This window comes from bacterium (genome assembly GCA_019637795.1).
Taxonomy (GTDB): domain Bacteria; phylum Desulfobacterota; class Binatia; order HRBIN30; family CADEER01; genus JAHBUY01.
This window is the reverse complement of record JAHBUY010000005.1, coordinates 453,547-568,889: the sequence shown is the minus strand read 5'-3', so window position 1 is coordinate 568,889 and position 115,343 is coordinate 453,547. Positions and strand designations below refer to the sequence as shown.

Annotated in this window: 99 protein-coding genes, 1 tRNA gene and 6 pseudogenes (2 of these 106 only partly in view); 46 read left to right on the top strand and 60 right to left on the bottom strand. The window is 69.1% G+C overall.

Going from position 1 to position 115,343, the window contains the following annotated elements:
• The 3 genes from KF840_19545 to KF840_19535 form a co-directional block, all read left to right on the top strand.
• On the top strand, positions 1–278 hold the 3' portion of the coding sequence (locus KF840_19545; GenBank protein ID MBX3027102.1) for a hypothetical protein. The gene continues 826 nt to the left of window position 1, outside the view; the window shows 278 of its 1,104 coding nt (coding positions 827–1,104); its start codon lies off the left edge, out of view; its stop codon occupies positions 276–278.
• 236 nt (positions 279–514) lie between these two features.
• Positions 515–916, top strand: a complete 402-nt coding sequence (locus KF840_19540) for a hypothetical protein (protein ID MBX3027101.1) — start codon at positions 515–517, stop codon at positions 914–916.
• Positions 913–3,084: a right-handed parallel beta-helix repeat-containing protein gene (locus KF840_19535; GenBank protein ID MBX3027100.1), complete on the top strand. Its 2,172-nt coding sequence runs from the start codon at positions 913–915 to the stop codon at positions 3,082–3,084. The genes KF840_19540 and KF840_19535 overlap by 4 nt, the downstream gene beginning before the upstream one ends.
• Positions 3,085–3,098: 14 nt before the next feature.
• Here KF840_19535 and KF840_19530 read toward each other — a convergent pair whose 3' ends face one another.
• Entirely contained in the window at positions 3,099–5,516 is a 2,418-nt protein-coding gene (locus KF840_19530; GenBank protein ID MBX3027099.1) for a GAF domain-containing protein, read from the bottom strand.
• Positions 5,517–5,596: 80 nt separating this feature from the next.
• Here KF840_19530 and lnt point away from each other — a divergent pair, with 80 nt between their 5' ends.
• Entirely contained in the window at positions 5,597–7,114 is a 1,518-nt protein-coding gene (gene lnt, locus KF840_19525; protein MBX3027098.1) for an apolipoprotein N-acyltransferase, read from the top strand.
• Here lnt and KF840_19520 read toward each other — a convergent pair.
• Positions 7,081–8,469, bottom strand: coding sequence for a sigma-54-dependent Fis family transcriptional regulator (locus KF840_19520; protein ID MBX3027097.1), 1,389 nt, complete (start codon positions 8,467–8,469; stop codon positions 7,081–7,083). The two genes, lnt and KF840_19520, sit on opposite strands and share 34 nt — an antisense overlap.
• Before the next feature lie 224 nt (positions 8,470–8,693).
• Complete coding sequence (locus KF840_19515; GenBank protein ID MBX3027096.1) at positions 8,694–10,241, bottom strand: hypothetical protein; 1,548 nt, start codon at positions 10,239–10,241, stop codon at positions 8,694–8,696.
• 244 nt (positions 10,242–10,485) lie between these two features.
• Here KF840_19515 and KF840_19510 point away from each other — a divergent pair, with 244 nt between their 5' ends.
• Positions 10,486–10,848: a hypothetical protein gene (locus KF840_19510; protein MBX3027095.1), complete on the top strand. Its 363-nt coding sequence runs from the start codon at positions 10,486–10,488 to the stop codon at positions 10,846–10,848.
• Here the strand turns inward: KF840_19510 and KF840_19505 are convergent.
• Positions 10,745–11,695: an SDR family oxidoreductase gene (locus KF840_19505; GenBank protein ID MBX3027094.1), complete on the bottom strand. Its 951-nt coding sequence runs from the start codon at positions 11,693–11,695 to the stop codon at positions 10,745–10,747. The two genes, KF840_19510 and KF840_19505, sit on opposite strands and share 104 nt — an antisense overlap.
• A 131-nt stretch (positions 11,696–11,826) precedes the next feature.
• Between KF840_19505 and KF840_19500 the strand changes: the two genes are divergently transcribed.
• The gene (locus KF840_19500; GenBank protein MBX3027093.1) at positions 11,827–13,032 is read left to right on the top strand and encodes a cytochrome P450; all 1,206 of its coding nucleotides are present in this window, start codon (positions 11,827–11,829) and stop codon (positions 13,030–13,032) included.
• Positions 13,033–13,063: 31 nt separating this feature from the next.
• Here the strand turns inward: KF840_19500 and KF840_19495 are convergent, their stop codons facing one another.
• Complete coding sequence (locus tag KF840_19495) at positions 13,064–15,103, bottom strand: hypothetical protein (protein ID MBX3027092.1); 2,040 nt, start codon at positions 15,101–15,103, stop codon at positions 13,064–13,066.
• A gap of 279 nt (positions 15,104–15,382) precedes the next feature.
• On the opposite strand from KF840_19495, the gene KF840_19490 reads away from it, so the two are divergent.
• From KF840_19490 to KF840_19475, 4 genes are all read left to right on the top strand, one after another.
• Complete coding sequence (locus tag KF840_19490) at positions 15,383–17,566, top strand: hypothetical protein (GenBank protein ID MBX3027091.1); 2,184 nt, start codon at positions 15,383–15,385, stop codon at positions 17,564–17,566.
• Positions 17,567–17,668: 102 nt separating this feature from the next.
• Positions 17,669–18,196: a hypothetical protein gene (locus KF840_19485; GenBank protein MBX3027090.1), complete on the top strand. Its 528-nt coding sequence runs from the start codon at positions 17,669–17,671 to the stop codon at positions 18,194–18,196.
• A complete protein-coding gene (locus KF840_19480; protein ID MBX3027089.1) occupies positions 18,193–18,618 on the top strand; it encodes a type II toxin-antitoxin system VapC family toxin in 426 nt (141 codons plus the stop codon). The genes KF840_19485 and KF840_19480 overlap by 4 nt, the downstream gene beginning before the upstream one ends.
• Before the next feature lie 46 nt (positions 18,619–18,664).
• Positions 18,665–18,738: transfer RNA gene (locus tag KF840_19475), tRNA-Lys, on the top strand.
• Between the two features lie 149 nt (positions 18,739–18,887).
• Here KF840_19475 and KF840_19470 read toward each other — a convergent pair.
• Positions 18,888–19,910, bottom strand: a pseudogene (locus tag KF840_19470) (site-specific integrase).
• Positions 19,910–20,116 carry a helix-turn-helix domain-containing protein gene (locus tag KF840_19465; protein ID MBX3027088.1) on the bottom strand — a complete coding sequence of 69 codons (207 nt, stop codon included), beginning with the start codon at positions 20,114–20,116 and terminating at the stop codon, positions 19,910–19,912. Before KF840_19465 ends, KF840_19470 begins: the two are co-directional and overlap by 1 nt.
• A 247-nt stretch (positions 20,117–20,363) precedes the next feature.
• On the opposite strand from KF840_19465, the gene KF840_19460 reads away from it, so the two are divergent.
• The 4 genes from KF840_19460 (at position 20,364) to KF840_19445 (ending at position 25,207) form a co-directional block, all read left to right on the top strand.
• Entirely contained in the window at positions 20,364–21,221 is an 858-nt protein-coding gene (locus KF840_19460) for an NYN domain-containing protein (GenBank protein MBX3027087.1), read from the top strand.
• Positions 21,222–21,832: 611 nt separating this feature from the next.
• A complete protein-coding gene (locus KF840_19455) occupies positions 21,833–23,707 on the top strand; it encodes a DNRLRE domain-containing protein (GenBank protein ID MBX3027086.1) in 1,875 nt (624 codons plus the stop codon).
• A gap of 304 nt (positions 23,708–24,011) precedes the next feature.
• Complete coding sequence (locus KF840_19450; GenBank protein ID MBX3027085.1) at positions 24,012–24,389, top strand: hypothetical protein; 378 nt, start codon at positions 24,012–24,014, stop codon at positions 24,387–24,389.
• Positions 24,390–24,946: 557 nt separating this feature from the next.
• The gene (locus tag KF840_19445) at positions 24,947–25,207 is read left to right on the top strand and encodes a hypothetical protein (protein ID MBX3027084.1); all 261 of its coding nucleotides are present in this window, start codon (positions 24,947–24,949) and stop codon (positions 25,205–25,207) included.
• Positions 25,208–25,443: 236 nt separating this feature from the next.
• Here the strand turns inward: KF840_19445 and KF840_19440 are convergent, their stop codons facing one another.
• Positions 25,444–26,424, bottom strand: a complete 981-nt coding sequence (locus tag KF840_19440) for a tyrosine-type recombinase/integrase (protein MBX3027083.1) — start codon at positions 26,422–26,424, stop codon at positions 25,444–25,446.
• A gap of 93 nt (positions 26,425–26,517) precedes the next feature.
• On the opposite strand from KF840_19440, the gene KF840_19435 reads away from it, so the two are divergent.
• Complete coding sequence (locus tag KF840_19435; protein ID MBX3027082.1) at positions 26,518–26,709, top strand: hypothetical protein; 192 nt, start codon at positions 26,518–26,520, stop codon at positions 26,707–26,709.
• Between the two features lie 79 nt (positions 26,710–26,788).
• Here KF840_19435 and KF840_19430 read toward each other — a convergent pair whose 3' ends face one another.
• The 7 genes from KF840_19430 to KF840_19400 all read right to left on the bottom strand — a co-directional run bounded on the left by KF840_19430 (position 26,789) and on the right by KF840_19400 (position 30,456).
• On the bottom strand, positions 26,789–27,670 hold the full coding sequence (locus KF840_19430; protein ID MBX3027081.1) for a hypothetical protein: 882 nt from the start codon (positions 27,668–27,670) through the stop codon (positions 26,789–26,791).
• Between the two features lie 112 nt (positions 27,671–27,782).
• Entirely contained in the window at positions 27,783–28,391 is a 609-nt protein-coding gene (locus tag KF840_19425; protein MBX3027080.1) for a pentapeptide repeat-containing protein, read from the bottom strand.
• Positions 28,392–28,647: 256 nt separating this feature from the next.
• Positions 28,648–28,815, bottom strand: a complete 168-nt coding sequence (locus tag KF840_19420; protein MBX3027079.1) for a hypothetical protein — start codon at positions 28,813–28,815, stop codon at positions 28,648–28,650.
• 9 nt (positions 28,816–28,824) lie between these two features.
• The gene (gene radC / locus KF840_19415; protein MBX3027078.1) at positions 28,825–29,412 is read right to left on the bottom strand and encodes a DNA repair protein RadC; all 588 of its coding nucleotides are present in this window, start codon (positions 29,410–29,412) and stop codon (positions 28,825–28,827) included.
• A 116-nt stretch (positions 29,413–29,528) separates the two neighbouring features.
• Complete coding sequence (locus KF840_19410) at positions 29,529–29,813, bottom strand: DUF2958 domain-containing protein (GenBank protein ID MBX3027077.1); 285 nt, start codon at positions 29,811–29,813, stop codon at positions 29,529–29,531.
• Between the two features lie 179 nt (positions 29,814–29,992).
• On the bottom strand, positions 29,993–30,226 hold the full coding sequence (locus KF840_19405; GenBank protein ID MBX3027076.1) for a hypothetical protein: 234 nt from the start codon (positions 30,224–30,226) through the stop codon (positions 29,993–29,995).
• Between the two features lie 23 nt (positions 30,227–30,249).
• Complete coding sequence (locus KF840_19400; GenBank protein ID MBX3027075.1) at positions 30,250–30,456, bottom strand: hypothetical protein; 207 nt, start codon at positions 30,454–30,456, stop codon at positions 30,250–30,252.
• A gap of 375 nt (positions 30,457–30,831) precedes the next feature.
• On the opposite strand from KF840_19400, the gene KF840_19395 reads away from it, so the two are divergent.
• Positions 30,832–31,365 carry a hypothetical protein gene (locus KF840_19395; GenBank protein MBX3027074.1) on the top strand — a complete coding sequence of 178 codons (534 nt, stop codon included), beginning with the start codon at positions 30,832–30,834 and terminating at the stop codon, positions 31,363–31,365.
• Positions 31,366–31,507: 142 nt separating this feature from the next.
• Here KF840_19395 and KF840_19390 read toward each other — a convergent pair whose 3' ends face one another.
• From KF840_19390 to KF840_19360, 7 genes are all read right to left on the bottom strand, one after another.
• Positions 31,508–32,074, bottom strand: coding sequence for a hypothetical protein (locus KF840_19390; protein MBX3027073.1), 567 nt, complete (start codon positions 32,072–32,074; stop codon positions 31,508–31,510).
• Between the two features lie 105 nt (positions 32,075–32,179).
• Positions 32,180–33,247 carry a replication-relaxation family protein gene (locus KF840_19385; GenBank protein MBX3027072.1) on the bottom strand — a complete coding sequence of 356 codons (1,068 nt, stop codon included), beginning with the start codon at positions 33,245–33,247 and terminating at the stop codon, positions 32,180–32,182.
• 52 nt (positions 33,248–33,299) lie between these two features.
• The gene (locus KF840_19380; GenBank protein ID MBX3027071.1) at positions 33,300–34,913 is read right to left on the bottom strand and encodes a type IV secretory system conjugative DNA transfer family protein; all 1,614 of its coding nucleotides are present in this window, start codon (positions 34,911–34,913) and stop codon (positions 33,300–33,302) included.
• A gap of 7 nt (positions 34,914–34,920) precedes the next feature.
• A complete protein-coding gene (locus tag KF840_19375; protein ID MBX3027070.1) occupies positions 34,921–35,622 on the bottom strand; it encodes a hypothetical protein in 702 nt (233 codons plus the stop codon).
• A gap of 66 nt (positions 35,623–35,688) precedes the next feature.
• Positions 35,689–35,886, bottom strand: coding sequence for a hypothetical protein (locus KF840_19370; protein ID MBX3027069.1), 198 nt, complete (start codon positions 35,884–35,886; stop codon positions 35,689–35,691).
• A gap of 2 nt (positions 35,887–35,888) precedes the next feature.
• Positions 35,889–36,122 (bottom strand): hypothetical protein, encoded by a 234-nt coding sequence (locus KF840_19365; GenBank protein ID MBX3027068.1) that lies wholly within the window; start codon positions 36,120–36,122, stop codon positions 35,889–35,891.
• Entirely contained in the window at positions 36,119–36,778 is a 660-nt protein-coding gene (locus tag KF840_19360) for a hypothetical protein (protein MBX3027067.1), read from the bottom strand. Before KF840_19360 ends, KF840_19365 begins: the two co-directional genes overlap by 4 nt.
• Positions 36,779–37,878: 1,100 nt before the next feature.
• On the opposite strand from KF840_19360, the gene KF840_19355 reads away from it, so the two are divergent.
• Positions 37,879–38,577 carry a hypothetical protein gene (locus tag KF840_19355; protein ID MBX3027066.1) on the top strand — a complete coding sequence of 233 codons (699 nt, stop codon included), beginning with the start codon at positions 37,879–37,881 and terminating at the stop codon, positions 38,575–38,577.
• A gap of 1,036 nt (positions 38,578–39,613) precedes the next feature.
• On the opposite strand, the gene KF840_19350 is transcribed toward KF840_19355, so the two are convergent.
• Positions 39,614–39,841, bottom strand: coding sequence for a helix-turn-helix transcriptional regulator (locus KF840_19350; GenBank protein ID MBX3027065.1), 228 nt, complete (start codon positions 39,839–39,841; stop codon positions 39,614–39,616).
• Positions 39,842–40,418: 577 nt separating this feature from the next.
• Here KF840_19350 and KF840_19345 point away from each other — a divergent pair.
• Together KF840_19345 and KF840_19340 are read left to right on the top strand one after the other, a co-directional pair.
• Positions 40,419–41,753 (top strand): hypothetical protein, encoded by a 1,335-nt coding sequence (locus tag KF840_19345; protein ID MBX3027064.1) that lies wholly within the window; start codon positions 40,419–40,421, stop codon positions 41,751–41,753.
• A 781-nt stretch (positions 41,754–42,534) separates the two neighbouring features.
• Entirely contained in the window at positions 42,535–44,559 is a 2,025-nt protein-coding gene (locus KF840_19340) for a PQQ-like beta-propeller repeat protein (protein MBX3027063.1), read from the top strand.
• Positions 44,560–44,783: 224 nt separating this feature from the next.
• Here the strand turns inward: KF840_19340 and KF840_19335 are convergent, their stop codons facing one another.
• From KF840_19335 to KF840_19295, 9 genes and pseudogenes are all read right to left on the bottom strand, one after another.
• On the bottom strand, positions 44,784–45,107 hold the full coding sequence (locus tag KF840_19335) for a hypothetical protein (GenBank protein MBX3027062.1): 324 nt from the start codon (positions 45,105–45,107) through the stop codon (positions 44,784–44,786).
• Positions 45,108–45,122: 15 nt separating this feature from the next.
• A complete protein-coding gene (locus tag KF840_19330) occupies positions 45,123–46,286 on the bottom strand; it encodes a hypothetical protein (GenBank protein ID MBX3027061.1) in 1,164 nt (387 codons plus the stop codon).
• Positions 46,287–46,407: 121 nt separating this feature from the next.
• Positions 46,408–48,189 carry a right-handed parallel beta-helix repeat-containing protein gene (locus KF840_19325; protein MBX3027060.1) on the bottom strand — a complete coding sequence of 594 codons (1,782 nt, stop codon included), beginning with the start codon at positions 48,187–48,189 and terminating at the stop codon, positions 46,408–46,410.
• 82 nt (positions 48,190–48,271) lie between these two features.
• Positions 48,272–49,281, bottom strand: a pseudogene (locus KF840_19320) (IS630 family transposase).
• Positions 49,282–49,294: 13 nt separating this feature from the next.
• Positions 49,295–49,687 carry a hypothetical protein gene (locus tag KF840_19315; GenBank protein ID MBX3027059.1) on the bottom strand — a complete coding sequence of 131 codons (393 nt, stop codon included), beginning with the start codon at positions 49,685–49,687 and terminating at the stop codon, positions 49,295–49,297.
• Between the two features lie 435 nt (positions 49,688–50,122).
• Positions 50,123–50,374 carry a hypothetical protein gene (locus tag KF840_19310; GenBank protein ID MBX3027058.1) on the bottom strand — a complete coding sequence of 84 codons (252 nt, stop codon included), beginning with the start codon at positions 50,372–50,374 and terminating at the stop codon, positions 50,123–50,125.
• 227 nt (positions 50,375–50,601) lie between these two features.
• On the bottom strand, positions 50,602–50,862 hold the full coding sequence (locus KF840_19305; protein MBX3027057.1) for a hypothetical protein: 261 nt from the start codon (positions 50,860–50,862) through the stop codon (positions 50,602–50,604).
• Positions 50,863–50,873: 11 nt separating this feature from the next.
• The gene (locus KF840_19300; GenBank protein MBX3027056.1) at positions 50,874–51,017 is read right to left on the bottom strand and encodes a hypothetical protein; all 144 of its coding nucleotides are present in this window, start codon (positions 51,015–51,017) and stop codon (positions 50,874–50,876) included.
• A gap of 686 nt (positions 51,018–51,703) precedes the next feature.
• Positions 51,704–52,075: a hypothetical protein gene (locus tag KF840_19295; protein ID MBX3027055.1), complete on the bottom strand. Its 372-nt coding sequence runs from the start codon at positions 52,073–52,075 to the stop codon at positions 51,704–51,706.
• Between the two features lie 95 nt (positions 52,076–52,170).
• On the opposite strand from KF840_19295, the gene KF840_19290 reads away from it, so the two are divergent.
• From KF840_19290 to KF840_19280, 3 genes are all read left to right on the top strand, one after another.
• Complete coding sequence (locus KF840_19290) at positions 52,171–52,449, top strand: hypothetical protein (protein MBX3027054.1); 279 nt, start codon at positions 52,171–52,173, stop codon at positions 52,447–52,449.
• A gap of 459 nt (positions 52,450–52,908) precedes the next feature.
• Entirely contained in the window at positions 52,909–53,256 is a 348-nt protein-coding gene (locus KF840_19285) for a hypothetical protein (GenBank protein MBX3027053.1), read from the top strand.
• A gap of 23 nt (positions 53,257–53,279) precedes the next feature.
• Positions 53,280–53,630, top strand: a complete 351-nt coding sequence (locus KF840_19280; protein ID MBX3027052.1) for a hypothetical protein — start codon at positions 53,280–53,282, stop codon at positions 53,628–53,630.
• Positions 53,631–54,398: 768 nt separating this feature from the next.
• Here KF840_19280 and KF840_19275 read toward each other — a convergent pair.
• Genes KF840_19275 through KF840_19265 form a run of 3 tightly spaced genes read right to left on the bottom strand, consistent with a single transcriptional unit; the run spans position 54,399 to position 57,027 of the window.
• The gene (locus KF840_19275) at positions 54,399–55,409 is read right to left on the bottom strand and encodes a helix-turn-helix domain-containing protein (GenBank protein MBX3027051.1); all 1,011 of its coding nucleotides are present in this window, start codon (positions 55,407–55,409) and stop codon (positions 54,399–54,401) included.
• Positions 55,410–55,415: 6 nt separating this feature from the next.
• Positions 55,416–56,264, bottom strand: coding sequence for a ParB/RepB/Spo0J family partition protein (locus KF840_19270; protein MBX3027050.1), 849 nt, complete (start codon positions 56,262–56,264; stop codon positions 55,416–55,418).
• Complete coding sequence (locus tag KF840_19265) at positions 56,248–57,027, bottom strand: ParA family protein (GenBank protein MBX3027049.1); 780 nt, start codon at positions 57,025–57,027, stop codon at positions 56,248–56,250. The genes KF840_19270 and KF840_19265 overlap by 17 nt, the downstream gene beginning before the upstream one ends.
• An 841-nt stretch (positions 57,028–57,868) precedes the next feature.
• Here KF840_19265 and KF840_19260 point away from each other — a divergent pair.
• Positions 57,869–58,120 carry an antitoxin family protein gene (locus tag KF840_19260; protein MBX3027048.1) on the top strand — a complete coding sequence of 84 codons (252 nt, stop codon included), beginning with the start codon at positions 57,869–57,871 and terminating at the stop codon, positions 58,118–58,120.
• Positions 58,098–58,532 carry a putative toxin-antitoxin system toxin component, PIN family gene (locus tag KF840_19255; protein MBX3027047.1) on the top strand — a complete coding sequence of 145 codons (435 nt, stop codon included), beginning with the start codon at positions 58,098–58,100 and terminating at the stop codon, positions 58,530–58,532. Before KF840_19260 ends, KF840_19255 begins: the two co-directional genes overlap by 23 nt.
• Before the next feature lie 408 nt (positions 58,533–58,940).
• On the opposite strand, the gene KF840_19250 is transcribed toward KF840_19255, so the two are convergent.
• From KF840_19250 to KF840_19225, 6 genes and pseudogenes are all read right to left on the bottom strand, one after another.
• Entirely contained in the window at positions 58,941–59,201 is a 261-nt protein-coding gene (locus KF840_19250) for a hypothetical protein (GenBank protein MBX3027046.1), read from the bottom strand.
• Positions 59,202–59,313: 112 nt separating this feature from the next.
• Positions 59,314–60,648 carry a hypothetical protein gene (locus tag KF840_19245; protein MBX3027045.1) on the bottom strand — a complete coding sequence of 445 codons (1,335 nt, stop codon included), beginning with the start codon at positions 60,646–60,648 and terminating at the stop codon, positions 59,314–59,316.
• A gap of 178 nt (positions 60,649–60,826) precedes the next feature.
• Positions 60,827–62,257 carry a hypothetical protein gene (locus KF840_19240; GenBank protein ID MBX3027044.1) on the bottom strand — a complete coding sequence of 477 codons (1,431 nt, stop codon included), beginning with the start codon at positions 62,255–62,257 and terminating at the stop codon, positions 60,827–60,829.
• Positions 62,258–62,306: 49 nt separating this feature from the next.
• A complete protein-coding gene (locus tag KF840_19235) occupies positions 62,307–62,693 on the bottom strand; it encodes a hypothetical protein (GenBank protein MBX3027043.1) in 387 nt (128 codons plus the stop codon).
• Between the two features lie 531 nt (positions 62,694–63,224).
• Positions 63,225–64,194, bottom strand: a pseudogene (locus KF840_19230) (IS5 family transposase).
• Positions 64,195–64,562: 368 nt separating this feature from the next.
• A pseudogene (locus KF840_19225) lies at positions 64,563–65,769 on the bottom strand (IS3 family transposase).
• 145 nt (positions 65,770–65,914) lie between these two features.
• Between KF840_19225 and KF840_19220 the strand changes: the two are divergent.
• Positions 65,915–66,329, top strand: a pseudogene (locus tag KF840_19220) (PIN domain-containing protein).
• 9 nt (positions 66,330–66,338) lie between these two features.
• Here the strand turns inward: KF840_19220 and KF840_19215 are convergent.
• Complete coding sequence (locus KF840_19215; protein MBX3027042.1) at positions 66,339–67,115, bottom strand: hypothetical protein; 777 nt, start codon at positions 67,113–67,115, stop codon at positions 66,339–66,341.
• A 94-nt stretch (positions 67,116–67,209) separates the two neighbouring features.
• On the bottom strand, positions 67,210–69,144 hold the full coding sequence (locus KF840_19210; GenBank protein MBX3027041.1) for an alpha/beta fold hydrolase: 1,935 nt from the start codon (positions 69,142–69,144) through the stop codon (positions 67,210–67,212).
• Positions 69,145–69,276: 132 nt separating this feature from the next.
• On the opposite strand from KF840_19210, the gene KF840_19205 reads away from it, so the two are divergent.
• From KF840_19205 to KF840_19185, 5 genes are all read left to right on the top strand, one after another.
• Positions 69,277–70,326 (top strand): 23S rRNA (adenine(2503)-C(2))-methyltransferase RlmN, encoded by a 1,050-nt coding sequence (locus tag KF840_19205; GenBank protein ID MBX3027040.1) that lies wholly within the window; start codon positions 69,277–69,279, stop codon positions 70,324–70,326.
• An 84-nt stretch (positions 70,327–70,410) separates the two neighbouring features.
• Entirely contained in the window at positions 70,411–71,421 is a 1,011-nt protein-coding gene (locus KF840_19200; GenBank protein ID MBX3027039.1) for a hypothetical protein, read from the top strand.
• A gap of 24 nt (positions 71,422–71,445) precedes the next feature.
• Complete coding sequence (locus tag KF840_19195; protein ID MBX3027038.1) at positions 71,446–72,525, top strand: glycosyltransferase family 9 protein; 1,080 nt, start codon at positions 71,446–71,448, stop codon at positions 72,523–72,525.
• The gene (locus KF840_19190; protein ID MBX3027037.1) at positions 72,522–73,277 is read left to right on the top strand and encodes a hypothetical protein; all 756 of its coding nucleotides are present in this window, start codon (positions 72,522–72,524) and stop codon (positions 73,275–73,277) included. The genes KF840_19195 and KF840_19190 overlap by 4 nt, the downstream gene beginning before the upstream one ends.
• A gap of 69 nt (positions 73,278–73,346) precedes the next feature.
• Positions 73,347–73,745, top strand: a complete 399-nt coding sequence (locus KF840_19185) for an MAPEG family protein (GenBank protein ID MBX3027036.1) — start codon at positions 73,347–73,349, stop codon at positions 73,743–73,745.
• Between the two features lie 25 nt (positions 73,746–73,770).
• On the opposite strand, the gene KF840_19180 is transcribed toward KF840_19185, so the two are convergent.
• Both KF840_19180 and KF840_19175 read right to left on the bottom strand, forming a co-directional pair.
• On the bottom strand, positions 73,771–74,712 hold the full coding sequence (locus tag KF840_19180) for a fatty acid desaturase family protein (protein MBX3027035.1): 942 nt from the start codon (positions 74,710–74,712) through the stop codon (positions 73,771–73,773).
• 27 nt (positions 74,713–74,739) lie between these two features.
• Positions 74,740–75,582, bottom strand: a complete 843-nt coding sequence (locus KF840_19175) for a PaaX family transcriptional regulator (GenBank protein MBX3027034.1) — start codon at positions 75,580–75,582, stop codon at positions 74,740–74,742.
• Between the two features lie 113 nt (positions 75,583–75,695).
• On the opposite strand from KF840_19175, the gene KF840_19170 reads away from it, so the two are divergent.
• Complete coding sequence (locus tag KF840_19170; protein MBX3027033.1) at positions 75,696–76,493, top strand: thioesterase family protein; 798 nt, start codon at positions 75,696–75,698, stop codon at positions 76,491–76,493.
• Positions 76,494–76,525: 32 nt separating this feature from the next.
• Here KF840_19170 and KF840_19165 read toward each other — a convergent pair whose 3' ends face one another.
• Complete coding sequence (locus KF840_19165; protein MBX3027032.1) at positions 76,526–78,154, bottom strand: glycosyltransferase family 39 protein; 1,629 nt, start codon at positions 78,152–78,154, stop codon at positions 76,526–76,528.
• Between the two features lie 234 nt (positions 78,155–78,388).
• Here KF840_19165 and KF840_19160 point away from each other — a divergent pair, with 234 nt between their 5' ends.
• From KF840_19160 to KF840_19140, 5 genes are all read left to right on the top strand, one after another.
• The gene (locus tag KF840_19160; GenBank protein ID MBX3027031.1) at positions 78,389–79,846 is read left to right on the top strand and encodes a multicopper oxidase family protein; all 1,458 of its coding nucleotides are present in this window, start codon (positions 78,389–78,391) and stop codon (positions 79,844–79,846) included.
• Between the two features lie 58 nt (positions 79,847–79,904).
• Complete coding sequence (locus KF840_19155; protein MBX3027030.1) at positions 79,905–81,374, top strand: hypothetical protein; 1,470 nt, start codon at positions 79,905–79,907, stop codon at positions 81,372–81,374.
• 109 nt (positions 81,375–81,483) lie between these two features.
• Positions 81,484–81,888, top strand: coding sequence for a DUF2384 domain-containing protein (locus tag KF840_19150; GenBank protein MBX3027029.1), 405 nt, complete (start codon positions 81,484–81,486; stop codon positions 81,886–81,888).
• Positions 81,863–82,582 carry an RES family NAD+ phosphorylase gene (locus KF840_19145; protein MBX3027028.1) on the top strand — a complete coding sequence of 240 codons (720 nt, stop codon included), beginning with the start codon at positions 81,863–81,865 and terminating at the stop codon, positions 82,580–82,582. Before KF840_19150 ends, KF840_19145 begins: the two co-directional genes overlap by 26 nt.
• A gap of 83 nt (positions 82,583–82,665) precedes the next feature.
• Complete coding sequence (locus KF840_19140) at positions 82,666–82,905, top strand: hypothetical protein (protein ID MBX3027027.1); 240 nt, start codon at positions 82,666–82,668, stop codon at positions 82,903–82,905.
• A gap of 8 nt (positions 82,906–82,913) precedes the next feature.
• On the opposite strand, the gene KF840_19135 is transcribed toward KF840_19140, so the two are convergent.
• From KF840_19135 to KF840_19110, 6 genes and pseudogenes are all read right to left on the bottom strand, one after another.
• Positions 82,914–84,149, bottom strand: coding sequence for a cytochrome P450 (locus KF840_19135; GenBank protein MBX3027026.1), 1,236 nt, complete (start codon positions 84,147–84,149; stop codon positions 82,914–82,916).
• A gap of 1,405 nt (positions 84,150–85,554) precedes the next feature.
• Positions 85,555–85,824 (bottom strand): annotated as a pseudogene (locus KF840_19130) (response regulator).
• Positions 85,825–85,850: 26 nt separating this feature from the next.
• Positions 85,851–86,837, bottom strand: a complete 987-nt coding sequence (locus KF840_19125; GenBank protein ID MBX3027025.1) for a chemotaxis protein CheW — start codon at positions 86,835–86,837, stop codon at positions 85,851–85,853.
• 255 nt (positions 86,838–87,092) lie between these two features.
• On the bottom strand, positions 87,093–87,563 hold the full coding sequence (locus KF840_19120) for a hypothetical protein (protein MBX3027024.1): 471 nt from the start codon (positions 87,561–87,563) through the stop codon (positions 87,093–87,095).
• Positions 87,564–87,632: 69 nt separating this feature from the next.
• Positions 87,633–88,964, bottom strand: coding sequence for a sigma-54-dependent Fis family transcriptional regulator (locus tag KF840_19115; protein ID MBX3027023.1), 1,332 nt, complete (start codon positions 88,962–88,964; stop codon positions 87,633–87,635).
• Positions 88,961–90,472: an MCP four helix bundle domain-containing protein gene (locus tag KF840_19110; protein ID MBX3027022.1), complete on the bottom strand. Its 1,512-nt coding sequence runs from the start codon at positions 90,470–90,472 to the stop codon at positions 88,961–88,963. Before KF840_19110 ends, KF840_19115 begins: the two co-directional genes overlap by 4 nt.
• A gap of 254 nt (positions 90,473–90,726) precedes the next feature.
• On the opposite strand from KF840_19110, the gene KF840_19105 reads away from it, so the two are divergent.
• The 5 genes from KF840_19105 (at position 90,727) to KF840_19085 (ending at position 98,324) form a co-directional block, all read left to right on the top strand.
• Complete coding sequence (locus KF840_19105; protein ID MBX3027021.1) at positions 90,727–91,032, top strand: hypothetical protein; 306 nt, start codon at positions 90,727–90,729, stop codon at positions 91,030–91,032.
• Complete coding sequence (locus KF840_19100) at positions 91,032–94,160, top strand: efflux RND transporter permease subunit (protein MBX3027020.1); 3,129 nt, start codon at positions 91,032–91,034, stop codon at positions 94,158–94,160. The genes KF840_19105 and KF840_19100 overlap by 1 nt, the downstream gene beginning before the upstream one ends.
• Positions 94,157–95,293 carry an efflux RND transporter periplasmic adaptor subunit gene (locus KF840_19095; GenBank protein ID MBX3027019.1) on the top strand — a complete coding sequence of 379 codons (1,137 nt, stop codon included), beginning with the start codon at positions 94,157–94,159 and terminating at the stop codon, positions 95,291–95,293. The genes KF840_19100 and KF840_19095 overlap by 4 nt, the downstream gene beginning before the upstream one ends.
• Before the next feature lie 5 nt (positions 95,294–95,298).
• Positions 95,299–96,690 carry a TolC family protein gene (locus KF840_19090; protein ID MBX3027018.1) on the top strand — a complete coding sequence of 464 codons (1,392 nt, stop codon included), beginning with the start codon at positions 95,299–95,301 and terminating at the stop codon, positions 96,688–96,690.
• Positions 96,691–96,788: 98 nt separating this feature from the next.
• Entirely contained in the window at positions 96,789–98,324 is a 1,536-nt protein-coding gene (locus tag KF840_19085; protein ID MBX3027017.1) for a hypothetical protein, read from the top strand.
• Between the two features lie 268 nt (positions 98,325–98,592).
• Here the strand turns inward: KF840_19085 and KF840_19080 are convergent, their stop codons facing one another.
• The 3 genes from KF840_19080 to KF840_19070 all read right to left on the bottom strand — a co-directional run bounded on the left by KF840_19080 (position 98,593) and on the right by KF840_19070 (position 103,020).
• Positions 98,593–100,179: a fumarate hydratase gene (locus KF840_19080; protein MBX3027016.1), complete on the bottom strand. Its 1,587-nt coding sequence runs from the start codon at positions 100,177–100,179 to the stop codon at positions 98,593–98,595.
• 69 nt (positions 100,180–100,248) lie between these two features.
• Positions 100,249–100,845 (bottom strand): tetratricopeptide repeat protein, encoded by a 597-nt coding sequence (locus KF840_19075; protein MBX3027015.1) that lies wholly within the window; start codon positions 100,843–100,845, stop codon positions 100,249–100,251.
• Positions 100,846–100,908: 63 nt separating this feature from the next.
• The gene (locus tag KF840_19070) at positions 100,909–103,020 is read right to left on the bottom strand and encodes a hypothetical protein (GenBank protein ID MBX3027014.1); all 2,112 of its coding nucleotides are present in this window, start codon (positions 103,018–103,020) and stop codon (positions 100,909–100,911) included.
• A gap of 212 nt (positions 103,021–103,232) precedes the next feature.
• Here KF840_19070 and KF840_19065 point away from each other — a divergent pair, with 212 nt between their 5' ends.
• Positions 103,233–103,409: a hypothetical protein gene (locus tag KF840_19065; protein MBX3027013.1), complete on the top strand. Its 177-nt coding sequence runs from the start codon at positions 103,233–103,235 to the stop codon at positions 103,407–103,409.
• 17 nt (positions 103,410–103,426) lie between these two features.
• Here KF840_19065 and arfB read toward each other — a convergent pair whose 3' ends face one another.
• Positions 103,427–103,846, bottom strand: coding sequence for an aminoacyl-tRNA hydrolase (gene arfB, locus KF840_19060; GenBank protein MBX3027012.1), 420 nt, complete (start codon positions 103,844–103,846; stop codon positions 103,427–103,429).
• Positions 103,847–104,004: 158 nt separating this feature from the next.
• On the opposite strand from arfB, the gene KF840_19055 reads away from it, so the two are divergent.
• The 4 genes from KF840_19055 to KF840_19040 all read left to right on the top strand — a co-directional run bounded on the left by KF840_19055 (position 104,005) and on the right by KF840_19040 (position 111,158).
• Positions 104,005–105,204, top strand: a complete 1,200-nt coding sequence (locus KF840_19055; GenBank protein ID MBX3027011.1) for an MFS transporter — start codon at positions 104,005–104,007, stop codon at positions 105,202–105,204.
• 131 nt (positions 105,205–105,335) lie between these two features.
• Positions 105,336–106,226 carry an Hpt domain-containing protein gene (locus tag KF840_19050; GenBank protein ID MBX3027010.1) on the top strand — a complete coding sequence of 297 codons (891 nt, stop codon included), beginning with the start codon at positions 105,336–105,338 and terminating at the stop codon, positions 106,224–106,226.
• A 218-nt stretch (positions 106,227–106,444) separates the two neighbouring features.
• A complete protein-coding gene (locus KF840_19045) occupies positions 106,445–108,748 on the top strand; it encodes a hypothetical protein (GenBank protein MBX3027009.1) in 2,304 nt (767 codons plus the stop codon).
• 214 nt (positions 108,749–108,962) lie between these two features.
• Positions 108,963–111,158 carry a matrixin family metalloprotease gene (locus KF840_19040; GenBank protein ID MBX3027008.1) on the top strand — a complete coding sequence of 732 codons (2,196 nt, stop codon included), beginning with the start codon at positions 108,963–108,965 and terminating at the stop codon, positions 111,156–111,158.
• Between the two features lie 232 nt (positions 111,159–111,390).
• Here KF840_19040 and KF840_19035 read toward each other — a convergent pair whose 3' ends face one another.
• The 4 genes from KF840_19035 to KF840_19020 all read right to left on the bottom strand — a co-directional run.
• Positions 111,391–112,233 carry an alpha/beta hydrolase gene (locus KF840_19035; GenBank protein MBX3027007.1) on the bottom strand — a complete coding sequence of 281 codons (843 nt, stop codon included), beginning with the start codon at positions 112,231–112,233 and terminating at the stop codon, positions 111,391–111,393.
• On the bottom strand, positions 112,230–113,276 hold the full coding sequence (locus KF840_19030) for an ABC transporter permease (protein MBX3027006.1): 1,047 nt from the start codon (positions 113,274–113,276) through the stop codon (positions 112,230–112,232). The genes KF840_19035 and KF840_19030 overlap by 4 nt, the downstream gene beginning before the upstream one ends.
• 1 nt (position 113,277) lies before the next feature.
• Positions 113,278–114,243 carry an ABC transporter permease gene (locus KF840_19025; GenBank protein ID MBX3027005.1) on the bottom strand — a complete coding sequence of 322 codons (966 nt, stop codon included), beginning with the start codon at positions 114,241–114,243 and terminating at the stop codon, positions 113,278–113,280.
• A gap of 70 nt (positions 114,244–114,313) precedes the next feature.
• Positions 114,314–115,343: the 3' portion of a peptide ABC transporter substrate-binding protein gene (locus KF840_19020; GenBank protein ID MBX3027004.1), read on the bottom strand. It continues 995 nt past the right edge of the window; only the last 1,030 of its 2,025 coding nucleotides appear in the window; the start codon falls outside the window, past its right edge; its stop codon occupies positions 114,314–114,316.

Below are 115,343 nucleotides of genomic sequence, written 5' to 3'. Positions count from 1 at the left end.
CCTGCACTGGCGCGACGCCGGCCGGTACGCCGCGCGCCGACGATCATGGCGGGCGCGGCCGCGGCGGTCACGGCGGCGGTGAGGCCGGCGACGACAATGGCAACGGCTCGAAGACCTACTACGGCGCCGTGGCGGCAGCGCTGCGCGCGACCACGCGGTCGACGCCGACGCCGACCGCGCGGGTCGACGATCGCGGTCGCGGCGGCGCCGGCGATCCGTCCGGCGACGATCGCGGCGGTCGCGGGCGCGGTACCGATGATCGCGGCGGCCACCGCTGAATCGGTGACGCAAGGGCTGGACGATCGGCGGCCCGGGGGTGACCTCGGGCCGCCGCCGTTGGCGTCGCTCGCCGACGTCGGTTTGCGCCAGGGCACGGAGCAGATGCAATATGGCCTGTCGTGTCGAACCTTCCCGCTCGGCTATCCCACCACTGATGCGGCGTCGCGTCCGTCCTCCCGGTGAACGAAACGCCGGCCGCTCCCGTCGTCTCGCGGGCCCACTGCTGACGGCGATCGTGGCCGCGCTCGCCGTCGCGGCGCCGGTGATCGCCGCCAACACCGACCCGACCTTCGCGCTGACCCGCGCCAGCGCCACCCGCGGCAGCGGCGAGCGCTGGACGGTGGTGCTCGAGGGCAGCTTCGGCGTCGCCGACGCGGTGCAGCTCGATCTGCCGCTGCGGCTGGTGGTCTCCCAGGGGGACCGCAGCGCGCGCTTCGATCTCGCCGGCCGCGTGACGGTCAGCGTCGCCGGCGCGCCGGCGCAGGACGCGCCGCCGCCGGGGGTGCTCGCGGTCACCAGCCGCACCATCACCCTGGTGTTGCCAGTCGGCTTCGGTGCCGGCGACGCGGTGGCGCAGATCGTCGGCACCTACGATGGCGAGCCGATCGCCAGCAACCAACTGCGGTTCGCTCTATGAGCGGCGGGCGCAGACGGGCGATGGTCGGCCGCGTCGGCCTGGCGCTGGCCATCGTCGGGCTCGTGATGGGGCCGGGCACCGGCTGGGCGGCCAGCGCGGTGTTCACCGGCGATCCGGTGGATCCCGGCAGCGGCCAGCCCTACGAGATCCTGCCCGGCAAGCCGCTGGTGCGCCCCGGCGCCGACGGCATCCTCGGCACCGCCGACGACGTCGTCGACCGCGGCGTCATCGGCGACATCGATCTCGTCGTGCGCGCCGGCGACCGCCCGGCCTCGGCGGACATCCCACCACCGGCGTTGGCGACCGGCGACCTGCCGAGCGGCGTCGCCGGCCCGCGCGGCGCGGGTGGCGTCGACATCCCGTTCACCGTCTTCGTTTCCGACGGCGCGGTGGCCGCGCCGCGGCCCGCCGGCCGCCTGCTCGCGGCCGCCGATCTCGACGGCCTGCCGGTCGTCGTCGCGGCCTTCGCCGATTTCGACGGCGACGGCGTGATCGGCCTCACCAGCGCGGACGCCGCCGGCGACGCCGATGCGCACCTCGAGTTGCGCGAGCTCGAGCCGGTCGGGCGCGCCGCGGCGATCCTCGGCGGCGGCGTCGCCCGCGGCCGGATCGCCATCCGCGCCGGGCTGCCCGCCAGCGCCGGCGGTCTGCGCGTCGCGCTCGCCGCCGTGGCGCTCACCGGCTCGCTCGACCCCTCGTTCTTCGACGGCGCCATTCCCAACGGCCCCGGCATCTCGACCGCGCTGCCCTTCCTTCCCCTGCGCGATCTCGGTCGGATCATCCGCGACCGCGCCGTTCCCGCCGGGCCGACGACGACGCTGCAACAGCTCGTGCAGTTCGCGGCCGTGCCGCCGTCCGACGCCTACGCGCTGCCGCTCGACGGCAGCGAGCCGACGATCGACGGCGCGCGCGTCGTCTCGCAGCCGGCGGTGCGGGTCAGCGTCCGCCGCGGCCGCGATCCCGCCGCGCCGCCGCTCGACCGCCTGACCTTCGGCACCACGGCCGCGTCCGCGACGCTCGACGTCCGCCTGCTGCCGGTCGACCGCTTCGAGAACCCCGCCGATCCGCCCGACGGCTACCGCGTCGTCGTCGACGGTGGCCCCGCCCTGGCCGTGCTCGGTCAACGCGGCCAGCGCGCCGGCCGCCCCCTGCTCATCGCCGGCGCCAACGGCCGCGCGCTGCTCGGCCGCGTCGCCCGCGGCACCCGCGACGGCGCCACCGGCGTGCTCCGCATCGAGCGCGACGGGGTGGTGGTCGCCAGCCTGCCCTACGCGGTGGACGCGCGCGTCCAGCGGTGGCGGCCGGACGTGACGGTGCCGAGCCGTTCGGCGCCAACGCTGCAGGCCGCGCTCGACGCGGCCACGGACCGCAACCACGACGGCACGATCGCAATCAGCGTCCGGCCCGGCCTCTATCGCGGGTCGGTGCGCGTCGCGCGCGCGCTCGAGCTCACCGGCGCCGGCAGCGGGCTCACCGTCCTGCTGGGTGGCGGCAGCGCCCCGACCGTCGACGTCAGCGCGGCCGGCGCCGTCGTCCAAGGCGTCACGGCGGTGGGCGGCGGCAGCGGCTTCCGGCTCGGCGGCCGCGGGGCGCAACTGCGGGCGAGCAGCGCCTGGCGGAACCTCGGGGCCGGCATCGACGCGGCCGGCGCCGGCGTCGCGGCGCGCGAGATCGCCGCCCTGGAGAACGGCGGCAGCGGCATCCTGATCGGCGGCGGCGCCGACGGCGCGCGCTGCGAGGCCTCGCTGCTGCGGGGCAATTTCGGTGCCGGCGCCGACGTCGAAGCGGCGGTCGACGCGCAGCTCGACGGCAACGCGGCGATCGACAACAACGCCGGCGGCCTGGTGCTGAACGGCGCCGCGGCGCCGACGGCGCGCGACAACCAGTGCGTCAACAACGTCGGCTCCGGGCTGATGCTGGCGCGCAGCGGCGCGGCGACGGTGGCCGGCAACCTGAGCGCCGGCAACGACGAGGACGGGCTGCACATGGATCGCTGTGACGACGCGACCATCACCGGCAACACCATCGTCGACAACAAGGGCACCGGCATCTTCTTCCGCCGCGGCAGCAACGGCGACTTCGCCGCCGCGCCCGGCGTGCAGGCGGCGCCCGGCGACAACGCGGTGAGCGGCAACCGCAGGGGCGACGTCGAGATCCGCGCCAACTGACCGCCGGCGGATGCTCAGAGCGGCAGGCGCACGGTGAAGCAGGTGCCCTCGCCGGGCGCGCTGGTGGCGCCGATGCGGCCGCCGTGCCGTTCGACGATCTTCTTCGCCACCGCCAGGCCGAGGCCGGTGCCGGTCGGCTTGGTGGTGGCGAAGAGATGAAAGAGTCGCGCCTGCTGCGCCGGCGAGATCCCGATGCCGCTGTCGCGCACGTCGAGCTGCAGGTGCCGGCCGTCGTCGCTGCGCCGCGCCCGCACCGACAGCCGGCCGCCACCCGCCATCGCCTCGATGGCGTTGGACAGCAGCACCAGCAGCACCTCGACGATCTGGCCGCGGTCGACGGCGGCCGCCGGCAGCTCCGGGTCGATGTCCACCTCGACGGCGATCGCCTGCGCCTGGATCTGGGCGCGCAGGGCGCGCAGCGCCTCGGCGACCATCTCGTCGACGGCGCACGGCGCGGGATGCGGCTCGAAGGGCTTGGCGAAGTCGAGCAGCGCCTTGATGCGCGCCTCCAGCCGGTTCGACTCGTCGACGATGTCCCCGATCGTGGCGCGCGCCGGGTGTTCGGCGCCGAGCTCGAGACCGGCGACCCGCGCCGCCGCCTTGATGCCGGCGAGCGGGTTGCGGATCCCGTGCGCCACCGCCGCGGACACCTCGCCGATGGCGGCGAAGCGCTCGGCCTGGATGAGCTGCGCCTGGGCGCGGCGCAGCTCCGCGTTCGCGTCGGCCACCGCCTGGTAGGAGCGCGCGTTCTCCAGCGCCATGGCGCCCTGGCTGGCGAGGGTCTGCAGGAGTCCGCGGTCCTCGCCGGAATAGAAGCGACCCGACGCCTTGCCGCCCAGGGCGATGAAGCCGAGCGGTCGTTCCTCGAACGCCATCGGCACCACCAGGGTGGCGCGCAGCGCCGCGATGCCGGCGGCGAGCGCCGGATCGCCGATCGGTTCGTCGGTGAGGATGTCGTCCGCTGCCGCCTCGAGGCGGCGGATCAGCGGGTCATCCGGCGCCAGGCTCGCCGGCGCGTCGGCGGGGACGGCGGCGCCGACCGCGGCGTGGCGGCGGTAGCCGCCGTCGGCGCCGCGCAGCCAGACCGCGCCGTGCTCGACGCGCATGGTGGCGACGATGGTGTGCAGGATCTCGCGCACCACGACGTCGACGTCGAGCAGGCGCGCCAGGGACTGGCTGGCGCGCGTCACGGTGGCGCGATAGTCGTAGCGCTCGCGCGCGAACAGGCGGTCGACGCCCGCCTGGACGCGGTCGCGCAGCGGATTGACGACGGCGACGATGGCGAGCAGGAAGGCGAGCTGCAGCAGGCGGCCGCCGCGGCCGGTGAACAGGACCTCGAGCGCGCCGACGCCGCCCAGGTACCCCACCGCGATCAGCGCCGTCAGGATCGCCCAGGCGAGGGTGCGGCGGATGATCGCGTCGACCTCGAACAGATCGTGCTGGACGATCGCGTAGGCGATGGCCAGCGGGAAGAGGACGATCGAGAAGGTGACGAAGTTGAGCGGAAAGCTGACGCCGAGCAGGTAGTAGACGAAGAAGCCGGCGACCGGAATGACGAACGACGCGACGCCGCCGAGCGCCGCCAGTTTGGTGCGTTGGCGCGCCGCGGCGGAGGGGGGGCGGAGCAGGGCGTCGGCGAGCAGGCCGATCAGCAGGGTGCCGGCGACGACCAGGCCGACGGAGTTGATGCGGTCGATCGCCAGCCCCGCCGCGAACGAGCGATGGAAGACGAGGTTGTGGATCAGGCCCACCAGCGCCGCGGCGCCGTAGAGCGCCGGCAGCAGCCAGCGCTGGCGGCGCAGGGGGGCGCGCTCGACCGGGAAGGACAGGGCGAGGTGCACCAGCGTCGCCGGTCCCAGCGCCTGCAGCAGCAGGCAGAGCGGGCGGAACCACGCCGGGCCGAAGATGTCGGCCGCGGTGACGAGGTAGAGGCCCCAGGTGGCGCAGGCGATCCACAGGGCGCGCGCCGCCGGCGCGTCGGGGCGCAGCGCGAACACCGCGAAGCCGAGCAGCGTCAACAGGACGCCGACGAGCAGGTAGTTGCCGAGCGTCCACAGGTAGTCGCCGACGTCGAAGCGCATCGTCGGGATGCGCAGCGTCCGCGGCGGTCCCTCGGGCGGCTGGAGCTCGTAGGTCGGGGCGCTGCCGAGGGGCAGGGCGGCGGCGCGGGCGTAGAGCGCGCCGGCGCTGGCGAGCGTCTGGCCGTCCATCGTCAGCAGGCGGCTGCGGTAGGGGATGCCCGCCTCGTAGCCGGTCCAGTCGGTGTCGCCGACGGCGGGCACGAAGAGGTTGTCCCAGACGAAGAAGCCGGGAAAGGGGCGGTTGATCCAGCGCAGCGAGTTGGCGGCGCAGACGAGCGTGATCGCGGTCGCCGCGGCGGCCGCGATCCAGAAGGTCCACCCGCCGCGTGGCCAGCCCGTCTCGGATCGCATGCCTCGTGTGCTCCCGCCCGCCGCGCGCCCCTGACATTGCAGAGCGATCCGGGCGAGGCAAAGGGCGGCGGGGGGTGGGCGTGACGTCGCGGCGACGGCGAGCGGCGGTGCGCGTCGGGCTGGCGGTGGCGACGGGCGTCCTGCTGACGCTCGCCTATCCGCCGTTCGCGTGGTCGACGCTCGGCTGGGTGGCGCTGGCGCCGCTGCTGGTCGCGCTGGACGGCGCCGGCGCGCGCGCCGCGGCGGCGCTCGGCTGGGCGAGCGGCACGGTGCTCGGCCTCGGCGTCGCCGGCTATTGGCTGTGGCGCGCCTCGGTCGACTACTTCGGGCTCTCGGCGCCGCTGGCGGCGCTGTTCACGCTCGGCCTCGTCGAGGGGTTCGTGGCGCCGTTCGTCGCCGCCTGTGCCGTCGCGGTGGCGCTCGGCAACCGCGCCGCGCGCTGGTGGCTGGCGCCCGCCGCCTGGGTGGCGAGCGAATGGCTGCGCGTCGCCCTGGTGGGCAACGCCTGGGAGCTGCTCGGCCATTCGCAACGGGCGCTGCCGCTGCTGCAGATGGTGGACGTCACCGGCGTGTACGGCCTCTCGTTCCTGCTGGCGCTCGCCGCGACCGCGCTGGCGGCGTGCGCGCTGGGCGGCGCCAGGGCGCGCCGCGGCCTCGTCGCCACCGCGCTCGCGACCGCGGTGGCGCTGGCCTACGGCTGGTGGCGTCTGGCGGACCCGCCGGCCGCCGGCGGCGCCCTGCGCGCGCTGGTGGTGCAGGGCGACGTCGCCAATGCGGAGCGGCGGCCGGAGCGCAGCGGCGCGGTGCTACGCCGCTATCTGGCGCTCTCGCGCGCGGTCGCTCCGGCGCCGCCGCTGGTGCTCTGGCCGGAGAACGCGATCGGCGTCTTTCCCGACGCCAATCCGGCCCTGCTGGCGCCGGTGCAAGCGTTCACGCGCGAGGCGCCGACGGCGCTGCTCGCCGGCGCGCCGCGCGCCGGCCAGCGGGCGGGGGTCGCCGCGCTCTACAACGCGGTGTACCTCGTGACCGGTGACGCGCTGCGGCCGGTGTACGACAAGCGGCGCCTGCTGCCGTTCGTCGAGCGCTTCGCGCTGCGCGCCGCGGACGGGCCCTATCTGGCCGGCGCGGACGCGGCGCCGTTGGCGATCGCCGGCGCGCGCGCCGGGCTGCTGATCTGCTTCGAGATCGTCTACCCGGAGCTGGCGCGCCGGCTGGTGGCCGACGGTGCCGACGTGCTCCTGAACTTCTCCAACGACTCCTGGTTCGACGCCGGCGCCGGGCCGGCGCAGCACTACGAGATGGCGCGCTTCCGCAGCATCGAGAACCGGGTCAGCCTGGTCCGGGTCACCAACAGCGGCATCAGCGGCGCCTTCGCCCCGGACGGCCGCGAGGTGGCGCGCCTGCCGGCCGGCGTTCCGGCGGCCGAGGTCGTCGAGGTGCCGCTGCGCGCCGGCGGCTCCTTCTACACCCGCCACGGCGACTGGTTCGCCTGGCTCTGCCTGCTCGCCAGCGCGCTGGGCGTGTGGCGGGGCGCGCGCAGCCGGGCGGCGCCGCGTGAGCGCGCTCAGCTCGACGGGCCGAGCTTCTCGAGTCGGTAGCGCAGGGTGTCGCGCGAGATGCCGAGCAGGCGCGCGGCCGCGCTCTGCACGCCGTTGGCCTCCTGCATGGCGCGCAGGATGAGCGCCTTCTCGACCGCCTCCAGCGAGAGGCCCTGCCGCGGGAAGTCGATGTCCACCGCGCCGCTCGGGGCGACGGCGACGCGGCCGCCCGGCGCCGCCGCCGGCGACAGGCCGAGGTCCTCGGGGGCCACGCGCTCGGTGTCGCAGAACAGGACGACCCGCTCCATGGTGTTCGCCAGCTCGCGGACGTTGCCCGGCCAGGGATGGCGGGCGATCGCGTCCTCCGCCGCCGCCGACAGGGTGCGCGGCGGCGAGCCGTAGCGGCGGCAGCCCTCGGCGAGAAAGGTGCGGGCGAGGCGGACGGCGTCGTCGCCGCGTTCGCGCAGCGGCGGGATGCGGATCACCGCGACGCACAGCCGCTGATAGAGATCGTCGCGGAACTCGCCCAGGCGCACCGCCGCGTCGAGGTCGCGGTTGGTGGCGGCGACGATCTGCACGTCGACCGTGCGGGTCGCGGTGGCGCCGATCCGCCGCACCGTCTTCTCCTCGATGACCTTGAGGAACTTGCTCTGCAGGGTGGGCGCGATGTGGCCGATCTCGTCGAGGAAGAGCGTGCCGCCCTCGGCGGTCTCGAACAGGCCGGCGCGCGCCGTCTTGGCGTCGGTGAAGGCGCCGCGCTCGTAGCCGAACAGCTCCGCCTCGACGAGCGTCTCCGGCAGCGCGGTGCAGTTCACCTCGATGAACGGGCCGTCGCGCCGGCCGCCGGCGGCGTGCAGGGCGCGGGCGACGTGTCCCTTGCCGCTGCCGGTCTCGCCCAGCAGGAGCACCGTCGGCGCCGGCGATCCGGGGCCGGTCGTCGAGCGAGCGACGCGCTCCACCCGCTGCCGCAACTGCTGCGCCGCCGGCGACTCGCCGAGGATCGTGCCGGTCGCCGCCCCGCGCTCGCGGTAGTAGGAGATCTCGCGCCGCTGCCGCGCCGCGCGCAGGGCGTGCGCGAGCTTGACGCAGATCTCGTCCGGTTCGAAAGGCTTCTGCACGTAGTCCGCGGCGCCGCGTTTGATCGCCTGCACGGCGTCGGCCACCGATCCGTAGGCGGTCATCATGATCACCGGCAGCCCCGCGTCGGCGGCGATCAGCGCGTCCAGCAGGTCGAGACCGCTGCCGTCGGGCAGTCGCAGGTCGAGCAGCGCCACGTCGATCGGCGTGGCCGACGCGAGGCGCTGCGCGTCGGCGACCGTGGCGGCGTGGTGGACATCGTACCCCTCGTGCGAGAGCAGCGTCACCAGGTGACGCGCGAGGACGGCCTCATCCTCGAGCAGCAACAGCGTCGACATCGGCCACCACCGCGCTTCTAGAGGCGATCGCGCGGCGGCGCAAGGCGCTCGCGGCGCGGCGTGGACGCGACGGCCGCCGCACCGCCGAGCCGCCGTCGGGGTTCGGCCACGGGCCGAGACGGATCGGATCGTCGAAACGGACGCGGAGGCACGCTGGGTGTGTCCCAGCGTGCCTCGCGTCTTCGGCGTCCTGGCAGGGGGCGGTTGGCCCCGTTCGGCCAGCCTTACTTGGTGAAGTTGGCTTGCGCGGTGGCGCTGCCGTTGACGGCGACCGTGCAGGAGGTCGCGGTTCCGCTGCAGGCGCCGGACCAGCTCACGAACACGAAGCCGGGCTCCGGCGCGGCGTTCAGCGTCACCGCGGTTCCCACCGGCAGGCTGGCCGAGCAGACCTTGCCGCAGTTGATCCCGCCGGCGTTGCCGGTGATGAGCCCCTTGCCGCCGGCGGCCTTGACCGACAGCGTCGCACTGGTCGCGCCGCCGCCGCCACCGCCGCCACCGCCGCCACCACCGCCGCCGCCGCCACCGGTGGACGGGACGAGGGTGAAGGTGGCGCCGACGTCGACGTGACCGACGGCGTTGACCGTGCAGGTCGACGCGGTGCCGCCGCAGGCGCCGGTCCACCCGGCGAAGACGCTGCCGCTGCCGGCCTTGGCGGTGAGCGTGACGGCGGTGCCGGCGTCGTACGGGGCGACGCACTTGTTGCCGCAGGCGATGCGCTTGTCGGCCGACTCGACCGTGCCGTTGCCGGTGCGGGTCACGGTGACGGAATCGGACTGCACCAGCACGGCGGTCATCTGGGTGCTGATCAGCTCCCCGATCTCGTCCGCTGCCGGGACGTTGCAAGCGAGGTCGGCGCACAGCGCCTCGTGCGTGACCGGATCGTAGCTGCCAGTGAACTCCCAGGTCTCGATGCGGCGCACGACGGTGCGCGTCGTCGGCAGCAGGTTGCCCCGGTTCTGGTGCCGCTTGCGGCGGCCGTTGCCGCCGGCCACCGGCTCATCCTGGATGATGGCATAGTCGCTCTCGAGCTGGGCGTTATCCATGGGCACGATCGCCGGATTGTCGGCCATCAGCTCGTCGAGCGTCGCTTCGAAGGGGAGCTGCTGGACGAAGACGCGGATCCACTGCGCGTCGCCGTACAGCGACGGCGCTTCGGCCGGCTCCGGTGCCTGCACTTCCATCACCACCTGCGGTGGATCCCCGGCGCGCACCGGCGGGGCGACGTAGTAGGTTGGCATCGGCACCGCGGTCGGCGGATCGTCGGGCACCAGGACACCCGGCTGGCTCGCGTCCTCGCACAGCCAGTGCGAGAGGGCGCTGGTCGGATTGCGGGTGGCGCCGGTGCCGAAGTGCTCGCAGCCGGAATCCTGATAGGTCGCCGGATTCCACTGGTAGCACTGGCCCGGGAACCACGGCACGGTGTGCGGCAGCGTGCGCTCGCTCCAGGTGCCGGTCGCCGCGTCGTACGGGCTCTCCCACCGCACCCGCACGCCGGTGGCGGTCGGGATGACGCGCGGAGCCCCGTAGCGCTCGGCGGAGAACGAGCCCGCGATGTCCCCGGGAGCGAGGCCCGCGAGCTCGATCTCGAAGCCATGGCAGATCTTCCCGGTGTCGTTCGCGATGTCGAAGTTGCCCAGCGATCCGTAGATGATCGCCGATTGGGCGCGCGCGCTGCCGGTGGCCGCCAGCAGCACCGTCGTCAGCGCCGCGAGGGCGACGCCCGCTCGTTGCCGCTGCCGGCATGGGCGTGGGGTTGGGGTTTCGGTCGTCATTCTTTCGCTCCTCCGTTGTCGTCGTCAGCGGTCCCAGCGACCGCGACCCGCCGTTGAGCAACGCCTGTGCCTGCTCGCCGGGGAGGGGCGGCGGGGCGCGCGCCGGCGCGTCGGGGGGCGCGCGCCTGGGTGCGGCGCCCCAGTGGGGGAAATGCCCCACCGGACGAGGCCCGCATGCGGCGTGCGGCGGCGGCGAAAATCGGCGTTGCAACGGCCGCTGTTCCGGCCATCATCGGGCCGTTCGATGAACGAGGTGTTCGCGGCGCTGTCCAACGCCCATCGGCTGCTGCTCGTGCTCGCGGCGGTGGGGTACTTCGCCTACTGGACGCGCAGCCATTTCTGGATGCCGCGCTACGTGCACGTGCTGGCGGGCGGCGCGCTGGTGCTCGGCGTCGGCATGCTGCTCCTCGTGCCGGCCGACGCGCCGATCCATGACGAGCCGCTCGGCTGGGTGAAGAAGGGCGCGATGGTCGCCCTGTTCCCGGCGCTGGTCTACTGCGTCTTCATCGTCTACGGCGGCCAGCGGGCGGCGTACGAGCTGCGGGCGCGGCCGTGCCGGCGCTGCGGTGGCGAGCATCGGGCCGACGCCGGCTGCGAGACGGGCTGACCGTCGCCGCCGGGTGGCTGAGGCTCGCGAGCAGGCGGCCAGCCGCCTGCACCCAGCCGATCAGCGCGTCGGTCGCTCCCGGGGCGAGTGTTGCCAGCTCCTCGAGCAGGGCCGCGCCCGGCGGCACCGCGACTTCGCGCAGGCGGAAGCGCACCGCCAACGCCACCGCGGCGGCGACCCATTCCGGCGGCATGTTGAGCGCCGCCGGCCATTCCGGCAGCGCCGCCGCCTGGTCGATGGCGGTCACCATCGGGGTCTCCACCACCCCGGGCAGCACGAGGCCGACGTGCACCCGCGCTGCATCCACCTCGGTGCGCAGCGCCTCGGTGAGCCCGACCAGCGCGAACTTGCTGGCGCAGTAGCCGCCGAGCGGCGTCACGCCGCGGCGGCCGGCGAGCGAGGCGACGTTGATGATGGCGCCGCCGTGCCGCTGCATCGCCGGCAGCACCGCCTGGGTCATGAACAGGGCGCCGAAGAGGTTGACGCGCAGCATCGCCTCGAGATCGGCGCCGCGCAGGGTCGCGACCGGCGCCGGCGTCATCACGCCGGCGTTGTTCACCAGCACGTCGATGCGGCCCCAGACGCGGCGCACGCGCGCCGCCGCGGCGCGCGCCGCGGCGCGGTCGGCGACGTCGGTCGGCACCACCAGCGCGACGCCGCCGGCGTCGCGGATCGCCATCGCCAGCTCCTCCAGTCGCTCGCGCCGCCGCGCCGCCAGCGCGACCCGCGCCCCGCGTTGCGCCAACAACCGCGCCGTCTCCCTGCCGATGCCGCTCGATGCCCCGGTCACCAGCGCCACCTGGTCGCGAAACGAGCCCACCAACGGCAGGATGCCCTCGATGATCATGCGAGGTTAGAAGCACCCGGCTTGCCGCCTCGCCAGTCCTGTCCGCCTTGCCACCCGTTCCCGCCGTCCCGTGCGCGTGCCCCTTGCTCCTGCGCTTGCCTCCGACCCCGACCTCTGCTGGGAACAGGCGCGTGTCCTTCGACCCCTTCACGGCGGCGGCGCTCGACGATCCCTACCCGGTCTACGCCGCGCTGCGCGCCGCCGATCCCATCCACTGGAGCGACAAGCTGCGGAGCTGGGTCGTCTTCCGCTACGACGACGTCGAGCAGTTCTTCCGCGACGACGAGCGCCTGAGCAGCGACCGCAGCCGGGCCCGCCAGGGCCGCGTCGCCCGCCTGGCGGAGGGCCTGCCAGCGCTGCGCACCGTCGCCAGCGATCCGCCGGCGCACACCGCCGTGCGCGCCCTGCTCAACGTCGCCCTCAACCCGCGCCTGCGCGGCGTCGGGCCGACCGTCGACGCGGTGGTGACCGGGCTGCTCGATGCCATCCCGGTCGCCGCCGCGCGGCTGGCCGATCGCCTGCCGGAGGAAGGGGCCGTCGATCTCATCGCCGCCTTCGCCTACCCGCTGCCGATCGAGATCATCGCCGAGCTGCTGGCGGTGCCGCTCGCCGACCGGCCGCGCTTCCAGGCCGCCTCGCAGGCGATCGCCCGCGGCATGGACCGCTTCCTCTCCGGTCCCGAGGCGGCGGCCGGCCTGCAGGAGCTCGGCGCCTACTTCCTGCAGCTCGTGCAGGAGCGCCGGGACACGCCGGGCGACGACCTCGTCCGCCGCCTGCTCGGCGCCACCTACGACGGCGACCGCCTGAGCGAGCTCGAGGTCGTCGCCATGTGCACGGCGCTGGTCTTCGGCGGCCACGAGACCACCGTCAACCTGCTCGGCAACGGCCTGCTCGCCCTGCTGCGCCACCCCGATCAGCTCGCCGCGCTGCGCGCCGCGCCCGAGGAACGCATCGGCGCGGCGGTCGAGGAGCTGCTGCGCTACGACAGTCCGGGGCAGTACATCTCGCGCACCGCGCGCGTCGACTTCACCTGGCGCGGCGCGGCGATCCGCGCCGGCGACAACGTCCTCGCCTGCCTCGGCGCCGCCAACCGCGATCCCGCCGCCTTCCGCGATCCCGACCGCCTGGACCTGGCGCGACGACCGAATCCGCATCTCGCCTTCGGCCTCGGCGCCCATTTCTGCCCCGGCGCGCAGCTCAGCCGCATCGAGGCGCGCGCGGCGATTCCCGCCCTCCTGCGCCGCTTCCCGCGCCTGCGGCTCGCCGCCCCGCCGGTGCGCCGTCCCACCGCCGTGCTGCGCGGCCTCGAGCGCCTGCCGGTGGCCGGCGTCGCCTGAGTCGCCGGCGGCCCCGGGCGGTCCGTCGCGCTCACGACACGACGCGCTGCAGCCGCACCCAGATGTCCTGCTCGTCCGGTTTGCGGACGTTTACGGCGCCGTCCTCGCGGCGTTCGCGGCCCGGCGCGACCACCGGCTCGGCGCGGTAGATCGTATCGGTCGCCGCCAGCACGGCGGCGATTTCGTCCGTGACCCAGATCTCGCCCGGGCGCACCAGCGGCTCGATGCGCGACGCCACCAGCACCGCCGAGCCGCCCTCGATCGCCGGCGGCTCATCGCCGCGCTCGCGCACCGCCACCGGCCCGGCGGCGATCGCCACCCGCAGGCGCGGGCTGCCCGGCACCTCGGAGATCTCCTCCATGATCCGGCGCGCCGCCTTGATCAGCGTCAGGATGCGATCGTCGACCAGCAGCAGCGAGTCGCCCTCGACCACCGAGGCGTGCAGGCAGTCGCCGGCATAGCGCTCCAACGCCTGGCGCAGGGCGTCGCGCACCGCGTGGTCGAGGCCGCGCTGCATCAGCGACCCGAAGCCGTCGAGGTCGGCGCGCAGCACCATCAGCGACTTGAGCTGGCGGTCGGTAGGATCCTTCCAGGGCCGGCCGTTGCCGACCAGGTTCACCTTGTCGTGCATCTGCACGTAGCTCGGATTGAGCCGCGCGATCAGCCCCGACAGCACCGGGTGGACGAGGTAGTGCGACGAGTCGGGCAGGATGCCGTCGGGCTGGAAGATCTGTTCGCCCGGCCGCAGGAAGCGCTGCACCCGCTTGCCGGAGACGTGGTCGAGGTCGAGGTGCCCGAGCAGGCCGGCGCGGAAGAGCATGCAGAAGATGTGCTCGAGATCGTCGGCGACGCTCGCCGAGGCGTTGTGGGCGTAGAAGATGTCCTCGACCTCCTGGCGGCGCAGCACGTTCGAGGACAGGTGGCCGAGCACGCGCGGCAGGTCGACGTTGCCGAGGTAGGGGGCGATCTCGTTCAGGTACTCGGACGCGATCTCGGTCGCGGCCTGGTTCACCACCTCCTTGAAGCGCTCGGGCACCCGCCGCTCGGCCGGGCTCAGGTCGGAGAGCTTCTGGCCGACGGTCATGAAATCGCGCGGCCGGTGCAGGGTGTGGCGACAGATGTACTCGAAGACGTCCTCCGCCTCGTGCGTGAAGGCATTGACCACGGTCGCCTGCCCGACGAAGGCCTCGATCGGCCGCGCGCGCGCCAGCTCCGGCAGCGCCAGGTTGCGTTCCTTCTCACGCCGGATGTTGTTGACGAAGATCTCGCGCAGGCTTTCGACGGTGTAGTGCATGTCGACCGCGCTGCCGCGGTACTGCTGCACCATCGAGGTCATCTCGTCGAAGCGCAGGAAGGCTTCCTTGCGCACCGCCGCGAAGACCTTGAGGTGATGGTTGACGCGGCGGAGCTGGTAGGCGACCTCGACCAGCCCCATCTGGGCGAAGTACCAGATGCTCGGCGACACCTCGCCGGTGTGGCTGGCGCGGCCGACGGCGCGCACGTGCTTGTTGAAATACTCGTCGACGTTGTCGATGAAGATCGCCACCGGCGAATTGAGGGCGCGCAGGCGCGGCACCAGGGCGTTGTCGACGTCGGTGGCGCAGCGGTGCAACTCGCTGCGCGGCAGGTCGAGCAGGTTGACGAAGTGGTCGATCACGCCGCGCAGGCTGCGATCCTCGAGCAGCAGCGCCAGGCGCGCGTCGACGCGCAGGCCGTCGAGCAGGTCGAGCCGCTTCAGCACCGCGGCGGCGATCGAGATCAGCCACACCTTCGTCCACCATTCGGTGGACTGGGCGTAGAGCGCGAGCTGGTCCTTGCCGAAGATCTTGTCGCCGATCGGCTTGTCGAGCAGCGTGTTCTCGGGGATGCAGAGGACGCTGTCGGTGCGCTGCAGGCGGATGCGCTTGGCCTTGAGCAGCAGGGTCTTGCCGAATCCCTTGGTGCCGACCACCACGAACTTGTCGTCGCCGGCGGTCAGAAACCCCTCGACCCAGGGCGGCTTGTGCAGCAGGCCGTCGTCGAAGTCCTCCGCGATCTTGATGTCGTCGGCGTCGACCGTCCACGGCCTCATCGCCCGTAGCTACCAGCCGCGATCCGGGTTTCCAACACGCGCGCGGATCGCGTCGGCGGATGTCGCCGCGCGCAGGGATGCGCGGCCCCCGCGGATTCGCGGCCCGTCCGCCCGGCGCGGCCGGCATGGCGGATGGCATGGCGCCGCGCACGCCGCCGCGCCGGGAACGGACGGCGCAGGTCCTGTGCGAGGTGAGAAATCGCGGTGGAGGGCGTGGGTGCGACGTGGCATGATACGCGCCCGGCCGCGCGTAATCGTGGCGCGGCACAGGGAACGCGGATGGACGGCGGCGGCGCGAGCGAGCAGGCGACGAGTTATCTCGCCACGGTGCTGTCCGAGGTCGAGCGCCTGCTCGACGCCGGCGACCGCGAGGGCGCGCTCGCGCTCCTGGAGGACAACCTGCGCCAGGCGCAGCAAGCCATGGCGTACGCGCCGCAGGGCGTGCTGCACGCCGCCCTCGGCGACGTGCACCAGCAGGCGGGCGCCACCGAGGCGGCGCTGGCCGAGTACGAGAAGGCGGCGGCGGCGTTGCACGAAGCCGGCGACGCGGCCTCCGAGGCCGGGGCCCTGCTGCGCTGCGGCGATGCCCAGCGGGCGCTGAAGCGGGTCGGCGCCGCCACCCAGAGCTACGGATCCGCGGCGGCGCTGTACGTCATGCTCGGCGATCCGCTCGGCGCCGCGCACGGCGAGTTCCTGCTCGCCGAGCTCGCGGTGGGCGTCAACCGCGACATCGCCGAGAAGCACTACGCGCAGGCGCTCGAGCTCTACCGCGAGGCCGCCGAGCGCGAGGGGGGAGAGGCGGGCGGGGAGATCCCGCTGTCGGTGGCGGACCCGCGCCAGATCGACTCCGCGCGCATGGCCGTCGTGGTCGAACGCGCCCTCGAGCGCCTGTCGCTGGGCCCAGCCCGGCCGGCCGCGGCGGAGCCGGGCGAGTGGACGCCGCCGGCGGCACCGGTGGGCACGGGCGACGCCGCGGCGACGGCATCGCCGGCGGTCGCGGCCGAGCCGGCCGCTGTCCGCAGCGGCGGGCTGGCGCCGCTGCCGCTGGCGATCCTCGGCGTCGGCGTCTGTGGCCTGATCCTGCTGGCGCTGCAGTGGAGCGACGAGGTGCCGCTGCTCAGCCTGCTCGGCGTGGCGGTGGCCGGCGCCGTCGCGTTGCTGGTGGCGCGGCGCGCGCACGCCCTGTCGCCGTACCTCGGGTACGGCGCCGCCGGCATGGCCTGGCTGCTGTTGCTGGTCAGCGGCGCGCGCCCGATCCTGCGCCAGCCGCAGGTGGTGCCGCCGCCGGCGGCCCCCGCGCCGAGCGCCGACGTGCGCGCGCCGTGGACGCCCGAATGGCAGCGCCAGCGTTTCGAGCAGGACCTCGTCGACACCGAGGGCGACGCGCGCCAGCAGGCCGAGGTGTTGCGCCGCTACGGGGAATTCGAGTGCAGCCAGGGCGACAACGCGCGCTGCCTCGAGCTCTGGGCGCGGAGTCGCGAGCGCTACCGCGACGCCGCGGCGCCGGGGAAGGCCGGCGAGGTGGCGATCGCCATGGGCCGCCTCCACATGCGCGGCCAGCGCCCCGAGCCGGCGCGACAGCACTTCGACCTCGCGGTCGCGTGGTACGCGGAGGCGCGCGACGCGGAGGGGGAGGCGCGGGCGCTGCGCCATCGCGGCGAGGCCGAGGTGGCCCTGGGCCGGCTCGCCGATGCCACCGTGTCGTACAACGACGGGCTCCGCCTCGCTCGCCAGGCGCGCGACGTCGGCGGCCAGACGCTGCTGATCCTGCGCTGCGCGGCGATCGAGCAGTCGCAGGGCCGCAGCGATCGCGCGCGGGCGCTGCTCTACCAGGCGCTGCGCCTGTCCGACGCCTTCGGTCCGCTGCACGCCCGGGTGTGGCTCGCGCTCGCCGACTTCGAGGCGTCGGTCGACCAGGACGCCGCCGCGCTGCGCGCCTACGAGCGCGCTGCGACCCTCGCCGGCGCCGAACGCGATGCCGATCTCGAAGCGCGCGGCCTGCGCCACCGCGCCCGCTACGAGAGCCGGCGCGGCCAGCTCGCCTCGGCGCGCGGCCGCTACGAGGTGGGCATCCGCCTCGCGCGCGCCCGCGAGGCGACGCTGGCCGAGGCGCTCAACCATCTCGGCGCCGCCGAGCTCGAGGCGACCGCCGGCGACATTCTCGCGGCGCGCGCCTCCTACGCCAGGGCCGAGGCCCTGTTCGCGCAACTGCCGCGCGCCGCCGGCGCGGTGCGCGTCGCCCTCGGCCTCGGCGACCTGGCCGCGGGGCTCGGCGACGTCGAGAGCGCGCGCGCCGAATACGCCCGCGCCCTGCAACTCGCCATCGACGCCGACCGCACCGGCCTGCAGATCACCGCCCTCGACCGCCTGAGCACCCTGCTCGCCGAGCGCGACCCGGAAGCCAGCACCACCTACGCCGAGCAGGCCTCGGCGCTGCGCGTCGACGCCTTCGGCGCCGCCTGAGTTCGCGCCCCGCGGCACCCGCCTGGGTAGCCTCGGGGGGTGTGTCCGCGCCGGCGCGTCCGCCTACTTCACAATGTGTACAATGTGCACTATGTAGCGGTCATGACAACGCGCCAGCCGATCGCCGCCGAAGCCGACCCGGTCGCGGTCGTGTCGATCGCCGACGAGGTATGGATCGCCACCGCGCTCCTTCACCGCGAGCATCCCGAGCGCGACGGCTTCACCGCCCGCGAGATCACCGACCGCGCGCGGCGCGAAGGGATCACGCCGCGGCTGCGTGCCGGCCTGGTCACGCACGCCAGCCAGCACTGCGTTGCCAACCGCCCGCCGAGTCCGGCGCGGCTGCGGCTGCTGTTCGCCTCGAGCCGTTCGCAGCGCCGGTTGTTCCGCCCTGGCGACGCGTTTCATCCCGGTCGCGGCACCGGGCGCACGGTGCCGGAGGCGGCGAGCATTCCCGCCCGCTATCGCCCGCTGCTGGCCTGGTACGACGCCGAATACGCGCCGGCGCGGCGCCGTCCGGGCGACGTCGAGGTCGATCCGATCCTCAGCCTGCGCGGCCTCGGGGCCGAGGTGTGGCAGGACGAGCCGGCCGACCGCTACGTGGCGCGGCTGCGCGGCGGCTGGAAATGAGCCGGCGCATCTTCTGGGACACCAACCTCTTCATCTACCTGTTGGAGGGCCACGGCCCGGTGGCCGAGCGGGTCGTCGAGCTGCGGACGCACATGCTCCGCCGCGGCGACCAACTGGTCACCTCCGCGCTCACCCTCGGCGAGCTTCTGGTGAAACCCGCCGAAGCGCAGCGCGCGGACCTGTGCCAGCGCTACGCGGAGATCCTCCACGCCGCGGCGCACATCGTGCCCTTCGACGCCGCGGCCGCGGCGCCCTATGCGCGCGTCCGCTGCGACCGCGCCATCCGCCCGCCCGACGCCATCCAACTCGCCTGTGCTGCGGCGGCCGGCGTCGACCTCTTCATCACCAACGACGACCGCCTGACGCGCAAGATCGTCCCCGGCGTCGCCTTCATTACCTCCCTGGCCCACGCCCCCCTCTGAGGTACCTGGCCCACCGCCACCGACCATGGTACCACCGCCCCCGGAAGAGCCGTTAGCTCAGGTGGTTAGAGCATCTGCCTTTTAAGCAGAGGGTCCTGGGTTCGAGTCCCAGACGGCTCACTCTTTTGTCTCGGAAGATCAGTCACTTGGCCGGTCGGGCCAGCGGCGCTCGTTGCCGCGGCTGCCTCGGTGTCAGTACTGGTGCCAGTTGGTGGAACCGAGACCGAGGGCGGATTGAGCTTCTGGACCGCCGCCAGGCGATGGGCAGGGGAGAGATGCGCATAGCGCGAGGTCATCGCTGGCGTCTTGTGACCCATGAGCTCCTGCACGGTGGTGAGGTCGACACCGCGCATCACTAAGCGGCTCGCAAACGTGTGCCGCAAATCGTGCCAGTGGAAGTCTTCGATCTCGGCCGCCTCGAGCGCGGGGGCGAACACGCGATTGACGAAGTTCTTCGCATCGAGCGCGGTCTCCTCGGTGCTGCTCGGGAACACCCACGGTCCGCGCATCCGGCTCGGCAGCTCGCGCAGGATGCGGCGCAGCTCGTCGTTCATCGGCACGTGGTAGTCCTCGCCAGACTTAGACTGGCGTGCGGTGAGGGTGCCCGTGTCGAAGTTCACGTCGTCCCAGCGGAGCTGAAACTGGTTCGCCTGTCGCAGGCCCGTATAGAGCGCCACGGCCACCTTCGGCCACTCGGAGGCGGGCATCTTCTCTCGCAAGGCCGCTTCCTCCTCGTCGGTGAGGTAGCGGACGCGGCGATTGTTCTCCTTATAGAGCTTCACCTTGCCAGCGCCCTTGCCGAACGGGACGGTGTCGATCTCGCCATCTCCCTGCACCATGTAGAAGACCGCTCGGAGGAAGGTCAGCTCGCGGTTGACGCTCGCCGCGGCCATCTCCTCGTCGAGCCGGCGGGCCGCGTAGCGCTGGATATCGCCCGGCGTGATCTGCCGCATGGTCTTCTGGCCCAGCGCCTCCTTCCAGTAGCGCGCGTTCCGCTCGACGTTGACGTAGCTGCGCGAGCGGCCCTTCACCCGCTTGAGGTAGTCGTCGATCGCGTCGCGGAGCAGAATGTCGCGCTTTCGGATGCGCTCCGGAAAGAAGCGCCGCTCAGCGACTTCGGTCTTCCGCTTTCGGTATACCTTCTGCGCGAGCGCCTTGGTGCCGACCTTCTCGCGGTGCAGGATCCCGTTCTCGTCGGTGTAGCGGACCCACCACACACCCGATCCCTTCGGCCGCTCGAAGACGCCGCGCTCACGCTGGCGCTTCTGCTTATCTCGATCCCTTTCGGCCATCAGTTCTCGGAAGGCTCTGTGGCGGCCCTGAGCGCCGGCACCTCGGATTTGGCGATCAGCTTTTCGATCGCGCTCAAGCGGAACCGCAGGGCGCCGCCGATCTTCACGTGCGCGATCCGGCGCTCGTAGGCCCACTGGTAGAGCGTTGAGCGCTTGAGGCCGAGCATGGCGGCGGCCTCGTTGACGTTCAAGAGGCGGTCGGCCATCGGTCTCTCTCGCTGTCGCTGTGTTCGTGCCGGTTCATGTCGTCTGTGTCCAGTTCCTCCTGTCTCGGCAGAAAAGCACAGCCGACGGCGAGAGCGGAGAGGGCGATCGGGTTGGACCGACAAAACCAGTAAACAGCGAATCACTGCCGCTCGGTCCGCCAACCGGCTGTGGTAGAAGGATTCGCGATTCGGAGCCTGTGGAGCTGTCCACCAACGTCTGCCAGCGACCGCTGGGAAGGGAGTTGTAATGCTGAAGGCCGGCATTTTCCTTGACATGGACAACCTCATGCGAAACGGGGGCTGGGGGCTCAGATATGACGTCATCAAAGCCTTAGTGGCGGCTCAGGAAACCACTGTGCTCCGCGCGAACGCCTACATGGCCTATGACGCCGACCGCGAATCACGTGAGGGCGGGTTGCAGCAAGCCAAGGAACTCTACCGAAATGCAATCAGACGGAACGGGTTTCATCTCGTTCTAAAGGAGGTAAAGCGTTACCGCGACAGCGATGGGCAGGAAGTGCTGAAGGCTAACGCGGATCTTGACCTCGCGGTAGACACGCTATTGCAGTCGGACAACCTCGACTACATCCTGCTGGGTACCGGCGACGGGGACTTCCTGCGTCTAGTCCGTGCGTTACAAAGTCGCGGCAAACGCGTTGACCTGCTGTCTTTCGCAAATACGAGTACGGACTTGCGGCGCGAGGTCGACAACCATTGGAACGGATTTCTGATCCCGGGCCTCCTGCCGGTCGACGATAATGGCGGAGAAGATCGCTTGCGCGGACATATGCATTTCGTAAACGAGGAACGCGGTTTCGGCTTTTTGACAATACGTACGGGTCTTGGCACCTCCGACGTGCGGGACGACATTTTTTGCCACATAACCGATGTCTCACGAGACGGAGATCCAGTAGATCGCGCAAGCTTCGTCGCCTTGCGCATGCGGAGCGCGATACTCGAGTTTGAGCTGGGTGAGGGATCCGATGGTCGTTTGAAAGCGGTCAACGTCCGCGAATTTCGCTGGGAGCGCGACAACAACCGGATCGTCGCGCCGCCGACCATGTTGAGGGCGGATGTTCGTTCTGCGCGGAAAGAGGGGGCTTGAACCCGAACAAGCGCGTGAGAATGAGAACTTCGCAGGCAGTGGAGACAGGTGCGGTGGCACGGGCCCCGACCGACCACAGAAGCGGTGTATTGGGGGCGGAGAGGCCCTAGAGTTCGCCTCTGATAGCGCGGCAGAATGGACGGCAACAGGGCGTCGAGTTCGGTGGCGGTCTCGGCCTGGAGGGCTTCGAGGCGGTCGACCAATGCGACGAGCGTCGCGCTCTTTCCAGTGCCGGGCCCAGCCAGGACGCATGCAGGCCGGCTGCAATCGTGATTCAGGTGCAGCGATTGTTTCGTGGTCGGGATGCAGACATAGGGGAGCTGAAGATAAATGGATCACGATTTCAAATCAGGATCCGTTCGATCGCGTCGACGGTGACCTAGCTGCGGGTGCGATGGTGGGCATCATCGAGATCGCCGCCGGATGGAATGGCGCGGGACTGGATGAACCAGTTTGCCGTAGCCGGTCTGGGCCGCCAGCGTCTCACCGGCCCCGTCAAGATCCCCATCCGCTGCGCGGTTCGCCGAGTGAGCGGCGCACCCTTGACTGCTTGAGCCTAACGGGTGAATAGATCGCCCAAATGTGCGTTTCGCGAGCCGAGAGGGGGAATTATGCGCGATCGGCGTCCGTCGACCTTTTTTGCCGCCGCTGCGGCGCTATCGCTGTCGATCGTTGCGGTCGACGCCCATGCGTCGATCGTTCGACTGAGTAGTGGCCTTACACCCCGGCGGTACGGAGAGCAGTTGGTCGTGGATGTCGACGTGCGAACATTGGATGCACTGCGCATGGAGCCCGAACTCCGCATCGACGATTTCGTACTCGACGATGGCGAGCGCATCCAACTTGAGCTTCACCGATTTCAGCCGATCGCGCCTAATGCGACCGTAAAGCTTGATAACGGAGCCCCATATTCGTTGCGTGTGGAGCATCTTCGCTTCCTACGCGGACACGTCGTAGGGGAGCCCACATCCATCGCCTACCTTGCAGTGGGCGGGGAGTCGATTCGGGGGTTCGTTCAGCTTGCGGACGCGGCGTACATTATCGCGCCTTACAGTCTCCATGACGGCGCAGCATATGTCGTGGAGCGCGCCCGTTCGATACTTGAATCGCTCATACCTAGCGCGGCGGTCGCGCAGACGATCGGAGATGATGAGTGCGGCGGCACGCCGCCGCCGCTCATCCTGCCTGGCGAGGTGTATGCCCCCGCAACGACCCCGCGCCCGGGGCACCTGTGGGCTCCCATAGCAGTCGAGATGCGGCACGATCTCTTCAATCGATTTACATCCTTGATAGAGGCAACTGACTATGCGGTCAACGTAGTGGCGGCGACGTCCGCGATATACGAAGCTCAGCTAGATGTTGAGCTAGATCTTGGGTATTTGCGAATCTACGATACGGGCGATCCCTTGTATTATAATAGCGCCACTAGTGGCGCAGAGCTTCTAGACCGGATGAGTGTATATTGGCAGACGTGCTATCCGAAGAGGTTGCCGCCGCCGTCGAACGCGAATGAGGTGTGCGGTAGTCATCAGCCGGACCGTACGCTTACGCTCTATCGTGCCCTAGCGATCGCTCTAATCGGGGCGGCCCCCTTGGGTTCTGGCGCGGGTCGGGCATATGTTGATACGCTGTGTCGCACATACGCAGTTGGGTACGCGGTCGCAGACCTTAATCGTCCATTTGCGGATTTGCTGGGTAGTGGTACGGTGCCTCACGAAATTGGTCACATGTTCGGCAGCAAGCACGCATCGTGCTATGTACCGCCAATAGATCAATGCAGAGATAACACGTGCTATACGGGTCCGATAGCTACTCCATCGACGGTGTCTATTATGTCGACCTGTACCAATAGAACTAGACCATTGCGATTTGATGATCGTGAGAAAGCTTTGATCCGAAGTAAGGCAGAGGCTGGAGACTGTATGCGTTCGTATGACACCGCGATTGTTCCGGTCGCCGCCGACACAACATTGAACAACTCTGGCCCGGATTCTGCTGCCGGCGGCGTATCGACCGCCTTGACTGCGGGCCGTAATCCATCCGCAGGAAAGGGGGGCTCACCCCTATTGCTGCATACCCAGTTGCATTTCACTTTGAACCTTCCTCCTAGCGTTACCAGTTCGCGGATCGCCGAGGCGTCGCTGTGGCTCTTCGGCCAAGGTGGACAGGGTGCGCCGACGATCAATGTCACGCGGCTGTCCAACGGCTTCTCGGAGAATACTGCGACCTGGAACAGCGAGCTCACGAATCTACCTGCTTCGAGCCCCTCGCCGCTTTCTCAGCAGCAATGGCGCGCCGCGGGCTGGAAGGTATTCGATGTCACGGACTTGGTGAAGGACTGTCGCAGCAATCGAGGTAGCCAATGCTATTGGCGGCTTTCAGAGATCAATGAGACTGATAATTCGACGGCATCGCTATTGAACATGAGTTCTAAGGAGTATGGGGGTGACTTCATTCCACACCTCAGGGTGACGTATCTCCCCTGAACTGCGAGTCAGCCGCGCGCAAAGGAGGTGGCATATGCGTCGCAGAGAGCTGCTGAGGCGGGCATTGGTCGTAATGGTGTCGGTTGTTGCGGCGCCGTGGCGTGGGTTGGCGCGACCGCGATGGGACATAAGGTCCGTGCGGGATGGTGACCAACAGCAGCTCGTCGCACTCATGCGGTCGTGCGTCGCCGATCCCGCCGCGTTCCATGGCCAGTGCCGTGCCTTGGAGTGGACACGGTCGTGGGCGGATCAAGTTGTATCGGATCGTCCCCGCTCGATGGTCGTGACTCTTGACGATCAGGTCGTGGCCTATCTCGACCTGCCGAACCGCAAGTCACCAGATCCAAACCCTCTCGCCGAACGCAATCAGAGGGCATTTTGGTGCGGTGCGGGTGGGGTACGCGCTGACATATTGGGTGTGACCAAGGCGCATCGCGTGTTCCGGCAGCTGCTATACCGTGCCTTTGTCGAAGCACGGGGGATGGGTTTTGAATACGTGCGATGCGCTGCTCCTTGGACGGCACATCCTAGTTTGTCGAGAGCCTTCGCCGACTATCCGGGGCTAACGATGAGTTCATTCACCAGCGACCAGGGTGCGCTGCGCTACCTGATCGAGTGGCGCCTCGAGAATGCGACCCACGCGCTAGCATTGGAAGGCGCGGACTCGGAATTGGGCGCCTAGCAAATGAGATGAGAAGGCCAGCCTCCTGGCCACGAGGTCGGTACGCCCGGTCTCAATACAAATAACGGGCTGGAAGCCCAACCAGGAGCCTGACCATGCAACGGATAATCACGATTGAGAACGAGATGGGAATAGACGTCAGGATCGCTATTCGGAGCTCTGCGTCCTGATAGCTTTTAGCCCAAATAGGGCTCGGTTCTACCGAAGAGAGCAGCGCGTCACGTGCGCTGCGCGCGCCGGCGACGCCAATGGCGACCGACCCACAGAGAAAGAGGCACCAGCAAGGCGACTATTAGGTGAGGTCCAACGAGGGGTTGACTAGCGCGATCGATAAAACAGCCCCCACCACTCGAGTTTGTGTCCGTCCGATTCAAGGTGTTCGAAGTCCTGGTCGGGGTCGGCGAGGGGTGAGGGGTCGCGGTCACAACGACACAGTGTCCTTGGGTATTGCAGTACTCATCGTGCCCGTTGCACAAGTGATCGCAGCAGATGCGTTCGGCAAGGTCGCAGACAGCGCTTGAACATTGTCCGGCCGAATCACATGGCTCGCCGAGTTCGTGAAGAACGAGGCAGTTCCTGAATTCGTCACAGTAGTAATAGAGCGGATCGCAGTCGCAGGGTATGTCGTCTGGGATGCAGAAACCAACCGATCCAGGCTTATCGCAGCGCCCGTCTTCACAAGGTGCAGTGCAGCAGACATGATCGACGCAGAAGGGCTGGCCCGCGTCACATTCTTCGTTGACATTACAATCCGTGTGAGCATCGCCGCTGCGGTCAGCGAGTACCTCAGCGTCGGAAGGGTTGCTAGCTTGGGATGACAACGCGCTAAAGACGAACAGCCCGGTCAACCACGTGATCTTCAGAGTTCTCCTATAGTCCATCGCAACCCGTCCTTTTTCTGTCTTAGTCGCTTCCAGTCGTCAAGCGCAATCTTGGCGTTGAGCCGGAAGACAGAGAATCAGTAGGCCATCGGCACGGGCGAGGGCCTCTAGGGCTGGTACGCGAGGCGTTCTACCTCCTCGAAGACGCTATCACGAAACCGGCGGTTTGGGTATCAGATCAGGATCCGCTCGATCTCGTCGAGGCTGATCTGATCGTTGGTGCGGTCGTAGAGCTTCGTGGTGCGCGGCGACTCGTGCGCCGCTATCTGCTGGGCGTGCTCGAGCGTACCGCCGTTGTCCAGGTAAGCCGTGATGCCGGTCGCCCGAAAGGTGTGGCAGCCGATCGGCGTCAGAATTCCCGCAGCGCGTGCTCGTCGCCGAATCATTTTCCATGCCTCCGGCTGCGATAGGGGAGTGAGCGACAGCGGCCGGCCCGGCGAGCGCATCAGCGTTCGGAAGATAGGTCCCTTACGTTGCTCACGGATCCCGGCGACATCGAGATAGACATCGAGGTATCCCTCGAGCGTGTGGTGAACCGGAACCTCATGCTGCTTCCCACCCTTCTCGTGGAGCCGGAGCCACCAGCGCTTTCCCTGCGGGTAGTAGTCCTCGACCTTGAGGGCGAGGGCAGCGCCGATGCGCGCGAACGAATAGGTGAGTAATCCGATGAGCGCGCGGTCTCTGAGACCGGCGATTGTGTTCGTCTCGATTGAATCGAGGAGCTGGCGCGTCTCCTCGCGCGAGAGCACCGGAGTCTTGCCTCGCTTGACGACGTGCTTGGGGCCACGAACGGCCTGCGCTGGGTTCGTCGCCATGACCTGGCCGACGATCAGCCAGTCGAAGAGCATCCTGACGGCGGCGAGGTGCTGTTTGACGCTCGGCTTGGCGTGCGTGGTGGCCAGTTGTTCGACGTAGGCCGCGACAACCGTTGGGTTGAGCTGCTCAAGGCGACGGATGCCGCGCTTCGAGCACCAGCGAAAGAAATCTCCGACGGCGCGACCGTACGCGCGACGCGTGTTGCGGTTTCGAATGTTCGCAGTGAAGAACTCGATGAAGCGCCAGGAGGCTTGCTCACCGGCCGCCGCGATCGGCGCCGGCAACTGATTGAAGCCGACCTGGATCAGCGCGCGGCTTACCGGTGCCTTTCGAGTCATAGACAATGCATATACTATGTATGATAAAGGACGTTATCATATACGTCAAAGGCCCGTTCGACGGTGCGCCGATTGAGCTGCTAAGGGGGGTTGATGGCGACCATTCGGAGTCCGTTGTCGGGTTGGAATGTGCCGGACCTGACGTCGTCGGTCGACGAGCTCCTTGAAACTTTGGAGTACGTGGCGACGCTGTTGCCGGCCAACGCTGATCCAAAGCACGAGCGCCGGTTGCTTGAAGCAGCACGGCGCGTCGACCACACGAGGCACATGCTCATCTGTGGGTAGAGGAACGAAAAGAGCCGACCCGTGAAGATGTGGGTCGGCTCTGGTGTGAGTCATCGAGCTGGTTTCAGCTCGATGTTGATTATTCTTGTGGGACGAAGCCCGACGCGGAACCGTACATGCTGTCGGCGTCCGTGCCCCAGCGAGCGCCGAACCTGACTCGGCCGCCGCCGAAGTTGAAGCACGGCGTGCGCGAGAAGCGGTCGTGGTCGGGGGGATAGTCGTACTCGTCGCCCGCGCAGTCGATCCAGAGGTCGTCGAGGTGCTTGAGTCGTTCCGGATGGGTCAAGAGCATGATGCCAACCGCGAAGGCTCCGAGACCGAACTCGCTCGAGCTCATCACCTCGCGTGCCCGGCGAGCGCTCTGTCCCCGGTGACGGAGACCGAACTGCGCCGGAACGATCAGAATATCGTTCCCTTCCTGCTCGTCGCCCAGCTTCTTAAGACACGCCTGCGTGTGCGAGTGCTGACGGAGGCGGTTCTGACCGGTCTCGCCCTCACGCCAGTTGTAGAACTGACCGTTGCGGGTCTGGCTCAGAGCCAAGAACACCATCTCGAGCGCGGCGTTGTACGTCGGCGCGATCTTCTCCCAGCGCGGGATGGCGAAGTACCCCTCGGCGTGCGGCGGAAGATCACGGTTGGCGAATACCACGTCGACGATGCCGAGTTCCGGGAACAGCTGACGCAGACGGACGATCTGGTCGACGACCCCCTTGGGCTGGTAGCCCGACAGGTAGCCGTAGTCCGACGCGATCTCCTCGTCGGTGAACTGGGTGCTCAAGGAGAGCTCCTGGACGGCGGTGATGATGCGCGACTGGAATGCGTCGCCGTTCTCGATGAGCTTCAGGATGCCCTCCTGATCCAGGCCGACTTCAGTGAGCGCCTTCTCCGCCGCGTCTTCGACGAAACGGAGGTACTGTTTCTTCTGAGCGTCAGTGATGGACGTGATCGACGGTGTCGTCATCGTCTGGTCCTCATTCAGCCGGCGCGAGCGTCCCGTAGATCGGGAATGGGCTCGTGCTGACTGAAGAGGAGCCGACCCAAGGTTGATGGGTCGGCTCGGGGTGACATCGGTGTCACTCGACGAGGAGATCAGGAAACGGGTCCGGCACGTCCATGATGGCGCCGCGCGACCTGGCGCGCGCGGCCTGTTCGTCGGTGAGGCCGACGACGTGTTGCAGAAACGCGTTCGCAAACTTAGTACTCCCGAAGGCCGCACCAGTCACGTCAGCACCCCAGAGGTCCGCTCCGTCGAGATCGGCGTTTCCGAGATCAGCATCCGTGAGGTTCGCGCCGTAGAGGTTGGCCGAGTGGAAGACCGCACCGATGCAACGCGCACCCGAGAGGTTCGCGCGGGTAAGGTTTGCGCCGGTGAAATTGGCACGACGCAGGTTCACGCCGCTGAGATCAGCGTCTCGAAGAATGACGTCCGAGAGGTCAACGCCGGCGAGATCCATGCCCACAAGGTTGGCGCCGCTGAAGTCGCGGCGGAGCGCACGCTGAAGGTTCCAGCACTCAGCGTGAGCTTCGGTCTTGGCCAGCCGACGAGGCCAGGCGGCCAGGAGACTGAGGAACGCGCCGACCCCAAAAAACAGCAGGGTCGACATCGGATAGCCGGCGGCGTTCAGTGCGCCCAGGCTGCTCAACACAATCAGTGCGAGCATGAGCTTGTCGACGGTTTTCATGATTGTCCTCCTTTGTCTGGCGCGAGGCGGATTGCAGAGAGTTGTCCGTCGCTTATGCGGCGGGACTCGTGCCAGTGGTCAGGAGGGCAAGGTGCTTTCAAGGAGCGATCATGCAGACTAGCAGAAAAGGTCTACGTGGTCAATAGATAGGAGAAGCCGCCAGGTAGTACCTGACGGCTCGGGGGAGTGGGCGGTCGCACCGGCCATGATGCCGTCAGCGCGACACGGACACGCGGGCGGCGCGGCGGCCGGCTCCTCAGTCCTCTGCAAGACACACCTCGACCATCGCTACGGTCTCCAGAGGTTTGATCTCGTAGCTGCAGATGATGAGAACTCGATCGCCATTGATCTCGCGAAGGACAAACCGGATGTCCTCCTCGCCAGGCTGCGGCTTGCGGCACCGTACGATGTCGCTGACCTTCATGGAGTTCTCCTACCAGTAGCCGTCATCCACGAACGAGACGTAGCGGCCTCGGCCAATGATGATGTGATCGAGCACCCTGATCCCAATGAGTTCTCCAACGTCGCGGAGGCGGCGGGTGATGTCGACGTCCTCGCGCGACGGCGTTGGGTCGCCGCTCGGGTGGTTGTGTACGAAGACCACGGCCGCAGCGGCGTCCCTGATCACGCGGGCGAACACGTCGCGGGGATGCACGATTGAGGCGGTGAGCGATCCCTGCCCGACGACGACATCTCGGATCTTGCGGTGCTTGTTGTCGAGCGACACCGCGATGAAGTACTCGACGAGCTCGCAGGCGAGCCGCTCGCGGTAGTGGTCGTAGACGGCGGCTGACCCGGTGAACGGCGTACCTGAAACCCATCCCGTCTCACCGAACCGTCGAGCGATCTCGACGACAGCTTCTAGACGATGCAGCGCGGCCGCCGAGATACCGGCATCTCGATGGTCAGCCGCGTGCGTGCTGGCGAGCTCTCGAAGACTTGAAACCCCGCTGTGGGTCGCGGCGAGGATCGCGGCTGTTCGAGTGCCGAGGAGCAGTGCGAGCAGCTCCGCGTTACTCATGGTCGCCGGTGATGGGCGCGACGTCGCCGAACGAGAGGGGATGGAGAGAGGATAGGTGACCTGCGCATCCCGTACGGTGGGGAACGACAACTCAAGCTGAACGGTTCGCGCCGCCATTAGTGGCACTCCTTGAGCCGCCTCGGCTTCCAGTAGAGGTCCCGCTCAATGCGGAGGCCGGCCGGGCCTCGGATGCCCTCGAGCTCGTCGAGGGAGAAGTAGCCGAACTCGCGCTCAAGCCCGACGACGACGCCGAAGCAGAGGCGCTCGGCCGGGTCGTACTCGGACGCGTACCACGTCCAGTTGGTCCAGGGCGTGAAGAGCTTGAGGTGCGCGATGGCGTCCTCGCCCTGGCCCTCATTCGTGTAGAGTGGCGGAAGCTTGGTTGCGATGTCAGCCGGCATGAGCACGTGCGCATCGCGCGCTTGCGCTCTCGCGAGCGCCTCGTCCCGCTGCTGCTCGCGCAAGGTGTCGGCGGCGTCGTCGCCGCCTTTCGAAGGAACCATGTCGCCCTCCTGGCGCGGCCGGGCGTTCGATCTCGGCGGAATACCGAGGTCGCGTCGAGCCGCGGGGGCGGGCGACGCTAAGCGCCGATGGGTCTTGTGAACGGCGTCGCGAGGTCCGGGCGACCGACCGTCTTCGCGAGCTCAGTAATTCGGCGCTCGGCCTCCTCAAGACGCTGACCGCGCCAAAGGATTTGCTCAATGCGCTCAAGGCGTTCGGTGTGATCGCCGAGAGTAGTCGCAATCGAGCGCATGGTCTCGTCGAAGTGCCGTTCAAATTTCTCGAAGGCCTCGACGGTGAGGGGTTCGGGCATAGGTGAGAGGTGATTAGAGGAAGCTAGTAGGGGACGGCGGTGCTCCCGGCGACGGCGGCGCCTTGAAGAATGGCAACGGCGGCGAGGATCGCGGACAACCGCTCACATCGCTCGGCGCATTTCTCGACGCTGAGATACGGCGCATCGGCCCGATAGAATGCGAGTTCACGCTCGAAGAGCGCAATGGCGGCCGTTCGCTCAGATTGCCGCGCTTGGTGGATTCGAAGCATAGACGAATGAATATCGGCCGCCGCTTGGGCAGGACCGCGTCTGATGACGCGGCGTCGCGGCGGCCTTTGGTTTGAAAGGAAGACCAGCCAAATCGATCGCCGAAACCCCCACCCCTCCGTGGGGCTGCCGATCAGTTTGCTTCGGAAAACTGACGGCTGGAAGTCCGACCACACCGAAGCCTGTGGGCGCCTTCGCAGCCGCCTGCCTGGCGGGAACGTCAATCCACGAAGATCGGCAATCGTCGGTGAGCTGGTTCCATGAAGTGTAGCGTAAGAGAAACAATCAGGCGAGGGCTACGGTGCCCACCACTCGGCGCGTGGCTGTAGGAGCCATGCCGGGGTTCGGCCCGCGGCGGCCACAAGGGACAGAACGACATGGGGCTGGAAGCGATAGAGGTCCCCGTGGAGAGCCACTGCAAACTCCACAGCCGCGAGGTCGAACACCACCACCCCCGTCGTAGCCTCGATCGAGACCCGGCACGGGGACTGGGCCAGTTGCAGCAACTCACTCTGTCCACGAGCTTTGCTTACGAAACGCTGAAGGTAAGGCCACGTCTCGCCTTGGCGTGGCCGGCGGATGTAATCGCGAACGGGATGGAAGCGAGCGTGCAGGGCGACATCGCAGCCTTCCATGGCCGCGAGACATCCAAGTCCAGCCTTGTGAAGTGCGCGAGAAATAAGGGAGTGATCACCTCGCTTCCCGGGAACGTTGAAATGAAGACGATTCCCATCCCGTTCGAGGTACTTCGCGTTAGCGAAGATGTCGTGGTGATTCTGACGGATATCGTAGGCTACACGAAAGCCCTTTTCGTCAACCACGGTGGAGCGAAATCGACCCCGCTTGCCAGGCACGCCTCCGTAGACATGCAAGGCTCTCAGGTGAGGATGCTCGCAGAGCGCTTGATCTAGCTTCCCGGCAAAATAGTTGTTGCAGCGATTGCAGCAGCCTCCGGGTGGGAGAGTGATTGGGGAACCGATGCATTCGGGCAGAGGATGCTCAATAGATTCCGACCCGCCGGTGATCTCGCAGCAGTACACACAGTAGGGCATGTCAGAGTTGGAGACTGGCTGGACCGCCGACAAGCATTTCGGGGCGCGGATCTTGCGTCAGCATGCCACTCCAATAGGCATTGACCACGCGGGTGAGGGCTTCATTGTAGTTCAGCGGCCGAAATCCTGGTTCCTTCAAGTGGTCGGCCAAATCCATGCTCCGCCAATTCTCGTCGCGCAAGTTTGCGGCGATATTTCTCCACACCAAATCAAGAACGATCGTTGGTGTGTCCCCGCGTGCCGAGAGGTGCCCGATTCTGCCATTGCCTCCTCGGCACGCTCCGTGGAACCACTCCGCACAAGCGCGGCAAGGAAAGGCGAACCAGGCCGTGCGTCGGCTTGGATAGGATTTCGGCCGACGAGCGTCGAGGGCGAGCTCGATTCGGCGGTAGTTCATGAAACTGGGATCACCAGCGAGGTCGCGCGGCGGCACCGGAAGAAAGAACACTTGATGGGGGCGGATGGTCGCTCTGACTTTCGGTGCGACATGGAAGGGCTTGATGCCCCGGTCTGTGAATGCCGAAAAAGGGAGGAGTTCCCCGATAGGAAAGTCGTGTTCCGCGACCATCGGTCTTGCATTGATAGCACGGCAATAGAGGAGTGGTTAGTGCCGGGAGGCGTCCTAAACGGGTTGGCCTAGTGGACCAGGGTGGGGGTGCAGACCAAGCGCGTCTCAACGGGCCCGTCCATTCGCTCGGAGTGCGGGGCAGTCGGTGTGCGCGTAACGGAGTTCCTCGGTCGGCAAGATATCCGGCAAGGGCGTGGACGCCGGCGCCAACACGAGTCGCGGATCCGAGTCGAATGATTCGTAGGGTTCGTTGCTGGGATCGAGAAGCTGCGAACACCTCGCGCACGGAGACAGGAACAAGGTACGCGGATTGTCGTATCCGGCGCGTGCCGTCCACCACACGTGATCGGTTAGTAGGCTGTCGGCTGCCTCCATCGAAGTGCGAGCATGGGTGGAAAACATGAAGAAATGCGAACCCTTCTTCTTCTCGTCGGCTTGCTGCGCCGCGGCGCGCAAGCCGTGAAGTCGCTCTTCTGTGGTGGTCAGGAAGAAGACTTTGAAACTGTCCGTGCGTCGATCGTATCGGCGCAAGACACTCTGATTGAGCTGCCAGTAGGCAAGGAGCTTCTGGCGGACGCTGGAGCGCCTCAAGTCGTTGCGCTCGGCGGGCTCCGTGCCCATATCCGTTTCCACGAACCAGCGATACCGATGCTCGCCTGTGTCGATCGTGACAAACGCGTCTGGGTTCAGTGGAAGCGTGAGGGCGCTGCCGTACGCTGGTTCTATCTCAACGATGCGCGCAAACCCGGTCTCCGCCCGGAACGCATCGCCCAGTGACCAGCGAAACGTCCAGTCTTGCGCTTCGGCCGCGAGGCGCAGCGCCAGCAAGAACTCGGTGAGCTGAACCTCATGAGCGATGGCCTGTGGGCGAATGCGCCGATCCCGTTGCCGCCAATCACGCGGATGTCCGTTCGGACTGTTCCACTGTGCGGGGTAGAGGTGGCGGTGGCCATTCACCCCGAGGGCATAGGCGAATGGTTTTGCCGGCTCACCAGGAAGCATCTGATGTCGCGGACGTGAGACAAATTCCGCGTCGAACAACCGGCGCAATCGGTAGCTAAACGCTCGGGCGTTCCTGTCGCCGGCAACGGCGAGGAACAACTGGCGCGACGTGACCAGGCGATGCTGGGCCAGCAGTTCTAGGATCAAGAGATCGTCGGGCTGTAACTTCACGTCGCTGACTCGCCGCGGGGTGAGGCGTCCGGCTTTGTCGCGGCGCCCGTGCCTACCCTTCGGGAGCATTCTTTTTGGTCCGCCGTGGCTTGAGTCGTGATGGTCTGGGTAATTCATCCTCCTCGGGCTCGAAATGTTTAGACGTGAGTAACTCTACGTGCTGTTGAAGAAGCGCGTCAAAGCGGTGCCGCGCCTCAATGAGCGGAAGGGTCGCCGCTTGGTTCTGCTTGATCGTTCTCAGCCATGTCTGCATTTCGTCGCGTGAGTATGATGGTGGCGGCATGGCCGGAATTTCGATGTCCGTCGGGGGGCTTTCATTGACGCGAACGATGCCGAAACGCTGCGCTTGCCCCTCGTCGCGGACGCTGAACCGGCTCGCGTCCATGCGTTCCAGCTCGTCGGCTGTGTAGAAGTACACGGTACGATTCTCGCGGTAGTCGTAGTCGATCCCGTATCCGGATGACTCCGAATCGGAGACAGTCCAACGATCGTTCTCATCGACCGACTCCGAGTGAGAGGACGTCGTTCGGCCAACCACCCGTGGAATGGCAGAGGTACTGAACTCCTCGTGTTTGATCCTGGTGAAGTCTAGACGGTCGCCAAAGAAGCGCCGAGCGAAGTACAGCTTTTCCTCATGGTCGATAATGCGCATTACGATCTCGCCGTTCACGTTGGCGCGGAGGGCCACGTAGCTTTCCTCGCTTTCTAGGCGCGCCTGCTCGAGCGACTGCATCCCCACAAGGAGGTAAAGGCCGTACCCGGCTGTCTCGGCGAGGATCCTGGCGGTGTCCGCGGTGAGGTAGCGGCTCGCCTCGTCAATCGCGAGAAAGAACGGTCGTGTTTCGTCCGACTTCGGCCGCTGCTTGGCCGCCATGAACATCGTCTTGACGAGCAGTCGGATGAAGAGGGTGACGGCCTCGTCGTACTGATCCTTGGGTTCCGCATTGATGAGGATGATCCAGCCCTCGTCCATGAGGTCACGGAAGTTCAGGCCGGCAGTGGTGAAGGTGAGCTTCAGTCGCTCGTCGCGGAACAGGTTGTCGAAGCGGCGAAAGGGAGCGGCGAGTTCATGGTAGCGGTCGAGAAGCCGCGGCAGTTCGGCGATCGCCCCGAGCATAGTGGAGCTCTGCAAGCGCTCGGTAATTGCCTTCTTGATTCGCGTGTCCTGGGGATCAAAGAGGTGGCGCGCCAGCGCGAAGGGCAATCCGAGCGTCAACAGCGAGAGCAGCCCGGCTTCAGTCGTCGTCTTGAGATGCGGCTGATCCGCAGCCCCCGCTTGCCGCCCGAGGGTCGCGAGCAGTGCGGCCGTCAGATTCCCAGCAATGTAGGCGGGGGATTGCCCCTCAATGGAAAAAGGGTCGTACGTGGTTACAAATTCCGGGTCGTTGAGGTCCCAGTAGAGAACGCGATCCGTCACACCCATTTGGCGAAGGTACGACGCCATCCGCCAGTAGCTCGACCCGTGAGGATCAACGTATGCAAACCCAGCGTTGCGATTCTCGCAGAGTTGGCGAAGTACCCATTCTATACCGAAGGTCTTCCCGCTGCGCGTCGTTCCGTAGTACGCGAGGTGCGGGCGCTCCTTCGGCTCACGCGGATAGATGATTGGGCAAAGCGGTCTTCCAGGAAGGTGTCCCAAGAAGAACAGCGCCCGCAGCGCGGCCAACTCGAACTCATTCCACGCGGATTCCCGCTCGACGGAGCGCCTCTTTGATCGTCTCGTCATTGAATTGGGTCCCAAGAATGTCGCGAAGCTTCGCGACGGTGTCGGCGGTCTCGATTTCCGCCGCCGCCCGAATGAAGCGGGCAGCGTCGGGACCGCCATCGTGCTTGCGCGCCTGTGCGCGCAGCATGGCCGCCGCCGTTTCAAACTGCGTCAGCGGCGCCGCCGGCGCTTCGTCGGCGTCCCTTGGTTCGAGTGGTGCCGGCGCAGGTAAATCATGTGGCGTCTTGCGTTGCCGTAGCGATGACCCAACCGCCAGCGCCAAGAGCCACGGCGCCGAGCAGCAGGCACCGAAGAAAAGCGTGAGAACGAGAAACGCAGGATCGTCGTTGGCGACCGCGGCCGCATGGAGCACGGAGAATACGTGCTGCGCGGTGCCGTCCCAGACGATGATTGCCGGCCCCGCCACGGCAAGCCAAACCGCGCCGGTAGTGTGCGTCGTCGCGATTTGCCAGGCGATCGACAACAGGAGCGACGCGGCGCAGAGGGGCGCGACGAATTGCCGGAGCACGATTGGTCGCTGGAGATCGTCGAGATCAATCAATACTTTGACGATCAACAGTGGTCCGGAGACGAGGATGATAGCGTGGAGCGTGACGATCGCTTCATCGAGCCATTCGGCGAGGATAGATCGAGGAGGAGTGGATACCATTATCGCTTGCGGGAAGGCGGGTTGGCGTGAGCTTCCGCCCACGCCAACCCGACGTGCAGTGCCGCGTCAGCCGATCCTGCGCACGCGGTGGCGCAGCTCACGGACCTCGCCCGTGAGCGCATGCGCCGCGACGCTGGCCGCGGTGGCGGTGACCACAGCGGCGCCCAGCGCGTCGCCGCCGCGCCGTGAGTTCTTGGCCGCCTGATAGGCCGCCGCAGCGGTTCCTGCGGCCAACAGGCCGATTGCTCCTCGGAGGATGGACATTGTCACTTCTCCTTTCGGGTTATGCCGTCCGAGAAATTTCGGAACGGGAGGGCATTTGCGATCAGGGTAGTTGCGGTGACGATTATGAATTGCCGCAGACGATCGCCGTCGCTGAGGTAGTTCAGGAGGTAGTCGACGGCTGCACTGCGAATCGCCGCAAACAGCGCGACGACCAGCGCGAGCGCCGCGCTCCTGCAGAGAGCGACCGCGAGACGCGGCCAGAAGCGCACCGTCATCGTGCCGTATCGTCGCCCGATGCGGTCGCGGGGCGTCGCACGGGCGTACGTCGGGGTGCGCGCGATACCTCTCCGCCGATCGGCTGAATGCGCACGTTCACCGTGCGCATTAGCGCCGTGCAGGACTGACAGCCGCCGTGAATCTCGGTGACCTGGTGAGCCGGTCGCCCGTCGGTCTTCGATTTCATCGGAGTGCCAGCGGCAAGCCTGATCAGGACATCTACCGCGGTATGATCCTCACGGCACTGCGCAAACGGAAAGTGGGTCAGTCGGAGCGGTGCACGGGTGATAACCAGCAGTGTCGCGGTCGTTGGAAAAGCATCGAGCGCCGCTGCAAACCCGGGAAACACCCGGTCAATGATGTAGGGCGTGACGCCGATCACGTCGTGGCGCCGCGACGTGATTGTCCACCACGTGCGAGTCGCCACGTGAAGAGCGATCAAGGGGAGGAGGTCGCCGGCGCGCCAGCGCCGCCATAGATCGGCAGCCCGATCCACGCGCGCCGCGTGGTGAGGATCGGACTCTCGGTGTCTACGTTGGCTGTCGCGGATCTGCCGCCGGCGGTAGCCCTTCCAACAGGTTTCGCAGCCAGCGCAGTTCGCAAAGTGGAAAGTGCCGCAAGCCGGGCACGATTCAGGCTCGATGGAGGCGGACATCCTCACGCCTCCTCGCCATGCTGCCGATATTCGCTAGCGAGGACCGCTCGCCTGCGGCGGCGCTGGCGCGATGCCCGCGAGTACTGAACGATCGATGCCTTATCGCGATCGCGCCAATCGCGGTAGTATGAGCCGCCTGGTTGTCGCTCCCGTCGCTTCCATAGCCGACTGGCAAGCTGGGAATGCTGGAAGCAGTACTTTCGAAAGCCGGGCGCTACGAAGTTCGAACAGTATACACCGAAAGCCTCATAGGCGCGGCACTTGCGATCGTTAATTTGCTCTTGCGGCATCCTTCCTCCTTCGACCGTGATTGGAAGGACCTCTTGCCGGCAAGAGACAGCTATCTGGAATTGCTAGCTCTACATCGCACCCGATATCTACGGGGGAACCCGTCTCGGCGCAACTGATTTTCCGCTGACGCATTCCGACGCCGAGTCAGCGCGATTAGGGGTCATCAGCTCCAATACTTGACATATAAGCTGTGCTTATGCTAGGCAGTACGAGGACGCGGCTCGTTCCGCGCTCCACCCCTTGAACGGGAAGGGAGGTGCCCACTATGGGTGTCTGGAGGTCGTTCAAGCAGCGGGTCACTCCCGAGGTGAGCCGGCAGTTGGAGGAGGAGGCTGAGCGCCTCGCCTGGCTACGGTTGCAGCTTGGTCTCGCGTTCCGTGAGGCGCAGGAGGAGGCTGTAGACACATACCACGAACAACGGAAAGAGGATTAATGGCAGGGGGAAAGGGGGCCGTCGGGAAATTCCGACGGTCCTTAATTTTATGATACCGGACTATCCACGACGGAACGATGTGTGGGACGTTCGATTGTTTGACCGAAAGAGCCAACGTCCCCAGACTGGCTTAGAGGCTGAGAAACGATGGCGGCCGGCCGTTGTAATCTCGGCGGATCAGTTCAACAAGCACGGAAGGGCCACGGTAGCGATCTGGACAAGGTATCGCGAGGATAGGATCCACCGTTTGGAACGTTGGGCCGCGACCGTTTATCCACCGGACCCAGCTGAACCGGGTGGTGCGCCTAACGCCAGCGGACACGGGTATGAGATATTCCGAAACGACCCGCAGCGGCCATGGGCGGAGATGGGGTCCGTGATTGACTGCGCCGCAATCTTCACGATTTTCGCTGTTCAGCCGCACATGCGCATGGATTACGTTGAGGTCCCGAAAGCAAACGCCCCGCACCATCCGTATAGAGCAACCCTCGGTGATCTCGATGATGTAGACTGGAAGGGTCGATGTGGACGGCTCCTGCCGCTCGCAGTGGAGAATCTCAACAGCGGCTTACAGGTGCTTGTCGGTGGCGCAATCGGCTTGAGTCATTGGGATGGGGAGCTGCCCACACCATTTCTTCCATACAAGGAGGGTGATGTCCTTCAGATGAACCTTCCTCACCGCCCTAAGCAGCTGTGTCTCGTCGTATCATCGACCTGTATTGATGTATTGCGAGAGCACCTGACGCGGAAGAGACGATGGAACGAGCCGGACACCTTCGTTCCTGCAGGCAGGGAAGGGATGGAGTCCCCGTGGCCGATTGGTCACATCACCGTAGTACCTCTTATCCTCCAGGATCAACAGTATCCGGCCGGGGAGGCGGCAAAGACATATAAGCTCATTGAACTAGAGCAATGCAACGGCGCCCGGAGCCTTGGCTTCGCGATTTGCCAGGAGATATATACGGTCGATTGGCGAGCGCGCATGGGGCAGCGCGTCGGACTTGTGAATGACGAATCCATGTCAGAAGTGCGGCACGGACTCCGCTACTATCTTGAACTCCCTGACCAAGAGTAGCAGCGCACTACTCATGTAACTAGTCATAGATGACGTGGAGGTCGTTCAAGCAGCGGGTCACTCCCGAGGTGAGCCGGCAGTTGGAGGAGGAGGCTGAGCGCCTCGCCTGGCTACGGTTGCAGCTTGGTCTCGCGTTCCGTGAGGCGCAGGAGGAAGCATTTGCAGAATATGTGGATCGGGAGAAGGCGATTGATGATGTTGGCGGGACCGTTCGGACTGTCAGGGCAGGAGAACGACCGGGCGGCCGACGCCGTGGGTGGCGAATGCGCAGGCTGGTACAGGTCGCCACATGGACATTCGTCATTATTACGGGTGTTGAAGTGGCTCGCGCCGCCGTTCCCTTTCTGTGGGAACAATTGATGAAACTGTGGACTGGACAAGTCGTATCTACAGTTACTTTTCGCTATCCACTCCGTCCGGATGCCGTTGGTTGTCAGACGGTGGACAGCCAGGCAAATGTCGTCGCGCTGCAGCTTGAGGGACCGGATCTGATGGGCGTCGATCAAAGCCAAATATTGGTCACACTTACTGAGATGTGGAGTGAGAAGCCGACCCAAATCGTCTGGGATGCAACGCCGGAAGGAGTGTTGACCGTTCGGGTAAACAGGGCGCTCCTCTCTCTGCCTTGCGACCGACCTTGGCCAGCGGATGAGATGCTTGCGGTCGTAATGCCGCGCATGAGAGGTCTTCCTCGGTGTGGGTATCACTTAACACTCTCGCGGAAAGACAATCGGTTGAGTCAGAGTTATCCGTTTGTGTTCGCCGACGACGGCGGGAAGCTAGAAGTATGTTATGTCGGCTACGGCAGCGGTGGTGGTGCTGGAGATTGGCCGAGGGTTTACCAGACGCCGGCTCCCACGAGACTCTTGCCGACTCAGTAGCGGGCGGCAGCTCTGCCGGGTATAAGCGCCACCCAGGGCCGCTCCTGTCCAGGCTCTCCGCCACGCTCGGGCTGAGCGTTGAAGACCGAGGCCGTGGCACGTTCGGATCGCCATCCTCAACGTTCTTGGAATCTCGCCCGATCGTTAGCAGCGCTTCAAATCTCCTGCAGGATCGCCACTGGGTCCGCCCCGACGGCCTTCGCCACCTCCAGAAACTCGATTACGTCCAGCCGCCGCTCACCACGCTCGTACTTTGAAACGTAGGACTGCGGCCGCCTGAGCTTTGCGGCCAGCTCGGCCTGGGTCATTCCGGCGGCCTTCCGCGCACCCACGAGGAGCTTGCGCAGCCGCTCGTACCGCCCCGTGAAAACCGATCTCGTCACAGGGCATTGCCAAATAATCCCGGATCAGGATAAACCCAAAACAGGTTCTTACTCGCCTGACGCGGACTTCACCGTTGCCGCTCACCGAGGTTGGTCGAATTTCAGGGACGACGATCGGGCGAATCCGTGTCGGCCGGACGGCAAGAGGGGCACAATGATCAAGCCGCGACAGTTCATACCCATCCTGGCGATACTCGGTGTGTCCATCCGCCTCGAGGCGTCGGAATGCTGCGGGTGTGCACCCGGTAGTGGCGAATTGTGTCTTGGGCAGGTCTGCTACTCCCAACCGAATGGCGTCTTCCCGGAGCTAGCCCCAGCCTGTGAGGCGGTCTGCGCCGGCTGGGGCTGTCTTGCCCAGTCGCTACCGCGGTCGTGTGAAAGCATTGCTAGCGATGTCCCCTTCCTATGCCAGTTGATAGATCAGCCTACTCCAAGTGTGACCGCTACGCCGACCGAGACGGCTACGCGGACCTCAACAACGACGTTCAGTAGCACACCGACCGTGACGCCGACGCCGACATGGACACCATCGATAACCAGAACGCCAGACGGCCTACTCGCACCGTATTGCGGGTATGTGGGCGTAAGCTCGTATCGAGAGGGTGCGCGTCTGGTCGCGTTCGATAACGATTCCGCGACGCCGATCTTGCTCCCAGGTTTCCCACGATTGATTGCGAAGTCACGAGATGAAACGAGACTTCTAGTATCCGTCGAGATTCCCCGAGAAACTGGGGAGTTCGATCACGGCGTCGTCGCCGTCGATACCAGGCTCAACGCCGTGATAGCGTCGGTACTGGTCGCTCACGAAGTTATGGCGATTGTCTTCTCGCCGGACGGGAAATCTGCCTATGCAGCGGCCCGTGTAGGCGATAGCGGCGGCGAGATGATCATGCTCGATGTCGCCACGCTCACCATTATTGGCCCATCGGTGTCCCTAGGTACGACCGCGCGCCCCGAGTCCATCGCGGTTTCTCCTGACGGGACCCAGGCGTACGTCGGCGTGAAGGGTGCGGGTGGAGCAGTTGCTATAATCGATTTGGGAACGCATCAGCTAATCGATTCCATCCGGACACCCATGCTGACCAGCGACTCTACATATGTTGAGAACGCAATGATTGGCAGCGACGGAACGCTCTATATCGCATTCCGAGATGATACCCACGCCGCTATCGGTGTGCTTGAACCGGGCGTGAATAGGATCGACGCCATTATCCCCGTCTGCTCCGCCGAAGATAGCCCAACTCGCAGTGTGTTCGGGCTATTAGAGAGTACTTCGCAGAACCGCCTATACGCGATGTGCAGCAGGGTGGTAGACGTCATAAACCTCAGTACCGATCGTGTGCTTATCAGTGTGCCCGGGATCGTGGATCCGGCGAATGGCTCATTTGATCAGAGTCCGGACGGGCGGTTTGTATTTGGTCTGAAGAACTGTGATGGTGGAGCACGTTGTGAGGGTGGATCACGGGTCGTTGCTATCGATACGAAGACGAACACCGTGCGTGGAGAGATCGGCGCCGGCGACTTCACTGCACGCCTCTGGGGATTGACGGTTGCTGGGTTTCCTTGTTCCGGCGGACAGAAGCTCAGCACGGCCACTGCAACGGCGTCACCGACTCCAAGGGTAGTTCAGACGTCCGCGGCTACCAATACCGCGACACCAGACGTCCACCCAAGCGAGACACAATCACCCAATGCCTCGCCCACACGCAGACCCGAACCATCTCGTTGCGTCGGTGACTGCGATGGTGACGGCAGCGTCGTGGTGAGCGAACTCGTGCGAGCGGTAGGCATCGCGCTCGGGCAGGCGGGCCTGGCCATCTGCAGCGCGGCCGACCAGAACGAGGACGGCGCCGTGACCGTGAATGAGCTTGTGGCCGCGGTAGGGGCGGCGTTGAATGGATGCGGCCCGTAGTCGCGAATCCCCGACGATCGGCGAATCCGGCGTCGGATTGTCTGGAGGAGCTCGGCAACAGAATGAGAGGTGTGCGCGTAGGTTTACAATCGCGGTTAATCACAATCGTAGTCACAAACAATGCTATAATGTTTTCTATAGTTCTATTACTTTATGAAAGACGGACAGAAGAACAGTTGGCGGGAGTTGACTAAAGAAAGGCGGCTGAGATGGGTCTCGAGTTTACCCGACCGTCTGTGGTACGCATTCACATTGCCAGATCTCGCCGGCATTGAGGCATCGCCGCGGGGGTTGTTCATCGCGTGTGGGGTGCTCCTGATCATTTCGCTGATTCTTCCCCGCCGCCTCAGTGAGTTCGCAGCAGTAGTCGCCGTTACGGGCATCGTATGGGCTGCGGTGACCATGCTCGCTATCTTTATGGGTGGATGCTTTTCGACGTGGCGGATCAAATCGAAGGAGCGCGGTCGGGGAAGGGATCGCGGTAGTGCCTGAAGGTCATCTTTCTTGTCAACCCGCCTACGGCCATGATAGACGGTCGCCAATGGCAGCACTGCCTTAGGGGGTATCACGAAAGCTCGCGCACTCTGCACGGCACTCGCTTTTTTGGCCGCGACCGCGACCATGGCCGGTGCCGTCCACAACCGGTGCGAGCTGCGCGCCATGCACCGCGCAGCGAGAACCTTCGCGTGGCCGGCTGCTCCAGGCCACGACGCGCGCCCAATACGATGCGGCGAACAACATAGCTGACACCAACACGGCCCTTCGGCTTCTAAGGGACGTCGTGAAGACGGCGCAGGTCGTGAGAAAGGGTGTGGGTGGCGATTACGACGTAGTCTTGTTGGGCTCCGGAGGTCCGCTAACGAAGGCGCTTAACCCGCTGTTCGGCGAGCCGTTAGGAACAGGCGTGACGACGCTTGTAAGTGAGGTCGCCGGCTGTGCCGAAGTCCACCGAAAACCCCAGAAGTGCGCCGCTACCTTAACGATCGAGAGCGCTCAGGTCTTGCTGAACTTCATCACCGCCGCGGCGATCTTCAGCAAGGCCCAAGGTATTAATCAAGTGGCGGTAATATCCGAACTTGAAACCGCGCTAATCAAGACCGATTTTAACCTTAACGCAGTAGCGAGCCAGCTCGGTGTGCCCACGGATTTGACGGCAATCGTCAACGCAATTGCCATCAAAGACGGACTTCGGTTCGCATTGTTCTCACTCGATTTCACCGCCGACCTGCCACCACGGAATACTGTCGTCGACGCGGCCAAGGAGTTTTTGATCCAGGCAACTGCGGTGGCTGACGCTATGGCAACGGCGGCGAAGTGCCGAGTCGCCTGTAATGCCGACGGCACCCGGGATGACACGGAGCAATGCGATGGATCGGACCTCGGCGGTACCAGCTGCGCGACGCTCGGGTTTCAATGCGGGGCGCTGCGGTGCAACTCGGACTGCACACTCAACACCAGCGCGTGCGCGTATCACGACTGTACCGCTGGAGGGATGCGTTGCCTCGACGACGGATTGACACGGCAGACGTGTGCTGATCACGGATCCGGATGCCTGACCTGGGGCGACAATTATCAGTGTGCGGCTGGCTGCGCGGGCGACGAATGTGCTGCGGTACCGACGGCCACGCCGACGTGCACGCCAACCGCAACCCGGACGGAGCTCCTCGTAGTGCCCCCCGCATGGCCTATGTACGGGAGGAATTCGCGTCACACCGGAGCCGCTGACGTGGTCGGCCCGCACACAAGCGCCGTCCGTTGGGTCGCGGCTATGGGCGGTTCGCTTACGAGTTCCCCAGTCGTCGGCCTAAACTCGCAAGTCTACGCCAGTTCGTCTGACGGGTTTCTCTATGCGCTAGCGGCAGACGGGAGCTTCGCGTGGAGCGTCGCCGGTGTAGCGAATCCCGCAGTTGGGCAGGACGGCACCTTGTACGCGACTGGAGAGACGGTGATCTGTTCGCCACCCTGCTACATACAGGGTGTCCTCAGGGCGTTTTCGTCGGATGGCCAACCAAGGTGGGACTACACGCCTGACCCACCTTTTTGGTTCGGCACACTGGTGCACGGCGCAGATGGCGGCATCTACAGCAGAGGAATTACGGGTGGCTGTCCGTTTTGCACCGGAACAATCTTGGTCATTGATCCTGCCGCGACCGGCGCAACAGAGCGGTGGCGTGACTCCGACAGCGGCTACGTTGGGATTCCGGGTGTGGCGACATCGGGAGAAGTCTTTGTCTTTTCAGGCGGCGTCATCGGCTTTACTGCTCCGTCGCTCTGGAAATTCGCCCCCGCAACCGGGGCTCGCGTACACCTCGGCGACTACTTGGCAACGAAGATCGGTCCCGTCATCGGCCCAGATTCGACTCTGTACTTTGGCGACGGCGGATTCAGTGGGGTGACCTTCGTCGGAGATTTCCGCGCGGTTCGCGCTGACGGCACGGAGCAGTGGGCACACCGGAACTTCCCCGTGGTAGGGGGGATCGCGGCGTTCCAGAATGGCACTGTCTACCACGGTCACTACAACGATCTCGTTGCGGAACGTGCTTCTGATGGGGCCGGATTGTGGTCCTTGAATCTCAATCCGGACGGGAGCAACTGGTTTGAGCGCAACCCGCAGCCGGTCGTTGATGTGGCTGGGAACGTCTACGTGGGAACGTCGTACGGCCGAGTCTACGCAATCAACCCAGATGGGACCGAGAAGTGGCGTTTTGACACAGGGAGTGTGATTGACACGCAACCTGCGATCGGATCCGACGGGACGCTCTACGTGGGGGCGAGGAACGGTACACTGTACGCGTTCGGACAGTGACCGCCGGCGGCGGGGTACAGGAGATAGATCAAAGACAATAGGCTTCGCCACCGAAAGGCAAAACCCTGACGGCTGCCATCCGGACCGTCGCAGGAGCGAAAGATTGCCTATGCATGAGGCGATAGTGCGTCGCACGACTGAAGGCGCATTTGCGGGCGAAGTTGGCTCGAGAGGAGCGCACAGAGCCTCAAGCGAGCGATGCGGTGCAGCAACGCGAGCGCGCTTCACCTAATCCGCTTCAGTGGTTGCAACGGGTCGACGAGCGCCTCCACCTGGTCAGTCGAAGCGGAACGGAGCACCACTTCATCGGGACCGTCTGGGGCGACTTGTACGCAGTGTGTCTTGGCGTTGTCGAGCCAGGGATTCCCGCCAATCTGCCCGTAATGATCTGTGCCGGAGGGGCCCTTTTCCACGCCAGAGTGGGCATTCGCGATTGTGCGCGCCTGATGCTCTGTCTGGGCGCGAATGACGAAGCCGAATGCTTTTTCGATCTCACCACGAAAATCCCCCAGATGGGGATTGATAGGCGTGAGCTTCCAGAAAGGCATGGATCGTCCTCGGGTTCACCCTCGAAGAACCCGGGTCGCAGCGAGGAGGGCGCGTTGGCCGTTTTTCGAGAGAGGGATTGCGACAAGAACCATTACCAGCAGCTGACCCCACCCATTTCCCGCGTCCGACGAAACGTCGCAGCCGCTGCCGGACGATGTCCGCACGGTCATCGTGGCTGGTGGTGACGCAGCCGCTTCAGGGGAGGGCGTCGGAATGCGGGTTGACGTTGGAGTTCCTGGCAATCCAGGAAGCACATTGACGGCACCCGATACGCAGTTCGTAGAAATGAATCCGTCGGTGGTGTCGTAAGCGTCGCGTCTGAGGCAGGTGAGTGGGTATCGTCCAGGTGGTGTATCCTCTGCAATTTCAACGCGGCACGTGAAGAGGCGGGAACCCGTCGGGATGAGATGGTAGCTCCCTAAAATCTCGGCGCTAAAACCGCCGAACCGGGATCCGTAAAACTCACTGTCGTTCTTGTCGATCGCTGGATTCACCTCGCACACTGCATGCCGATCATCCTCGGCGAATGGGATCACAGTGTGAGGGTCACCAACGATTGTCATTCCGACGCGTTCGATGCGTGCCGCGACCGTGGTATCCATGACTACGTCGAGATACCGCACCTCGCCCGGGCGCCCCTCGATGGTATCGATCACGATCGTCGCTTGCCGTGGCAGTTCTGGCACCGAAACACCCTCGCTAACCGCTCGTGCTTCGATCACGTTTCGGTCCGCATCGCCCATCCGCACGTCGTGCAGGGGCAGCTCGTAAAACCCGGGCGGCGTCTTCGGCGCGAGCTCGACATTGCAGCGTGCGAACCCGATATCGCGGTCCGTAGGGGGCGAAAAGGTTAAGCTGAACCGAACGCCCGTGCATTCCTCACCAGTGCATCCCGGGGGCGTGAACGCGAAGGTTCCCGCGATCACGCTGTCCGCTTTGGAGGGCAAACACTGCGGCGCTCCGTTGTCTCCAGCACGGATGCGAAGTGGCGAAACGAAATCGAGGCTACCTTCCACGGTTGCTGATACGACACCCTCGTGAAGGAGGATCAGGTCCACGGTCGCGAGCGAATCCTGCGCTTCTGCCAGCGGAATAGTGACCTCGGCAGCGAGCGCCTCCTTCCCACCGACGAGGGCTATTAGCAGTGCTGCGATAAACCAAGAGCGACGGGAGGGCATAGGCATGCGGTACACAACTCTCGCTCTTCATACCACCGCATTCGCGGCCGGGTCGGCGACGGGCGCCGGGCCAGCGAGCATGCTGAACCGACGCCCGTTCCTTGTTGTGCGGTCGTGAGACCTAGTTGACCGTGACGGACCCATCGACGCCATAGGCAGTCAGCGCCAATCCGAAGGCGTTGCTCAGCTGCACGCGTGTGACGGAAATCGTGTGCGTGGCAAACGGCGCGGCGGGCAGGATCTTGGCCGTGCAGGTCGCGATCAAGCCGTCAGCCATTCGCGGGAGTGGAAATTCACCGATGTCCACTGCGATCAGCCGTTCGACCCCGGGCGAGGGATAGCTGACGCTGAGTTGGAACCCGCCAGGGAGCTGCGGATTAATCCGACATTCCGGTACGGACAATACGTTGGTCGGGTAGCCGATGTCCGCGCTCAGGGCGGCGGTCAGCTCGTCGCCGTACTGTGCAAACAACCTGAACTCGATGGTGTCGTTGCGGTGACCGGTGGCGGTGGATAGGGAGACTTCCGTTCCGCCAGCACCCGGGCTCAAGAGCATCATCCCGCCGCCGGTCCCGCATGGCTCGGGAAGCTCCGTCGGACATCCCTCCGTGGCATTGCCAACGGCTTGGATGAGTTCGCTGATATCGAGGGATCCATTACTGCTGCAGTCGAAGCAATCGCCATTCAATCCCTGATTCCCGAGAGCCATGTTTACGCCGCTAATCAATTCATTCACGGCGACGGCTCCATCGCAATTGCAGTCGCCGAGACAATTGGGCACGCAGTGGGGCGTGAACGTAGGAGTCGGCGCCGGGGGCGTGTTGGTCGGCGTACGGGTTGAAGTCCGCGTATTTGTCGGCGTTGCCTGTGGATCATTGAGCTCGAACGCACCAACGTCGAATTTGACGACACCGTCTCGGTTGCTGTCCAAGGGACGAGTGACGCCATCCTTTGCTTCCTTGTAAGCCACGCGGGAGGCGAGGGTTGGCAATGTGGTTGGCGCGACGTTGGTGCCGGCATCCAGGCCGGCACTGTTCCGGACGAGCCGGTAGTCACGGTCGAAAGTGGGAACTGCCTGCACAAGTCCCTTGGTCGCATTTGCTGCGCAGTTGGCGTGTCCACCGGAGTCGGTGAACACGCTGTACGCGCAGTTCGGGGTGGGCCCCGTGTTTGCCGAGGAGACGAAGATCGCACCCTCGGCGACGGTGTTGTAGACTCGAGTTGTTCCGGCGGTTCGCCGGATCTGCGCGCCACTGCGCGGCGTCCCCGTCGGAGTCGGCGTTAAAGCCGGATTGGGCACTCGGCCTCCGTCGTTCTTCGCTAGCGTCACGTTGATCACATTCGCCTGGCCAGCGGTCTGAAGGATGCCCTCGCGCCAGTTCTCGGCCAATACGGTATCCTCGACCTGGAGCTGGGCAGCCCGCGAGTTGATGCCGTGGCCGTCGCCACTGTTGGCCTTATTGACGGGGCTCAAGGGTACCGTTCCAATGGCCGATGAGCACAGCACCTCGGCATATGCCCCCGTCAGTTCGAACCCCTCGCGATAATTGGCCTCTGCTGTCATCGTGAGGAACTGCGCCGCTGTCACGCCGGTTCCCGGCTCCATCAGCACGCCCCAGCGATTGTTCCTAACCTTTGAATTGCGAATCGCATATCGCCCGCCAGCGTTTACGTTGATGTAGAAGCCATTGTCCTCGTTCTGGTTGGCTTCGGAGTCGATCACGCAGACATTACTCCCGGCCGAGCGCAGCCCATATTGGTTATCGTTCAGGTACACGTTTTTGAGAGTGATGTTGGACTTGTTGTCGAGAATCCAAATTCCTGCGCCCATCGCCGATGGCGGGGCGGGTGGTTGTGTGCAAGAGACGCGAACATTCTGAATCACGATGTTGTTGCCATTCACGCGAATGCCGCCCTGATCGTCTTTGCAGCTGCCGACAGTGGAGAGAAAGTTTATTGAGTCTCGCAGAATATAGTGACGGGATCTAGAACAGCTCCGCTTGCTGCCAGAAGGCGGTCACCAGCGTGGGGCGGCGCTGCATTCGGCGCAAGGCGCGGCGCGCCACGGTGGTGAGCTGCGAGAAGTCCTTCGGACAGAAGTTGGGCAGCTCATGCTTCTTCCAGTACCCCCAGATGTATTCCACGGGGTTCAGCTCCGGCGCGTAGGCGGGCAGGTACTCCAGGTGAATCGCGCCGCGCTGGCGAGCGATGAAGTCCTTCACCAGTCGACTGCGGTGCTGCCGCAGCCCATCCCAGATGATGAGCAGCTTGCCGGGGAGGGCCCGTTGGAGACGGCCCAAGAAGTCGACGATCTCCGGACTCTTGATCGTGCCGGGGTACAGCCGGAAGTAGAACTGCCACCACGTTACGCCCGCGATCGCCGAGAGCGTCTTCCAGTGGAAGTGATACTGGAGGACCGGGGTCTGCCCCCGCGGCGCCCATGTCCGACAGCGGTGCGGGCGCTCACTGAGTCCGCTTTCATCGATGAAGACGATGGTGCGCCGCTCGCGGCGGGCTTTTTTTTAAGGGCGGGCCAGTGCTCGCGTTTCCACCAGCGGATACGGGCTTCGTCGCGCTCCAGGGCGCGCCCGGTCGGCCGCTGGCAGCTCCACCCGAGCTGCCGGAGCAAGCGCCAGACGTGGCCGGGATGGAAGCGCTCCGCGAACTCCTGCTCGATCAGCTCCGCGACGCGCCCGGTGGTCCACAACCCGGTGGGGTATCCGAGCGCTTCCGGGCCGCGCTGCAGGGCGCGTTCGAGCTGGCGGCGTTGCGAGGCGGTCAGGCGCGGTGGGCGCCCCGCGCGCCCCGCCTTCTTCAGCCCGGCCCGCCCGTGGGTCGCCAACTGCTGCACCCAGCGACTCACCGACTGGCGATGGACGCCCACCCGCCGCGCCACCTCGGCCGGTTTCACCCCGGCCTTCAGTAACCGCGCGGCCTCCAGTCGCCGCCGTTCCAACTCATCAAAATCCCGCTTCACCCCCGCCGGATTTCCCATGGATCGTCGTGTATCACATCCGCCGCTCAATGTCACTATATTTTACGATACTCAATAGCTGAATGCTGCCGCTCACTGGCCGCAAACGGACGCCATTGGCACCGATGATAATTCCGCGGTGCAGGTCGCACTTCCACAGTGCCGTGCCACCGGAGTTCGCGTCACCCTGGATTTGAACATCGGAGTTGGCAACAAATGTGTAGCCGGCATCCAGCTGACTGCAAGTCACGGTTGGGCTTGATGTGTAGCTGCTTGGGACCGGTTCATTGCAAGGAGGAAGATAGTCTGCTCGGCAGTTCGGCGTCGGAACCGTAGTTGGCGTCGGGGTCTGCGCAAGTACCGGGTGTAGAAGTGCAACCTGCGCCAGGACGAGAAGAAGAATGTGCGGCCGCCCGAAGATGCTCATCGCGGACTCCTTTGCGAAAGTCAGTCTCGCTGACGCTACCGAATGGTATGGATGGACCGCTTGCTATCGTGTTGTCTCGGTCTCCGTCAAGGCGAAAGTGGGTGTCGGCATAAAGTTCATCGTAGACGAGGACGGATCAGTAACCTCTAGGGGACAAAAGATGGGGAATGTAGCGCCGAGTTGACACCGTGGTGTAAACAGATCGTTACTGCCGATGCGGGAGCCGGTTCCTACTGCGCGGGGCGCCGTCGGCGGACGAGGATTCGGCGCGACAGAAACGCCGGCTTCCACGAATCAACGTGCCGATCGGCGTCGGCGATTCGGCCAACTGCGCGGGGAACGCAAAGCCAAACGCGAGGCCCCTCGGCGATTCGATTCACACGCGACAACGGCCGCCCTCTCGTGAGGACGGCCGTTCTTGTTCGTGGCGCCGGCCTACAGTCCAGCCCGGGCCAATACCTCGGCGCCGAACTGCTCGGCGAGCAGGACCTGCATCTTGTCGACGCGGTCCCTGACTTCGAGGAGCTGCTCGAGACGGGCGAAGCGCCGGTCGATATGATCGTTGACGTGCGTGACGACGTCCGCCACAGCGAGCATGAGCTCTTGGTGATTGGCGTCCATCTTGTCTAGGCGCCGGTCGAGTTTCTTTTCGAACGCCTCAAAGCGCTCAAGGGTGAGTTCAGACATAAGAGGGGAGTGAGGTGAGTAAGGCAGGAAGGCCGCCCGCTCCCGAGCGGCCCCTGCAGTGTAGCACGGACTAGCGAGGCGCGTCCCGGTGCGCGAGCTCGCGGTTGAGGCGCGCGATGGCATCCTCCACCTCCTGCTGCGGCGTTCGGCGCCGGGCCCGGCGGAGGTAGTACCGCTTGAGCGCCCAGTGGAGATCCCGGAAGTCCGAGACGATGCGGCGAAGCAGGCTAACGCGACGCCTCGTCATAGCCGGTGAGATACGCGTGCTTGAGCGCCCGCCAGGTCTGCGTGCTGTCCTCGAGTCCGGCGTGCTTCAGTATCCCGCGCGCGACCGCGCCCGCGTGCTGCTCGAGCGTCTGCTCGCCGTCGTCGCCCTGGTAGTCCTCGGCGCGCTGTTCCTTCATCCGGGCTTGCGGCATGCGGCCGTGTGGCCGGCTGCCGTAGCCGCGCGGAGTTGCTGGCTGGAATCGTTGTGGTTGGTTGTTCATGGGTGTGGTGGTTAGTTAGCGCAGCCGTGGTGGTAGTAGGCCGCGTCATCGTCGTCTTCGAGGAGGACGCCTTCGCCCTCGTCGATCTTCCCGCCGCATGTTCGGCACTGCTGCGGGTATGCGTGATCGTCACGCTCGTCGGTCGTGGTGTTCATAGTTCTCACCTCCTTCCTGGTTGGGATGACGAGCGGCTAAGCCTGCCGCTCTAGTTGCCAGGGGAGCGGGCGGAGTCCTCGCCGGGTCAAGGTGGAGCCGCCCGGAGGCCAAGGGCCGAGGACGAACGACCTTGAGGCGGTGAGGTGCCCGCTAGAATTCCCAGACCTGCGGCAGGCTAACGCTCGCCGAAGAGATAACGATTAACGACCACGTCACGATGCGATCGGCTCGCTCGGCCCGATCGATTCAACGATCGATCCGAGGGGCCTCGCGATTCGATATTCCCGAGGTGTCCTCGGGGGTGGTGGGCGATGCGCGCAGTTGGCTCACCACCGCTGATTGCGATCACGCTGTCGACGATCGGGCGGAAGGGGGTGGGACGAGGGGGGAACGGCGTTCCCTCCTGATACCTAGACCGTCAGTGAGGCGCAGGCGATGTCGGACGCCCGACATCGAGGGAAAACCCCGATAGGACGGGCTTGAGATCGGATTCGAGGATTGGAATTCGCCGGACGCCGTGGTGGGGAATCAGGGAAAACCCTAACCTCGCCTCTGGCGATCTCCTCGGAAGCGAAAAAACGCCCCGCAAGGGCGCTGGAAGCTGCGAACGGCCTTCGTGCTTATTGTTCCCGAAAACGCCGCAGAAAGGCGCTCAGAGGCTCAGGCGAGGCGTTGACGCGCGGTCTTACGATTTGAGCAGCCGGCGGAGCTCGTCGAAGCGGCGGTTCTCCTTGCGGAGGGTGGCGAGCTCGCGCTCTTGGGCGTCGAGGACGGTCCCGAGCTTTTGCAGGGCGGCGAGCACACCAGCGAGGGCTCGTTTCGTCGAGCCTGCCGCGTCGCCGGCGCTCCGGCGCGGTCGCAGGGTTGCGCCTCGCTTGCGCGCCACGCGGTAGTAGTTGGCCGCCACGGTGCCGGCCTGCGCGCCGGTTCTCTCGGCGATCGCCTTGAACGCGGCCAAGCGCTTCATGTTGCCGTCGGCCGTCATCTGTTCGACGTCGGCGAAGATCCGCTCGCCGATCCCGCCGCCTGCCACCTTCTTTCCAACCCGTCCACCCATCGAGTAATCCTCCGTTCGGTGAGCGCGCCTACCATGCGCGCGGCCGGAATCGCTACTGGAGTGCTGATTGGGCAGCCGTTACGGGGTGCGCAACAATGTTCAGGTCAGGTAACGCGCCTCTGGTAGAGGGGCACAGGAGCAAGCAACCGGACGTCGAAGCAGTCGCGGCCTGGTTCATGGAGCGGCAGCGGCTGCTCTTCGAGGTGATCGAGGTGACGCGATACGATCTTGGAGAGCACGTCGAGGCGTTGGCGACCGTCGTCCAGTTCATCCGTGCCGGCGAGCGGGCGCTCGCGCTCGAGCTTCTGGAGCGAGAGGTGGCGTCGGTGAACGCGCTCATCATGGCGTTGTCGACGACCGACGGCGAGGGGTGAAATCCTCACCCCAGAGACAGAGAGGCCGATATGGCAACCAAGAACGGGTGGAAAGAGGACGCATTCCGCTTGTGGGCTCAGGGTGCGACGCTGAGCGAGATTCGGCAGAAGTCGCCCGCCAAAGAAAACTCACTCACTCAATGGGTGATGGAATGGGAACGCGGCAGCCAGCGAGCTTGGGAACCGCAGATTCGACGCTCCTAGCGCCGATGTGGAAGGCTCGGCTTGACCGATCGGGCGAGCCTGCCTCACCATCGAAAGTGCCGGGCCGAGGTTGACCACTCCTCGCGTTCGGTGAGGCGACGGGAAACCGTTGCAGCCCCGTGGGTGAAAGCTCACGGGGTCTTTTTTGTTCCCGAGTTTTCCCGAGCCTCGGGTCAAAGTGGGATTAGATGGATCCCCTTCGACCGCCGTAGATGGCGTTCGACGTCGGCTACTAGGTCTTGCGTTTCCAAAAACATGATCTATGATGCGACGGAGGAGAGCGAGATGGCGAAGCGCGATGGGGTATTGCCGGGTCAGGTTCTGTCGCCGATGCGACGCTGGAGCCTCGTGGATGTTCTCCTCGATGAAGGAGATGGCGAACCGGCCGTGGCTGCCGGCAGATGGGAAGGCGAGCCCGTACTCGCGATGCGATGGAATGGCGACGCCGACAATCGCATTGGCAATCCGCAGTCGCGCGGTCTTCCGGTTTGGTTTGTCGTGCCCGCGACTTTCGAGGAAGCCATCCTCAAGCGTATCGAGGAATTGGTACCGGACAAACGGCCCTTGATCAGGAGTTTCTTTCAGAATCCCGGCCAAAAGTGACGGAAGGTCAGCTGGAGGAAGGCATGGCGAAACAGATTGGAGACAGCATCGCGGTTTTGCGCCAGTACGTCACCGGCGTGATGGACCGCGTGAACCACCATGCACTGCCGATGGCGGCAGTGGCGACGCATGTTCTGAGTGGTGTCGTATTGCGAGCAGACCAGGGTAGCCTCGAGTGCCGCGAATACGCTGGTCGACCGGCGAACGTCCTTCGGTTCTCCGTCACCGGTCAGCCCTACGCCCTGCGGTTCCGTCACGGTCCGGACCGGGTCGAACTGTTGAAGGGGCGGGAGACGAGTAAGCACGTCGTTGCGACCTTCGTCGCGACGGATTCCGTCGATCGTGTTCTGGGTACGTTCGAGCAGCTGCCTTGATCGGGGGGAGAGCGGACAGCCCGGCCGGGGCAGCCGTCCAAGAGGGGGCACTTTGTGAGCGAAGCGGAGCGCAGCGAAGCCGCGTAGTCCCCGACGGGGACGGTGCTGCAGGCAACGCGGAAAGGGGGCACCTCTCGCCGTAGGCGGTGCGCGCCCCTCCGTCGGCGAGCAGCCGTTCCTCTGCGAGGCCAGCCCGGGACGGGCGCCGTCCGAGCAGGAGCCGGAGGGCGATAGGAACGGCGTCGCTTCGCGACCGCCTTCGTCGAAGTCCGGCGAGCCAGCATCCGCGGGCGCGGTGCCAGCTCGCCGGACCAAGCAAGCCGACGCGGGACGCGTCGAGCGCAGCGCCGCCCCACTGCGGAACGCTCCACCGACAGGCCGGACTGGAAGGACGGATGGACGTGGAGCAGTGGGGTGAGCCGAAGGCGGTCGCGAAGGCGACAGACGGCGGAATCCCGCGGAACATCGAGGGAACATCGAAGGCGAGCTTGTGCAAACTAAGAGTGCACAAGATCGAGAACGCGAAAACGGCCGAGTGATCGCGTTCTCGGACGTCGAAGACGTGGATGTTCCCGCCCACCATCAGCGGGATTCCGTTGGCTGCCGCCGAAGCGACGGAGGGCGCGCACATGAGGATGGCCGCGAACGGAGCCGCGCATCTAAACGCCGGAGGCGGCGCGAGTGCAGTGAGCCACCCGAAACGAGCCGTATCAAAAACCGCCCTGGGCGGGCGGCGAGTGTAGGACGGCGGTGGGCCGACGGGATGGCTCAGGTCGTGGCGGCGTCGATGACGCCGGCCCACCATTGGCGGACGGCTGAAGTGTCCGCCTGGCGGATGAAGTCGGGAATCGTGATGCCACGGGACTCCGCGTCGGCGATCATGCGTTCCCGGCCGTCGTCGGGGCCGGGGGTTTTCTTTGGACGGGTGTTGTCGTCGAGGGCGACGCTGCGCGTCTGACTGAGGGTGTCAGTATACATGGCGTGGAAGTAGCCAGGCGGGTTGCCCACGGCGAGCTCTTTCGACGCTTGCTTGAACTCGCCGAGTAGACGATCGAGCACGTTGTCGTGGCCGTCACGGACGGCCTCGGCGGCGCGCTTCACGTAGTTGGCATGGTTGCGGTCACCGGCCCCGAGCGTCTCGGCCTGTTTCTCGACGAGCCAGTGGACGCGGCCGATCTGCTCGTCGGAGAGATGGTACTTCGCCTTGAGAACCCGGGTGGAGATCGTCTGAGAGCGCCGCGGGGCGGAAGGCCGATCTCCTACGGGATGTCGATGGTCGTTACCGGAACGATTAACGATCTTATGAGTGTTCTTCTTTGTGTATTGTTTGGGCGACGAATGCGTCGCTTCAAGACGCGACTGATCTGTCGCATCTGGTCGCGTCGAATCCGTCGCATCCGGAGACGACAAATCTGTCGTGTCCGGATTGGACTTGGAAGAGCGCGTGTTCCATCGGCTAATCGGCAACAGGTAGTAGATGTTCGGTCGGTTGAGCCCCTGCTGCTTCCATGCGATGAGGCCGTGCTCCTTCAGCTCATTGAGGAGTCGCTGCACTTGGCGGATCGAGCAGTTGAGGTCCTTCGCGAGTCGTTCCTGGGCAGGGAAGCAGAAATCGTCGGTCCAGGCGTAGGAGAGGAGAACGCCGTACGCGACCTTGGCGCCGAACGAGATCTTCCAGTGCTTCAGGACGACGTTGGGGATCTGGGTAAAACCCTGAAGACTGCGCAACGACTCGTCCTCGAGGACGACGGTGCGGTAGTTCGGGGTTCCTCCAGGCATAGGAAACTAGGTCAGGCTCTTGATCGCTTCGCGCAGCGCCTCGCGGATCTCGTCGTGGGTGGCTCGCGACTTTCTAAACTTCACGCGAACTGTGAAGGTCCGGTCTTCCGGCTGAAAGGTGTGCTCGTAGGGCTTCGGTCCCGGCTTGTTCGTCTGTTTGGCCGCCGCGGTCTTGGCGCGCGCCTCGCGTACGGTGATGTTGCCGGCCTTCATGGCCTGCCAGAGGGCGAGCTGCGCCTCTGAATTCGGTTGGCGAAGTACCTGCAGCAACTGGCTTTTCTTGAACTTGTCGGACGACCGACACTCGGCCTTGATGGGTTCGGGCAGGCCGTTCAGACTCAATGTCTCCGTTACGCTCACGCGGGATTTGCCGACGATCTTGGCGAGCGCGCCGTCGGTAAGGTGGCGACGTTCCTTCAGGCGCTCGAGACTCTCGGCTTCTTCGATCGGATTGAGATCCTCGCGTTGCAGGTTCTCGATGATGGCCAGTTCCGCGGGATCGTCCTTCGGGCCGCGGATCATGGCCGGAATCTTGGTCAGGCCCGCTGCCTTCGACGCGCGCCAGCGCCGCTCGCCGGCGATCAGGATGAAGTACCCTTCGCGCCGCTCGTCGCGGCGGACCATGATGGGTTGCAGCACGCCGCGGGTGCGGACGGATTCGGTCAGTTCGGCGAGCGCGTTCTTATCAAAATAGTGGCGGGGCTGGTCGGGGTTCGGGCTGATGCGAGATGGGGGAATCTGCACGACGCGACCGGCGTCGTCCTCGGTAAAGGCGACGACGGGGTGCGATCCTTTGCTCGACTCAATGCCAAGGATGCGCGCCGCGAAGCCCTCGATCTTAGGTTTCTCTGGCATAGGCGATGATTTCGTCCGCTAAAGCGCGGTACGCGCGGGCGATCTTGGATTTCCCGTCGTAGTCGAGAATCGACTTGCCTGAGACGACGGACTCTTTCGCGCGAACAGAGTAGGGGATGATCGACTGGAAGGTCTGGTCGCCGAAGGCGGCCTTGACCTCTTTGAGGACGTCTCGCGAGTGGCTGGTGCGCCCGTCGTGCATCGTCGCGAGAACGCCGAGGAGTTCAAGCTTCGGGTTGAGCTTGCGGCGAACCTTCTCGATTGTGGCGAGGAGCAGCTCGGCGCCACGCATGGCGAGGTAGTCGGACTGCAGCGGGATGAGGACGTTGTCCGCGGCGGCCAGCGCGTTCGTAGTGAGGAGGCCGAGCGATGGGGGGCAGTCAATCAGGATGTAGTCGTAGGCGCTCTGTACGGGCTTTAGGCCGTCCTTGAGCGCCCGTTCACGGTTCATCTCGGAGAACAGGTCCATCTCGGCCTTACTGAGGTCGATCGACGCCGGAGCGAGGCTGACGTTCTTGATCGACGTCGCCTGGATGATGTCCTTGACGGAGAGATTGGCGTTCGTGGACAGAAGGACGTCGTAGATGGTCGACTCGAGCTTGCGGACGTCCACGCCGAGACTGATCGTGAGGCTCGCTTGCGGATCAAGGTCGACGAGCAGCACGCGTCGGCCACGTTCGGAAAGCGCGTGGCCAAGGTTGAGGCAGGTGGTGGTTTTCGCCACGCCGCCCTTTTGGTTGGCGATGGCGATGATGGTGCTCATAGGAGGGCGGTAACAAGGAGGGAAAAACATCGTCATTGTACGGGATGATGACGCAGCGCGTCAAAGATGTGTGGCACGCGACGCGAAGGAATCGGACGCGTCGCCAGAGTCGCACCTCGGTGAAGCGTCCACCTGACTCTTCGGTATGGAAGGGAGGGAGAGGGGAGCGACGCGCGAAGGCACCGCGCGTGAATCCCGGTGTCAGTACTGGTGCCAGTTGGCGATCGAAAACGATCGAAAATCGCTGAAAGGCACCGCACGCATGAGCCGGGGTAAGTGTGCGGACAATCGTGCGAAACCGTTGTCATTCAACGGGTTCGTCAATATCCTCCGAGACACTTTTAAGCAGAGGGTCCTGGGTTCGAGTCCCAGACGGCTCACTTCTGCCTTCGAATCAGCAGCTTGAGTGAGGGCCTGCACCCGGTCACACGCCGGTGCGGGTGCGAGACAGAGGGTCATCGCCTTCTGGGCAGAGTATCCGGTTGTTGAACGGATTCACCGACTTGGTGATCTTCGGAAGCAGCGTCTGCTGCGACTGCGTCTATGGCAGAGGGTCATCTTCTGCGCGCATCATGGGTTCGATCCCCAATCCCTGTCTTCTCAGGTGTGTCTCAGCCGCTGAGCCAGCCAGGCTTGGTCGTTGAGGAGGGTCTGTAGCCAATCGGGCTTGTAGAGCATTCCTCGGGGACCGGCTCGGCGGCGCTGGGGTGCTCCGGCGACTTGCCGCCAGCGGACGCGCTCGGGACGAGTAGCGGGTGGCCGGACGGGAATCTGGTCTGTGAGAGGAGCTCGACGCGGAAGCCCTTTGGTGGTGTCCGGGAAAGGTGGTACGTGAGTGGGCATGAAGCGCGTGGTTCGAGCCGTCTACGAGGATGGCGTCCTGAAGCCGCTCGGTCGGGTGCGTATCGCACAACGGAAGGTGTGCCTGGTGTCGATCTACCCCGAGGACGACTGGCGTAAGGATTTCGAGTTGCTCCTCAAGCGCGTTCACCGGCGCGCCGGCCGCCGCGCTCCCGCGATGATCGAGGAAGACGTCACGGCGGCGCGTGCGGAAGTGAGAAGCAAGCGCCGTGAAACCCGTCGTTCTGCTTGACACGAACGTCTGGGTTTCCGCTTTTCTCAACGAACATGGTCTTCCTGCCCGCGTCGTCCGGGCATGGCTGGCGGGCGATTACGACGTGGTCATTGGCCTTCCCGTCTTGGAGGAGATTGGCGAGGTCCTGCGTCGTCCGCGGATCAAGAGGAAGTACAAGATCCGTGAGGAAGACCTCGCTCAGTACCTCCAACTGATCGCCGCAGGGGCCGCAATCGTGGCGGTCAAGCACACGATGAAGCTGTGTCGCGATCCGGACGACGACGTTCTGCTCGAGATCGCTGTCGCCGGTGGAGCGAGATACCTCGTGACGCGCGATGATGATCTGAAGCGCGACCTTGACCTGGTCCGCCAGATGGCTCAGAGCGGCGTACAAGTCGTCAGCGTCTTGCAGTTCCTCGCGCGGCTCTGACGAAGATGCCGGGCCGGAATCGCGAAGAACTGAGCCGCACGAATTCTGTCGCAGCGGCCATCGCGGAGGAGGAGGCGCGGCTGGATGCGCTCGAACGCGAGCGCAAAGATGCGCGGCTCCGCCTCGAGCGGCTCCGTCAGGAGCTTGCTGTGCTTCAGTCATCCCCCGCGACGTCGAGGGAAATCGCGCCTGCCGGAACGCTGTCGGCTGAAATGAGCGCGTCGGCGAAAGTGGCACTGTTCCGTAGTCTCTTTCGCGGCCGCGACGATGTGTACCCGAAACTCTGGATCAATTCGCGCAGCGCCAAGAAGGGCTACGCGCCTGCCTGCCGGAACGAATGGGTGCGCGGCGTCTGCGAAAAGCCGCGAGTTCGCTGCGGGGAGTGCCCGAACCAGGCGTTTGAGCCCGTCATCTGGCGTCGCGTCGCAGGGTGCGCTCCAGCATCCGCCGCTCGTTGTCCATCTGCTGATTTAGGACGTCCTCGTCGGTGACGATCACCGTCGGGGGCGTCGGCGCTGGCCGGTCGTCCTCGGCGATCGCCGACCCGTCGACGAGCCCCACGCACACGAGGGCCAGGATCGCGGTGATCCGCATGCGCTCCATCCCGCCCTGCGGCCAGATGGCGCCGAGCACCGTCAATCCCGCCGCGACCGCGAGCCGCGCGAGCACCCGGCCGCGGGTGGTCTGGTTCGAATTCCAGACGGCTCCCCCCGGGAATCGCCGGGCGCCACGTCGAACCTCCTCCGACGTGGCGCCCCTTTGGCGGCCCGCCCGCGCCCGTCTACTGGTTGGAGAACACGGTGCAGGTGACGTTGTCGCGGATCTGCGCCGCGTCGAGAGTCGGGAAGCAGACGGCGAGCGAGCCGCCCGACAGGCCGCCGCTGCTGCCCGGGGTCAGTTGACTGCAGTCGAACAGCGACCCGTGCGCCTGGATCTGGCACGGCGCGGCGAAGCAGATCTGGTTCTTGTCGATGATCGCGCCGCCGGGCGGATTGGCGTCGAAGATCGCCGCTTCGGCGGAGCCGGTGGTGGTCGGGTTGATCTCGGTGGTGCCCTTGACCAGGTCGTCGTCGGTGCACGGCAGGCAGTCCGGTCCGTAGTCCTCGTAGACGCACTTGCCGTTGCGCATCGGCTTGGTGGTGGTGCAGACGCCGGCATCGGAGAGCAACCCGATGGCGGTGCTGTTGACGATCAGCGCCGAGCCCTTCGGCGCCGCGCCGCCGGAGAAGGTGGTGACGCGCGGACCCTGGCAGACGCCGATGTGCGTGTTGTCCGGGGTCGAGCAGTTGGCGCCGGTGCCTTCGAGGCAGGCGGTGGAGACGCCGCCGCCGGGCGCCGGGCTGGTGTCGTCGCACTGCGGATCGTCCGGTGTCCCCATGGTCTTGTTGCCCGGATCGCCCGGCGTCGTGTCATGGTCCTGGATCATGCGGTAGCTGACGTCGGTCAGGCCCTGGTCGCTGCAGCCGATCGAGCCGTTGGCGGCGATGCCGGGGCCGAATGCCGGTACCGGGATGCCGCGCACGCAGGCGCAGACCAGGCCGGGGATCTGCACCGGGTTGAACCGCAACTCGTCGGCCCTGATGACGGTGGGAATCTGCCCGGCCGGGAAGGTGCCGCCGCTGGCCAGTGTGGTGGCCGTGGCGCGCGCATGGCCGGTGCGGAAGGTCTGCTGGCCGGTCAGGTTGAGGGTGATGGGCAGTGCCTCGGTCTGCACCAGGGCGGTCGTTTCGGCCGGGTTGAAGATGCCGACGCGCACGTCCTCGGTGGTGCAGTTCACCGCGCAACCGTCGCCGCCGAAGTTGTTGCCGTCGTCGCATTCCTCGCCGGGCTCCAGTTGGCCGTTGCCGCACACCGCGGTGGGACAGGCGGGAAGCAGGGCGGCGTTGACCGCCAGGATCAGCTCGTTGATGCCGACGGTGCCGTCGCCGTTCACGTCGCAGGCGGGACAGGTGGCGAGCGGCGAGCTGCCGAGCGCGATGCTGACGCAGGTGACCAGCTCGTTGATCGCCACCATGCTGTCGCCGTTGCAATCACCCGGGCAGGCGACCTCGGCGCGGCCGGTGGAGCACCACAGCAGCGCGGCGCAACCGACGGTGATCGAGATGAATGTCTTCATGGTTGCCTCGATGGGTTGTGGGAGAGGGGGGAGACGGTCCGCCAGTGGCAGGGGGATCTCTCTCCAAGGCGCACGCTTTCGCTCCGGGCCTACCCACCCGGATAGCGCTTCGGCGCCAAACGGCAAGGGGACCGCCGGCCATGGTCACAGCCCGGACGGGTGGCCGGCGCGGACTTCTTTACGGGCGGGTCGGGCTTCGTCGGCGCCGCGGCGCCGGCAGCCGCGGACGGGCGGCGGGCGAGCGCCGCGCCGGCTCCGGCGCGTCGTGTTCGCGGGGACTGGCGAGGTAGAGGAGGGCCGCGAACAGGCCGCAGGGCCAGAGCTGCAACAGCAGGCGGTCCATCGAGTAGCTCAGGAGCCAGGTCAGATCCACGCGCGACGTCAGGTAGGTGAAGCCGTACGCGAGGGCGGCGAAGCCGACGATGGCGAGCGCGTCCGTGGCGTGGCGGCGCGCCCGCTGATCGCGCGTTCGCCCGAGCAGGATGCCGTAGAGCGCGAGCGCCAACAGGATCGCTCCGACGCCGCGGATCAGCTCGGAGACGGCGGCGCGCCCGATCGCTTCGTAGCGCGAGAGATCGGCGACCTGCTCCAACATCGTGGCTCGCTGGCGGTGGAACTGCGAGCTCAGCGGCGACAGGGTCAGCTTGAACCACAGCACGACCGCGGCCGGCGGCAGCAGACCGGCGAGGAACCACGCGGCGCCGCGCGGCGACGGCGCACGGCGCGCCAGCATCAGCGCCCCCTGCACGAGGACGATGCCGAGCACGAGCACCATGCCCTCGTTCTTGCTCCACGCGAGGAGTCCGGCGGCGACGCCGGCCCACAGACGCAGCAGCCTTCCTCCGGCTGGGTCGTGGTCGGCGAGGGCGAGCAGGGCGACGACGGCCAGCAGGTTGAAGGCCAGCGGGACGTCGGCGTACTGCCAGGCGACGATGCGGAGCAGGAAGGGCGTGCCGAGCAGGCAGAGCGCGCCGATCAGCCCCTGCGTCCGATCGCGCAGGGACGACAGCGCCGCGTACAGCAGCAGGATCAGCGCCGCGCCGTAGGCGGCGGCGACGGCCGCCGGCGCCACCAGGTCGCGTCCGCCGCCGTACACCCAGAGGCGGGCGACGGCGCCCGGGAGGAGCAGCGGATAGTCGCCGTGGATGGTGGGCTTCGCGAACCCGTCGCGCCAGGCAGGCCCGGCCTCGGCGAGCCAGCGGGCGCGCAGGTTCCATGTCGCCCACGCGTCCCAGCGCCCGTGCGGATCCTGGACCGTGTTGGCCAGGAAGCTGATGGCGGCGGCGAGCGCGGCGGCGAGCACCGCCGCGACGAGGAGGCCCTCGCGCGCCGAGAGGGGCGTCGAGGGCGCCGCCGGCGCCGCGCCGGCGCGCCGCCACGCGACCAACGCCGCCGCCAGCAGGAGGGCGTCGATGCCCGCGACGCCGGCGCGCCCGCCGTCGCACAGCTCCAGCGCGACGAAGAAGGTGCACGACGAGAGACCGAGCCCGAGGCCGATGGCGAGCGCCGTCGTCAGCCCCCGCGACGCGCCCTCCCGCCGCGCTGGCTGGAGCAGCAGGTACGTCGCCGCCACCGGCACCGCGGCGCCGAGCAGCACCAACCCCGTCATGTCGTCACGATGTTCCGCGCTGGCAGGCGCCGCGGCGAGCCCGGCATCGTCACGGCGCGCGTTCGAGCAGCAGCAGGCCGTCGCCGAGGTCGCGCCGTACCCGGAGCTGGGGCGGAATCGGTTGCCCCGCGAAGACGCCGTCGGCGACCACCAGGGGCTGATCGACGTCGTCCACGACCTGCACCGGAACCAGCGCGTAGCGCAGCGTATAGAGGTGCGCCGTGCGGTCCTCGATGCGCGGCGATTCCAGGTAGCCGACGGCCCGCTGGCCGCGCAGCTCGAGGCGCAGCGGCGCGACGTGGCGCTCGAACAGCGAGATCGGATCGTGTCGCCACGCGAAGACCTCGGGCGAGGTCGCCGCCTGCGTGAGTATGCCCGCCGCCGGCAGCAGCGCGGCAACGAGCATCGCGGTCAATGCCAGGCGGACGCGCGTCATCTGCCCACGCGAGCGCAGGGGCGCCCGGACGGCGGACGCCGCTCGGCGAGGCCCGGTGCGGAGGGCGCGGTCATCGCCGCGCCATCGCTGCGCGGGTGCTCGCCGGGTCGCATGGGCCGCATCTACGTCGAAGCCCCGCGACGGCGCAACATGGACGATACGGGTCCGGACGGATGGAATCCCGAGCGCGGCGGATGGTGGTCGCCTGACTGCCCGGCGAGCCGCCGCGCGGGATGGTGCCACTCGCCACCGAAGCCTCTCAGCAAGCGGCACCTGTCGGGTTTGCCGGCGCCTGTTGCGCGTCTGGCCTACAGTCCTCAATCAGCGATTGGCGCGAATTTCGTGTGACACTAGGGAACCTCTGCACAGGTCCCGTCAGTGAATGAAATCGTGAAAACTTGGACGGCTCCCGGCATCAGCAGGGCTCGACGAGCGAGAATTCGCCGCCAGCCGGGTGGAATTGCCGGGGGCCCGCGTATCGCCGGAGTGTCGAGGTTCGTGGCATTGCGTTCACAGTCCGCGTTCGCCCATTCACAGCGCGCACCGCGCCCCCGCGGGCAGGAGGTGATGACGGACACTGTACAGATTCGCCAATGCGAACATCGTCTGCGCTCGCGCCAGGTTCTTGGCCAAGCCGCGGTAGCGCACCCTTGGCGAATCCCCACAGCCGCTTCAGATGGAAACGGATGTTCGCCGCGCGCGCGAACGCGCGAGCGCGCCCGGTTGATCTGGCGCCACCGCTCGCTCAGCGGCTGACGACCCGCCTGAACGCCGATTCATGCGGTACCGCACCCGGCCGCCTCGAACGCCTGGCGATCGGCTTCCTTCCAGTACGCCCGGTCCCCGTACACCGCGCTCTCCTCGCCATGGAGCAGCTCCTCCAATTGCGTGATGTCCGCGGTCGCCGCATTGGTGGCCACCACGCTGGTGCACGCGGCCCCGCGTATCGGTCCCAATGTGCAGCTTCATCCCGAAGTGCCACTGGTTCCCCTTTGCGCGTCTGCTTCATCTCGGGATCGCGCGCTTTGTCCGCGTTTTTGGTCGAACTCGGCGCGGCGATGATCGTCGCATCCACAATGGTGCCGGCCTTCAGCAGCAACAGCCGCTTCGCCTGCAGCAGCTCCTTCACCAGCTCGAAGAGCTTCGCCGTCAGGCCCTGCTTCTCCAGCAGGTGGCGGAAACGCAAAATCGTCGTTTCGTCGGGACGACATCCTCGCTCAACTCGATGCGCACAAAGCGCGGATCGACTCGCTGCCGTACAGCGAGTCCTCTGCTGCGGGTCAGACAGGTTGAACCACTGCTGGACGAAGTAAATCCGCAGCATTTTCTCCAACCCCAGGGGCTGCCGGCCGTTGCCCGCCTTCGGGTAGTGCGGCGCAATCACCCGCAGCAACTCGGCCCACGGCACCACGGCATCCATTTCCGCCAGGAACCGTTCGCGACGCGTCACCTTGCCCTTCTGGCTCCACGCCACCGACGCAAACGTTTGCTGCTTCTCCATCACCACACCACCTCCGCACTCAGCTGCGGCGCACTATACATGACGCCCCGGCCTTATGCAGAGGTTCCCTAGGTCTGTGGAGTGGGCAACATCACCATCACCGTGGACGAGGAGACGGCGCGGTGGGCTCGCATCGAGGCGGCTCGCCGCGACACGAGCGTCTCGCGCCTCGTTGGCGAGATGGGCGGAGTACAGACGTGCCGAGGGCGGCAACGAGGACGCGATGCGCAGCTATCTCGCTCGCCGTCCCAAACGCCTCAAGCGCGGCGGGACGTACCCCTCCCGGGAGACCCTGCACGACCGTGCCGGTGTTCGTTGACACTGTAATGCCCCAGGGCCGCTGGACACGTGAGATTGTGTAATCAAGCTCATGCTGCGGTAGCAAGTGGCTGCTCGGTGAGGTCAGCGAGGACCTGGTCGGGGGTTCGGTAGCGGTGACGCTGGAGCAGCCACTGAGAGTTGTACGTGGCTTGGAAGTCAACGAGCGCCGCGCGGAGTTCCTCGATCGTCTCGAAGTGACGGACCCAGAGGAGATTCTCCTTGAGGGTGCGAAAGAAGCGCTCGGCGCAGCCGTTGCCCTCGGGCTCGCGCGCACGAAGGCCGGCGTCTCCGATCCCCAGGAACGTGATCTCGTTCTGAAGTCGTCCGCCATGTAGTTCGAGCCGTGGTCGTGACGCAGCGTGAGGCCGCTGGCGCAGCCCTCGGCGAACTCGCCGAAGTGCCTCGCGACGCCCCTGTCCGGATCGGCTCGAGCGCCTCGAACCGATCCCTGGCGCTTTGGCGGCATGAATGCCGACGATCTGGCTGGTGCAGTGGTCGATGGCGATGAAGACCGCGGCCTGCCCATCGCGGATCGTCGGCGTGGTGCGTCATGTCGGTGCCCCACATCACATTCGGCGCCGCGGTGGTGATGACGCCGTCAGCGGGAGCCTGGCTCGGTCGGCACCAGCGGGCGACACGGCGCCTGGAGGCCGTACTCGCGCATCAGCCGCCGCGTGCGCTCCTTCGAGGTTCCGAATGCCGCCGTAGCGCAGGCGTGCCCAGATCTTGCGGTAGCCTTCGCCGGTGAAGGAGACCCCTCGATGGCCTGGCGGATGTGCGCCACCAGCTCCAGGTCCGGGCACGACCCTGGGTCCGCGACGGCCCGGCGGGGGGCATCCGGACGGTATCGCCGACGGGCGTAGATCGCCGAGCGCGACCGTCGCCATACCCTGCACACCGCGCGAGCCCCGTAGTGGCGATTCGCGAGGGCGACACCGTCGGTTCATCGCCTCGACTCCGCATCGCAGTGGCGGCCCTCGGTAGTCGACCTTCTGGTTCACAGTCTTCCATCGTCAGCTCGCCGATCTTCGCCTGAAGCCGCTGGCGCTCGCCGTCCTCGGCCGCATCCATCGCACGGCTCTTCAACCCCTGCGTCCCGCGGTCCATGAAGGCCTCCCGCCACGTCGACAGCCGCGCGGCCGTCACGCCCAGCTCGCGCGACATCTTCTCCAAGCTCTCCCCGCGCAGCAGGCGCAGCACCGCCTCCCGTTTGCGCTGCGCCGAGAACCGCCCCCGGTCCCCGCCGGCCGCCACGCCCGCCGCTCCGGTCGCCCTACGGGCTCCCTCCGCGCCGGGCGTGCCTCCTCCCTTGCTCTGCCCCATCTTCCACACACTCCTTCCTGCGAGACTCGTCCTATCCTCGCTGTCGAGCGTCCAGAGAAACTCTGGGGCGGGGGAGGTGTTCGTTGACACGAACGTCTTCGTCTACGCGCGCGATGCGTCGGAAGCCGGCAGATGCGCGCGATGGCGTGGATGCGGTCGCTCTGGGAGACGCGCGAGGGCCGAACCAGCCAGCAGGTGCTGCACGAATACTACGTGACGGTGACGCGGAAACTGTCGCCGGGCCTGACGGCGGGCGAGGCCGCGCGGAGGTCCGCGAATTGCTGACCTGGCGACCCGTGGCGCTCGACGCCGCCTTGCTCGAGTTGGGGTGGGCCGTGCAGGACCAGTACGGCATCGCGTTCTGGGACGCGCTCATCGTCGCGGCGGCGCGCGTCGTCGATTGTGATCGCCTCCTCACCGAAGACCTTCAGGACGGGCGGGACTTCGGCGGCGTGGTGATCGTGAACCCCTTTGCGCGCGCCCCAGCGTGACGCCCCGGTTCAGCGCGTGTCGGCGGTGACCGCGCGGGTGGCGGCCGGCGGCGCCGGCAGCCGGAGCATCCGGGTGCGCAACTGGCCGTAGAGCTGGCCGACCCAGGGCGCGGGGGCCCGGTAGCCGAGCGGCAGCGTGGCGCGGCGGAAGTCGACCGGACTGATCATGACGACGGCGGAGTCGAAGCCGGCGTCGGCGGCGAGGACGAAGAGGTCTTCGGCGGCGGGGTCGCCGACCGCCAGGCAGCCGACCGACTTCCAGCCGCCGTGGATCATGATGGCGCTGCCGAGCGTCGTCGGATCGCGACCGTCCTCGACGGCGCGGGCGCGATCGAAGTCGTTCGGGTAGCTGAGCGCCAGCGACAGGTGGGCGATGCTGCGCGGGTTCAGGTAGACGATCCCGTAGATCCCTTCCGGCACCTGGAAGTCGCCCTCCTTCAGCTTCGGGCCGAGCCGGCCGCTGGCGCCGAGAATCGGAAACGAGCGGATGAAGCGCAACGGCTGCGCCTGCCCGGCGGCGTAGAGCTGGAGCTCGCGTTCCTGCTTCAGTCCCAGCAGGACGAAGCGCGCCGGCGGGTAGGGGACGCCGGCGGCGGCGAAGTACGGGTGCAAGCGGTCACGCGCCAGCGGACCATAGACCGCGAGCCGCTCGGCGATCGCGGCCTCGACCGGCGGCGTGGGCGGCGGTGGCGGCGCCGCCAGCCGGGTCGGCGGCCGACGCTCGGCGTGGCACCCCAGCACCGAGGCGACGAGCAGCGCCAGCGCGATCTGCGCTCCACCGCGCATTCCCCTGAACCGCCACCGCCGCATACCCCCCATAAAGCGGGGGCGGCGACGGACTGCAACCGCGTTTCCGGGGCTGCCGGACGTCGGCGTGGGGTCAGGGGGGCGCGGAGGACCCGCCGGCGCGGCTCGCGGCGCCGGGCTTCGTCGACGCCGGTTGCAGCGGCACGGTGACGCGCGGCGGCGTCTGGCCGCAGTTGGCGCTCTCCGTGTGCAGCAGCAGGATGCGGCGCACCTCGTCGATGGTGCGCGCATCGCTCTGAGTCGAATGGCCGGAGTGGTGGATCACCACCTCGGAATCGACGCCCTCGATGTGGGCGCTCTTGTAGGCGACGACGCCGTCCACCTCGTCGTCGAGCGGGCCGTCGCCGAGCACGGGGATGATCGAGTGGGCGTTGACGCCAGGCGTGATCGGCAGCCCGGCGAGCGTCTTGATGAACGGCTGGGTGGGCGACATGTTGTCGAGCGACGTGGGGATGCGCTGCATCTTCATCGCCCGCGTGCTCGGGTCGGCGATCAGCTCGGTGCTGACCGAGAGCACGTCGCGCGGCATGCTGATGAGGCGCGCCGCGAGGCGCCCGACCAGCTCGTAGCTCGCCAGGTAGCTGCCGCGGTGCGGCGTGGAGATGAAGATCACGCGGCGCACGAAGGGCAGCGGCTGCACGAACAGCGCCTCTCGGATCAGGGCGCGGGTGCTCGGCGTCAGCTTCGCCTGGTCGAACGGATTGTCGCTGACGTTCCGCCAGAACGCGTCGCCGGCATCGACCACCGTCATCTTGGTCAGCAGGCCGCCCTGGCTGTGCCCCATGACGACCATCTGGCGCAGGCAGGGGTCGCGGTCGTCGGGATCGAGATGCGCGACCGCCTCGGTGAGCGCCCGCCGCAGCAACATCGCCGAGTAGACGATCGGATTGCCGCTGTCGTAGCTGAAGAACCAGAACTGGTAGCGGCGGCGGATGCGCGGGTCGTTCTCGAGGTCGTTGACCATGTCGGCCCAGCGCCCTGGGCTGGAGTTGGTGCCGTGCACCAGCACGATCGGGATGCGGCCGGGGTGGTAGGGCTCGCGGGCGAAGAGGCGGGCGGTGCGGCGGGTGCCGATCGCGTCGCCGAGGAAGGCGGAGAGCTCCTGGCGCCAGAAGCCGACCTCGGCGAGGCTGACCGCCAGGGTGGCGCTGCGGTCGATCTCCAGCGGCACCGGCACGCCGTTGATGTCGACGGTGTCGCGCTCGTCGACCGCGTAGACGTCGAGGTTGCCGTGGATCGTGTCGCTGGCGATCTGCCGCCGCGGATCATCGATCCGCAGCACGGCGGTCGCCGGCACGCGGACCTCCTCGGAGACCAGGTCGCCGCCGTCGGTCTGGTCGGTGGCCAGCGGCCGGGCGGCGAGCGGGACGCCGATGCCAGCCTGCCGGTAGCGATTGTTCAGCCCGTGCACCTGGTACTGCGCGGTGGTGACGAAGTCGGACAGCATGCGACCGCTCCATTCGGTCTCGCTGGCGTCGAAGCTGATGTCGGCCGTGCCCCAGGGCAGGGGATACGTGCCGCCGCGGAGCTGCATCGTCTTGCCCTTCGGGCCGGTCAGCGCCTTGGTGAGCCCGGCGGCGTAGATGTCGGCCGCCCAGCGATAGCGGGCGTCCACCGGCTGCGGCCGGACCGCGGGGTCGACCGGGAAGAGGAAGGCGTAGGCGTAGAGCGCCGCCGCGAGGGCGTACGGGCGCGAGTCGGTCCGCTCGGCGTAGCGGTAGGACAGCTCGGCGAGGGCGAACAGCTCGTCGCTGCCGCCGCCGTAGCCGAAGGTCGCGGCGCGCAGGGTGGTCAGGGCCAACTCCGGCTGGTCCTCGTAGGTCGCCGCCAGGTTGTAGCGGCGGAGGACGATCTGCGCCGCGTCGCTCGGCGCGTCGGCGGTGAGCGCGTTGCTCGCCAGTTGCCGGTGCTGGTCCTGCGGCGACAGCCGCTTCACCCCCACCGGCGCGCTGCAGCCCGATGCCAGCAGCGTCCCGATCAGCAGGAACGCCAGCGTTCGTCGCCTCATCGCGCGCCACCTTACGGATGAAAACCGGCCCGACTGCAAGCGCACCGGTCGGGCGCGGAGCCCGGAGCGCGATGCCGTGCCCCAGGCCGCCCGTCCTGGCGCGGCGCCAGCCCGTGGCCTACAGGAGCACGGATGTCTCTCCAACCGGGCGACCTCGCGGGACTGACGCTGGCGGAGTACGCGGCGCGCCGCCGCACCAGCCCGCGCGCCGCGCGGGCCGATTACGGCCACGCGCTGCGCACGCCGGGCGCGCTCGACCTGCCGCCGATCACGCGCCGCGAGGCCCACGACGGGGTGGTGAAGTTCTGCCTCGCCGTGCCGGGGCAGGACGGCGGCCCGGCGTTCGAGACCGAGTCGGTGATCCTGCCGATGCGCGGCCGCGGCGGCGAGCGCTGGCACACGCTCTGCCTGTCGTCGCAGGTCGGCTGTCGCATGGGCTGCGCCTTCTGCGAGACGGCGCGCATGGGGCTGCGGCGCCAGCTCAGCGCCGCCGAGATCGTCGCCCAGTACCTGGTGGCGCGCGACCTGATGGCCGCCGGCGGCCCGCCGCCGCGGCCGTACCGCTACTTCCACAGCGGCATCCACGACATCGTGTTCATGGGCATGGGCGAGCCGCTCGACAATCTCGACGCGGTGGCGCAGGCGATCCGTGTCCTCGGCGACCCCAACGGCCTCAACTTCCCGCAGGCGCAGATCACCGTGTCGACGGTCGGCCGCGTCGACGGCCTGCGCCGCCTGGCGCAGCTCGGTTGGCCGAACCTGCGCATCGCGGTGTCGCTGAACGCGCCCGACGACGCCCTGCGCCGCGCGCTCATGCCGGTGAACGGCGCCATGCCGCTCGCCGCCCTGCGCCGGGCGCTCGACGAGTACCCGCTGGCGCGCAAGGGCCGCTTCGTCATCGAGTACGTGCTGCTGCGCGATGTCAACGACACGCCGGCGCACGCCCGCGCCGTCGCCGACTGGTGCCGCGGATTGCGCTGCGTCGTCAACCTGATTCCCTACAACCCGCAGCGCGCGGCGCGCTTCGCCGCTCCCGACGAGCCGACGATCGAGCGCTTCGCCGCCGAGCTGCGCCGCGCCGGCGCCTTCGTCACCCGGCGCCGCGCCAAGGGGCGCGACCTGCTCGGCGCCTGCGGCCAGTTGGGCAACGGGGCGGCGATCGCCCCGCACCCCGCGCCGTAGGCGCGGCCACGGGGCCCCCCAGCCCCTCATTCGCCGGCGGCCGGCGCGTTGCTTCCGCGCGCGGCCCGCGTCATGGTGCCTGCCATGTCGCAACCGATCGCCATCGCGGCCGGGCTCAAGGCCGCCTGGGAAACGGCGGTGAACGAATCCCGCCTGACGCCGGCGGACGTCGCCGCGCTGGTCGCCGCCTACCGCGCCGCGCCGCCGACGCCGGGCGCGGAGGCGGTCGACGACGAGCGCCTCGCCGACGGGCTGTGGGCCTCGCTGGTTCTGGCGCGGGTGGCGTTCGTGCAGCCGGAGCTGGGACTGGCAACCTACGACCGCCTCGCCGAGCTGTTCCTCGACGACGTCCCGCTGGCGTTCACCGCCCGCGACCTCGGTGCGCCGCTGACGCGCGCCCTGGCGACGCCGGCGCGCCTGGAGCCCGCGCTGCTGCCGGCGCTGTGGGCGCTGATCGAGGGCGGCGTCGACGAGCAGATCACCCCGCGCACCGCCGCCCTCGGCGCGCTGCACCCGCCGGCGTTGCGCGATGCCTGCGCCCGCGCCATGCGCCAGCACCCCGGCTACGACGAGTTTCGGCGCCGGCCGCCGATGCCGCGCCTGACCATGGAGCACCTGCAGGGGCGCGCCGCCGACAGCCTCGGCGACACCCTGCGGCGGCTGATCGTCGACAATGGCTACGACCTCGACGTGCTCGATCCCGCCTCCGTCGCCGGCTACCACCCCGAGCTCGACGATCCGAACCGCTACATCCTGCAGACGCACGAAATCTGGCACCTGGTCGGCGGCTACAGCACCAGCCCCGGCCACGAGGTGGCGATCTCCGGATTCCAATTGGCGCAGTTCGGGCACCCGTACTCGCGCGACTTCCTGGCCGCGATCGTCGCCCTCACCACCTTCACCGCGCCGGTCACCACCGGCTTCGTCCTGCAGTTGGCGCTCGAGGGCTGGCGCCACGGCCGGCAGTCGCCGCCGCTCACCCTGGTGGACTGGCACGCCAGCCTGGGGGACTCGCTGGCGGCGATCCGCGCCCGCGAGGGCATCGCGCCGTACCGCAGCCTGCTCCCCGATTCGCCGCCGCCGCCGGCGGCGTGACGCGGCGCGATCGGCGGACGATCCGTGGCATCCGCGGCGCACGCGGCGCCCGCCGCTCGCCGGCGGGGCTCGGTGGGCGAGGGGGCGGCGACCGAGGCGGGGTGCCAGCGCATCGCGGTGTTCCTGCAGAATCGCGCCCGGCTCGGCACGCTGGTCTGTCACATTCCGCTGGTCAGCTCGTTGCGCCGCCGCTATCCGGCGGCGCGGATCAGCATCGTCGCGCCGTTTGCGGAGGCGGCGCTGCTGGTCGGCGAGGGGCTCGCGGACGCCCTGGTGCCATGGCCGCGCCGGCCGTGGGGGCAGATCCGCACCGTGCGCGCGCTCGCCGCCGACGCGCTGATCACGCTGCGGCCGGCGTCGACCTTCATCACCCTGCTGGTCGGGCTGAGCGGCGCCCGCGTCCGCATCGGCTTCGAGACGCCGCTGGCGCGGCGCCTGTTCACGGCGGTCCGTCCGCGCGATCTCACCATCTATCGCGCGCTCAACTACCTCCGCCTGCTGGAGCCGCTCGGCGTGCCGCCGTCGCTCGCCGAGCACCTGCGCGATGCGGCGGCGGCGGCGCCGGCGGCGATCGACCCGCGCCAGGAGAACGTCTGCCTGATGCCGGGCGGCGCGTCGCCGTTCAAGCTGTGGGGGATCGAGCGCTTCCTCGCCGTCGCCGCGCTGATCCGCGCCGCCCGGCCGGCGGTCCGCTTCGTCGTCGTCCTCGGTCCGGGCGAGCGCGCGCTGCGCCAGCCGATCGCGCGCTCGCCGCTCGCCGAGGTCACCACGATCCTCGACACGCCCCCGCTGGCCGGCATCGCGCAGGCGGTGCTGGCCAGCCAGGTGACGGTGGCCAACGACTGCGGCCCGTCGCACGTCGCGCAACTGCTCGGCGGTCCCTACGTCGCGGTGTTCGCCAACCACCGGGGACAGGTGGAGCGCATCACACGCCAGTGGTTCCATCCGCGGCCGGGGGCGCGCTGGGTGAGCGGGCCCGCGGGCACGCCGATCACCGATGTGACGCCGGCCGAGGTGTACCGCGCCGTGGCGGCGGTGTGGCCGGCGCTGGCGCGCGGACCCGAGGCGCGTGTCGGCGCCAGCGCCGGCGCAACGGGCGGGTGAGCACGCTGTTCGATGCCCTCGCGTTCTCGGGGGCGTGGGTGGCCATCGCGGCGGCGGCCCTGGCCAGCGCGTCGGCGGTGGCGCTCGGCGCGTCCTGGTCGCCGGCCCTGCCGCTCTTCGCCTTCGCCGGCACGTACTGCGTCTACGCGGTGGACCGTCTGCGCGACCTGGGGCGCGACCGCCACACGTTGCCGCGGCGCAGCGCGTTCATCGCCCGCCATCGCCGCGTCCTCGCCGCGGGCTGCGTCGCGGCGGCGCTGACCGCCGCCGGCTGCGCGCTGGCCTTGGGGCCGGGCGCCTTCGCCGCCGCCGGCGTGGCGGGCGGCTTCGGGCTGCTGCACCGCCGCTTGAAGCACGTGCCGTTTCTCAAGGGGCTCTACGTCACCGCGTCGTGGGTCGTCGTGACGATCGCGCTTCCCGCCAGCCTGGCGCGGCCGCGTCCGCTGCCGGCGATCGTCGCCTGGGCGATCGCGATCATCGGCCCGGCGCTGCTCGCCAATGCGCTCGCCACCAGCGCGCGCGACGAGGAGGCGGCGGCGCGCGTGCTCGGGGCGCGCACGGCCGTGCGCGTGGCGCGCGGCATCGGCGCCGCCGGCGTGCTCGCCGCGCTGCTCGCCCCGCCGCCCGCGCGCGCGCTGGGGGCGGTCGCCGTCGCCACCGTCGTCGCCCTCGTCGCCTTCCGGCCCGGCGAGCGCGCCGAGCTCATCCTCGACGGTGCCCTGACGATCGGCGCGCTGTGGGTCCTCCTCTGAACGGCGGGCGACGGTTGCGCGCCACCCACCGCCTGGCATAGGCAGCCGCCACCACCACGGGGAGGGACGATGGGAGCGACCGCTACCGCCTTGATCTGCTTCGCCGGCTGGTTCGCGCTGCTGAGCGTCGCCGTCGGTCTGTACCGGGGGCGTTTCGTCCTCGCCGGCAAGGCGCCCAACACCTTCGCCAACGATGGCTCCGATCTCGACGCCTTCGGCCGCCGCCTGACGCGGGCGCGCGACAACTGCTACGAGACGCTGCCGCTGTTCGCCGCCATCGCCCTCGGCGCCAGCCTCGCCGGCCGCCTCGAGGTGACCAACGGCCTGGCCATGTGGGTCTTCTACCTCCGCGTCGGTCAGTCGGTGACCCATCTCGCCTCGACGTCGGTCCCCGCCGTCAACCTGCGCGCCACCTTCTTCTTCCTGCAGATGCTGATCTACCTGTGGTGGGTGATCCGCCTGCTGTGAGCGCGCGCGCGCCGATCCGGGACGCCTACGCGGCGCGGCTGCCGGCGCGGGCGAGGATGCCGAGATAGCCGCGTTCGACGCACGCCTGGTCGAGCACGCCGCGGTCGCGCAGCAGCCGGTGCAGGCGCCCCAGGTTGTAGTGCGGGACCGTCATCAGCAGGTGGTGCTCGAGGTGGAAGTTGAGCCGGTTGGGCACGATCAGCAGGCGCTCCCACCAGCGCGGCAGCACGGTGCGGGTGTTGCGCAGCGGGTCGTCCTGGTCGGGCACCATGCCGTGCTCGGCGATGAAGCGGATGCGCGTCACCAGCGTGTGGGTGGTGAGCCAGGCCGCGACCCACAGGAGGTAGAGCGCCGGGTGCCCGGCGAGCGTCAGAATCGCGAACAGGACGAGGTTGGAAATCAACACGCCGCGCGCGGCGCGGCGGGCCGCGGCATCGTCGCGGTAGCGGCCGAAGGTGCGGGCGAAGGCGGCGCGGGCGAACTTGCGGCCGGTCTGGCCGGAGAGGTCGCGCCACAACTTGCGCCGCAGGCTGGCGCCGGTGACCGGGAAGGGACGGACCAGGGCGAGGTCCGGATCCTGCGCCGTGCCGGTGTGCGCATGGTGCTGCAGGTGGTAGGGCCGGTACCGATCGGTGTCGCTCCAGATCGGATAGGCGCAGAGCCAGTTGCCGACCCAGTCGTTGAGGCCGCGGTGGCGGAACAGCGCCCGGTGCGCGGCGTCGTGCATCAGCGCCGCGCCGCCGAGCTGGCGGGTGCCGATGAGCATGATGGCGGCGACGATGGTGACGGGGGTGGGCCAGGCGGCGACCAGCGCGAAGGCGGCGAAGGTCACGCCCCAGTTGACGGCGAGCGACAGCCAGGCGCGCCAGGCGCGGACGCGCAGCAGATCGCGCATCTCCTCCGGCGCCAGCGCGGCGCGCCACGCCGGGATGGCGGCGGTCGAGGGGGTCTGGACGGGGACGTTCATGGCGACTCCATGGTGGACGGCAGCGGGTCAGCTCGCGTGCTGGCCGCGCGCCGCGTCGAGCCGGCTGTCGACCGGCGTGCGCAACGACGGCACGTCGAAGCGCTGCAGCAGCGTCGCCCAGGCCTGGCGGCCGAGGCGGTCGTAGCGGCGCATCTGCTCGAGCAGCGCGTCGCGTTCGTCGGGCGGGCAGATGACGTCGGGGAGCAGCGGGTCGAGCACGAGCTGGCGCAGGGCCCGCCCGCCGAGCACGAACGACTCCGCCATCGCCTTCGCCGGCGACAGACGGGCCAGGCGGGCTTCGCTGGCCGTGAGGGCCGCGCCGAGCTCGCGGTAGGTGCGGCGCAGCGCCGCGACGTCCCACAGCCGCCGCGCCCGCGCCTCGCTGGCGTCGTCGAGCGCGGCGAGCAGGCAGACGAGATCCCCGGGCGGCAGGCCGAGCGCCGCCAACTCGCGGCGCACCGCGTCGAGCGGCTGCGTCAGGTTGTCGGGGCGCAGCCAGAGCCCCGGGCGGAGAGCGGCGAAGCCGAACAGGCGCAGGGCCCGCAGGCGCCCGCGCTGCGCCGCGCGCGCCGCCGGGCCCTGGTGCACGACCAGCCAGCCGCCGCTCCACTTGCGGGTGCCGCGGTCGCGATCCCGCCAGGTGCGGACGTGGGCGCCGATCGACCGCGAGGCGCCGCCGAGGCGATAGGCGCCGCGCTCGTCGCGCGCCAGGTGGCCGCTCGCCAGCAGCCGGGCGGTGGCGACGCGGACGTTGTTCTCGCTGATGCCGAACAGCCCGCCGGCTTCGATCAGCGCGCCGACCGGCATCGCCGACCCGGGACGCAACGTCGACAGCAGGTCGAGCACCAGTCCGCGCGCCGAGGGCTGCATGGGAAGACATTACACAGTTTCGTGTGCATTGGAGTCAATGATGTAATGTCGCGTTCGGTCGCCCCGGCTCCCCGGCGCGCGCCGGACCTGATAGGAGCGCCGGCATGGCCGACATGGACTTCCGCCGCATGATGACGCTGGAGCCGCACGGCCCCGACACCTACGTCGCCAGCGGTCCGCAATACCCCTGGGGCGGTCTCTACGGCGGACAGATCATCGCCCAGGCGCTGCGCGCCGCGTCGCTCACCGTCGATCCGGCGTTCCGCCTGCACTCGCTGCACGCCTACTTCATCCGCCTCGGCGACGCCGCCGAGCCGATCCGGCTCGAGGTCGACCGCATCCGCAACGGCCGCGCGTTCCTCACCCGCCGCGTCGTCGCCCGCCAGGCGGTCGGGGCGATCCTCAACATGTCGACCTCGTTCCAGGTTCCGGAGGCGGCGGCCGAGGTGCAGAGCGAGCGCATGCCGCAGGTGGCGGCCCCGGAGGCGCTGCGCAACGACAGTTGGAGTCCGCTGATCGAGCGCCGCTTCCTGCCCGCCGACATCGCGCCCGGCCGCGTCGGCGCCTGGCTGCGCCTGGCGGAGCCGATCGGCGACGATCCGGTCCTCAACGCCTGCGCGCTGGCCTATCTCTCCGACGATCTGCCGAGCGACGCGGTGGTCGCCCGCCACCCCGACCGGCCGCCGCGCGACGCGCCGCGGCGCTTCTGGAATGCCAGCCTCGATCACGCGATCTGGTTCCACCGGCCGCTGCGCGCCGGCGACTGGCACCTGCACGACGTCACCTGCCGCGCCCTGTTCGGCGGCCGCGGGTTGGCGATCGGTTCGGTGTTCGACCGCGCCGGCCAGCACGTCGCCACCCTGTCGCAGGAGGTCCTGATCCGCCCGATCCGGTCGGGCGCCGGCGGCTGACGCGGCCGTCCGCCGTCCCCGATCGGCGGCGCTCAGCGCGCGGCGCGGTGCAGGACGACGATGCGGCCGCCGCCCGGCAGCAGCCAACGGCCGTAGGGCAGCTCCCGCACCACGTCGTAGCCGGGCACCGGACCCATGGCGATCAGGTACTCGTCGTCGGCGACCCACCACCAACTGCGGCCGGGGACGCCGCCCGTCGTGGCGCCCTCGACGTAGAACAGCGGCGCGTTGAACTCGATCCCGCCGTCGATCCGGTTCGCGGCGACGCCGTCGGCCGCCAACTGGCGCAGCGCCTGCCAGCGGGCGCGGTTCCACGCCAGGTAGTCGTGCGTGCCGCCGACGGCGTAGGCGGCGAGCAGGAGGAGCGCGGCGCCGGCGGCGAGACGCGCGCGACGGTGGAGGCCGCGGCCGCCGTCGGGCGGGGTGAGGGCGACGCCGATCAGCGGCACGAACGGCAAGAGGTAGCGATCGAACATCGGGATGACGACGCAGGGGCCGAGGTACAGCGCCGCGGTGCACAGGAGCAGGGCGCGCGCCGCGCCCGGCGAGGCGGGGTCGGCGCGCTCGCGCCAGGCGCGGGCGAGCGCCGCCGCCAGACGGCCGATCAACGCCGCGGTGGCGAGGAGGGCGAGCGCGGTGACCGCCCACCACCAGGCCGGCGGCAACTGCGGGTCGTTGGCCAGGCCGCGGATGTAGATGTCGTTGAGCGTGATCGGCCCGAGCCCGGAGGTGATCAGCACGTTGCCGCGCAGCGGCATGGGCCGTCCCGAGGACCACAGCGCCAGCGCCGCGACCAGCAGGGCGGCGCTCTCGATGGCGCCGCCCCAGCGGAACCACGTGCGCCGCTGCCGCCGCCATCCCGGCGCGACCGCGATCAGCAGCGGCGCCAGGAACAGCGCCGTGTACAGGATCGCGGCGCCGGTGTTGCCGGAGGCGATGCGCCAGACGGTGCGCGGTCCGCTGCCCAGGGCCTGGCGGATGAAGTCGTTGCGGATCCAGTAGTCGTGCGGCAGGGCGCCGTAGGCCTGCATCAGGTGCTGGTACAGCCACAGCGCCCCGCCGGCGAGCGCCAGCGAGACGATCGCCGGCAGCGCCCAACGGCGGCGCGCGCCGGGGCAGAGCAGGGCCGCGGCGGTGAAGCCGAGGGCCGGCGCCATGGCCGGCTGGCGGCAGAGCACGGCGGCGATGGTCAGCAGCGTGCCGGCGGCCCAGGCGAGCCGCGAGCCGGACGTCAGGGCGCGGGCGAAGGCGAGCAGCGCCCACACCACCAGCGCCAGCATCGGCACGTCGGTCATGAAGCTGAAGGAGAGGACGACGAACAGCGGATTGGCGGCGAGGGTCAGCGCCGCGATCATCGCCAGGGCGCGGCCGGCGCGCAGCTCGCGCGCCAGCAGGTAGGTGCCGACGACGGTGGCGGCGCCGAGCAGCAGCGTCCCGCAGCGCAGCGCCGTGTACGAGGCGCCGGCCACCGACGCGACGGCGGCCCCCCACAGCGCCTGGCTGAGCAGCGTCATGCCCGCCCACCCCGGCGGCCGGAAGGCGCCCTCGGCGAGCAGGCGGCGCACGGCCATGGCGTAGGCCCAGTCGTCGTTGAGCGGAAAGTCGCCGCGCGGGTCGACGACGACGACGATCAGCAGCCATGCCGCGAGCAGCAGGAGCACATCGCTGCGCCGCGGCTCCGCGGGCGGTGGCGCGCTTCGTTCAGCGGCCCGGTCGCTGGCGCCGACCGCGTGCACGGCGGCGTGCATAGCCGCGGCGCCCGTCCGGCGCAACCGATCCGCGGCCCGCGGCTGCCGCGCCGCCGCCCCTGCGGCGCAGCGACGGCCGCGCCGGCGGCCCTGCCCGTCGGCGGCAGACTGTGGTACACGGCGACGCGGGGAGGACGGGTGATGCGGATGCGGATGCGGAGGCTGGCGATCGCGGCGGTGTCGATGGTGGCGACCGGGTGCGGCGGCGGGTCATCGGGCGACGCGCCGGTGCCGTTCGCCAACCCGCCGGAGCTGGTCAGTCGCGACGGCGAGCTGTACGCCACCCTGACCATCGAGCCCGCCGAGCTGACGGTGGCGGGCGAGCGGGTGCGCTTCGAGGCGCTGTACGACGGTCTGTACATGCCGCCGCTGCTGCGCGTGCAACCGGGCGACGTGGTTCGCCTGGCGATCGACAACCACGGGCCGCAGGACACCAACGTCCACTACCACGGGCTGGCGGTGTCGCCGCTCGGCGCCGGCGACAACGTCTTCCTCACCATCCCGCCGACGACCACGTTCCGCTACGACATGCCCATTCCCGCCGACCATCCGGCCGGCCTCTTCTGGTACCACCCGCACTTCCACCCCGAGGTGAACCACCAGATCGCCGGCGGGCTCTCCGGCGGCATGATCGTCGGCGACATCCTGGCGCCGTTCCCCGAGCTGGCCGACATCCCCGAGCGGGTGATCCTGCTCAAGGACCTGAAGACCGCGGACGGCGCCCCGGTTCGCAATCCGGATCCCACCGGGCCGACCCGGCGCACCATCAACGGCCTCTACCAGCCGCGCATCACCATGCAGCCCGGGCAGCTCGAATTCTGGCGCATCGGCAACATCGGCGCGAACATCTACTACAAGCTGCGCCTCGACGGCGTGCGCTTCTACGTCATCGCCCAGGACGGCAACCTGCAGAACCAGGCGCTGGCGGCGGAGACGCTGCTCCTGCCGCCCGGCAAGCGGCTCGAGGCGCTGGTGTACGGGCCGCCGGCCGGCGGCATCCGCGAGCTGCGCGCCGAGCGTTTCGACACCGGACCGGCGGGCGACCACTATCCGGCCCAGCGCCTGGCCAGCGTCGCCAGCCGCGGCCCGCAGGTGACGCCGATCCCGCTGCCGACCGCGTTCCCGGTCGTGCCCGACCTGCGCGATTACCCCATCGATCGCCAGCGCACCATCGTCTTCGCCGACGATCCCGATGGCAACGGCTTCACGATCAACGGCAAGGCCTACGACCACCACTGCGTGGACACGGTCGTCGAGCTCGGCTCGGTCGAGGAGTGGACGATCCAGAACACGGCGAAGGAGGAGCACGTGTTCCACATCCATCAGCTCGACTTCCAGGTGACCGCGGTCAACGGCGTCGCGCGCCCCTTCACCGGCTATCAGGACACCGTCAACCTGCCGGCGGCGACCGACGCCGGCCCGAGCACCGTCACCGCCATCCTGCCGTTCGACAACCCGGTCATCGTCGGCGAGTTCGTCTACCACTGCCACATCGTGCAACACGCCGATCAGGGCATGATGGCGAACATCCAGGTGGTCGACCCGTCGCATCCGGTGCCGATCCACCCCTGCGCGCCGCCGGGATTCGACGCCTTCGCGGACTGAGCGGCGCGCTGGACGGGCGCCGCCGCTTCGCTATGGTCGGGCCGAAAAGGAGATCCGCATGCCCGATTCCCCGTCGACCGCCGCGAGCCCGCCCGTTCTCGACGCCATCCGCCAACTGATCACCGTCGCCGCGTGCGACACCGTCTACCGCGATCTCTACGTCGGCCGCGCCGCGATGCTGCTCGAGCCGGTGCTGTCGCGCGAGCAGTACCGCGACGCCCGCGGCAGCGAGCGGGCGATCGCCGCCGCCCTCGCCGAGAGCCGCGCCGCCGCGTTGCGCCTCGACTGGGCCCGGGTCGAGGAGCTGGCCGAGCGCGCCGAGCAGTTGCGCCGCGCCGCCGCGGCGCGCGCCGCGCTGGTGGCCATCGGCCAGGAGGTGTACGACGCGACGCCGACCGCCTTCGATCCCTTCTCCCCCGGGCTGGCGCAACTGGTCGAGAGCGATCCGCGCGAGCTGCGCGATGCCGCGGTGTCGGCGCTGCGGGGGCTCGAGCGTTCCGACGGCGCCAATGCCGCGATCTACGCCGAGCGTCGCGCCTTCCTCGAGCGGCTGACGGTGCTGTCGCGTCTCGCCGCGACGCCCAAGGCGGAGGCGCAGGCGTTGCCGACCGCCGACATCGAGCAACGCTGCCTGGAGGCGGTGGAGCGCGGCGACACCGAGGCGTTGGCGCGCTATGCGCGCGAGCTGCGCGCCCGCCAGGAGCAGGGACCAGCGCAGCCGGCGGCGGCGCCGACGGCCGGCGGGGAGGCGGCGCCGGTCGCCGGCTCGGCGGTGCGCTGCCCGGTCGACCTGGCGGCGCCGTTGCCCGCCGGCAGCGCCGAACGCGCCGCGGCGCTCGGCCTCGCCGCTCTGCAGGCCGCGCCGCTTCCCGCGGCGCAGAGCGTGCTCGCGTTCATCGCCGCGCAGATCCATCGCGCCCGACCGGCCGACAGCGAGGCGCAACGCGAGGGGGCCTCGCAGGTCGCCGCGCTGGGCGGCGAGCTCGGCTGGCCGGCGGAGATCTCGGAGGCGGTGCGGGCGTTGATCGACCAGTTCCTGCGCCAGACGTTCATCAATTCCGGCGGCGCCCGCTACGTGCCGCCGTTCGCCGCCGAGTCGATCCTGATCGAGGACTTTCCCGAGGACGCCGAGCCGCCAGCCGCCGGGCCGCTGCTCACCGCCCTTGGCCTGCCGCGGCGCCGCGGCCTCAGCCGGCTGACCATCGAACGCGCCCTGATGGAGCGCGGCCCCTACATCATCCGCGACCAGCTCGGCCTCGGCATCACCGAGTTCCGCCTCGTCTGCCTGCCGCCGGACCTCTATACGCGGGTCGGACGCGAGAAGGGCTGGGGACGACAACAGCAATGGACGCACTTCGACGGCTACCAGGTCCTGCGCGGCGGCGGACTGCGCGCCCTGGTCGGCGGCGACGCGCGCTATGGCGGGCTGAACGATCTGGTCAGCATCGCCGCCAACGACGAGCGCGAGGGCGTGATCGCCCGCTTCGCCGTCGTCCGCCGCGCCCGCCAGGTCGTGCGCTGGGGGTGAGCCGCGCCGGCGCCCGCCCACCTCGCGGGCGCGGCGGCACCCCTCGCGCGGCCGTTGTCTTCCGAGCTGCACATTTGCATTGATCGGCAGAATCGAGCAGAACAGCAGCATGCCCAGGGTCGCGCGCGGGCCGGTCGAATCGCGGGTCGCGCCGCAGGCGCCGCAGCAGAAGGCGCTGCTCGGGTTCTTCCGCATCATGGATCTCTGGGGCGTCGGCAACGCGGAGGCGCGGCGGCTCCTCGGGTCGCCGCCGCAGCGCACGTTCTTCGAGTGGAAGGCCGGCCGGGTGCGGCGCATGCCGGAGGATGCGCTGCGGCGGGTCGGCTACGTGGCCGGCATCTACAAGGCGCTGCAGATCCTCTACTCGGATCCCGCCCAGGCCGACGGCTGGGTGAAGCGGCCGAACCGCGCCTTCGGCGATCATACGCCGCTCGACCGCATGGCGGCGGGCGACGTCACCGATCTGGCCGCCGTGCGCGCCTACCTCGATGCCGCCCGGGCGCCCTGGTCCTGAGCCGCGCCAGCGGCGCGTCACCTGGCCGCGGGCGACGCGCATCGTCGCCGCGCGCTATCCGCCGATCGACCTCTTCGAGCGCGTCTCCAGCGATCCCGCCGTCTGGGAGGCGCTGATCGCCGCCGAGCAGATGGTGAACCCGCGACTGCGCGACGAGGTCGGCGAGATCCGCCTCGTGCCGCCAGGCGAGCGGGTGAGCGGGCCGGGGGCCTCGTACGTGATGGCGGCCTTCACGCACCGCAACCCCGCCGGCTCGCGCTTCAGCGACGGACACGCCGGCGTCTACTACGCCGCGCGGACCCTGCGCACCGCGGTGCGCGAGACCGCCTTCCACTTCGGCCGCATCGCCGCCGACAGCCGCGATCCGCCGCGCTACGAGGACATGCGGGTGCTGGTCGGCCGCATCAATTGCCGCTTCGCCGACGTCGCCGCCCTGCCGGCCGCCACGCGGGCGCGTCTCCTCGATCCCGATTCGTACGCCGCCAGCCAGGCGTTCGGCGATGCGTTGCGCGCCGCCGGCGCCGCCGGGGTGGTCTACCCGAGCGTCCGCGATGCGGGCGGCGAGTGCGTCGGCGCCTTCCGGCCGACCGCGGTGGGCATCCCGGTGCCGGGCAAGAGTCTCAAGTACCACTGGGACGGGGCGCGGGTGGGGCGCTACTTCGACTACGAGCGCGGCGCCTGGGTGGCGGTGTGACCCGCGCGGCGGCTCCATCGCGACCGACGCCGCGGGCCAGCGCGTCGCCCGTTCGGCGCCCGCTGTCGCCGGCGGGGCACGCCGTGTACGAGCTGGCGCCCGGGCTGCTGCTGGTGTTCAAGCCGCGCGGTCATCGCGAGCCGCCGCACGCGCACCCGTACGGGCAGCGGCTGCGCGTGTTGCGCGGCGCGCTGGCGGTGCGCACGGCGCGCCGCGTGCGGGTGCTGGACGCCGCCGCGCGTCCGTTGCGCATCGCCGCCGGGCGGGTGCACGCGACGCAGGCGCGCCGCGACACCTGGCTGATCGCCGAGCGGCTGGCGTAGCTCCCGCCTCACGCGGCCAGTGGCAGGATGCGGGGGCCGCGCAGGATCATGTTGTCGCCCCAGGCGATCGGGGCGTCGGCGAAGCGCAGGGTGGGGAAGCGGTCGAGCAGGTGGACGAGGCCGATCTGCGCCTCGATGCGGGCGAGCTGGGCGCCGAGGCAGTAGTGCAGGCCGTGGCCGAACGAGAGCGGGCGCGCCTCGGGTCGGTCGAGGTCGAGGCGATCGGGATCGGCGAAGCGCGCCGGGTCGCGATTGCCCGCGCCGAGCACGAGCACGATCTGCTCGCCGCGCCGCAAGCGGCGGCCGTGCAGCTCCCGCTCCTCGACCACCAGGCGGGTGGTGAGCTGCACCGGGCTGTCGAAGCGCACCAGCTCCTCGACGGCGGCCGGCATGTGCGCCGGGTCGCGGCGCAGGCGCGCCAACTGGTCGGGGTGGCGCAGCAGGGCGATGACGCCGTTGCCGATGAGGTTGGTGGTGGTCTCGTTGCCGGCGACCAGCAGCAGGACGCAGGTGGCGAACAGCTCGCGCTCGCTCAGCCGGTCGCCCGCCTCCTCGGCGGCGACCAGCGCCGAGAGCAGATCGTCGCACGGCTGGCGGCGGCGCGCCGCGATCTGTTCGCCGAGCCACGCGCGCATCTCGGACAGCGCCTGCCAGGCGCGGCGGCGGTCGGCGCGGTTGCCCTCGCCGAGCAGGCGGATGGACTCGTTCGACCAGTGGCGGAAGCGCTCGCGGTCGGCGACCGCGACGCCCAGCATCTCGCCGATGATCACCACCGGCAGCGGCGACGCGAACGCCTGCATGAGGTCGAAGGCGTCGTGGCCGGCGAGGCCGTCGAGCAGCTCGACCACCACGGCCTCGATGCGCGGCCGCAGGCGTTCGACCGCGCGCGGCGTGAACGCCTTGGAGACCAGGGTGCGCAGGCGGGTGTGGTCGGGCGGGTCGATGCGCAGCATCGAGATGACGCCGTCGGCGTAGGGATCGGGCAGCCCGGCGCGGACATCGCGGGCGCTCATCCGCTGGTAGCGCACCCAGTTGCGCTCGTCGGAGGAGAAGGCGCGATCGGCGAGGATGCCGACGATGTCGTCGTAGCGGGTCAGCACCCAGCCGCTGGCGCCGAAGCTGCGGTGCACCGGATCGCGCTCGCGCAGGCGGCGGTAGTACGGGTAGGGATCGACCCGCAGCTCAGGGCGCAGCGGGTTGAACAGCGTGCCGGTCGCCACCCGCTCGACGGCGGCTCGGGCCATCAGCTCGATCGCGAGGGTGATGTCGTCGACGATCTCGCGCGCCCGCATGCGGCGTTCCTCCCTGCGCTGCCGTTGAGCAACGGCCGTGCCCGCGCCGCCGTCGCGTCGAGGCGCGGCGGCCCGGCCGTCGCCGCAGCTCTAGCACTGCGGGCGCCGCATGCGGAGCGCGGCGCGGGTCAGCCGGTCCGCGCTCCCGATCCAGCAGTCCGTCGAAAAACAGGCGGCGTCGCGAGGGCGAGGGATCGTGCGCCAGATCGAGGCGCCGAATCGGAGGCAAACCGGTCGGTTGTGTCGAGGATTCGGCAACGAAGAGCTGGCGCACGAGGCCCGCCCGCAGTAGCCGAACTGTCTTTCAACGGGCTGCTGACTAGGCGGCGGCGGATGTGGGCAGCTCGGCAGGCTCGGCGCTGGACTCCTCGCCGGTTACCCAGGCGTGGATGTCGTCGGCCAGGCGCGGGCCGGCGGTGAGCAGGGTGGCGATGCCGTGCGCGGCGAGCTGCGCGGCTTCCGGCGGCGCGGCGCCGGCGTCGACGACGCCGACCACCCGCAGGCGGCGGCTCTCGCTCATCTGCCGCAGGGCCGCGAGCTCGCCCCACAGCGTCGGACCGGAGAGATCGACCACCAGGTGGGACGGACCGTAGAGCCGGGCCATCAGCGGCAGTTGGCAGAAGCCGGCGGTGATGCGGAACAGGTGCCAGTCGGCGTCGCTGGCGGCCGTGGCGACCGCCTCGGCCGCGTCGCCGTCGGCGCGGCCGACGAGCAGGACCCGCGGCCGCGGCGCCTCGGCCACGGCCGGCGCGACGGCGGTGGTCGCCGAGCGGAAGACCAAGCGGCAGACGCGGCGGTACGAATCGAGCAGGGCATCCTCGAGCGAGCGGATGGAGCCGTCGCTGCACAGGTTGTAGCGCGCCCCCGAGGCGGCGTGGGTGAGCGTCTCCTGGAGCTGTCGCGCGACCTGCGCCACCAACTCGGGGTACGAACGCGACCCGTCGGCGCCGGCGCTGGCGCCGGCGCTGGTCTCCGCCTCCTCGACGTGCACGCCCTCGAGACCGGCGCGCAGGGTCTCGAAGATCGCGTCGAGCGCCGCGCGCCGGGCGCCGGCGATGTGCGGCGCCGCGGCCGCCGCCGGTTCCGCCGCGAGCTCGTCGTCGAGCTCGTCGTCGGGGTCCGTCCACGCCGCGACCGCCGCGGCGGCGGGCTCGGTGGCAGCCTCGGTGGTGGGGGCGGCCGGCACCACTTCGACGGCGGGTTCCGGGACTGCCAGCGGGGCCGCCGCGGCGGGCGCCGGCACGGCGCCCGCGCCCAGGGCGAGGACGTCCTCGATGACCTCGTGCACCTGCTCGGGGGTGAACGGTTTGGTGAGGTAGGCGACGACGTTGTCGATGTCCTGGTACGCCTGGCGGATCTCGGCGCCGCGCGCCGACACCAGCACCACCGGCACGGCGCGGGCGCGCTCGCTGGCGAGCAGGGTGCGACAGACCTCGGTGCCGCGCATGTCGGGGAGGATGAAGTCGAGCAGGATCATCGCCGGCGGCGCCAGCTCCGCCTGCTCGATCGCTTCGCCCCCGGTACAGGCGAAGTCGACCGCGTACGGCGTCGGCGCCAGGATGAGTTGCAGCGCCGTGCGGATGGTGGCGCTGTCGTCGACCACGAGAATGCGAACCTGTTCGTCCATGGCTTCGCTCCTTGAAGGCGTCTCGATCACTGCCCGGCGCGGCGCCGGCGAACCGGGCGAGCTTCGAACGCGGCGATGACCGCGGCGGCGGTGCTGTCGCCGCTGCCGCGATGCGCCTCTACCCCGCCGGGGGTGAAGGCAATCTCGTGACAGCGCGCGGCGAGCACCTGCGCCAGCACCGGACGCCCATGTTCGCCGCCGCTGCGCACCGCCATCAGACGGCCGGCGGCGATCTCGAGCGCCACCGGCGCGCCATCGCAACGACAGGTGAGCACGCCGCTGCGGCCCTCGGCGGCGAGGCGCATCAACAGGGGCAGCAACCCCGACCCGTCGCCGGCGCCGCCCGGCAGCGCGGCGAGCACGGCGCGGGCGCCGGCGGCGGCGCGGGCGCGGCCGCTGCGGCCGCACAGCGAGGCGAAGGTGCGCAGCGCCGCCGGATCCGGCGTCCGGCGGATCTCCTCCCACAGCGTCGCCAGCTTGTGCTGGCGCTGGCAGACGGCGCGGGCGCGGCGCTGCGAGGAGAGAATGTCGTCGCGCCGTCGGGCGTCGAGGATGCGGGCGGGGTCGAGCACCACCAGCATGCGGCCGTCGAGCTCGAGCAGGTGGCCGACCGGCAGGCCGTCGTCGCGGCGCACGGCGCTGGCCACCGGCGGGTGGCCGCCGAGATCGAGGGTGCGCAGGCCGACGCAGTGGTCGACCGGCAGGGCGAGCAGGGCGGGCCCCGAGCGGAGGACGACGAAGGCGTCGCGGGTCGCCGTGCCGAGCAGCCCGTCGAGGCCGATGGCCTGCCGCAGGTCGACGATCAGCGCCGGCTCGTCGCGGTGGACGATGAACGCCTGGCGCTGGCCGCTGTCGGTGCGGGTCGCCTGCACCGCGGTCGCGGCGGTCGGGTAGACCGCTTCCACCCATCCGGCCTGGATGCCGAACAGGCCGCGGTCCACCGCGCAGACCAGGACGCGGGCATTGGCATCGGCAGCGGGCGCGCCGCCGGTGATGAGGGGGCTGTCGAGCATCGTCGCGGATCCTCCAGTCGAGCGCGACGTCACAGCAGCCGTCATGCCACGGCGATGGGCGCATGATGGGAGACCTGCGCGATGGCGCCAACGACCAGGTCGTCGAAGAATCGCTGCGCCGTGGGCAGTTTCTCGACGGCGCATGGCATCCGCCATGCGCCGCGGGCGCGATGTCCGCGTGGTCGCGCGCCGAGCGCGTCGCCGGCGACGTCGGCGTTCCGCTGCGACGCGGAGCGGCGTTCCGCCGGGCGCGGATCACCGCGACAGCGCGCGGGAGAGCGCCCAGAGCTGCGGGGCGTGGTCGATATCGGCCTGATTCACCCGCGTGGTCCGGCCATCGTCGATGCGCACCTGAATCTGGCGAAATTCGCCCATGGGATCCATCGATTCGCCGACGAGGAGGATGTATTCGCCGGGCGCGAGCGCCAGGGGATCGTCGGTGTCGTTGGGCAGCTCCTCCAGCCAGTGACCGCTCCGATCATAGAGGAACACCGGCGGGTACTTCTCCGGTTCCTCGTCCCCAGGTTCGCCGAAGTGCTGGGTCGCGACCGACAAATACCCTTGCGGTCCAACGGTCGGCGTTGGCCGCACCACCTGCGGCCCGATCTCCGCGTCGGCGTTCATCCAGTAGATGTTGCGCGGCGCGCAGCCGGTGGCGCACAGCAGGGCGGCGCACGCGCCCAGGACGGACAACGGGCGCACGACGACACACGAGTAGCGAGTCATCTCCAGTCCCTTTCCCGACCGCGGCTCCCGGCTCGGGGCGCCGGTCGGTGTCTGCGGTTGTGAGGAGCGCTACGTCTCGCTGCCGTCCGCCAGCCAGCGAGCCAGCGTCTGGCGCGAGATGCCCAGTTTCTCGGCGGCCAGCATCTTGTTGCCGCCGCACAGCTCGAGCACGCCGCGGACGTAGCGTTGTTCGAGATCTTCGATCGCGAGAATGTCGTCCATCGTCTGCGGCTGCACGGCCAGCGACGACAGCCTGCTCCGCTGCAGGGCGCGCAGATGCTCGACCCCGATCGGGTCGGCGTCCGCCATCAACGCCGCCTCGGCGATCACCGCCTTGAGCTCGCGGACGTTGCCCGGCCAGTGATGGCCGCGCAGCAGGCGCGCGGCCTCCGGCGTGAAGGTGCCCAGGTCCTTGCGGTACTGGCGAGCATAGGAGCCGAGGAAGTGCTGGGCCAGCAGCAGCACGTCGTCGCCGCGTTCGCGCAGCGGCGGCAGGGTGATGGTCACGCCGGCGAGCCGGAAGTACAGGTCGCGCCGGAACTGCGGGCCGCTGTCGAGGCGCTGGTGGGTGGCGGCGACCATGCGGCAGTCGACCGTGTGCAGGGCGGTGCCGCCGACCCGGCGGAACTCGCGCCGTTCCACGAAGCGGAGCAGCTTCGCCTGCGCCGGGGCGGGAAGATCGCCGATCTCATCGAGGAACAGCGTGCCCTCGTCCGCCAGCTCGACGAGGCCGCGCTTCTGCTCGCGCGCGTCGGAGAAGGCGCCGCGCTCGTGGCCGAAGAGCTCGCTCTCGACCAGCGACTCCGGAATCGCGGAGCAGTTGAGGTCGATGAACGGGCCGCCGGCGCGCGCGGATTCGCGATGGAGGGCGCGCGCCACCAGTTCCTTGCCGGTGCCCGTCTCGCCCAGGATGAGCACTACCGGAACCGGCTGGGAGGCGATCCGGCGCACCAGCTCCATCACCGCGCCCATCGCCGGCGCGGCGAAGATCAGCTCCGAGCTCCGCCCGCTGAGATACGCCACCTGCCGCTCGAGCTCGTCGGTGCGCAGGGCGTTCTTCACCGACGCGATGATCTCCTCGAGATCGAACGGCTTGCGGATGAAGTCGTAGGCGCCCGAGCGGAGCGCCTGGATGGCGCTGTCGACGTCGCCATGGGCGGTGATGACGATCGCCTTCAGCCCCGGTATCCGGCGCCGCGCCTCCGCCAGCACCGTCAGCCCGTCGACGTCGCCGAGACGCAGGTCGATCAGGGCGCAGTCCGGCGGGTCGGCGGCAATCGCGGCGAGGGCCTCGGCGCCATTGGCGGCGACCTGCACGGCGTATCCCGCCCCGTCCAGCGCCATCCGCAGCGAGCGCCGGATGAGCTCTTCGTCGTCGACGACCAGCACCGATCGCCTCATGGGCGCTCCGACCGGGGCAGCGTGACGCGGAATTCGGTGCCGCCAGCCGCGCGCGCGCGCACGTCGATCCGTCCGCGATGCTCGTGGACGATGTTGCGGCTGATGGCGAGCCCGAGCCCGTTGCCCTGGGGCTTGGTGGTGAAAAAGGGATGGAAGAGGCGCTCCCGGTGATGCGGCGCGATGCCGCTCCCGCGATCGCGGACCACCAACGCGAGATCGTCGTTCGGCGGCGCCTCGAGAGCCACGTCGACCGGCGCGCCCGGCGGCGAGGCTTCGCAGGCATTGACCAGCAGATTGACGAGCACCTGCTCGATGAGCTCGGGGTCCATCGTCCACTCGATGCGCGATTCCATGCCGTAGGTGCGCACGATCGACCCGCCGACGCGCGTTCCCGCCTGCACGCTCGACACCGCGCGCTGCACGACGGCCGCGACCGAGACGCGCTGCATGTGCGGCTCGAGTGGCCGGGCGTAGGACATCAGGCGACGAACCGTGGTCGCGACCCGTCCCAGCATCCGCTCCATGTCGACCAACTCGCGGTTGAGCCGGTCCGGCGGGAGTGGCGCGCGGCGCAGGGCCTGCAGCATGCTGGTCACGCCGGTGATCGGGTTCAGGGTCTCGTGCGCGAGCTCGGAGGCGATCTCGCCCAGCTCGGACAGCTTCTCCGCCTGCTGCAGCGCCCGCTCTTGCTGACGCACGTGCTCGAGCAGGGCGTTGACGTGCGCCTCGATCGTCCGCACCTCGTCACCCTCGATGGCGACGCCTTCGCCGATCTCGGTGGCCCCGAGGCGGAAGACCAAGCGGAGCAGGGGCCGCGACGCCGAGCGGGCGAGCGCCACCGCCAACGCCAGCGAGCACAGCCCGCCGATGCCAGTCAGCCAGAGCATCGCTCGGCGCGCGCGTTCCACCTCGTCCTGCGCCACCGCGCGCCGCTCGCGCATGTCGGCGGCCGCGAGGGCGAACACCTGTTGGCCGCTCTTCAGCAACGCCTCGACGTCGCCAGCCATGGTGGTGAAGCGCTGCCGCGCCTGGTCGGTCAGCCCGGCCCGTTCGAGCCGCACGATGTCGTCGGACGCCGCGGTATAGGAGGCGAACCGACGCCGCATCTCGTCGAGCAGGCTGCGCTCCGTATCGGTGCGCACGAAGCCGCCCATGGCATCGATCCAGTCGCTGAACTCCTGGCGATGCGGGCGCAGCGAGGCGAGCAGCCGCTCGTCGCCGGAGACCAGGTAGTCGGCGAGGAAGCTCTTCTCGCGCACCACGGTTTCCAGGCGCGCGGTGAGATCGAGCCCCTGTGCGCTCCGATCGGCGAGGTGCTCGGCCGCGCGGTCGGCCTCCTGCAATGAGCGGAGGCTCCACCACGTGGACGCGAGCGCCGCGACCACGACGACCGCGCAGGCGAGCAACAGGCGTTGAGCGAGTCGTGTCTTCACTGCCCGGTGCCACGATACGTTCGTCGCGGTGGGCACGCAACGCGGCGAGGGCAGCACATTCGCGCTGAGCGCCATTGTCGACCTGATGACCACGGTTCCCTCCCTTGCAGGATGCGTGCACAACCCGCCGCCGGCGCGCGCGCCGCGGCTCGGGTCGACGGGGGCCCGCGCCGTGCTCCATTCTGGACCCGCGTGGTGAAATCTGGACCGCGACCCCGGGGCGGCCGCCGCGGCGACCGGCCCGGCGCCCTGGCGCGGCGAACGGTATCGATCCTGCTTTGCCGCCGGCCCACGGAGATCTCCCCGTCACCAGCGCCCAGGGTCCGTTCATGCAGATGGTCGTCCTCATCTTCCGCAAGTCCCTCGAGCACGACGTCCTCGCCGTGCTGCGCGCCTGCGAGGTGCACAGCTTCACGCGGGTCCCGGAGGTGTGGGGCGCGGGCGAGACCGGCGTCGCCCTCCACACGTTCGCCCGACCGGGCTTCAACGCCATGGCGCTGGTCGCCCTGGCCGAGCCCGAGGTCGCGCGCATCGTCGCCGCCCTGCGCCGTTTCCGCGACCGCGCGGCGGCGCAACAGGAGGGCGCGAAGGTTCCGCTGCACGTCTTCCTGCTGCCCTGCGAGCAGGTGCTCTGATGCCCGGGTTCGCCCTCCGCAACCCCCACACCATCATCGTCGCCGCGTTGATCGTCGCCGTGCTCGGCGTGACCGCGTTCGCGCGCATGCCGGTCGACGTGTTCCCCGACCTCAAGATGCCGGCCGTCGTCGTCGCGACCTTCTATCCCGGCATGCCGCCGTTGGAGATCGAGCGCGACATCACCACCCGCTTCGAGCGCTTCTTCACGCTGGGTCCCGACATCGAGCACATCGAATCGCGCTCCCTGCCCGGGGTGAGCATCATCCGCGTCTTCTTCCATCCCGACACCAACGTCGACACCGCCGCCGCCTCGCTCGCCAATCTGGCGATGGCCGATCTGCGCCATCTGCCACCGGGCACGCTTCCGCCCCTGGTGCTCAAGTCCGACGCCTCGTCGCTCCCGGTGACGCTGGTGACGGTCGCCGGTCAGGGGTTCTCGGAAGCGCAGCTCCGCGATCAGGCGCAGTACAACGTGCGCAACCAGCTCGCGACCGTCGCCGGCGCGTCGGTTCCGCCTCCGTTCGGCGGCAAGTACCGCCAGATCATGGTGTATTCGGATCGGAAGGCGCTGGAGGCCCGCGGCTTGACGCTGATGGACGTCGTCCACTCCTTGAACGACGCCAACCTGATCATTCCGGCGGGCGACGCGAAGATCGGCTCGCTCGACTACTTCGTCGACTCGAACAGCCTGATCGAGAATCCCTCGAGCATCGACGGCGTGCCGATCCGCGTCGCCGACGGCCAGGCGCCGGTGTTCGTCGGCGACGTGGGACATGCCGAGGATGCCGCGCAGATCCAGCAGAACGTCGTCCGCATCGACGGCGCGCGCTCGGTCTACATTCCGGTCCTCAAGCAGGGGGCCGCGAACACCATCGCGGTGGTGGACGGCGTGCGCCGCCTGCTGCCGAAGGTCGTCGGGCTGCCCGAGGGGATGCGGATGCAGGCGATCTTCGATCAGTCCGCCTACATCCGCGAGGCCATCGACGGCCTGAAGCACGAAGCGGGGTCGGCCGCCGTGCTCGCCTCGCTCGTCATCCTGCTCTTCCTCGGCAACTTCAAGTCGACGCTGGCGATCTTCATTTCGATTCCGCTGTCGGTCCTGGCGGCGGCGTTCGGGCTGTTTCTCAACGGCTCGACGACCAACGTGATGACGCTCGGCGGGTTCGCCCTGGCCATCGGCCGTCTGGTCGACGACTCGGTGGTCGTGTTGGAGAACATCAGCCGCCACCTCGCCGCCGGCAAGAGCCCGTCGGCGGCGGCGCGCGACGGCGCCGAGGAGGTCGCCCTGCCGGTCCTCGCCTCGACGCTGACGACGGTGATCGTCTTCTTCCCCGTGATGTTCCTGTTCGGCGTCGCGAAGTACCTGTTCCAGGCGCTGTCGCTGGCCGTGGTGCTGGCGATGGCGGCCTCCTACGTCGTCGCCATGACCGTCATCCCCATCTTCTGCGCGCGCTTCCTGAGCAACGCGGAGGCGCGGGCCGAGGTGGCGGGCACGGGGCACGGCCGCCTCGCCTGGTTCGGACGCGCGTACGAACGCCTCGCGGATCGCTACGAGCGGGTCCTCGCCGCGGCGCTCGACCACAAGCGGATCGTCATCAGCTCCATGACCGCGCTCTTCCTGCTCGCCGTGCTCGGCGCCACCCGGCTCGGCACCGAGCTGTTCCCGCGCACCGATGCCGGCCAGTTCATCATCCACCTGCGCACCCCGCCCGGATCGCGGATCGAGGTGACGGAAGACCTGGCGGCGCAGGTCGAGCAGGTCGTGCGCGATCTGATTCCGCCGCACGACCTGAGCATGGTGGTGTCGAACCTCGGTCTCGCCCCGGGGTTTTCCGCGATCTATTCCCCCAACGCCGCCAGCGACTCTGGATTCGTGATGGTCAGCCTGACGCCGGACCACGCGGGCTCCACCTGGCAGTACGTCCGCACGCTGCGGGAGGCGCTGCCGACGCGCGTGCCCCAGGTGCAGGCCTTCTTCGAGTCGGGCAGCATCATCGACGCGGTGCTCAACTTCGGGCTCGCGGCGCCGATCGACGTCCAACTCAGCGGTCCGGACTACGACGTGCTCCACGCGGCGGCGCAGCAGGTCGCCGGCGTGGCGCGACGTCTGCCCGAGGTCGCCGATGCCTTCATCCCGCAGGAGGCCGCGTATCCCTCGCTCCGGGTCGACGTGGATCGGGTCCGGGCGGCGCGACTGGGTCTGACCCAACGCGACGTGATCACCAACCTCATCACGGCCCTGACGTCGAACCAGATGATCGCGCCGTCGATCTGGATCGATCCCAAGAACGGCAACGACTACTTCCTCACCGCCCAGTATGCGGAGCAGGACATCAACTCGCTGGACACGCTGTTGAACATCCCGGTACGCGGCGACCGCGGGGCGGAAGACCATGCCGACGCCGTCCTGCTGCGCAACGTCGCGAGCATCGCCCACGACACCCAGCCGGCCGAGGCGGCGCACTACGACATCCAGCGCGTCGTCGACGTGTTGGTCGCCCCGCGCGGCGAGGACCTCGGCGGCGCCCAGGCCGCCATCGCGCACGCCCTCGCGGGGATGACGCTGCCGCCGGACGTCAAGATCACGTACCGGGGGTCGGTGTCCGCCATGGAGGCGTCCTTTCGCAGCTTCGGCTTCGGTCTCGGCATGGCGGTGCTGCTGCTCTACCTCGTCATGGTGGCGCAGTTCCGGTCGTTCCTCGACCCGTTCATCATCATGTTCTCGGTGCCGATGGGGCTCATCGGCGTCGTGGCGGTGCTGCTCGCCACCGGGACGACGCTGAACATCGAGTCGTTCATGGGCACCATCGTGATGGTCGGCATCGTCGTGTCGAACTCGATCCTCCTCGTCGACTTCACCAATCGCCGCCGCCGGGACGGTCTGCCCCTGCGGCAGGCGGTGGTCGAGGCCTCGCGGGTGCGCATGCGGCCCATCCTGATGACCGCCCTGGCCAGCGTCGTCGGGCTCCTGCCCATCGCCCTCAGTCTGGGCTCGGGATCCGAAGCCTCCGCCCCCCTCGCGCGCGCCGCCGCCGGCGGCCTCGCGGTCTCGACCGTGCTGACCCTCCTGCTCGTCCCCGCCGTGTACGAGCTGCTCTACGGCGCGCGTCGGGAGACATCGCCATGAGGCGCCTCGCCATCGCATCCGTGCTCGCCGCCGGCCTCGTCGCCGTCGGCCTCCGCTTCGCCGGCCTCGGCGCCGAAGCCGCCAATCCGATCACCGAGCCGCCGCCGCTCGCGGTCGCGGCCGTGCGGCCGCAGCGCGCCGATGCGGTGCGCGCCATCTCCCTGCCGGGCGACATCATCGGTCGCTCGGAAGCCGATCTCTACGCCAAGGTCACGGGCTATCTCGTCCACATCGACGTCGACAAGGGCGACTGGGTCACCAAGGGCCAGGTGCTGGCCGAGATCGAGGTGCCGGAGCTCGAGCAGCGCCTGCGGCGCGCGCGCGCCAGCCTCGAGGTGCGCCGGGTCACGTACGACCGCCTCCGGCGCGTGTGGGAAACCGATCCGCGCCTGCTGGCGCGCGAGGACGTGGACGTCGCCCTCGGCGAGCTCCAGCAAGCCAAGGCGGCGGTCGAGGAGCTCGAGGCGCGCGTCGGCTACACGAAGATCGTCGCGCCGTTCGCCGGCGTGATCACGGCGCGCTACGTGGACGCCGGTGCCCTGATCGAGGCCAACGGGCATGCGAACGGCAGCGGCACCCCGGCCGAGCAGCGGCAGCGATCGGGTCCGCTGCCGGTGGTCAGCATGGCGGACATCGATCGCCTGCGGGTCTACGTCTACGTCCCCGAGGAGGAGGCTGCCCTGATCCGCCGCGGCCAACCGGCAACGGTCCAGCTCAAGGAGCTCCCCGGACGCGCCTTCACCGGCGAGGTCGTGCGCTTCGCCAATTCGCTCGACCTGGCGACGCGCACCATGTTGACCGAAGTCGATCTCGACAACCACGGCCACGAGCTCTACCCGGGCATGTACGCCGACGTGACGCTCGAGCTGGCGCGTCACCCGAACGCCCTGCGCGTTCCCGCGACGGCGGTGGGCGCGAGCGATGACGGTCCCTTCGTCTACCTCGTTCGCGACGGCGTCCTGGAGCGGGCCGCCGTCGCGACCGGCATCGCAACCGGCGAGTGGGTGGAGATCGCATCCGGCCTGGACGGCAGCGAATCGGTGGTCGCCAACATCAGCCCCACGTTGTCGCCCGGCGCGAAGGTGCGCGCCGTGATCGCCGACCAGGCGCCGCGCGCCGCGGCACAGGGGTGACGGTCATGGGCTGCGGACTTCGCCGCGTCGCGTGGATGGTGGCGATCGTGCTGAGCTGCTCTCGATCCCGCGTCCAGGGCGCCATGCCGGACGACCCGATCGCGGCCGGCGAGGCGTTGACGATCGAACGCGCGATCGACATCGCGCTCCACTATCACCCCGCCCGCCAGGCGGCCGCGGCGATCGCCGGCGCCAGCACGGAGCGGGTCGGCGAGGCGCGGGCGGCGCTGCTGCCCCAGGTGTTGGGGGTGGCGGAATACCTCCGCGCCACCGACAACGGCATCGGCAACACCACGTACATCAACGCCGGCGACTTCCCGCGCGAGCCGAGCACCGGCCGCCACGTCAACCAGCTCACGGAGACGTTCAACAACTACCTCGCCGGTCTCGGGGTCGATCAGTATCTCTTCGACGCCGGGCGCACGCGCGGCCTCATCGACCAGCGCCGCGCCGAGGCCGACGCGGACGCCGCGCGCCTGCAACTGGTGCGGCTCGACCTCGCATTCGGTGTGTCCCAGGCCTACTACGACCTGGTCGCGGCGCGTCAGATCGTGCGCGTGTTCGAGAAGGCGATCGATCAGCGCGAGGAGGACGTCCACGACGCCGAGATCAAAGCCAAGGCCGGCCTGAAACCGGAAATCGACGTGGTGACGGCGCAGGCGGCCCTGGCCCGCGCGCGGCGCCAGCTCGTCGACGCCCGGAATGCCGCCGCCACGGCCAAGCTCGGCCTCGACAACGCGATGGGGCTCGGCGGCTCGGCGCCCGACTACACGCAGGCGACCGCGCTGTCGTATTCCGCGGTCCCCGGCGTGGTCGACCCGTTCGTCGCGCACGCGCTCGACCAGCGACCGGACCTGAAGATGCTGCTCGACAAGGTGCGCGCGGCGGGCGCCGAGATCGCGCAGTATCGCAGCGATTACTGGCCGCGCGTCGATGCCGCCGCCGGCTACAATCTGCGCGGCCAGAACGACACGCCGGGCAACAACTACTACGCCGGCCTCGTCATCACCTGGCCGCTCTTCGACGGCTTCCAGACCGACCACGAGGTCACCGAGGCCCGGCTGCGCCAGGAGGCGATCGAGCACGACATCCAGGCCCTGCGCCAGCTCATCATCCTGCAGGTGAAGCGGTCGTTTCTCGATTGGCAGGCATCCGTGGAGCGGGTGCATCAAGCCGAGCAGACGCTCGATGCGTCGCGTGTGGAGCTGGAATTGGCCAGCGAGCGCTACCGCGCCGGGCTCGGCACGATCATCGAGCTGACCGACGCCGAACAACGCCTCACCGAGGACGAGGCGCAGCGCGTGAAGGCGCTGGCGAGCTTCTCGGTCGCCAAGGCGGCGCTCGATCGCGATGCCGCCTTCGACCCAACGGCCGCGTCGACTCCCGCGAAGGGGTAGCCGGGCCGAGAGCGCGCTCCGCCGACGGCGCGCGCACCACCAGTGACGCGCCACGCCGCACGCGTGGCAGGCGGACGTCGGGGTCCGCTCACACCGCCATGACGACACTCGACCAGCGCGCGCAGCCACCGTCGCCCTATGTTGCCCACCGCCTCGCGGCCCGTCCGCTGGCGATCGTCGGGGTGTGTCTGCTGACGATCGCCGCCCTGCACCGCGCGGCGGTCGCCGAGGACCTCGGCGACCTCCTGGTGCGGAAGGGCATCATCACCCAACAGGAGCTCGACGCGCTGCGTGAGGAACAGCAGGCCGGCGGCGCCCTGCCGTCGCCGACGGCGTCGCGGTCCGCTCGCGCGCCAACGCCGGTGTTCACCGCCACGCCGCTTCCCGTCCCGTCGCCGGCGACCGGCGACCTCGACACGCTGGTCAAGAACGCGGTGCAGAACGAGCTGCCCGCCTGGATGCGGCACTTCTCGCTCTCGACGCTGATCTACATGAACTGGGCGTACTACGTGAACACCGGCTACGGCCCCCAGCTCCTCACCCAGCTCACGCCGCCCGGGCCCGGCAACGACGGGTTCAATTCCTTCGACATCACCCGCACGTACATCAATCTCTTCTGGTACCCGAGCGATCGCTTCACGATTCGGGTGACGCCGAACATCTACCGCCAGATCTCGCCCACCGAGGTCACCAACACCTCCCGCAGCTCCCAGGTGGCGACCAACCTCAACGGCGATCTCTCGTTCCGCCTCAAGTACGGCTTCCTCCAGATCAACGACGTCTTCCGCGACCTGCGTGGTCTTCACGACGTGCCGGGGTTCACCGACACGAACGTGAAGATCGGTCAGATCGAGAATCCGCTGATCCCCTGGGAGGAGGACATGTACGGCTATCGCTTCGTCAATCTGGTGCCGTTGAACTTCCTCGCCTACTCGTCGAGCGACCTCGGCATCGCGGTCACCGGGCCCGTGACCTACGACGGCACGCGCGTCGCGGACTACTGGTTCGGCTACTACAACGGCTCTTCCTTTCACTCGGCCGAGCTCAACGAGAACCGGTCGCCGCAGGGGCGGATCAGCGTCTACCCGTTCGCGCAGCATCCGGGATGGGAGCGCCTCGGTGGAACGTTCTTCATGAGCTACGGCTACAGCAACGTCGCCCCGGACACGCCGGACGCCGTCATCCGCCGCATGGCGGCGCTCGTCCACTACAACGGCCGGCGCGGCGCCATCGCCTTCGAATACGACCGCACGTACAACCAGAACTCCTTCTACAACTTCTTCACCGGCGCGGCCCCGCCGCAGAAGCTCGGCGACGAGACCAATCCGCTCTTCACCCTGTACAATCAGATCCTCAGCCCGACGGCGGTGGGCGAGGGGTACAACGTCTTCGGTCACGTGAACCTGGGCGACTGGCCGCTCAGCGCCTTCGGGATGTGGCAGCGGTGGTATCCGAACCTGGCCTACAATCCCGACCCGCTCGACTTCGACCGCCTCGTCGGCGGCGTCGCCTGGCAGCCCCTGTCCTGGATGCGTCTCGCCGTCGACAGCCAGAACATCATGTACGTCCACTCCGGACCAACGGTGCCGCAGGACACCCATGCCATCTTCACGAATCTCGAGCTCAGCTATTAGCCTTGATGCGACGACAACACTTCACCACGGAGACACGGAGACACGGACGAACCGGGACAAGAGGGGTTCGGGAGCGAGATCGCCAACGCCATCGGCAATGGCCATGGGGATCGCATCCACCCGCCATTCCGACGCTGCCCTCTCCGTGTCTCCGTGCCTCCGTGTGAAGGTGTCGTGTCGTATCGAGGTTGGCCGTCTCGTTCGCCGATTCGCGCGCCGGCGTGGAATGGCCGCGTCGTGGGCGGCTTCGCCACCGCCGCGCCGACCGTCAGCGCCGGCCGAAGAAGTCGTTGCCCTTGTCGTCGACGACGATGAAGGCCGGGAAGTCCTGGACCTCGATCCTCCAGATCGCTTCCATGCCCAGCTCGGGGTATTCGAGCACCTCGACCTTGCGGATGTTCTCCTGCGCCAGCACCGCCGCCGGGCCGCCGATCGAGCCGAGGTAGAAGCCGCCGTGCTCCTTGCACGCCCTGGTCACCGCGGCCGAGCGGTTGCCCTTGGCGAGGGTGATCAGGCTGCCGCCGTGGCGCATGAAGAGATCGACGTACGAGTCCATGCGGCCGGCGGTGGTGGGGCCGAACGATCCCGAGGCGTAGCCCTGCGGCGTCTTGGCCGGGCCGGCGTAGTAGATCGGGTGCTGCTTGACGTAGGCGGGGAGATCCTCGCCGCGGTCGAGGCGTTCCTTCAGCTTGGCATGGGCGATGTCGCGGGCGACGATCATCGGCCCGCTGAGCGCCAGGCGGGTCTTGATCGGGTACTTCGACAGCTCGGCGCGGATCTCCGCCATCGGTCGGTTGAGGTCGATCGCGACCACGTCGCCGCCCAGCTTCCGCGCGTCGACGTCCGGCAGGTACTGCGCCGGGTTGGTCTCGAGCTGCTCGAGGAAGATGCCGTCGGCGGTGATCTTCGCTTTCGCCTGGCGGTCGGCGGAGCAGGAGACGCCGATGCCGACCGGGCAACTGGCGCCGTGGCGCGGCAGGCGGACGACGCGCACGTCGTGGCAGAAGTACTTGCCGCCGAACTGGGCGCCGATGCCGGTGTCCCGCGCCAGGCGCAGCACCTCGGCCTCGAGCGCGACGTCGCGGATGGCGTGTCCGAGCGGAGTGCCCTGGGTCGGCAGGTCGTCGAGGAAGCGACAGCTCGCCAGCTTGACGGTCTTCAGCGTCAGCTCCGCCGAGAGACCGCCGACGACGATGGCGAGATGGTACGGCGGGCAGGCCGCGGTGCCGAGCATCTGCAGCTTGTCGGCGACGAAGGCGAGCAGCGCCTGCGGGTTGAGCAGCGCCTTGGTCTCCTGGAAGAGGAAGGTCTTGTTGGCCGAGCCGCCGCCCTTGGTGACGAAGAGGAAGTGGTAGGCGTCGCCGGGGACGGCGTAGAGCTCGATCTGCGCCGGCAGGTTGGTGCCGGTGTTGACCTCGTCGTACATCGTGAGCGGCGCCAACTGCGAGTAGCGCAGGTTGGTGCCGACGTAGGTGTCGTAGATGCCGCGCGCCAGCGCGCGCTCGTCGTCGTCGCCGCTGACCCACACGCGCTGGCCCTTCTTGCCGATGACGATCGCGGTGCCGGTGTCCTGGCACGACGGCAGCACCATGCCGGCGGCGATGTTGGCGTTCTTCAGCATGTTCAGGGCGACGAAGCGGTCGTTGGGCGATGCCTCGGGATCGTCGAGGATCGTCCGCAGTTGCTGCAGGTGCCCGGGGCGGAAGAGGTGCGAGACGTCGCGCACCGCCGCCGCCGCCAACGCCGTCAGGCCGGCGGCCGGCACGACGAGCAGGGGCTCGCCGCGGAAGCGGTCGATCCCCACCTCGCCGGGGAGCCGGCGGTAGGGCGTCGCGTCCTCGCCATGCGGAAACATCTCCTGGAACTGGAACTCGGGCACGGGCGGACTCCTACGATGAATGGGCGGCGCGGCGGAGCCGGACGGTCAGCGCAGCTTGGCGGGGATCTGCTGCTGCACCATCTGCAGGCTGCGGCCGGCGCTGCGGTGGTCGGGTTTGATCTCGAGCGTGCGCCGGAACTCGACGGCGGCGTCGTCGAAGCGGCCGACCTTGGCGAGGGCGACGCCGAGATTGTTGTGGGCGGCGGGCGAGTCGGGGACCACCTGGGTGGCGCGGGTCAGCCACTCGACGCCTTCGTCGTTGCGGTCGAGTTGCAGCAGGGCGGTGCCGAGGTTGATCAACAGCTCGCCGTTGTCCGGATTCTCGCCGGCGGCGCGGATCATGATCGGCACCGCGTCGGCCCACTTCGCCTGCTTGAAGAGCAGCAGGCCGAGGCGCAGCCGCGCCTGCCGGTCGCCGTCGTCGGCGGCGAGCGCCTCCTGGTAGCGGGCGCCGGCGCCGGCGAAGTCGTTCTCGTCCTCGAGCCGCATGCCCTCCGCGGCGAGGGCGCTGGGCGGGCCGAGCGGCGCCGCCGGAACGATGGCCGCCGGCGGGTGGGGACGGGCGCGCAGGAACAGGCCGCCGCCGACGGCGGCGGCGACGACGACGAGGGCGAGGGAGATGACGAGCGGTCGCGGCTTCACGTCACCGATTCAAACCATAACCGGCCGGCGATCGCCACGCGACGGTCGGGGACGGCCTCGGGGTCAGTCCGCATTGCGGTCCAGGAACGCCGCCAGCGGGGCGACGACGTGATTGGTGCCGTCGTCCTCGGCGGTGACGATGTCGACGTGCGCGTAGCCTTCGCTGATGTAGACCTCGAAGCCGCCGGCGACGCCGCCGAAGGTGGGGAAGGCGGGGTTCGGCTCGGTCGCGGAGATGACGCGCGGCGCGCCCGCGCAGGTGGGCGCCGCGCAGGGCGCGATGCTCTGCGCGAAGCCGAGGTAGCTGGCGGGGATCGGGGTCAGGCCGTTGCTGCCGCCGAAGGCGATGACCGGGATGTCGATCGCCGCCGCCTGGGTGAGGTTCTCGATGTCGCGGCGGCCGCGCCCGATCGACAGCGCGCTCGAGTCGAGGTTGATCGCCTGCGTGCACTGACTGTCGCTGCCGCAGTCGGCGCCGACGTTGCCCGCGGTGCAGCGACCGCCGGCGCAGACGCCGGGGGCGGTCGTCGTGCTGAGCCCCGACGACGGATAGTACCAGTCGGTGAAGTTGCTGCCGCCGGCATAGAAGGTCGGCATCATGCGGTCGAAGCGCGTCGGCTCGACCTCGCGGCCCCAGACCCGGGCAGGCAGGTCGGTCGGCGGTGGGCCGTTGTCGACCAGCGCGTTGGCGGAGAGCGGACCGTCCTCGACGGCGTGCCAGGTGGCCAGGCCGTCGACCACCGGCCCGGGCTCGCCGAGCGAGGTGGCGACGAAGAAGGCGAACTGGGAGACGAAGCCGTCGTCGTCGAGGAAGCTGCCGATGCCGCTCTCCACGGTGCCGACCGGCAGCACCGACAGGGTGGCGAGGTCGGGCACCTTCTTGATCGCGGTGTTGTCCGGATCGCCGCCCTGCGGCACCGACAGCAGCGCCTGGCCGGTATTGGGGTCGGTGATCCCCTGGATGCCGACCACCTCGACGCTGGCGAGGATGCGCGGGTTGAGCAGGCCGGCGACCACCGAGTAGGCGGTGGCCGGCGGCGTGCACTTGGCCGGCGTCTGGCCGGCGCAGTCGACCGCCTCGCTGGCGACGGCGCACGGGGTGGTGCCGTCGACGCAGCGCGGCGCGTTGTCGCGCACGGCGCCGAACAGGCCGCCGTCGGCGCGGGCGATGATCCGATCCAGCGCGTCGTCGGTGAGCGGCGCGCCGCCGGTCGACCCGCCGCCGCCCTCGAGCAGCACCAGGCCGCGCAGGCGCTCGTAGCCGGGCTGCGGCGGGCCGCTGCCGTCGAGGTCGAAGTCGGTGGCCGCATAGCGGGCGGTGAAGCCGGTGCCGGCGGAGTGGCCGCCGAGGAAGACGTTGGCATGGCGCGCCGCGGCGCGCGCGGCGCTGACGATGGCGTCGATGTCGCGCGAGAAGACCAGGCCGGTCCAGTTGGCCATGAACGGCACGTCGTCCTGGGTGTTGTAGAACACCGCCCGCCGGCCGAGCGGCGCCAGCGCCGGGCTGAGCGGCAGGCCGAGCTCGCCGCCGTAGAGCCAGTCGAGGGCGACGGTGCCGTCGGCGAGCGTCTCCGCGATGTCGAGCCCGGCGGTGTCCTCGAGCTGGTTGCTGCGCCGGTCGTACGCCCACACCTCGACCACCAACTGGGTCTCGCGGCGGGCGCGCCGCAGGAGGTTCTCGGCGAGGATCTTGAAGGTGTTGGCGCCGCCCTCGAAGCCGGGGACGAGGACGAGGATCGCGTCCGGCCGATCGCCGGCATCGTCGAAGTGGAAGCGGGTGTAACGGGCGAAGTTGAGGTCGGCGTCCGGCCCGAACTGCGCCAGCAGCTTGGCGTTGCTCACCACCACGCCGGGGCTGCCGGGGGTGTCGGCCGGCGCGGCGGCGCTGGCGATGTCGATGGTCGCGAAGCGGACCGCTGGCGGCGCCGGGCACGACCCGAGGGCGGTGGCGACGCCGGCCATCAGCTCATCGATCGTGACCTGCTCGTCGCCGTTGGCGTCGAAGGTGCTGCACCGGCCAGTCTCCGCCTCCAGCGCCAGGCCGACGCCGCGGATCAGCTCGTCGACGGTGACGACGCCATCCCCATTGCAGTCGCCGGGACAGGCGCGGGCAGCGGTGGCGGCGAGTCCCAGGCCGGTGATGGCAGCAATCAGAGCGATGAGCATACGGCGCATGACGTTCCCCCTTGGATGGTCCGGTCATTCAACCCGTTGGCGGCAGCATTGCCAACCCGGCGCGCGCGCCGCGGGCAATTTCTTGTCTGGTACCGGAATCCACTTCCCGTATCATTCCCAGCCGTGAATTCCCGCCGACGCCGACACCGTACCGCGTCACACGGCATCTCACTGGCATGTGGATTGGTACGTCCGGGGGAGCGATGACGGAGATGCGCAGAGCGACCTGGAGCGGACTCGACGGCCGGGCGGTGGCGCGCGGCCGGCGGGCGCGCCCAGGCGAGTCGGTAGAGGCGACGACCGCCCTCGCCGAGCAGCCGCCGGAAGCCGAGGCGCCGACCCCGCCGGCCCCTCCCGTCTCCGAATCGACGAGCTCGTCCACCGACTGACCGCGCGCCGACGCGGATCACTCCTCCCGCCCGCGCTCCCGCTTGAGCGCGCCGCGCGCCTTCTTGGCCGTCAATCGACGCTCCCTGGCGGCCGCCGTCGGCCGGGTCGGCCGTCGCGGCCGCGGCGGCACGGCGGCGGCGGCGAGCAGGGCGCGCAACCGTTCGAGGACCAACGCCCGGTTGCGCGACTGATCGCGCGAGGTCGCGCACGAGAGCACCAGCACCCCCTCGCCGGTGACGCGGTTGGCGAGCTGCGCCAGCGCCCGCTGCCGCACCCGCTCCGGCAGCGACGGCGAGCCGCGCAGATCGAAGCGCAGCACCGCCTTGGAGGCGACTTTGTTGACGTTCTGCCCGCCGGGTCCGCCGGCGCGCGCGTAGCTGAGCTCGATCTCCGCCAGCGGCACGGTGATCGACGAGGTGATTCGCAACGCCTCCATGGGCCGGAGGATAGCGCATGTCGGCACGGAGGTCGGAGGGGCAGGGCAGGGGCAGATGGGGGACCTCCAGGGGGGACCGCGCGGGGGCGGTCGACACGAGTGTTGGATTTCGTGGACCGGGCCTGGCGGGCGGGTTACGAGCACGGGTCGGCCGCGCCATGACCCGTACCGAACGCGTCTACTACCTCCTCACCTGTGTCTACCGCATCGCCTGGTCGGCGCTCGGGCCGACCTACGGGCTGTTCCTGCTCGACCGCGGCCTCGATCTGCTGCAGCTCAACCTCGTCCTGGCCGTCTACCTGATCACCATCTGCCTGTTCGAGGTGCCGACCGGCGCGGTGGCCGACACGTTCGGCCGCAAGGCGTCGTTCCTCCTGAGCTGCCTGATCCGTGCCGCGGCGTTCGCCATGTACTACTGCTCCGACACCTTCGCGGCGTTTCTGGTCGCCGAGGTGATCGACGCCATCGGCACCACCCTCGCCACCGGCGCCTTCGACGCCTGGGCGGTCGACGGCGTGCACGCCGAGGGCGACCGCCGTCCGGTGGACCGCCTGTTCTCGCGCGGTCAGATGCTCGGTCAGGCGATGGCGATCCTCGGCGGGCTCGGCGCCGCCCAGCTCGCCGATCGCGACCTGGCGCTGCCCTGGCTGATCGGGGCCGGCGGCTTCCTGCTGTGCGCCCTGCTCGGCGCCGCGCTCATGCGCGAAGCGCGGCCGCCGCGCGCCGCCCACGCCCCCGGCTCCTACTCGCTCGCCGCCGCGATCGGCGAGGGCGTGGAGATCGTCCGCGCCGCGCCGCTGCTGCGCCAGCTCTGCCTGCTGACGGCGCTGACCTCGTGCGCCACCATGCCGGCCTTCCAGCTCTGGCAGCCGCGGCTGAGCGGCTTGTCGGGGCAGGGGCCCTGGCTGATGGGCTGGGTGTGGGCGTTCCTCGGCGTGACCTCGATCATCGGCAGCGCCGCCGTGCCGCGCCTGCTGCCGCGCCTCGGCCGCGCCCGCACCCTGGCGCTGGCCGTCGCCTGGCGCGCCCTCACCCTCGGCTGCGCCGGCGCCGCGACCAGCTTTCCGCTCGCCTTCGTCGGCTTCCTGCTGCAGGAGGTCGGCTTCGGCATCAGCGAGCCGGTGCTGCAGGCCTGGATGAACGAGCACGCCACGGCCGCGCGGCGCGCCACGGTGCTGTCGATCCGCTCGATGGCGTTCACCCTCGGCGGCGGCACCGGCCTGATCGCGCTCGGCTGGCTGGCGCGCGAGACCGACATCGGCCTCGCCTGGATGGTGGCGGCGGCCATCTACCTGGTCAGCGTGCCGCTGTTCCTGGCGCTGCCGCGGCCGAGCCCGCAGCCGCTCCAGTCGGCCTGAGCCGGGCGCCGTTTGCCGCTCGGCGACGCGGGGTCGTCGCTCGTCGGGTTCGCTCGCCGGCTCGCGCCCGCGCCCATCGTCGCCGGCGCGGTGGCAGGAGTCTTGCGTGATGCCCTAGCAGTTCGATGGGCATGACCACCCAGATCGGCGTCGATGCGGAGGCCCTGCAGGGCCAGTTGCGTTCGGTGTTCGCGCGCGAGGCGGCGGGCAGCCTGGCGCGGGTCGAATCGCTGCTCGGCCGGCCGTTGGCGCCCGATGCGCCGGCCGTCCTCGAGGCGCTGTTCCGCGAGTTCCACACCATGAAGGTCGGGGCCGCGGCCGCCGGCTACAGCCACGCGGCGCGGCAACTGCACGATGCCGAGTCGCTGCTCGACGCCGTGCGCGGCGCCGGAATCGGGCTGCAGGAGACCGACGAGCTGCACGCCCTGCGCCGGGTCGTCGAGCGGGTGCGCGGCGAGCTGTCCGACCCGGCGCCGGTGGCCGGCGAGGCGGCGCTGACGCTGCGGGCGCTGGCGCCGCTGCTGGTGCGCGCCACGGCGACGGCGGCGGCCTGCGAGCGCAAGCTGGTGGCGCTCGACGTCGGCGGCGGCAGCGTGGTCCTCACCGGCGACACCGCCGGCGGGCTGCGCGGCGCCCTGCTGCACCTGGTGCGCAACGCCGTCGCCCACGGCATCGAGACGCCCGCCGAGCGCCACGCCGCCGGCAAGCCGCGGGTCGGCCGCATCCTCGTCGCCGCGCTGCGCGAGCCGGCGCGTCTGTGCCTCAGCGTCAGCGACGACGGCCGCGGCCTCGATCGTCCGGCCATCGCCGCCGCGGCGCGCCGCGCCGGCCTCGGCGGGCGCGCGGAGGACGTCGTCCTCCAACCCGGCTTCTCCACCCGCGAACGCGCCGACGCCCTCGCCGGGCGCGGCGTCGGTCTCGACGCCGTGGCCTGCGCCATCCGCGCCCTCGGCGGCACCGTCGGCATCGAGTCGCGCGACGGCCAGGGGTGCGCCGTGCGCCTGGAGATCCCCGAGCGGTAACCGTCCGTTGAACAACAGGCGGCGCCGCGAGGGCGAGGGATCGTGCGCCAGATCGAGGCGCCGAACCGGAGGCAAACCGGTCGGTTTTGTCGAGGATCCGGCAACGAAGAGCTGGCGCACAATCCCCCCGCCCGCAGTAGCCGACCCGTTCTTCAGCGGGCGGGTAAGCCGCGCCGCCCGCCGTGCGCCGCTCCGGCCCCTGTGGTACCCCCGCCGCGATGGCCGAGGAGCTGCGCGGAGGCGATGGGCTGGTCGTGCGCGTCGACGACGACGGGGCGGTGCGCGTCGGCTGGGGCGAGCCCGACTGGTTCGGTCCCGGCCGCCTCAGCCTCGCCGGCGCGGCGCCGCTGCAGGCGACTGCGCTGACTCGCGCCGACGGCGCCGACGCGCTGGGCGCGTTCGCCGCCGTCACGCTGTGCTGGCCGCCGACCGCGCCGGTTCTGCGCACCGCGCTGCGCGTCTACCGCGAGCGGCCGCTGGCGATCTTCCGGCTCGCCGCGCCGGAGGGCATCGCCGGCGGCGCCAGCGGTCCGTTCGCGGTGCCGCGCGTCGCCTGGCCGGCCTTCCAGCCGTTGCAGCGCGCCGTCGATGGCGCGCCGGCGGGGGCGCGCACCTACGGACACCAGTGGGCCGAGTTCGCGCTGCCGGTATTCGGCGATGCCGACGGCGGCGGCTTCCTCTTCGCGCCCCACCGCCCGGCGGTGGTGTCGCCGCTGCTGCTGATCGCCGGCGATGGCCGCACCCTGCTGCTCGGCGCGCTCGACACCTTCCACGAGCAGATCATCGCCGTGCCGGGCGACGCCGAGGCGCTGGCCGACGGCCTGCGCTGCGGCTGGCACGGCGATCTCGAGCACGCGCCGCCCGGCTTCGCCAGCGAGCTGGCGTTGTGGGCGGCGCCCTCGCCGCGCGCCGCGCTGACCGAATGGACCGCGCTGCTGCGCCAGCGCGCCGGCACCGTCCGCCCGAGCCGCTACGCCGATCCCGGCCTGGCGCGCCTCTCCTACTGGACCGACAACGGCGCCCACTACTACTACCGCACCGCGCCGGGCGCCGATTACCTGACTACCCTCGAGCGCGCCGTCGCCGACTGCGAGGCGCGCGGCCTGCCGATCGAGCTGGTGCAGATCGACTCCTGGTTCTATCCGCAGGAGCAGCCGCGTCCGGTCAGCGAAGCGGGCGCGCCGATCGTGCCGCCGAGCGGCATGCTGTGCTGGGAGCCGCGCTCGGATCTCTTTCCCGACGGCTTCCGCGACCTGCGCGCCCGTCTCGGCCGCCGGCCGCTCGCCTTCCACAGCCGCCACTTCGCCAGCGCCTCGCCGTACTTCGCGCGCCACGCGGCGTGGGTCGACGGCGCCTACGCCCATCCGCGCGGCCCGGAGCTGGTCGACCAGATGCTGCGCGCCGCCGCCGACTGGGGCGCCGCGACCTACGAGCAGGACTGGCTGGTCGAATCGTTCTTCGGCGTGCGCGGCCTGCGCGCCGGCGCCGGCCGCGCCCGCGAGTGGCAGGAGGCGCTCGACGCCGCCGCGTCGGCGCACGGCCTGACGCTGCAATGGTGCATGGCGACGCCGGCGGACTTCCTGCAGTCGGTGACGCTGCGCCACCTGACCTCGATCCGCACCAGCGGCGACTACCGCTACCTGTTCGACAACGGCCTCAACTGGGTGTGGTTCCTGCACGTCAACGCGCTGGCGCGCGGCCTGGGGCTCAACGCCTTCAAGGACGTCTTCCTCTCCGACCGCGGCGCCGAGCCGCATGCCGAGGTCGAAGCGCTGCTCGCCGCGCTCGGCGCCGGCCCGGTGGGCATCGGCGACGCCATCGGCGCCGCCGACCGCGACCTGGTGCGGCGCACCTGCCGCGAGGACGGCGTGCTGGTGAAGCCGGACGCGCCGTTGGCGGCGATCGATCGCTGCTTCCTGCGCCATGGCCACCTGACGCCCGCGTTGCTCACCGGCGAGACCCTCTCCCAGCATGGCGCGCATCGCTGGGTGTACGTCGCCACGCTGCACGCCAGCGCGCAGCGCCAGGCGCTGTCCGACACCATCGCCCTCGCCGATCTCGGCGCGGCGCGCCCCACGGGCCCGGTGATCGCCTACGACTGGCGCCGCGGCACCTGCGCCCGCCTCGCCGCCGACGGCGCCTGGACGGTGGCGCTCGACTTCCAGGACTGGGACTTCCGCGTGCTGTGTCCGCTGCTGCCCGGCGAGCGCGCGCTCATCGGCGACGTCGCGCGCTACGCGACGATGGGCGACCGCCGCATCGCCGGCGTCGCCGCCAGCGTCGACGCCTTGGCGTTCGACGTCATGGGCGTGCCGGGCACCACGGCGGAGGTGCACGGCTGGGCGCTGCACACGCCGCACAGCGTTCGCGCCACGGGCATCCGCGGCGACCGCGCGCTGCCGCGCGTCGCGCCGGCCGTCGGCCAGGGCGCCGCCGACGTGTTCTCGCACGACGCGTCCGGCCGCTGGGTGGTGCGGGTGGTGATCGACGCCGCCGGCAGCGCGCGCGTCACCCTCGCCTGAGCGCGGGGGCGCGCACGTTCCGCGGCGCGGCGCGCCCCCGCATGCGCCCCGCTGCGGCGAATCGTTTTGACGCTTCGCCGTCGCGCGCGTCGCGCCGCCGGGCAGGGCGGCGCCCGCAGGGTTCATGGCATGCAATTCGCTGCCCGGATGACCGGCCATGTGGGGAGACGCGGGCACGCGGGCATCGGTGCGACTGTCATGGGCGGTCGCGTGCGTGCTCGCATGCGCGGCGCCGGCGACGGCGACGACGTTCGTGCGCATGGACGCGCCGCAGCTCGCCGCGCGCTCGGACGTCGCGGTGGTCGCCACCGTGCGCGAGGTCGCCACCGTCGGCCTCGAGAACGGTGCCGCGGTGACGCGCGTCGTGCTGCTGCCCGAGCAGGTGGTGCTGGGCGCCGTGCCCGCCGGGCCGCTGGTCCTCGACGAGCCCGGCGGCCGCGCCGGCGGCCGCGTCGAGCGCATCTTCGGCGCGCCCGAGTACCAGCCGGGGGCGCGCGTGCTGGCGTTTCTCCAGCACACCGCCGGCGGCACGCTGCGCACCACGGGCATGGCGATGGGCAAGTACGACCTCGCCGCCGACGGCACCGCCATCCGCAGCTTCGGGGACGTGCTGCTGCTCGATCCCGCCGACGCCGCGCCGATTCCGCCATCGGCCGGCGAGCGGCTGGCCGACGTGTTGGGCGGGCTGGCGGCGAAGGCGATCCGGCCCGCGGCGGCCGCGCGCACGATCGCGGCGCGCGTGCCGGCGCCGCCGGCGGCGCCGTTCACCTACCTCGGCGATCCCTCGCGCTGGTTCGAGGCCGACGCCGGCCAGCCGATCCGCTTCCTGATCGACGGCCGCGGCGACGCGGCGCTCGGGCGCGCGGTGGCGCTCGATGCCGCCGCCGACGCGCTGGCGACGTGGAGCAGCATCGACGGCGCCTCGTTGCTGCTCGAGGACGGCCTGCTCGACGCGCCGGCGTCGTTCGCCGGCTGCGACGGCGCCAACCGCGTCGTCTTCGACGATCCGTTCGACGAGATCGACGATCCGGTCGACTGTCGCGGCATCCTCGGCATAGGCGGCTACTGCTACGCCGACGAGCGCCGCGACGTCGGCGGCGTCGAGTACCGGCGCATCCGGGTCGGCAAGGCGACCATCGCCAACGGCTGGGGCGGCTGTCCGCAGTGGACCGCCTGCAATCTCGCCCAGATCGTCACCCACGAGCTCGGCCACACCGTCGGACTCGGCCATTCGCCCGACGAGACCGCGACCATGTCCGGCACGGCGCGCTTCGACGGCCGCTGCGCGGCGCTGGCCGCCGACGACCTCGCCGGCGCGCGCGCCATCTATCCGGTGCCCGACACGCCGACGCCGACAGTCACCCGGACGCCGCCGCCGAGCGCGACGGCCACCGCGCGGCCGCCGGCCACCGCGACGGCGCGCCCGCCGACCCGCACCCCGTCGCCCGCCGGGGCGCGCGGCATCCGCGGCCGCATCACCTACTACGGCAGCGGCCTGCCGGTTCCCGGCGCGCGCGTCCGGCTGCGCGGCGCCGGCACCGCGATCGCCGTCACGCAGGGCGGCGGCGACTACGGCGTCGACGACCTCGCCGCCGGCGCCTGGACGGTGGAGCCGCAGAAGACCGCCGATCCCAACAGCGGCGCGATCACCGCGCTCGACGCCGCCATCGTGTTGCAAGCCAGCGCCGGCGCGCGGGCGCTCGATGCCGAGCACCGCATCGCCTGCGACGCGACCGGCAACGGCAGCGTCAGCCCGCTCGACGCGGCGCGCATCCTCCAGCTCGTCACCGGCGCGATCCCCGCGCTGCCGGCGCGCGACCTGTGCGGGTCGGATTTCGTCTTCTTTCCCAGCCCCAGCAGCGCCCCCAACCAGGAGCGCATCGCGCCGGCGCTCGACGTCACCGGCTGCCGCGCCGGCGCCCTCAGCTACGCGCCGCTCACCGGCCAGCTCGCCGGGCAGAGCTTCCGCGCCGCGCTGATCGGCGACTGCGACAGCAGTTGGCAGCCGGCGGAGGCGCGTAGCGCCGAGCCGCTGCTGGCGCCGGCCGGGACGGCGCTGCAGGTCTCGCCGCCGCGCCGCCTCCCGGGCGGCCGCTGGCGCGTGGCGGTGGGCCTGTCGGCGCCGGCGAGCGCCAGCGCGCTCGAGGTCGAGCTGCGCTACGACGGCGCGCAACTGCTGCCGACGCGCGTCCGCACCGCGCACCTCGGCGACGCGGCCCTGGTCGATTTCACCGCCGAGCCGCCGGGACGCCTGCGCCTCGCGCTGGCGAGCGCGATCCCGTTGCCGATCGACGGGCGGGCGCTGCTGGTCGTCGACTTCACCGCCGCCGGCGACGCGGCGGTGACCGGCCGCAGCGTCCGCGCCTGGAGCGCGCGGATGGACGACCGCGTCATCCCGATCGCGCGCTAACCTCGATGTGACACGAACAAGCTCACCACGGAGGCACGGAGACACGGAGGGTACCGCGTCGGGATGGCTGGTCGGTGGGAATCCGTACGGTCATTGCTGGTGGGGTCGGGATTCCGGTCCGGTGCCCCTCGTGCTCCGGGCTGTTCCGCGTCTCCGCGTCTCCGCGTCTCCGTGCCTCCGTGGTGAGAGTTCTCTTGTCCAGTTCCTGAGCGGAGCGCGGAGAGGCGCGACCTCAGGCGTTCGCCGACAGGAACGCGGCGACGCGCCGCGCGGTCGCGTCGGGATGGGCGAGCAGGAAGTGGTGCCCGCCGGCCACCGTCTCGAGGATCACCGGCGGCAGCGCGGCGGTGAGCGCGGCGCTCTGCGCGGTGCCGACGACGGTGCTGTCGCGGCCGCGCAGGAAGAGGGTCGGACAGCGGATGCGCGCCGCGACCGGGAGCAGGTCCTCCACCCGGCTGCCGTCGAGCGCCAGCACGGCGCGGTCGAACGCCATCATCCAGCGTCCGTCCGGCCGTTGGCGCACGGCGTCGGCGGCGAGCTCGGCGCGCACCGCCGGCGCGACGTCGGCTTCCGGCGGCGTCAGCCGGAAGGCGGCCATGGCCTCGGCGCGGGTCGGGTAGTGGCGCGGCGGCGCGTCGCTGGCGCGGGCGCCGCGCCAGCGCTCGGCGCGTTCGCGCGGCACGGCGCCGAGGCGGGCGTCGAGCAGGGCCAGCGCGCGGATGCGCTCCGGATGGTGGGCGGCGATCCAGGCGGCGACGCGGCCGCCCATCGAGTGGCCGACCAGGTCCACCGGGCCGGCGCCGACGCGGTCGAGCAGGGCGAGGCAGTCGGCGGCGAAGTCCTCGATCAGGTACGAGTCGCGGTGATCGCTGGCGCCGTGGCCGCGCAGGTCGGGGGCGACGACGTGGTGCGTCGCCAGCAGCCTCGGCGCCAGGCGCCGCCACCACCCGGAATGCGCGCCGGCGCCGTGCAGGCAGAGCAGCGGCCGGGCGCTCGGGTCGCCGCAGCGGCGCACGCGTAGGCGGGCGCCGTGCGCCAGCGCGACGACAGTGCTCCGCGGCGTCGCGTCGGTCACGGCGGCGGCCCGGCGGCGCGCGTCTGCTGGCGCGGATCCAGCACGTCGCGCACGGTGTCGCCGATCAGGTTGACGGCGAGAATGAGGCCGAAGAGCCCGGCGGCGGCGGCGCTGAGGTTCCACCAGACGATCGGATCGCGCGCCAGCTCGTCGCGCGCCTGGTCGATCATCTGTCCCCAACTGCCGTCGACGCCGATGCCGAGCCACGACAGCGTCGCCTCGGTGAGCACCAGGCGCGAGAAGAGCAGCACGAGCGTGATGACGACGAGATGCATGAGGTTGGGCAGGACGTGGCGGGTGAGGATGCGCCAGTCGCTGGCGCCGAGGGCGCGCGCCGCCGCGACGTAATCGAGCTCGCGCAGCTTGAGCGTCTCGCCGCGCAGGATGCGCGCCATGCTGACCCAGCCGGTGACGCCGAGGGCGATGCACACCTGCACGGTGCCCCGGCCGAGCGCCATCACCAGGGCGATCAGCAGCAGCAGGGTCGGGATCGAGGAGATGGTGCTGATGAGGAAGAACACGGCGTCGTCGACCCGGCGCCCGAAATAGCCGGCCCCCATGCCGGCGGCCAGCGCCAGCGGCACGACCAGCAGGCTGGAGAAGCCGCCGATGAGGAGGGCGACGCGGACGCCCTTGAGCGTCTGCAGCAGCACGTCGCGGCCGAGGATGTCGGTGCCGAGCAGGTGGCGTCCGGGAAAGCGCAGCGGCTCGCCGCCGTAGAGCTCGCGGTCGGCGAGCGGCGCGGAGTAGCTGCGCTCGCGGAAGTCGAGCGGGAACAGGCGGTCGATGATCGTCCGCGGCGTGTGGGCGGCGACGAGGTCGGCGTGGGCGGCGCCGCGCCCGCCGCCGATCCAGGCGACCGAGTCGAGGAGGCCGATCGCCACGTAGAGCGCCGCGGCGAGCAGCGCCCAGCGGCGGCGGCGCCAGAGCGCGGTCGCCAGGCCGCGCCAGCTCGGATCGCGGCCCAGGCGGCGGACCAGCAGGCCGGCGGCGATCAGCAGCGCGGCGACGGCCGCGTTCGAGAGGTGGTGCGCCTCGATCATGTCATTCCAGGCGGACGCGCGGGTCGGCGAGCGCGTAGGCGACGTCGGTGGCGAGCTGGCCGGCGATGAAGAGCAGGGCGCCGATGTAGACCATGACGCGCAGGGTGGCGAAGTCGTTGCCGTTGATCGCCTCGACGGTCATGGTGCCGAGGCCCGGGATGCCGAAGAACGATTCGAGCAGGATCGAGCCGGTGAACAGGAACGGGATCTCGATCACCACGTTGGTGATGATCGGGATCAGGGCGTTGCGCAGCACGTGGCGCCGCATCACCTGCCCCGGGGCGCAGCCCTTGGCGTAGGCGGTGCGGACGTAGTCGCGGCCGCGCTCCTCGAGGAACACGGCGCGGTAGTAGCGCAGCTCGGGACCGAGCGAGGCGAGGACGCCGATCAGCACCGGCATGGCGAGAAAGCGCGCGATCACCGCCGGCGCCGGGTCGAAGCCGGAGATCGGGAACCAGCGCAGCACCTTGCCGAGCAGGTACTGGCCGCCGACGATGTAGAGCAGCAGCGAGACGCTCATCAGCACCACCATCGCGACCAGCGTCGCGCGGTCGAGCAGGGAATCGCGCAGGTAGGCGACGAGCAGCGCCAGCGCGATCGCCAGCAGCAGGCCGATGGTGAACAGCGGCACGGTGAGCGCCAGGCTCGGGCCGACGCCGCGCCGCAACCGGTCGCTGATCGGCGCGTCGTCGGCGTCGCTGCGGCCGAAGTCGAAGGTGAGCATGCGCCGCAGGTGGTCGGCGAGGATGGTGTCGAACGGCGCCGCCGGATTCCACGCGCGCGGCCGCAGGTAGCCGTGGTTCGCCTTCCACTGCTCGATCGCCTCCGGCATCGCCTTGTCGCCGAGTGCCTTGCGCGCCACGTCGTCGGGCGTCGCGACGAGGAAGAAGAGCACGAACAGCAGCAGCAGCACGCCGAGCACCGTCAGCAGGCCGAAGGCGAGGCGGCGGAGGAGGTAGGTCAGCATCGACGCGCGCCGGTGGGGCGGGTGGGGCGAGCGGCGGCACCGCCGGCGGCGCCGCGTCGTCGGTCGGGCATCATCCGCGCCGGCGCCGCCGCACGCTGGGCACGATCGCGATCGCCACCAGGCCGAGCAGCACGTACGCCGGCCAGCGCACCGGGCGGTTCCAGGCGAGGCGCAGCGCGGCCCGTGGGCCCGGAGCGAGGTCCCAGTACTTCATCGCCGGCAGGCTGAGCGACGGCGGCTTGACGTTGGCGAGCCAGCCGTGATGCGCGCCGTAGTCCTCCGGATGGTAGAGCTCGATCCACGGCCGTTGGCGCTCGCTGATGGCGCGCATCTCGGCGATCAGCGCCGCCCGCTCCGGGCCGTCCTCCAGGCCGCGCATGCGGACGAAGCGCGCGTCGTACTCCGGGTCGGCGAAGTTGGCGGTGTTGGGGCCGCCGCTCGCCCGCCGGCCCATCGGCCCGTAGAGCAGGAAGAGGAAGTTCTCCGGGTCCGGGTAGTCGGCGATCCAGCCCCAGGTGAAGAGCTGGTAGGCGCCGCGCCGCACCTTGTCCTGGAACTGGTTGTAGTCGGTGGCGGCGACGACGACGTCGAGCCCGATGCGCTTCCACGACTCGACCAGGAACTGGAACTGCAGCAGGGCGCGGGCGGTGGTGTTGTGGACGTCGAAGGTGATCCGCAGCGGCCGGCCGGTCGCCGGATCGATGCCGTTCGGGTAGCCGGCGTCGGCCAGGCGCCGCGCCGCGCGTCCGAGGTCGGGCTGGCGGAACGGGTTCCGGTAGGCCGCGTCGTAGCCGAAGATGCCGGGCGGCAGCGGCGACTGCGCCGCGATGCCGCGGCCGTTGCTGAACAGGCGGAGGAATTCGTCGCCGTCGATCGCCAGGCTCATCGCCTGGCGCAGCGCCTCGCCGCGCGCGCCGGCGGCGGCGCCGAGCAGCGGGTCGTCCATGTTGAAGCCGACGTAGTAGACGCCGGCGGTCACCGTCTTCTCGAGCCGCAGACCCATCGCCCGCATCGCCGGGGTGAGGGTGCCGTGCTGCACCATGCGGTCGAAGCTCTCGGTGATGATCGGCGAGGTGTCGTAATAGCCCTGCATGAACTTG

Bases quoted from the DNA above. Each gene is read 5' to 3' on its own strand.
- KF840_19535 (MBX3027100.1), top strand. From the start codon at position 913: ATGAGCGGCGGGCGCAGACGGGCGATGGTCGGCCGCGTCGGCCTGGCG.
- KF840_19530 (MBX3027099.1), bottom strand. From the start codon at position 5,516: ATGCGATCCGAGACGGGCTGGCCACGCGGCGGGTGGACCTTCTGGATC.
- KF840_19520 (MBX3027097.1), bottom strand. From the start codon at position 8,469: ATGTCGACGCTGTTGCTGCTCGAGGATGAGGCCGTCCTCGCGCGTCAC.
- KF840_19515 (MBX3027096.1), bottom strand. From the start codon at position 10,241: ATGACGACCGAAACCCCAACCCCACGCCCATGCCGGCAGCGGCAACGA.
- KF840_19510 (MBX3027095.1), top strand. From the start codon at position 10,486: ATGAACGAGGTGTTCGCGGCGCTGTCCAACGCCCATCGGCTGCTGCTC.
- KF840_19505 (MBX3027094.1), bottom strand. From the start codon at position 11,695: ATGATCATCGAGGGCATCCTGCCGTTGGTGGGCTCGTTTCGCGACCAG.
- KF840_19495 (MBX3027092.1), bottom strand. From the start codon at position 15,103: ATGAGGCCGTGGACGGTCGACGCCGACGACATCAAGATCGCGGAGGAC.
- KF840_19490 (MBX3027091.1), top strand. From the start codon at position 15,383: ATGGACGGCGGCGGCGCGAGCGAGCAGGCGACGAGTTATCTCGCCACG.
- KF840_19485 (MBX3027090.1), top strand. From the start codon at position 17,669: ATGACAACGCGCCAGCCGATCGCCGCCGAAGCCGACCCGGTCGCGGTC.
- KF840_19480 (MBX3027089.1), top strand. From the start codon at position 18,193: ATGAGCCGGCGCATCTTCTGGGACACCAACCTCTTCATCTACCTGTTG.
- KF840_19465 (MBX3027088.1), bottom strand. From the start codon at position 20,116: ATGGCCGACCGCCTCTTGAACGTCAACGAGGCCGCCGCCATGCTCGGC.
- KF840_19460 (MBX3027087.1), top strand. From the start codon at position 20,364: ATGCTGAAGGCCGGCATTTTCCTTGACATGGACAACCTCATGCGAAAC.
- KF840_19455 (MBX3027086.1), top strand. From the start codon at position 21,833: ATGCGCGATCGGCGTCCGTCGACCTTTTTTGCCGCCGCTGCGGCGCTA.
- KF840_19440 (MBX3027083.1), bottom strand. From the start codon at position 26,424: ATGACTCGAAAGGCACCGGTAAGCCGCGCGCTGATCCAGGTCGGCTTC.
- KF840_19435 (MBX3027082.1), top strand. From the start codon at position 26,518: ATGGCGACCATTCGGAGTCCGTTGTCGGGTTGGAATGTGCCGGACCTG.
- KF840_19430 (MBX3027081.1), bottom strand. From the start codon at position 27,670: ATGACGACACCGTCGATCACGTCCATCACTGACGCTCAGAAGAAACAG.
- KF840_19425 (MBX3027080.1), bottom strand. From the start codon at position 28,391: ATGAAAACCGTCGACAAGCTCATGCTCGCACTGATTGTGTTGAGCAGC.
- KF840_19420 (MBX3027079.1), bottom strand. From the start codon at position 28,815: ATGAAGGTCAGCGACATCGTACGGTGCCGCAAGCCGCAGCCTGGCGAG.
- radC (MBX3027078.1), bottom strand. From the start codon at position 29,412: ATGAGTAACGCGGAGCTGCTCGCACTGCTCCTCGGCACTCGAACAGCC.
- KF840_19410 (MBX3027077.1), bottom strand. From the start codon at position 29,813: ATGCCGGCTGACATCGCAACCAAGCTTCCGCCACTCTACACGAATGAG.
- KF840_19405 (MBX3027076.1), bottom strand. From the start codon at position 30,226: ATGCCCGAACCCCTCACCGTCGAGGCCTTCGAGAAATTTGAACGGCAC.
- KF840_19400 (MBX3027075.1), bottom strand. From the start codon at position 30,456: ATGCTTCGAATCCACCAAGCGCGGCAATCTGAGCGAACGGCCGCCATT.
- KF840_19395 (MBX3027074.1), top strand. From the start codon at position 30,832: ATGGGGCTGGAAGCGATAGAGGTCCCCGTGGAGAGCCACTGCAAACTC.
- KF840_19390 (MBX3027073.1), bottom strand. From the start codon at position 32,074: ATGGTCGCGGAACACGACTTTCCTATCGGGGAACTCCTCCCTTTTTCG.
- KF840_19375 (MBX3027070.1), bottom strand. From the start codon at position 35,622: ATGGTATCCACTCCTCCTCGATCTATCCTCGCCGAATGGCTCGATGAA.
- KF840_19370 (MBX3027069.1), bottom strand. From the start codon at position 35,886: ATGTCCATCCTCCGAGGAGCAATCGGCCTGTTGGCCGCAGGAACCGCT.
- KF840_19365 (MBX3027068.1), bottom strand. From the start codon at position 36,122: ATGACGGTGCGCTTCTGGCCGCGTCTCGCGGTCGCTCTCTGCAGGAGC.
- KF840_19360 (MBX3027067.1), bottom strand. From the start codon at position 36,778: ATGTCCGCCTCCATCGAGCCTGAATCGTGCCCGGCTTGCGGCACTTTC.
- KF840_19335 (MBX3027062.1), bottom strand. From the start codon at position 45,107: ATGCCTTTCTGGAAGCTCACGCCTATCAATCCCCATCTGGGGGATTTT.
- KF840_19330 (MBX3027061.1), bottom strand. From the start codon at position 46,286: ATGCCCTCCCGTCGCTCTTGGTTTATCGCAGCACTGCTAATAGCCCTC.
- KF840_19315 (MBX3027059.1), bottom strand. From the start codon at position 49,687: ATGAGCATCTTCGGGCGGCCGCACATTCTTCTTCTCGTCCTGGCGCAG.
- KF840_19310 (MBX3027058.1), bottom strand. From the start codon at position 50,374: ATGTCTGAACTCACCCTTGAGCGCTTTGAGGCGTTCGAAAAGAAACTC.
- KF840_19305 (MBX3027057.1), bottom strand. From the start codon at position 50,862: ATGAACAACCAACCACAACGATTCCAGCCAGCAACTCCGCGCGGCTAC.
- KF840_19300 (MBX3027056.1), bottom strand. From the start codon at position 51,017: ATGAACACCACGACCGACGAGCGTGACGATCACGCATACCCGCAGCAG.
- KF840_19295 (MBX3027055.1), bottom strand. From the start codon at position 52,075: ATGGGTGGACGGGTTGGAAAGAAGGTGGCAGGCGGCGGGATCGGCGAG.
- KF840_19290 (MBX3027054.1), top strand. From the start codon at position 52,171: ATGTTCAGGTCAGGTAACGCGCCTCTGGTAGAGGGGCACAGGAGCAAG.
- KF840_19285 (MBX3027053.1), top strand. From the start codon at position 52,909: ATGATCTATGATGCGACGGAGGAGAGCGAGATGGCGAAGCGCGATGGG.
- KF840_19280 (MBX3027052.1), top strand. From the start codon at position 53,280: ATGGCGAAACAGATTGGAGACAGCATCGCGGTTTTGCGCCAGTACGTC.
- KF840_19275 (MBX3027051.1), bottom strand. From the start codon at position 55,409: ATGCCTGGAGGAACCCCGAACTACCGCACCGTCGTCCTCGAGGACGAG.
- KF840_19270 (MBX3027050.1), bottom strand. From the start codon at position 56,264: ATGCCAGAGAAACCTAAGATCGAGGGCTTCGCGGCGCGCATCCTTGGC.
- KF840_19265 (MBX3027049.1), bottom strand. From the start codon at position 57,027: ATGAGCACCATCATCGCCATCGCCAACCAAAAGGGCGGCGTGGCGAAA.
- KF840_19260 (MBX3027048.1), top strand. From the start codon at position 57,869: ATGAAGCGCGTGGTTCGAGCCGTCTACGAGGATGGCGTCCTGAAGCCG.
- KF840_19245 (MBX3027045.1), bottom strand. From the start codon at position 60,648: ATGAAGACATTCATCTCGATCACCGTCGGTTGCGCCGCGCTGCTGTGG.
- KF840_19240 (MBX3027044.1), bottom strand. From the start codon at position 62,257: ATGACGGGGTTGGTGCTGCTCGGCGCCGCGGTGCCGGTGGCGGCGACG.
- KF840_19235 (MBX3027043.1), bottom strand. From the start codon at position 62,693: ATGACGCGCGTCCGCCTGGCATTGACCGCGATGCTCGTTGCCGCGCTG.
- KF840_19215 (MBX3027042.1), bottom strand. From the start codon at position 67,115: ATGCGCGGTGGAGCGCAGATCGCGCTGGCGCTGCTCGTCGCCTCGGTG.
- KF840_19210 (MBX3027041.1), bottom strand. From the start codon at position 69,144: ATGAGGCGACGAACGCTGGCGTTCCTGCTGATCGGGACGCTGCTGGCA.
- KF840_19205 (MBX3027040.1), top strand. From the start codon at position 69,277: ATGTCTCTCCAACCGGGCGACCTCGCGGGACTGACGCTGGCGGAGTAC.
- KF840_19200 (MBX3027039.1), top strand. From the start codon at position 70,411: ATGTCGCAACCGATCGCCATCGCGGCCGGGCTCAAGGCCGCCTGGGAA.
- KF840_19185 (MBX3027036.1), top strand. From the start codon at position 73,347: ATGGGAGCGACCGCTACCGCCTTGATCTGCTTCGCCGGCTGGTTCGCG.
- KF840_19180 (MBX3027035.1), bottom strand. From the start codon at position 74,712: ATGAACGTCCCCGTCCAGACCCCCTCGACCGCCGCCATCCCGGCGTGG.
- KF840_19175 (MBX3027034.1), bottom strand. From the start codon at position 75,582: ATGCAGCCCTCGGCGCGCGGACTGGTGCTCGACCTGCTGTCGACGTTG.
- KF840_19170 (MBX3027033.1), top strand. From the start codon at position 75,696: ATGGACTTCCGCCGCATGATGACGCTGGAGCCGCACGGCCCCGACACC.
- KF840_19160 (MBX3027031.1), top strand. From the start codon at position 78,389: ATGCGGATGCGGAGGCTGGCGATCGCGGCGGTGTCGATGGTGGCGACC.
- KF840_19155 (MBX3027030.1), top strand. From the start codon at position 79,905: ATGCCCGATTCCCCGTCGACCGCCGCGAGCCCGCCCGTTCTCGACGCC.
- KF840_19150 (MBX3027029.1), top strand. From the start codon at position 81,484: ATGCCCAGGGTCGCGCGCGGGCCGGTCGAATCGCGGGTCGCGCCGCAG.
- KF840_19145 (MBX3027028.1), top strand. From the start codon at position 81,863: ATGCCGCCCGGGCGCCCTGGTCCTGAGCCGCGCCAGCGGCGCGTCACC.
- KF840_19135 (MBX3027026.1), bottom strand. From the start codon at position 84,149: ATGGCCCGAGCCGCCGTCGAGCGGGTGGCGACCGGCACGCTGTTCAAC.
- KF840_19125 (MBX3027025.1), bottom strand. From the start codon at position 86,837: ATGCTCGACAGCCCCCTCATCACCGGCGGCGCGCCCGCTGCCGATGCC.
- KF840_19120 (MBX3027024.1), bottom strand. From the start codon at position 87,563: ATGACTCGCTACTCGTGTGTCGTCGTGCGCCCGTTGTCCGTCCTGGGC.
- KF840_19115 (MBX3027023.1), bottom strand. From the start codon at position 88,964: ATGAGGCGATCGGTGCTGGTCGTCGACGACGAAGAGCTCATCCGGCGC.
- KF840_19110 (MBX3027022.1), bottom strand. From the start codon at position 90,472: ATGGCGCTCAGCGCGAATGTGCTGCCCTCGCCGCGTTGCGTGCCCACC.
- KF840_19105 (MBX3027021.1), top strand. From the start codon at position 90,727: ATGCAGATGGTCGTCCTCATCTTCCGCAAGTCCCTCGAGCACGACGTC.
- KF840_19100 (MBX3027020.1), top strand. From the start codon at position 91,032: ATGCCCGGGTTCGCCCTCCGCAACCCCCACACCATCATCGTCGCCGCG.
- KF840_19095 (MBX3027019.1), top strand. From the start codon at position 94,157: ATGAGGCGCCTCGCCATCGCATCCGTGCTCGCCGCCGGCCTCGTCGCC.
- KF840_19090 (MBX3027018.1), top strand. From the start codon at position 95,299: ATGGGCTGCGGACTTCGCCGCGTCGCGTGGATGGTGGCGATCGTGCTG.
- KF840_19085 (MBX3027017.1), top strand. From the start codon at position 96,789: ATGACGACACTCGACCAGCGCGCGCAGCCACCGTCGCCCTATGTTGCC.
- KF840_19080 (MBX3027016.1), bottom strand. From the start codon at position 100,179: ATGTTTCCGCATGGCGAGGACGCGACGCCCTACCGCCGGCTCCCCGGC.
- KF840_19070 (MBX3027014.1), bottom strand. From the start codon at position 103,020: ATGCGCCGTATGCTCATCGCTCTGATTGCTGCCATCACCGGCCTGGGA.
- KF840_19065 (MBX3027013.1), top strand. From the start codon at position 103,233: ATGCGCAGAGCGACCTGGAGCGGACTCGACGGCCGGGCGGTGGCGCGC.
- arfB (MBX3027012.1), bottom strand. From the start codon at position 103,846: ATGGAGGCGTTGCGAATCACCTCGTCGATCACCGTGCCGCTGGCGGAG.
- KF840_19055 (MBX3027011.1), top strand. From the start codon at position 104,005: ATGACCCGTACCGAACGCGTCTACTACCTCCTCACCTGTGTCTACCGC.
- KF840_19050 (MBX3027010.1), top strand. From the start codon at position 105,336: ATGACCACCCAGATCGGCGTCGATGCGGAGGCCCTGCAGGGCCAGTTG.
- KF840_19045 (MBX3027009.1), top strand. From the start codon at position 106,445: ATGGCCGAGGAGCTGCGCGGAGGCGATGGGCTGGTCGTGCGCGTCGAC.
- KF840_19030 (MBX3027006.1), bottom strand. From the start codon at position 113,276: ATGATCGAGGCGCACCACCTCTCGAACGCGGCCGTCGCCGCGCTGCTG.
- KF840_19025 (MBX3027005.1), bottom strand. From the start codon at position 114,243: ATGCTGACCTACCTCCTCCGCCGCCTCGCCTTCGGCCTGCTGACGGTG.